The organism is Citrobacter sp. RHBSTW-01044 (assembly GCF_013781945.1).
In the GTDB taxonomy this organism is placed as follows: domain Bacteria; phylum Pseudomonadota; class Gammaproteobacteria; order Enterobacterales; family Enterobacteriaceae; genus Citrobacter; species Citrobacter braakii.
Map to the genome: position 1 here is coordinate 3,787,752 of NZ_CP056180.1, position 115,343 is coordinate 3,903,094.

Consider the following 115,343-nt stretch of genomic DNA (forward strand, 5'->3'; position numbering starts at 1 on the left):
CGGGTGCTCCGGGGTAAATGCGTGTGCCAGCAGTTGCCTGCCGCGTCTGGTGTGAATGATAGCATTCTTATTTCATGGTTCGCGATATGTTTTATTGGCTGTAATACGTTGCATATATCAACACTATTTTCTGGAGCCGCTTCGTATTTAATAAATCTACTCTTATTTAAATGACATTTTATTCAGCTCGGTATAACAGCCACAGGTTAAATAGTGTAGTAACGAAGGAAAGTAGTTAAAGTCTTTTCCCGGAGCATTAAATGATTTAGGGGATATTCCGGTGATTAAACAGCAAAAAATAATGATTCCCCTGCTGGCCTGCTAAGCGAAGCGCCATCGAGCATTTATCCTCGCCGCCACTCCCCCCTCCAGGATGGCGGCCAGACCGCGAGTCCATCCCTTCGATTGGCGTCCAATTATTTTTCCATTCCCTACGCTTGCTTCTAACCACCCAATTACAGGTGTAGAGTCAGCACCTAAATTACCTACAATATTTAGCGCCTTATTTCGAGCACTTTCCCAGTTTTTCTCAGACTTTAATATTGTTTCAATTCGAGTTACTGAGCCAGGTACTATCTAACCTGGCAATATAATGCAAGCCAGCAAACCACCTGGCGCTTCAAGCGCAACCTGGTTCCCTGATGAAGCGTCTTTAACTGTGTCCGCTATCGCCGACCAGGTTTCACTCTTCATCAACGCAGTAACCGTATCCGCCACCACCTGATTCTTCCCGGCCAGGTCACTCATGGCCTTGCTGCAGTAACTATCACCCGCAGCACAGGCTGCCAGCGCCATGGCCGCATCAGCAACATAATCCGCTGAGCCTAGTGCTGCATCACCGGTATCAGCGAGGGCATTGATAATACCGTTCGCGATGGAAGAGGTTGTACCGTCACCCAGCTTTTCCCTGACTTGATTTTTCAGCGATTCAGCGGCCTGTTTCGCCGCTTCACGGGCCCGGTCACCACTGAACGAGTTATTCTCAACAACTATTATTTCCTATGACGCTCATGCAATTTATTTTTCAACCATACTCCAGCACCTAATACTACTCCTGCGATGCTCCCTTTTTTCAATGCGATATATAATGCCTCTTCCCATGAAAAAAGGAATGCCCCATCCTTGAAGTAGAAAATTGTTGACACTCCTAGTTGGCATATGAAAAGAACAACAGAGATTAAGGCAGTACAGTACACAACCAAGAAAAGAAGCCAAAGGGTACCAACCTTGCTGAAGAGATTCATTGCTTCTTCTCCCGCTTGTCTAATTCATCTTTTACAGCTTTTCCTGTAAGTTCAGAAGCAGTAGAACCTGTAACTGCACCAATAACATCCTTTGTCACTTGATCAGTTACCGGAGACAATGAATCAACAACTTTTCCCCCTAAACTACCAGCCGCACTACCAAAGCCAGTACTTATCACAGAGTTAGTCGGATCTTCCCCTTTAATCGCACTGCCAATCGCAGCACCTCCCATATTGATCGCTGCTGATGCCTGCCAACTTTTACCTGTAGTCGCGGCAGCTGTCACACCGGCGAGAATTGCATCAACATAGCTGAAAGGATCATTCCCGCTAAGTTGTACGCCCGTATTCACGCCCACACCGATTGCCGCATTAAGCGCCATACCTTCTTTTATTGTGGTGCCAAGGACACTGCTGCCAAATAACAATACCGGGTCTCCAATACTGGCATTGGATTTATGATAACCCCATGTATTCATGATGGTTTGTGCTTTCTGCTGCGCCTCTGTCTGTGGCGCTGACTTCATATAATCCTGCCCAGTCAGCATTCCTGCGATCAGCTCTTTAGTTACTGCCTCACCATATTTAGCCTGCATGTCAGATGCATATATTTTCAAATAACTTACCAACTCGGTTCGCTCTGCCGTGCTCAACTCCGCTGGTTCTTTATTGAACTTAGCAACCAGTGCATCGCTACGTTTATCGGCATTCTCAAGTTGTAAAAACTCTTTCGCGGTTTGCAGGGATTTATCGCCTTTTAAGACTTTCTCTGCCAAAGCATCACGTTTTTCCGAGGAGGTACTGCTCAGGAAATTATTCTCAACAACAACTCGCTCCGGTGTACAGTCTGACGGTGAACACGCTTTTTCCCTGTCCTTTCCGTCAGTTACATCCGTTTTTTGATGAGGCGTTTCGCTGGCCGTTACTTTTTGCCCCGACGCGCTTTTTTCAGCCCATTACGTAATCCTCCCAACGCCGCACAGTAGCGGAGTGAAGAGCGAGGTTTTAGGTTGTAGAAACACGCTCCCGAAGCGACCAGGGCTGTGCAATTACTTATTCAGTAAGGCTCTTCTGGCTTCCAACAATGCATGTTGAAGCCAATCAAAATCTACCACCCTAATATTCGGTGAAAACTCAACTTTGATGTTATTCTCACCGTCTTCTTGCTGTAAAAGCGCGATAAACTCTTCATCACAGTAGATTTCAGCTATTAATTTTTCATAATCAACATCACTAGCCACAATAATTTTTAATTGATGTTTCTGAGTCATTCTTAAGGCTCCAAAAATCCACGGAAATTACCCTGAGGGTCAAAGCGAGCTCCCCGTCCGTCAGGCGCTATAACATCAAAACCACCAAAGCGGTTACCTTCTTTGACCGTCGCGCCTGGAGTTTTAACAATGCCATCCAATATTTTTTACCCTTGTTCATTCATCTGAGCCGGTGTGCCCTTGGCAACAGGAAAAGCGCTCCCTTCACGACTGCCATGTTTTTGCAATGCTCTACCAGCAACAGTGAAATTTCCCGCTTTAACGGCCGAATCTGTTTTAGCACCGGTTTGTGAAATTGCATCTAAATCAAGTTGACCAAATTTGCCTGTATTAATTTTTGGCCCCAAACCAGACTGAAGACTCCTCACTGCATTAGCCGCCACTGTCTCAGCTTTAGCCGCAGTCGCCTCTGCCGCAGTTTTTCCGATACCTACAGCACCGCCAGCTCCAACACCGCCTGGCACTATCGCTTCTGACATCTGGATACCAGCATTATTCAGGCACAGCACTACATTACCTGCACACGCTTGTATCGCTACTTTAGCAGCCGCTGCGATTTCAGGTGTGGCCGCAGCCAGTAAACCACCACCAAGACCCGCCGGAAGGGCCACCATCAGGGCATCATTCATCGCCAGCCCTTTCTGGCAGGACGCTGATCTTGGGTCAGTGCTGCAAGATGCGATATTCTTGCCATGCTCCTGAACAAACTTCTCCTGGCCGCTTTCAGTACCGCCGAGCAGATTATTCTCAACAACAACTCTTTCCGGTGCGCCCCCCGTAACAATAACAGCTTCCCCTTTATTTTCAGTTACTTAAAACTAATTTTCTCTGCTATACTTCCAGCCCACTAACTTTTTGCCCTAACGCGCCCTTTCAGCCAGTTACACCATTTCCCCCAAATCTGTTAAAGAATAGCTCCCAACACACTATGACCATCATCCTTCCATGCAGTCATAGACAATATTACACGGGCGATAGCTTCTAATTATTCAGAGGGTAAGCTTTTGAAAAATCATTGTACGTTTCATGAAGATGATAAAATTTTGCATCAGGGTCATTTTTCAGTTCTTCATATCTTTTCATTAGTTTTTTGAATAAACCCTCTGGTACAGGATAAGGATCTACCTCATTTTTTGCACAGTAAAAATAGAAAAGCGCCTTTTCAAGCTCTGCAAGAGTTATATTATCCGCATTGCCTGTCAAATACTCAAATGCGTAAGACCACTGTTCTGACAATAATAAGAAATTCAGCGCCGAACCTTTAATGAAAACACCATCAATGTTATTTGAATTAAGTATTTTTTTACAAAATGACAGACAGCACCCCGAATCTTTAACTAATAAATTACTGAGACACTCTAACGCATCATCCTCTGGGTCGTTAAAAGAGTTAGCCTCTACATAGCCATTAGCCAGGTAACTTTCTAAACCTTCAATATCCTTTGTGGTACTATTCACATTTATCATTTGAATGCTCCCGTATTAACAGTTGAAAGTCTTTTCGTGCCATCAGGTAATATTGTCCATGTAGCATAAACCCTTACGTTACCGTTAGGCCCTGATACAACAACAGATGTTTTTCTATTTGCAGACGTAGCCCTGAGCTGAGTCCAATAACTTATCCATTATCATGCTGTTATTACTGGCAGTATTCACTATACCTGCTTGCTCTAATACACGAGCCATATCTTGAGAACGCTCAATATTATGGATTTGTTTTTCTAACACTTCCATCCTTTTAGCATTATTTGGATCTTTTGCAAATTCTTTTTGGCTGCTAATTTTTGCATCTTTTAAAGAATTATATTCTATTTGCAAAGACTCAAGGTCACCAGAAGCTTTACCACGCATATATAGTTCAATCTTATCGACAGGTATTTTAGCATCACCTTTTACAGCCGTGATGTGATTTTTCCCATTTGCATCTGGGAGTGAGCTAACCTCGAAACTATTAGACAAGCGTTGTTTACCAGCCAGAACTTCTATCTTACTGGCCGCCGCAGCACCTATTACTGGTGCCATCGAAGCCGCTACAACCTTCATTCCATCATAAGTTTCAACGTATGCCTCTGCCGTCGCCTTATCGACCCCAAACTGCACTATGGCATAGTTCACCATCGCATCCTTCACCTGCTGCTGATTTTGCGCATCAACACCGGTGATATCGAGCAGGTTAACTATCTGGCCATAAGCATCTGCGTACTGCTGGCTGGCCTTTGAATTATAGTTCCCGGTATTTTCGTACTCTCCTCTTGCTTTAATCACATCCAGCCTGGCAGTGGCGCAGGCTGAACTGGCTGCATTGCCATTGCCGCAGGCACTGATGACCTTCTGATCGCTGGTGATGTCTTTTTCGCGCAGATCATTAATGGTTTGCTGCGCTTTTTCACGTACAGCCTGATCTTTGCTGTTGAGCTTCTGTTTAGCTATTTCAAGCTCTGTCTTATCCGATACGCTGAGGAAGTTATTCTCAACAACAACTTAGAATCCTTTTAATTTCAATAACCGAGCTATCCACATCCCACCACCGACAAAGCTTCCGACACTGAGACTAATCTTACAGAGTAGCAATATATTTTCCATAGTGAAATTAATTGGTATCCCTTTGAAAAAGAAGAACAACAACTCCCCTGCTACGTATAAAGTAATTGATGTCAAAAAAATGGACACAATACTTAATGCGATAAAAAGAGGCAGGTGCAGAAACTTATTTTGCTTTCTCATTTTTTGCGATCCTCCTGAGAGGATTTCTGCTCTATATACTTCCCGCTAAGTTCAGATCCCACGCTACCACCGATATCGCCAGCTATACCTGGAAAATAGCTAGGTGTCATTTCTTTTGAAAGCCCAAGCTCTCCTTTCACTTCAGTAAACTGCCTCAGAGCAGGATTAAACTTAGGATCCCAACCACCTTTCCACCAGTTAACACCAGAATTAACGCCCCATGAGACCCCTTTACCGATGCCATAGCCAATACCCGAACCGGCCCCATTGATTAGCGCCCCCGACAGCGGGTCTTTGTTGTCAATCCAGTTACCCAGCGCACCACCTGCGGCATTCCAGCCGACTGTACCTGCCAGGCCATTCCCCATACTGAATACATTCACCCAACCAGCAATGGCTGCGTTTGCAGGGTCTATAGTACCATCAGCCAGATAACTGATACCGGCATTCGCACTTGCTCCCAGTCCCCACATAGCCTGAGCACCACCAGGAAGCAGAGCCACTGTACCTGTTGCCAGAGCAAGTCCTACCGCATCCCGTTCATTTTTAGCCTTATGGCATGCGGCTCCATCAGGATTATCAGAACAGCTCGCCATATCGAGCCCATGCTGACGTATCCATGCAGCCTGAGCATCTTCACTACCACCGAGTAAATTATTCTCAACTGAATTTTTACCAGACTGCGCCCCTGTTGTCGTGCTTTTCGAATCCCCCCCGGCCAGATTACCTGCCAGCCCGGATGCAATAGTCGCAAGATTGCTGACTAACTGCCTGTCACTTTCATCCAGTTCGCTGACGCGCTTGCCCGGATACATCGTTTTCAGTATCGCATTAGCAGCAAGCTCTCCTGCCGCTGCGCCAGCCGCTCCGGCTGCTACATTGTTCCCCTGCATAGCCGCCGCAGCACCACCCAGTATCGCATGCGCGATGGCTTTAGCCGCGATATCATCCTCGCTGAGGCCCGCCTTATGGCCTATGATATTGGCAAGCTCCGGTGCCGATGCCCCCGCCAGCGCCGCGCCAATATTACCGCCAGCCAGCCCCTGCAGAGCGCCTACTGCAGCCTGAATACCCCGCTGCACGTCACTGCCCGTACCGTATTTCGTCTGCTCGGTTTTATATGCCGCTGAGTTCCGTAGTTGCGTCTGGTATCTTGCTTTTTCTTCATCACTGGCGTTCACATCCGGCTCAGGAATGCCTTCCTTTGCCAGTGCTTTTTTACCCGCGTTCAGGCCATTTATCTCACCTTGCGTCCGCGCGATATCCGCCGCCTGGTTACCTATCTGGGCTATCAGTTGCACTTCTTGCAGACGTCTCTGCTCTTTTTCCTTGTCAAAAATAGGACTGATGCTGCCGTTTGCATGCTCCGCATCCCGGCTCAGACCGGCGACATCCTGCTTCTGGTTTTCCGTGTCGCGAACAGTTAACGTCCCCTCACTCACCGCCGCCTGCGTTGTTCCTTCCGCATGCCCGCTGCTGCCACCTCCTGCAATCAGGGCGTTCGCCAGATTACCCGCGAACTGTTGACCAATACTGCCTCCCGTACTGATCCCTCCCCCCTGGTGCTCCACTTTGTAATCTGCCTGATTGTGGATATCGCCAAAGCCCAGCGTGCCCGTATCCAGACTGTTTTTATCCACTGAACCGGTAGAAGCAATGACCGCGCCATCCAGTTGGGTGTGCTTGCCCACGGTGATATCAAAGCCACCGTCTCCCGCGAATATCCCGCTCTGCTCCTGCACCGAGTCATAGTCGCTCTTCATCCTGTCGAGGCTGGCATTGATACTCGCAGAAGCCGTCCCCGCGCCGAAGGTATATCCCACTCCTCCGCTCACGCTGTTCTGTTTGCTATCGTAGTGGTCGCTGTCCTGCGTACTGGTAATCGTCAGATCGCGGCCTACATCTGCCGTCACTTGATTGCCGTTGACCTGCGCACCAGCAAGCGTAGTGTCCCGCCCGCTGTTTATCGTGACCTGATTACCCGCATCCACCGTGGTTTCATTCTGCCGGGTGCCGTTGCCTTTCTCACGCCCTTTACTGCTGTTGGCGTTCGCCGAGACGCTGATCCCCGCGCCACCAGAACCCACACCGATACCCACGCCAATACTGCCACCGCTGCTGCTGTTTTTACCGGTCGTCAGTTGCGTATCCTGCGAAGCGATAAGATTCACGTCACGTGTGGCATCCAGCACCACATCCTTACCGGCCTTCACTTCACTGCCTGCAATAGTAATATCGCTTCCTGTGGACGTGATATTGACGCTGTTGCCTGCGTTCAGAGTACTTCCCGTCGTTGAATCCTGCTCACTGTGGGAGGTCGATTTTGAGGACTGTGAGCCCAGAGAAGCACTGACACCTATCGTATTGGTATTGTCTTTAGCGGTCCCTTTCGCCTGATCCAGAGCCACAGCTTGCCCGGCCTGTACTCCGGAGAGAACTGCCTGCGTACCCTGCAGTGCCGCCAGTCGGGAATCGCTGCTTTGTTTTGCTCCCTGTGCTGCTGAAACCGCGCTGTTCACCGCACTGCCCGCAGCCCCCGACAGCGCCACCGTCAGTCCGCTGGTTTTCTGCTCAAACTTCTCATCACGTGTGCGTTTGTCATGACCCGGTTCAATAAGTACGCTGTCGCCGCGAACAGCAATATCTTTCTGGGCGATGATATCCGCGCCGCCGATATGTGCCTGCTGGCCTGCGGTGATACTGACGTTGCCCGCCGTTGAGCCGACAGTACTGAAGCTCTCGCTTTGGGTGGTGCCTTTTTCGCGCAGATCGTGCGTGGTTTTGCTGCTACCGATGGTGAAGCCGATCCCGCCTGACCCCATCAGGCCGCTCTTTTTAGTCTCTTTAAAGCGCCATGAGGTATCGGTATTGGTGGCGGCAACAATATCCACATTGTTGCCAGCCCCCAGCGCCACATTGCCGTCACCGGCAACGGCTGAGCCCTGTACCAAAATGTTATTCCCGGCGGTGACAGTCACATTGTTCCCACTCAGCAGCGCGCCTTTTTCCCGCGTAGCGCTGTCTTCTTCAATCGTATGGGTAGTCTTTTTACTGAGGAATCCTTTTTTGGTTTTCGTGGTTTCCTGGTAGTGATAATCGCTCTCTGTGGCGGTCTTGAGATTCACATCCCGGCCTGCCGTTACGCCGATATCGGCCTGTGCCGTAACATCTGCTGCCTGTGCGTTTACATCACGCCCGGCAATAATGACGGCGTCGCCGCCGCTGGCAATTTCCGTTCCCTGCTGGCGTACGGCGTCATTGACTACGGTTTTCTTCTTCGCACGATAGCTGTCGCCGTCGGTCGTTGCTTCAGCCAGCAGGTTGACATCTCGCCCGGCCAGCAGACCGACATCATTCTCCGCAGCCAGCCCAGCCGCATGGGAATTAATATCCTGACCCGCTTTCAACACCAGATTGTCACCCGCTGAAACGGTAGTACGGGAAAGCCCGGTGCTGTGCGATTCACTGCCCCCGTTACGGCTACTTTGCTGAGTGGTAGCCGCATTCAGATTGAGATCGTTACCCGCTGTTAGCTGAGCATTCCCTCCCGCTTTAACATCGCTGGCGGTGATATTGAGGTTATTCCCGGCATTGATACCGAGGTTACCGCCCGCGCTGATGGCGCTACCCTGCCAGTCCACTGACGACCGACCAGTCTCAGTTATCCAGCGTCCGGAGCGACTCCGGGCATCGTTAATCTGGTTGGCATTTACCGCAATATCCCCCCACGCATCCATCAGCAATGAGCCGCCTGCAGAGAGATTCGCGCCAGTAACAGTGATATCTTTGCCTGCCGAGAGCGACAATCCGTCCTGCGCGGTTATCGATGCCGTAGACCCCAGCAGAGTATCTTTAAAGCTCACATTGCGGTATTTGTCCCTGGCACTCACATCAATCTGTTCCGCCAGCGTCAGATTATTGATGTTGCCGCCCAGGCTTTCCAGCGCTACCGTTTTTCCGCTGATGGCGGAGCTGACGTTATTGATATCACCAATCGCGCTCAGGTCGAGGTTGCCCCCGGCCTGCATCAGACCATTGTTAAGGTTGTTAATACTGTTTTGGCTGTCGAGAGTGAGGTCGTTTCTCGCCAACAGCGTACTGCCGGAGTTGGTGATATTCCCGCTGGTAAGCTGAACATTATTCCCGGCAATGACGCTACCGTTGTTCACGGTGATATCTTTCGGCGAGAGATACAGCTTCGGTATCATTACCGTCTCACCGTTGACGGTGGCGGCTTCCCACCACAGCATGCTGTGCTCAAGGGACGCTATCTGATCTGCCGTCAGCGCCACCCCAAATTTCAGTCCCAGCGACTGCTGAGTGCTTGCAGCGCTATCCATCAGATAACGCATCTGGTCAAGGTCAGAACCAATGCCGTTGATGTATCGACTTCCCGTCTTATTCAGCACGGCGTTACTAACATAGCGGGTATCGAACGCCGCATCACCGAGGAAACGGTAGTCATATTCAGGGTTCAGTTTGAGACGATCGAGCATATAGGCCGATCCCAGGAACTGGATTTGATCGGTATACGCAATATTGGTTTCACGCGGCGCTTCGCCAGGTTTGATACCCAGCATTGCATTCAAATCACCAAACAGGCTGGGATCGAGCTGACCAAGACCATTCAGTTTCGGGTTAACGTTGATCAGATACGGGCTTTTCGGATCGTCAGAGACGACGAAATACCCGTTCTTTCCGGAAGGCAACGGATAAGCGCTGGTATCCACCGTTTTGCCCTGATTTATCCCGGCGGCATTCACGCCCTTCTCGCCTGGGTTAATCAGGCCATTGAGTTGGCCGAGGCTGGCGTTACCTTTCTGCGTGGTAGAAACAGGGTTGAGCGTAGCGTCTGATACGCCGCTGCTTTCCAGCGCGCCGCCGCCGTTAATCTTCTGCAATACGTCATGCAGTCGATCGTTCCACTGTGGAGAGCTGACACTTACCGTGTCATTGCTTGCCAGCGCCTGCTTTTGCACCCCATTATTGATGGTTTGGTTGCTGAGGGTGTTGAGGGTAGGGGTAACGATGGTATTTATCACTCCCCCCGTATTAGGAGTGGTACTGGTATTGCTAATATCTTGTGAAAAAACTGCCTGAATTTTTCCGCCCGACTGGATTACTGAGCGATAAATCGTTGCACCCGAAGCTTCTTCTCGGTCCTTCCCTTGTGCGATGTAATGAATTGGAGTCTTTCTATAGCTATCAGCTTTTACTGACGCAGCAGGCGTTTCCCATTTATTACCTTGCTGGTCAGCAGCATACGTCCGATATCGGGTAACTGTACCGTCTGTCCAAGACTGATTTTGCAGGGTTGTACCCGAAAGGTGCATGTCCCCGCCAGCCAGCAACGTACTGGCATTATTTTCCAGATGTCCCGCCTGAAGGACCATTCCACGAGATGAACTGATGCGCCCGGCCCCACCGCTGGCAGAGACAGAAAGGGTTGCGCGTGAGACTGCAATCTCCTTCGTCGGACTGTTTTTCATCGCCTTAGGAACAGCTATGTCGTAACAATCAGGACTCGCGCCGTGCCCCGGACTCCCTCCACCGCTGCAGGATCGGTTAACAATGTAACCATAGTCAGTTCCCAGTTTTAGCTCAGAAAGAGGAATATCTGCAAAACTCTCATTCAGCCAGGCATACTGTTGTGTTAGATCTTCAATTTTGCCGTTACTTAACACCAGCCCATCCCGCTGATTCAGCAGATGCCCGGTTTTGATGGTGATATCACCGTTCTGGGTTTCGATATTACCGGAGGTGTTGACCACTTCGCTGTTGGCATTTCCCGCCGCATCTCGCTGCATCCACAGATTGTTTCCCGCGAGGATATCGCCGCGCTGGTTGGTAATGGTGTTAGCATATAGCGCCAGATTATTTGCCGCGTACAACAGCGCCGTATTGACGATGGCACCCGGTGCATTGAGCGTCAGAGAGCCACGCGTTCCGGTGAAACCAGAGACTGAAATATTACCGCGACTGGTCAGCGTAATATCGCCGCCGCCCTGTAACGTTCCGGCGGTATTGAGCGCTACGCTGTCGCCGCTGAGATAACTGGCGCCGTTGCCAGTGGTGATTTGTCCATTATTGCTGAGCTGTCCGCCCGCCGTCAGGTTGAGCGATTGCCCCTGAAGCACGCTACGGTTGTCGATAGCGCCATCGCTGGTAATGGTCAGCGTTTTACCCGCGGCAAAAACGCTTTGCACAGTAAAGTCATTCACCAGTTTCAGCGTCAGATTACCCAGCGCAACCACTTGCCCCAACGTACCCAGCCCGTGACTTTCAACGGACAGATCGCCGCCGCTGAACAGTTTCCCTGCCGCATTCTGATTAATCTGGCTGGCATTAACACTCAGTTGCGAGGTGCCCAACAGCGTACCGTTATTTGTCAGTTGCGTGTATTTCACCGCCAGTTGACCGGCCTGCGCGGTTCCCAGGTTGGTAAAACTGGTCCCTGCAAGCGTGGCGCTGTCAGCCAGCCAGTTCCCGCTATTGGTGGCCGTTGCTGCATTCAGAATGAGGTTTGCCGCCTGTAACCAGCCTGCGCCGGAATACTGCGGCGTGGTCAGCTTCATTCCCGCGCCAGAAAGCAGTTTGCCGTCATTGAGTGCGCGAGTTGTGGCGTTAAGATGGGTCTCTCCACCGCCCTGCATTAAACCGTAGTTGGACAGCACTGGCGTAGAAAGCGTCAGCCCCTGGCGGCTGACAATCTCCCCGGAAGCCTGGTTTATCAAATCACCGCTCAGCGACAGCGTTGCGCCATTATCCCCTTGCAGTCGTCCGCTGTTGGTCAATGCGCCGGTCGTCATGCCCAGCGTCGCCCCCTGAATTTTGCCCTCATTGGTGACTGACGCCGCAGTCAGATCCAACGCGCCCCCGCTCAGCATACTGCCCGCTTTCTGCTGCCTGACCGCGCCGTTCATGGCAAGCGTAAACGCATTTACGCCGCTAATCGCCGCACTGTTATCAAGGGTTGTCCCCTTCAGCGTAAGATTTTTCGCCGTCCATTGCCCGGCGTTAGCCAGAGAAAGCGCCTGTAGCGTCGCGTTACCAAGGGCAGTAATTTTACTGCCCGCCGCAGACGTCAGGTTATTTGCGAGCGTAAGCTGCAGAGCGTCGGCGCTTTGTATTGCCCCGTTGTTTGTCAGCGTTTGCGCATTGAGCAGAACAGACTGCCCTTGCCACACGCCGTTATTCGTCACCTCGCCAGAAGAGAGTTTCAGCGTCCCCTGCGTCAGCAGTGAACCACCTGCTGCGTTAATCAATTCCTGTTGCGGTGAAGCCATCGCCATGCGCGCCATCAGACGCTGACGCGCCTCTAGCGTCAGGCTTTGCAGACCGGTCAGCGTACCCTGATTGTGGATCCGGTTTTGCTGCAGGGTCAGGGTATTTCCCTGTACCGTGCCACTGTTATTAAGCTGCACGCCGTCTAGCGTTACGTCGCTTTCGCTGAGCAGCTTGCCGCTGTTATCAAGCTGCTGCGCGGTCAGTGACATTCCGCCATGACTCATCACTTCGCCTGATGTAGTAAGGCCGTTGTTTACATCAGCCGTCAGATTACCCAGGCTTATCAGCGATCCTTTGTGCAGCCAGTCATCTGCGGTCAGCGTAAGTTGCTGCCCCTGCAGCGTTCCCTGCGTCGTGATAGTGCCGGCATTGACGCTCAACGCGCCGCCGCTCAGCGTACGGGACGTAATGCCCGTCGTGAGCACATCGCCAGCCAGCGTAAGCCCATTCGTCCCCTGCCACAGGCCTGTATTGTTTAACGTCGAGGCTGCAAGTGTCAGCCTGTCACCGGTAATACGCCCGGCGCTGTTGATATCATCAGCCGTAAGCGTCAGTGCGCCGCCACTTTGAATGTGTCCGGGGTTGGTAAGTCGCCCGGACAGCTTGCCTTCCAGGCCATGCAAACCGTTAAACACGCCGCTGTTATTCAGCGAGTCGGCAGTGAATGTCAGGGTATCGCCTTGCAGTACGCCGGCGTTTTCCATCGCACCGGAATGCACCAGCAGCGCATTACCGGCCAGCCATTTACCTGCGGTATCCGTGATGAAGGTATTCGCAGAAACCGAGGTATTGTCGTTGCTCTGTACCAGACCGCTGTTACGGATTGATTTTCCATCCAGAGTGACACTTTTCGCCGCCAGCGTACCGCGGTTATCCAGGGATGCAGTATTCATCGACGCCCCCTGTTTCGCCACCATACTCCCCTGGTTTTCAACCGAGTTCGCCAGCGTCAGGTTCAGGGAATCGGCCTGAATATCACCTGCGTTAATTAATTTGCTGCCGCGCAGTGTGAAGTCGGTATTTGTCAGCAGCAGACCGTGGTTTTCCAGCGTGTCTAGGCCTAAATCCAACCCCGCGCCGCTAACCAGTTGTCCCTGCTGACCATTGAACATATTGCGGGTGGTGAGTTGTAGCGCCGAATTACCCTGCACAATGCCGTTATTCACCAGCTCCGGTGCGGAAATGCTCAGGGATTTTGCAGCAATCATTTCGTCGTTAAACAACTGTGCCGCAGCCAACTCAAACAGGTTGAGACTGCGCAGCGATCCCTGATTATCCAGTCGCCCGTTAGCCTTAATCTTCAGACTGTCCAGTGCCTGAACGCTGCCGCTATTGCGCAGGTTATCCAGTCTAATCGCCGCGGTACGGCCCTCTAGTTGGCCATCATTTTCAAAACGCTTTCCGCTGAGCTGTAGATCTTCACCGCTGGTCACCTGCCCACCAGCAAGGTTTGTAAAGCGATTCCCATCCCAGGCGAGCGCCTGATTCCCCTGCAGGATCCCACTGTTGCTGAGATCGCCGTATAATGCCAGCACCTTCGCTGCCAGCATTCCGCTGTTATTCACGCTGGCGGCATGCACGGTCATACCTTGTTGACTGAGTACTTTTCCCTGGTTAGTGAACGCGTCGTGTACTGTTGCCGTTACCCCCGTTTCTCCCAACGCATTACCGCTATTTTGCCACGTATTTGCTTCCAGATTCAGCGTACCGCCCTGCAGCAAGCCAGTGTTGTGGAGAGTCTGATTCTTAAGACTTAATTCACCCACCGACAACACATTACCTTCGTTATTCACGTCCTGACTGTTCAGTGCGAGCGTATCGGCGGCCATGAGTCCGAGGTTATCTGTCTGCTGTCCGTGAACAGATAATGACGTGTCAGCCAGCAGGCGTCCCGCGGCTTCGTTTTTTATCGTCGCATATTCACTTTGCAGATTAACGCCGTTAATTTCTCCGCCGTTAACCAACTGGCGACCGTTGAGGTGCAATGAACCGTCGGTTGTAATCAACCCATGGTTAGCCAGATACGGTATATCCAGCGCTAGAGATGCTTTGCTGTAGAGTGAGCCGCCGCTGAGGTTTTCCAGTCTGTCGGTATGCAGGTTCAGCGCGGTGTTGCCCTGCATCAGACCGCTGTTCACGACATGCTGACTCTGGAGAGTTAACGTGTCGGCGATCAGAGAGCCGCTGCTGGCGAGTCCATCAGATGCAATAATCGAGATGCGTTCGGCGCTGGCGCTACCGCTATGGGTCAGCGTTGTCCCACTGAGCGCCAGAGTATCGGCCAGCAGCTCTCCATGGTTATCAACTGACTGCTGCGCGCTGAAACCGACGCGTTCCCCAGTGGATTTCCCGCCATGACTGAGCCTGTCAGCCGTCACATCCAACGAACCTTTAGCCGCCTGTACGCCGTTCAGCGTCACGTTGTTGCCCGTAATCGCAAGGTCCAGACCGCTCTGCAAATGACCGTCTTTGCCAGTAGTCAACTGCTTTGCGTCGACATTAAGCGCACCAGCGGCATTAACCTGACCGTTCAGATTAAGGTTTTGCGTAACGTTTAACTGTATGTCCTGTTGCCCGGCGATCAGCGAATCTTTCGCGGTGGTGAGGTTTTCAGCATTGACCGTTACCCCCTGGTTGCCAGAGAGGACGCCATGTTGTTCAACTGTCGCGGCCTGCACCGTTAATGTGCCATCAGAGAGCAACTTTCCACCATTACTCAGCGTGGCATCAGCCCGGATATCCGCATCGTTTTTCGCGCTCAGGATCCCCTGTTGGTTCAGCGCTACCGTTTGTACTGAAAGCTGGCCGCCGCTCGCCAGCGTACCCATATTATCCAGCGCCCCGCTGTTGACCGATACGCTGTTACCCTGCATCAGACCTGCGTTGTTAAGGCTGCTGACAGAAACATCAAGACTGCCATTTGCAGCCAGTTGACCACCATTAACGAGGTGCCCACCAGAAAGGGACAACGCGCCTCCCGCATTGACCTGTCCCTGGTTGTTCATGTCGCTACCGGTCAGGCTTAATGCGCCCTTCGCATCGGCACGACTGGCGTTATTCAGAGCTATGCGCTGTGCCTTCAGCGTTAATCCGTTACCTGCTGAGAGCAATCCCCCATGCGCCGACAGTTCGCCTTGACTGTTAAGGCTGACATCAGTATCACTCCCCAGCGTGGAACGGGTCAGCGCCAGCCCATTAGTACCCGTAACATGCATTTTTTCTTTACTGGTCAGGCTGCCGTCGGTGATTTTCAGCGAACCGTCACTGCGCAGTGAGGTGTTTTTCTGGCTAACCAAAGTGGTTGCCGCAATGGCTACATCCTGTTTAGCAGCCACCTGCAACTCGCCAGCTGCAGCAACCCCGCCCCCCTCGATCGTCACCTTGCCATCGCTGCCCAGTTGCACGCCTGCGCCGCTGGAGAGATTTGCATTCTGTAACGCTAACGCCCCGGTGCTGTTGATGACCATCCCGCTTCCGGTCTTATGACTGCCGGTCAACGTGACGCCTTCGCCACTGGCGGATAGACCACCATTTGCCAGACTGTTGCCGATCGTTAATTTCCCGTTAGCATTGAGGGTGATATCACCCTGACGGGCATTCAGATTCCCGAGGTTGACCCCCAGCCCTTTCTCGCTGGAGACCAGATGAATTCGATTAGCATACATGCCGCCTAACGCACCGGTGTCTACCGCAATTTTCGGTGCTTCCCCTTCGCCATTCAGCGGGCTCACCTGGCCATTCGCCGCCACGCGATTCGCGCCGGCGATAACCGTCAGATCCTTGGCGTGCAGCGCAGCATTAATTTCCGTGGCACGGGCAATAATCGACACCGCATCGCTCTGACTACCATCCAGCCCCTTACCTTCTATGGTAATGCTGCCCTTGCTTACATCCAGCGACTGTAGGTTGCCGTTGGCATCCAACACGGGTTTACCGGTGGTCAGCGTGGCGTTAGGCGTGTTGATAAATCCACAACCATTACAGGTAATGCCATAGGGGTTGGCAACCATGACGTTGGCAGCTTTCCCCGCGACTTCGGTATAGCCCTGAAGCTGCGAACGGTTAGCGCCGGTAACTTCGTTGATGATCCCTGAAGCTTCCTTTCCCGGTTGCAGGTTCGGGTTATTCTGGATGATGCCGCCGAGCTGGGTCTGGGTAAATTGCCCGGTCGCGTTGTTGAGGATCAGCCCCTCTTTTCCCACGTTGTAGTCGTTATATTTATTGTGTGAAATCCCGGACTGGTTCGGCGTGGCAATATTCACCACCGGAACACCATTGGCGGCTTTATCCATCTGCGTATTGCCTTCAGGCGTGATGGCGGCAGCCATCGCTGGGAGCAGTGGTTGGGTAGCCAACAGGAAACTCAACATGCCACTTAGCAAACGCTGGGAAAAACGAACCTGATCCTTTTTCATCACCCTTATTCCTTAAAATGCCACCGCAACGCGGTAATACACATTGAGATGATCCGGCGCCAGCCAGTCCGGATAGTTAACTGGCGTTCCTACGGTAAACTGACTGGAAAACCAGCGCCCTGAACTGGTTAATCCCAGCGCAGCCCCCCACAACGTGCCGGAGGCATAGCTATCAACGTTATCCTGTTTCAGCCAGCCGCCGTCGAATGCCGCTATCGCGCCAATCTGTCCCAGCACCGGCAGCGTAAATAGCGAATAATTCACTTCATTGCGCCAGTAGCCGCCGTTATCTCCAGAAATGTACTGTTCTTTAAAACCGCGAACGGAGGTTTCTCCGCCCAGCGTCAGGCGTTCACTTCCATAGAGTCGGTCTGGAGACCATTGAAAATACACGCTGCTTAGCCACCACAGTTTCTCTGCCAACGGGCGCTGGAAACTACCGCTGACGCTCCATTTGCGAAATTCCGCCCTTGGCACATCACCCTGTTTATCGTTGTCATCCTCTGCGCCAAACCATGGCACGCCCTGGGTGAATGAAGGGTTAAACGTCGCAACGCCGGAAGCAATTTTTTGCGTATGGTTGATGCCCAGCGAAACGCTGGAAAGCTTGCGACTACTGGTTTCCAGCAGGATATCATTCAATTTGTTACGGTTAATTCGATGCGTCAAACCCAGCGATGCAGCGGTTTTGACATCACCATTGCGAAACAAAACCCAGGATCCGTTCAGACGATGGGTTTCGCTATCTCCGGTGGAACGCCAGGCATAACCATTGTTATCAATCGTGCTGAGGTAGTTACTCCAGCTGTAGTTGTAATCAAGCAGTCCGTAGCCGTAAGGAATACTCACGCCGGCCGCAAAGTTCTGCGCATCTTTGCTGCTGGAAAAATCGCTACTGCGTCCGCCGCTAATAAACCATTTATCCGCCAGGCCGAGCATGTTATTGAAAAATAGCGCACCACTGAGCTGTCCGGTTCCGGTGCTCTTTTGTCCACTGTTATCAAAACTAACTGAGCCATTGAGTGGAAATTCAGGCGTGGCGGTGAGGTTAACTATTGAGAACCCCTGCTGACTGCCCGGCAAAATTTCAATTTCCACCGGCGTCTGGCGAACCCGGTTCAACTGCTCCATCCCCTGTTCAATGTCACGCAGATTGAGAATTTTTCCTTCCATTCCGGGAAAGGTCATCAGCAGAGTGCGCGATGGGACGCCTTCCAGACGTATTTGCTGCAATTTACCCTCAAGCACCGCAATGTGCAGCACCCCGGATGAGAGATCCTGTTCGGTTAAAAAGGCACGACTGGTGATGTAGCCTCGACTGATATACCAGTCGGAAATTGCATTTGTCAGTTCCGTAAGGCGGGGAATATTCAGGCATTGATTCACCCATGGCGCGGTAAGCTTTGCCGAGGCAGCGGCGGACAACTTCGTTGCGCCGTCAATATCAATACGCGAAATCATAAAACACGGCCCTTCAGTCTGGGCTGGCGTTTTCGGCGTTACGGTTTCGGGTAGCGTAACGCTACGCTCCAGCTCTTCACGCTGGCGCTGGTTTTCATTAAGTCGCTGCTGCTGTTGCTGCTGAATGGTATTCCGATCCGCAGGAGAGAGTGGCGCCGCAGAAACAGTTGTGAACGGCAAAATTAACATCCCAATTAATATTGCCAACTTTCTTTCATCCCTGAACTTCACCCCACCCCCCATAAAAGTACGAAAGCGAACTTGACTGTAAAGCACAGCCGATCCTTGTAAAAAAGCACAAAATGTAAACAAAAGTAAAGACATTAAGTGCTATTTCACTTCATTCCAATTGCATTTTAGGATTTCTTATGCTCTTAAGTTAAATTATTCTTACTCTGTTGACCTAATCCCATCGCAAATCGCCCATTTACCCACATTAACGATCTGGACAATACGCTACGATGACGCCACTCGCATCGTGCTAACAGACACACCTCCCCGGCACTAAATAAGCGGAATCCGCAATACCTGGAAATTGTACTATTATCGCTTAACTTAATTGTCGTAAAGTAATAGCGTTAAAAAACATGGAATAATTAGAAATGAATACCAGCATAATTAAACCTTCCGCGATCGTTCTTTTCTTCCTTATTCTGGCAATACTCAATGGTTTTATTGCAACCCTGGGTTTATTCTTGTCGATTTATACCCTGTGTAAATTTCGTTCCGACGAATACAGCCCATATCAGTATTTTTTAGCAACCAACTCACTCATTTGACAATTATGCCTTTTGTTTTAATAGGGCTCACCAAAGCAGAAGGGAAGGAAGAGAAGGGAACGCTTAACGTTTAGAATTTAGCCACGTTTTTGCGCCAGCCAGATGGTATGCCCGGCGCAGTGCGGATCTTCCATCACCATCTCTACCACCACAAAACCGTGCGCTGACAGCAATGCGCGGTATTCATCCGGCGCGAGGCTGGCGTGAAACAGCGGTTCGCACTCAAATTGCCCCATCGCGATACCGTTTTCCGTCCCGCTGGTAAACATCAGCGCGCTGCCGGGACGGCTGAGTCGGTCAAAAATCGGGAACATCTTTTGCTGATCCTGCTGAGTTAAATGGAAAAAGCTGTCCCAGGCGATCAGACCATCGAAAGTCTCGTTAAGTCCCAGCTCGCGCATATCCTGCTCCAGCCAGCGCTGTGCGGGAAAAGTGTGCCGGGCCCGCGCCAGCATCGCCGCAGAACCATCAATTCCCGTAAGCTGAAAGCCTTGCTGAATAAAATAACCAGCAATCGGCTGACCGTTGCCGCAGCCAATATCCACAATGCTGCCCTGTCCGCCCATCACGGTGATGAACTTATCCAGCCAGCTTTTCTCGAACAGTGCGCGTGAACGCTGGCTGGCAAAGGCCTCCGCATGACGTTGGTAGATGGACAGAATGTTGTTTGCCGCAGAGTCGCTCACGATGTCCTCACTTTTTTATGCTGTTAAGCATCACGACGATAAATCCTCCAGCACACGATCTGCAACCCTGGAATGCGCCTCGCAGAACCAATGCGCAAATACCCCAAAACCGTCCCGCTGTGGCATCATAGCGCGCAGATAACGTCATGACAGGGGTGATAAACGTGAAACCGGTAACGCTATACGATGTGGCAGACTATGCAGGAGTCTCTTACCAGACCGTCTCGCGCGTCGTGAATCAGGCCAGCCACGTTTCCGCAAAAACCCGACAGAAAGTTGAGGCCGCGATGGCGGAGCTCAATTACATCCCCAACCGTGTCGCACAGCAGCTGGCGGGCAAACAGACGCCGCTGATTGGCGTCGTGACGGCGAACCTTGCCCTGCACGCCCCCTCGCAAATCGTTGCCGCCATAAAATCCCGCGCCGACCAGTCCGGGGCCTGCGTGGTGATCGCCATGGTCGAACGTAGCGGCGTTGAGGCATGTAAAGCCGCAGTCCACAACCTGCTTTCTCAACGCGTAACCGGGCTTATCATCAACTACCCGCTGGATGAAGAAGACGCCATTGCCGTGGCTGCCGCCTGCGGTACGGTGCCGGTGCTGTTTCTCGATGTCTCAGATCAAACGCCAATTAACAGCGTGATTTTCTCCCATGACGACGGCGCACGTCTCGGCGTTGAACATCTGGTGCAGCATGGGCATCAGCGTATCGCCCTGCTGAGCGGGCCACACACTTCGGTTTCGGCAAGGCTTCGCCATGCGGGGTGGCATAAATATCTGGCGCACTACCAGCTGCAACCCACCGCGGAGCTGGAAGGCGACTGGAGCGCGATGTCAGGTTTTCAGCAAACGCTGCATATGCTTAATGGTGGTAATCTCCCCACCGCCATGCTGGTCGCTAACGATCAAATGGCGCTGGGCGCGATGCGGGCAATCAGCGAGTTCGGTCTGCGGGTGGCGGTTGATATCTCGGTGATTGGCTACGATGACACCGAAGACAGCGCCTGCTACATCCCACCACTGACCACCATCAGGCAGGATTTTCCGTTACTGGGTGAAACCAGCGTAGACAGACTGCTGCAACTTCCCCGTGGGACCTCAAGCGTGGGCAACCAACTGCTGCCCGTAACCCTGGTTAAGCGCAATACGGTTCTGCCTCCCGATACGCAAACCCTCTCACCCCAGGTGCTGGCCGACTCACTGATCCAGCTAGCGCGGCAAGTTTCGCAGCTCACACCCAAATTGTGAACGCATAACAATTGTGTGAGTCAGTTCACTCATTGAGCGCCCCATCCTTTACAGTGGGGATCGCTTATTCGTATTTTGATTGAAATTGTGAGCGAATAACAAATTCAAACAGGATACCGTTATGAACCTGAACACAGATTCACTCTCCGCTGTACTGGCCCGCCGTGACTGGGAAAATCCCGGCGTCACGCAGCTCAACCGCCTGGAGGCGCACCCGCCGTTTTGTAGCTGGCGCTCAGCGGATGATGCGCGCACCAATCAGCGATCAACTCAGTTACGCTCGCTGAATGGCAAGTGGCTGTTCGCCTGGTTTTCCGCGCCTGAGGCCGTGCCGGAAAGCTGGCTGACGAGCGATCTGCCACAGGCTGATACTATCAACGTCCCCTCTAACTGGCAGATGGACGGTTACGACGCGCCAATTTATACCAACGTCACCTACCCGATCCCGGTTAACCCCCCGTACGTTCCAGCGCAGAATCCGACAGGATGTTACTCGCTCACATTCAGTATCGAAGACGCGTGGTTAGATGAAGGTCAGACGCGCATTATTTTTGACGGGGTGAATTCCGCGTTTCATTTGTGGTGCAATGGTCGCTGGGTTGGCTACGGTCAGGACAGCCGCCTGCCGTCTGAATTCGATCTTAGCGATTATCTGCTGCCAGGAGAAAACCGCCTGGCTGTGATGGTGCTGCGCTGGAGCGACGGCAGTTATCTGGAAGACCAGGACATGTGGCGCATGAGCGGGATCTTTCGCGATGTATCTTTGCTGCATAAGCCCACTACGCAAATCCGCGACCTGCGCATTAACACCCGTTTTAACGACGATTTCAGCCGCGCCACGCTGGAAACAGAAGTCAGAGTGGCGGACAACGAGAGCGAAGATTTACGCGTCACCCTGCAATTGTGGGACGGTGAAACGCTCACTCACGAAACGACTTCCCCGCTCGGCAGCGAAATTATTGATGAACGCGGCGCTTATCATGATCGGGTTACCCTGCGTCTGAACGTCGAAAACCCGGCGCTGTGGAGTGCCGAAACGCCTAATCTGTACCGCGCTGTGGTCCAGTTACGTACCGCTGACGGAGTGCTGATTGAAGCGGAAGCCTGTGATGTCGGCTTTCGTCAGGTTCGTATTGAAAACGGCCTGCTGTTACTCAACGGTAAGCCGCTGTTGATTCGCGGCACCAACCGTCATGAGCACCATCCGGTCAACGGTCAGGTGATGGACGAGGCGACGATGGTGCAGGATATTCTGCTGATGAAGCAGAATAACTTTAACGCCGTGCGCTGCTCCCATTACCCGAACCATCCATTGTGGTACACCCTGTGCGATCGCTACGGCCTGTATGTGGTCGACGAAGCCAACATTGAAACCCACGGCATGGTGCCGATGAATCGCCTCACCGACGATCCCGCATGGCTGCCAGCCATGAGCCAGCGCGTCACGCGCATGGTGCAACGCGATCGCAACCACCCGAGCATCATCATCTGGTCACTGGGCAATGAATCCGGGCATGGCACCAACCATGACGCGCTCTACCGCTGGATAAAATCAGAAGATCCGTCCCGCCCGGTACAGTATGAAGGCGGCGGCGCAAATACCACAGCGACCGACATTATTTGCCCAATGTACGCCCGCGTCGATCAGGATCAGCCCTTCCCCGCGGTACCCAAATGGTCGATTAAAAAGTGGCTGTCGATGCCCGGCGAGCAGCGTCCGCTGATCCTCTGCGAATACGCCCACGCCATGGGCAACAGTTTTGGCGGCTTCGCCAAATACTGGCAAGCGTTCCGTCAATTTCCGCGCCTACAGGGCGGGTTTGTCTGGGACTGGGTAGATCAGTCGCTGATTAAATATGATGAGAACGGCAAGGCATGGTCTGCCTACGGTGGTGATTTTGGCGACACGCCTAACGATCGTCAGTTTTGCATGAACGGCCTGGTGTTCGCCGATCGCACCCCGCATCCGGCATTATACGAGGCCAAACATGTGCAGCAGTTTTTCCAGTTTACGCTGCTGCCGGGACCCAAACGCCAGATTGAAGTAACCAGCGAATATCTGTTCCGCCACAGCGATAACGAAGTTCTGCACTGGTCGATTGCCCAGGATGGCAACCCGCTGGCCGCCGGAGAAATCGTGCTGGATATCGCCCCACAGAGTCGCCAGGTGATTACCCTGCCAGATGTCCCGATGCCGGAAACCGCCGGCCAGTTATGGCTAACGGTACGCGTAGAGCAACCTCAGGCCACCGCATGGTCAGATGCCGGGCACATTAGCGCCTGGCAGCAATGGAAGCTGGAAGAGAAACTCAGCCTGGCGCCACGGCCAACTGCCCGTACCGCACCACAGTTGAACGTGAGCGAAAACACCTTTACTGTTGAGATCAACGACAAGCGCTGGCAATTCGACCGTCAGTCTGGCCTGCTGACACAGTACTGGATTGGCGACGCAGCTCAGCTGTTAACCCCGCTTACTGACCAGTTCACCCGCGCGCCGCTGGACAACGACATCGGCGTGAGCGAGTCAACCCGCATCGACCCTAACGCCTGGGTCGAACGCTGGAAAGCCGCCGGTCATTATCTGGTCGAAGCAACGTTACTGCACTGTGCTGCCGACACGCTGAGCAATGCGGTACTGATCGCCACCGAACATGCGTGGCAGTATCAGGGCGAAACGCTGTTCGTCAGCCGAAAAAGCTATCGCATTGACGGCAATGGTGAGATGCAGATAACGGTGGATGTCGACGTCGCCAGCGGCACGCCACATCCGGCCCGCATCGGCCTGAGCTGCCAGCTGGCGCAGGTCGCTGAGCGGGTGAACTGGTTAGGTCTCGGCCCACATGAGAACTACCCGGATCGCCTGAGCGCCGCCTGTTTTGATCGTTGGGATTTGTCACTTGATGAGATGTACACCCCGTATGTTTTCCCTGGCGAAAACGGTCTGCGCTGCAACACGCGTGAGCTACGCTACGGCGCGCATCAATGGCGAGGGGACTTCCTGTTCAACATCAGCCGCTTTAGCCAGAAGCAACTGATGGAAATCAGCCACCGCCATCTGCTGCAACCGGAGGCAGGTACCTGGGTCAATATTGATGGCTTCCATATGGGCGTGGGCGGTGACGACTCCTGGAGTCCTTCCGTTTCACCAGAGTTCCTGCTGAGTGCCGGACGCTACCACTACCAGCTGGTCTGGGGTCAAAAATAATAATAATCGGGCAGGTTCCCCCCTGCCCGCATTCATCGTAAGGAAGTCCATTATGTATTATTTGAAAAACACTAACTTTTGGATGTTCGGCTTCTTCTTTTTCTTTTACTTTTTCATTATGGGTGCCTATTTCCCCTTCTTCCCTATCTGGTTACACGATGTAAACCATATCAGTAAAGGTGACACCGGGATCATTTTCGCCTGTATTTCACTATTTTCGTTATTATTCCAGCCTGTTTTCGGACTGCTTTCCGATAAGCTTGGCCTGCGTAAACACCTGCTGTGGGTAATTACCGGAATGCTGGTAATGTTTGCCCCATTCTTTATTTACGTCTTTGGCCCGTTATTACAGGTTAATATTTTACTGGGTTCGATTGTCGGCGGGATTTACCTTGGCTTTATCTACAATGCCGGCGCCCCGGCGATTGAAGCCTATATTGAAAAAGCCAGCCGCCGAAGCAATTTTGAATTTGGTCGCGCGCGCATGTTTGGCTGCGTGGGCTGGGCGCTGTGCGCCTCAATTGCCGGGATTATGTTCACCATCAATAACCAGTTTGTCTTCTGGTTAGGTTCCGGCTGTGCGGTCATTCTGGCATTGCTGCTGCTCTTTTCAAAAACAGAGGTCCCCTCTTCTGCAAAAGTTGCGGATGCGGTAGGCGCCAACAACTCGGCATTCAGTCTGAAGCTGGCGCTGGAGTTATTTAAACAACCGAAACTCTGGTTCCTCTCCCTGTACGTGGTCGGCGTTTCCTGTACGTATGATGTGTTTGACCAGCAGTTCGCCAACTTCTTTACCTCGTTCTTTGCCACCGGCGAACAGGGTACCCGTGTGTTTGGCTACGTCACGACCATGGGGGAATTACTTAATGCCTCTATCATGTTCTTTGCGCCGCTGATTGTGAACCGCATTGGCGGAAAGAACGCCCTGCTGCTGGCCGGTACGATAATGTCGGTGCGGATCATCGGCTCCTCCTTCGCCACCTCTGCGCTTGAGGTCGTCATTCTCAAAACGCTGCATATGTTTGAAATACCGTTTTTGATCGTCGGTTGCTTCAAATACATCACCAGTCAGTTTGAAGTGCGCTTCTCGGCCACAATTTACCTGGTGTGCTTCTGTTTCTTCAAACAGTTAGCAATGATTTTCATGTCAGTTCTGGCCGGAAAAATGTATGAGAGTATTGGTTTCCAGGGGGCGTATCTGGTGCTGGGGATAATTGCGCTAAGCTTCACGTTGATTTCCGTATTTACCCTAAGTGGACCGGGGCCGTTTTCTCTGCTGCGTCGTCGCGAAAGCGTCACGCTGTAAAAGCCTCTTTGCCGGATGCACCACTCACGTGGTTTATCCGGCCTACGATGTGCCATCCTCACACGATGAGTCCTGACCTGGTGGTTTAAGTTCCGAGGACAACACGCCGCTTTTTTATCGTTATGATAAAAAAGCGGCGAGAAGCCAGGTCATAGCATGAGCAAAAAGACGGTTGCGGTAACAACGCTCTTTATCAGCGTATTACTTACAGGATGTGGCAGCATTGATGCGCGCACGGCAGGCGAGGATTCAGATACGTATTACGTGGGTATGCGCCATGATATTGATAAACTAAAAAACCCGGGCGCTTACGATTATAACTATTTCGATTTAGCACTATTATTTGTTGATGTGCCGTTATCGTTCGTGGCCGATACGGTTTATGCGCCGTTTGATTACTATCACGGGCCGTATAAGAAAGTTGATTAACACGTAGGCCCGGTAAGCATTGCGCCACCGGGCATCACACGACGTTACTCCTCGATCGCCTGACGGATTTGCTGCAACGATGCGGGATCGTCAATGGTCGTCAGATCGCCAGGATCGCGGCCTTCGCAGATCGCCTGAATCGTCCGTCTGAGCATTTTGCCGGAGCGTGTTTTCGGCAGCTGCGACACAAACCAGACGTGCGCCGGACGACCAAAATTACCAATTTGACTGTCCACCAGCGCCATAATCGCCTTCTCTTCCGAATGGGCAATGTCGCTGTCTTCCAGACTGTCGCTCTGTTTTGGAATAACGAACGCGACCGCCACCTGCCCTTTCAGCGCATCCTTCACGCCAACTACCGCCACCTCGGCGACGTTTGGATAGCTGGAAATACTCTCCTCTATCTCGCGCGTCCCCAGCCGGTGTCCGGCCACGTTGATCACGTCATCCGTACGGCCCAGAATGAAGTAATAGCCATCGGCATCGCGAATACCCCAGTCAAAGGTGGCGTACACCAGGCGGGAAAACAGCGACCAGTAGGTATTCACAAACCGCGCGTCATCCCCCCAGATAGTCTGAATACAGCCCGGCGGCAGCGGCCCTTCAATCACCAGCATCCCCTTCTCGTTCGCCGCACAAGGTTCACCGGTCACCTCATTGAGCAACTGCACGTTATAGCCGTACATCGGCACGCCAGGACTGCCCAGCCGCGACGGTCGGTCGTCCAGCCCGCGGGCGATAGCCATAATCGGCCAGCCGGATTCAGTCTGCCAATAGTTGTCGATAACCGGGACGCCCAGCGTTTCCGTTACCCAACTGGCGGTCGGTTCGTCCAGCGGCTCACCCGCCAGATACAGCACCTCCAGCGAGGAGAGATCGTGATTGCGGATTTGCGCGGTTGGGAATTTTTTCAGCACGCGGATGGCGGTCGGGGCCGAGAACATCCGGCTGACCTGATACTTCTCAACAATTTTCCACCATACGCCGCAGTCCGGATACGTTGGCAGCCCTTCGTAAACCACCGTCGCCATCCCCGCCAGCAGCGGGGCATACACGATATAGGAATGCCCAACCACCCAGCCGATATCCGACGCGCAGAAGAACACGCCGCCCGCTTTGCCGCCGAAAATGGTGTCCATCGAGGTCGCCAGCGCGACCGCGTAACCACCAACGTCGCGCTGGACGCCTTTCGGTTTACCGGTTGTCCCGGAGGTGTAGAGAATGCAGGACGTTTCGTTCGACTCCAGCCAGACAACCGGCACCCGTGCGCCGAGATGCTGTTGGCGTAGCGCGGCAAAGTCGAGGTCACGCCCCTCCACCCGCGCCATTTTCGCCAGACCGCGGTCGACCAGCACCACATGACGCGGCTGATGCTGAGCCTGATCGATCGCATCATCGAGTAGCTTTTTATAGGGCAGGATCTTGCCGCCGCGCGCCCCGGCATCCGCCGAAACGATAACCACCGGTCGGGCGTCATCGATGCGCGCCGCCACGCTGTGCGAAGCAAAACCACCGAACACCACTGAATGGATCGCCCCAATGCGTGCGCAGGCCAGCAGCGTAATGTGCGCTTCGGCGATCATCGGCATATAAACCAGTACCCGATCCCCGCGCTGTACGCCGAGCGACAACAGCATCGCTGCCACAACATTCACTTCGTCATACAACTGACGAAAGGTAAACGTGCGTTCTTCTTCGGTTTCTGATGACACAGCAATCAGCGCCAGCGCCTCGGGCTGTTTCTCCAGCCAGCGGTCGATGGCGTTATGGCACAGATTGGTCGTCCCGCCGCAAAACCAGCGGGCAAACGGCGGATTGCTGTGGTCCAGTATCTGCGTATACGGCTGCTGCCAGTCAATACGCTGGGCCTGCTCGGCCCAGAACGACTCCGGCTGCGTAATAGAACGTTGATAAAACTCGCTATAAGACATAATGCTCTCCTGTTGAACTTACGCCTGATGAGTCGGGTTTCAGATAACAAACAAATCCATATACTCATTGACCGGCATCTGCTCCAGGCGAGTTCTGTCCAGGGAGACATCCAGAATGCGCTGCTGCTGACGGGTCGGGAACTGACGCGCCAGGTTGATTTTGAACTTCTCGACCAGCTTCGGCATCCCGTCGTTACGACGGCGCGCGTGGCCGATTGGGTACTCCACCACCACTTCTTCAAAACGTGAGCCATCGGTGAATTCCAGGGTGATGGCATTCGCGATGGCGCGTTTTTCAGGATCGTGGTAATCGGCTGTAAAAGCCGGATCTTCAAAGCAGTTGATCTTCTCGCGCAGGGCATCAATGCGTTTGTCCTGCGCCACGCCGTCTTCATAATCTGCCGCGGTTAAACGCCCGAACAGCAGCGGAATGGCGACCATATACTGGATGCAGTGATCGCGATCCGCCGGGTTATTCAGCGGGCCTTTTTTATCGATGATGCGGATACAGGCTTCGTGCGTACGAATGGTCACTTTTTCGATATCCGCCGCCGTTTTCCCTGCAGCCTGTAGCTGCTCGTACAGCGTCATCGCCGCCTCTACCGCAGTCTGCGAGTGGAACTCGGCCGGGAAGGAGATTTTAAACAGCACGTTTTCCATCACATAAGAGCCGTACGGGCGCTGGAAGCGGAACGATTCGCCTTTGAAAGAGACGTCATAAAAGCCCCAGGTTTTCGCCGTCAGCGCAGACGGATACCCCATCTCACCAGTTTTCGCCATCAGCGCCAGACGTACCGCGCGCGAGGTTGCATCGCCAGCTGCCCAGGATTTACGCGTGCCGGTATTTGGCGCATGGCGATAGGTACGCAGCGACTGACCGTCAACCCACGCCAGCGATACGGCGTTGAGAATTTCATCCCGGTTCAGGCCAAGCATCTCGGCGACCACCGCCGTGGAGGCCACTTTTACCAGCAGGACGTGATCGAGACCGACGCGGTTAAAAGAGTTTTCCAGCGCGATGCAGCCCTGAATTTCATGGGCTTTAATCATTCCGGTGAGCACTTTTTTCATGGTTAACGGCGCTTTCCCCACTGCTACCGCATTGCGTGATAGCCAGTCAGCCGTGGCCAGAATGCCGCCGAGGTTATCGGAAGGATGACCCCATTCCGCGGCCAGCCAGGTGTCGTTAAAGTCCAGCCAGCGGATCATCGCGCCGATGTTAAACGCCGCCTGCACCGGATCGAGCTGGAACTGGGTGCCCGGAACGCGCACGCCGTTCGGCACCACAGTCCCTGGGACTACCGGCCCCAGCAGTTTTTTACAGGCCGGATATTCCAGCGCTTCCAGGCCGCAGCCTAAGGTATCAAGCAGGCAATAATGCGCGGTGTCATACGCTACCGTCGAAGTGATCTCGTAATTCATGACGTAATCAACAATATCAACGATTTCACGGTCAAATTCCGGGCGGACGTTCGAAATATGTGCAGACATAACAAGGGTTCCTGTTTTTTATATTTAGAGGTTTTGTATTAGCAACGCTGATCTATCGCGACAAAGACACGATCTTCCGGGCCGGTGTAATTGGCGGAAGGACGGATAATTTTGTTGTCCTGGCGCTGTTCAATGATGTGCGCCGCCCAGCCGGTGACGCGGGCGATGACAAACAGCGGTGTGAACATTTCAGTCGGGACGCCCATCATGTTGTAGGAGACTGCCGAGAACCAGTCGAGGTTGGGGAACATCTTTTTCGTTTCCCACATCACGTCTTCCAGACGGTCGGCGATGTTGTACATTTTCAGCGAACCGCCTTCCTGAGAAAGCTGTTTCGCCACGCGCTTTATCACCTGATGGCGCGGGTCGGCGATGGTGTAAACCGGATGACCAAAGCCAATCACCACTTCTTTGTTTTCAACGCGTTTACGGATATCCGCTTCCGCTTCGTCTGGCGTTTCGTAGCGCTGTTGGATCTCCAGCGATACTTCATTCGCCCCGCCGTGTTTCGGACCACGCAGTGCGCCAATCGCGCCAATAATCGCGGAATACATATCGGATCCGGTCCCTGCAATCACGCGGCTGGTGAAGGTGGAGGCGTTGAATTCGTGTTCGGCGTACAGCACCAGCGAAATATGCATCGCTTTTTCCCAGCTTCGCGACGGCTTTTCGCCATGCAGCAGATGCAGGAAGTGGCCGCCAATGGAATCATCGTCAGTTTCAGGCTGAATACGCTCGCCGTTATGGCTGTAGTGATACCAGTACAGGAGAATAGAACTGAGCGATGCCAGCAGCTTGTCGGCAATATCGCGTGCGCCGGAGACGGTATGCCCTTCTTTTTCCGGCAACGTACAACCCAGCGCGGAGACGCCGGTGCGCATCACGTCCATCGGGTGCGAGGCAGCAGGCAGCGCTTCCAGAACGGTACGCACGTTTGCGGGCAGTCCGCGCAGCGCTTTTAATTTGCTTTTATAGGCGGTGAGCTCATCACGGGTGGGCAATTTCCCGTGGATCAGCAGGTGCGCGACTTCTTCAAATTCGCACTGCTGCGCCAGGTCGAGAATATCGTAGCCCCGATAGTGCAGGTCGTTACCGCTTTTGCCTACGGTACACAGCGCGGTATTTCCGGCTGCGACGCCTGACAGCGCAACCGATTTTTTAGGTTTAATGACATGGGTACTATTTTGCAGGATCGTTGTGTCGCTCATGTTGTCCTCGTCATTTTTATAATATGTAGGGTACAAATTTATTGCCGGATGGCGGCTACGCCTTATCCGGCCTACGACGGTTACTTCTTGGTATACAACGCGTCGAGTTTCTCTTCGAACTGGTAGTAATTGATGCTTTCGTACAGCTCGTTGCGCGTCTGCATAATGTCGATAACGCTCTTTTGCGTTCCTTCCTGGCGCAGCACGTTGTAAACCTTTTCCGCAGCGCGGTTCATGGCGCGGAAGGCCGACAGTGGATACAGCGCCATCGCGACGTTCGCGCTGCGCAGTTCATCGGTGGTGAACAGTGGCGTAGCGCCAAATTCGGTAATGTTGGCGAGGATCGGCACCTGTACCGCATCGGCAAACTGACGGTACATGGCAAGCTCGGTAATGGCTTCCGGGAACAACATATCCGCGCCTGCTTCGACGTACGCCTGGGCACGTTCGATGGCGGCCTCTAACCCTTCCACCGCCAATGCATCGGTCCGCGCCATGATCACAAAGTTGGGATCGGTACGCGCATCGACGGCGGCGCGGATCCTGTCGACCATCTCTTCTTTCGAGACGATCGCCTTGTTCGGGCGATGACCGCAGCGTTTGGCGCCGATCTGATCTTCAATATGCAGCGCGGCGGCACCGGCTTTGGAAATTGACTTCACGGTCCGCGCCACGTTGAAAGCTGACGATCCAAAACCGATATCCGCATCCACCAGCAATGGCAGCGGGCAAACATCAGTAATGCGGCGAATATCGGTTAGCACATCATCAAGGGTAGAAATACCGAGATCCGGCAGACCCAGAGACCCAGCCGCGACGCCGCCGCCGGAGAGATAAATCGCCTGATATCCGGCGCGTTGGGCCAGCAGAGCGTGGTTGGCGTTGATGGTGCCAACGATTTGTAATGGGTTTTCTTTGCTGAGCGCGGCGCGAAACGCCTGCCCTGGGGAGTGTAGAGACATATCCCGTCCTTTGTTATCAACTTGTTATCGTTCGTTGATTTATTTAAAGCAAGGGGTATGCCAAAGACCTTAATTTTTAATTAATTTATATATTTATCTTTAAAAACAATATATTAAATTAAATCCTTGTATCTTTGTTGCACAAAAGCGTGTCAGCTATCGTTTCATGAAACGTTCCTTCACGTTTCATTGCAACATTAATGAAACACAACTAAACCCTAATACTCGGTGCCTTACTTTTTAGGATGGTTATGGCTGATACGCATCTTCCGCCGCGGGTGAACGACGACAAACCGGTTATCTGGACCGTTTCGGTCACGCGCCTGTTCGAACTGTTTCGCGACATCAGCCTGGAGTTCGACCACCTGGCAACCATCACCCCTATTCAGCTTGGTTTTGAAAAAGCGGTGACGTATATCCGCAAGAAGTTAGCCACCGAGCGTTGTGATGCCATCATTGCCGCGGGTTCCAACGGGGCGTATCTGAAAAGCCGTTTATCGATTCCGGTGATCCTGATTAAACCCAGCGGGTTTGACGTGCTACAGGCGCTGGCCAAAGCGGGAAAGCTCACCTCGTCGATTGGCGTCATTACCTATCAGGAAACCCTCCCCGCGCTGCTCGCTTTTCAAAAAACCTTCAATTTGCAGCTTGAACAACGCAGCTATATCACGGAAGAAGATGCCCGTGGGCAAATCAACGAGCTGAAGGCCAGCGGCACGCAGGCGGTCGTCGGCGCGGGGTTGATTACCGACCTGGCTGAAGAAGCAGGCATGACCGGCATCTTTATCTATTCGGCGGCCACCGTGCGCCAGGCCTTTGTCGATGCGCTCGATATGACTCGTCTGACGCTGCGCAGAAACGGTCCGTACGTTTCCGGCGATACGCTGCGCACCCGCTATGCGCTGGGGGATATGCGCGGTCACTCGGCACAGATGGAACAGGTGCGGCACACCATTATGCTTTATGCCCGTTCGCGTGCGCCGGTGCTGATTCAGGGCGAAACCGGCACGGGCAAAGAGCTGGCGGCGCAGGCAATTCATCGTGAGTTTTTCACCCGTCAGGAGAATCGGCGCGGTAAACCTTCGCCGCCGTTTGTTGCCGTCAACTGCGGGGCAATCACCGAATCATTACTGGAGGCGGAGCTGTTCGGCTATGAGGATGGCGCCTTTACCGGCTCCCGTCGGGGAGGACGCGCGGGCCTGTTTGAAATCGCCCACGGCGGAACGCTGTTTCTTGATGAGATAGGCGAAATGCCGCTGCCGTTACAAACCCGACTGCTGCGCGTGCTGGAAGAAAAAGAGGTCACCCGGGTCGGTGGACATCAGCCGATTCCGGTCGATGTACGAGTGATTAGCGCCACCCACTGTCATCTGGAGCAGGAGATAAAACAGGGAGAATTTCGCACCGATCTGTTTTATCGCCTGAGTATTTTGCGCCTCACGCTACCGCCGCTACGCGAGCGATTGCCCGATATCCTGCCGCTGGCGGAAGGCTTTTTAAAACAGTCGCTGGCGGAACTGGAGGTGCCGTTTTCTGAACCTGTGCGCAAGGGGCTGGGTCTGAGTCAACCGACGTTACTGAATTATGGCTGGCCTGGGAATATCCGTGAACTGCGTAATATGATGGAGCGCCTGGCGCTGTTTTTAAGCGTCGAGCCGCAGCCGGAGCTGAACGTACAATTCCTGCAGCAGCTGTTACCGGAACTGGCCGTTGCTGCTGACGCGCCGCAGGTATCCTCATCGCTGACGCCGCAGCAGGTGCTGGCGCAATTCAATGGCGATAAAACCGCGGCTGCACGATATCTCGGGGTAAGCCGAACCACCTTCTGGCGCAGATTAAAAGAAAACCCGCCGATACAATGACCGGCGGGTATCGTGATTTTTACAGTAGCGTATTATTTTTTCTTGTAGATATTGGCTGTGCCATGGATTTTATTATCCGTTTGACCGGAGGTTAATACCACCACATCGGCCCCTTTCTCTTCTGCTTTCTTCAGCAGCTCTTCTTTAGCGTCTGAGACAGAAACTTCATTACTCGTTGAGATATCACCGATTTTTGTGTACTGCGACTCAACCTTTTCAAATTCAAGTTTTGTCATAAATTCCGCGGCATATGCGTTGGTCACGACAAAAGCTAATGCACCAATAAGTACTTTAATTCCAGTTTTCATAGACCAGCTCCAGGTTTTGTTATTACGCCATCATCGATCCCTGAACATTACATAACGCGATTCAAGGATGATTAATAACTAGTCCAGCCTGGATAAAAAATCCACATTCAGCAGGAATATATAGAGATTTTGCGGCGCAGAAAAAACCGGTCACCGGGTAGCAGCGCGTCAACCTGTTCAAAGTTTCAATAGCCAGTGTGAGTTGATCCTCAGAACAGACAGCGCACTGAAATTATAGTGTTAACTTTATGAGAATCTGAGGAATTGTTGTCTATGGAACCTCTGCACGCCGTCGTACTCACCGTCAGCCTGTTTGTTTTAACTTTTTTTAACCCCGGCGCGAACCTGTTTGTGGTGGTGCAAACCAGCCTGGCGTCAGGGCGACGCGCGGGCGTGATGACCGGTCTGGGTGTCGCCTTAGGCGATGCGTTCTACTCCGGCCTCGGGCTCTTTGGCATGGCGACGCTTATCACTCAGTGTGAAGAAATTTTTTCGTTGATTAAGATTGTCGGCGGCGCCTATCTGCTGTGGTTCGCCTGGAACAGCATCCGGCATCAGGCTACACCGCAAATGCCAACGCTACAGCAGCCGCTTTCCGCCCCCTGGTATGTGTTTTTCCGCCGTGGGTTATTAACGGATTTATCTAATCCGCAAACCGTGCTGTTTTTTATTAGTATCTTCTCGGTCACCTTAAGCGCAGACACGCCAACGTGGGCCAGGTTGATGGCCTGGGCCGGCATTGTGTTGTCTTCCGTTATCTGGCGTATTTTTCTCAGCCAGGCGTTTTCGTTGCCCGCCGTGCGCCGTGCGTATGGCCGAATCCAACGGGTTGCCAGCCGGGTGATTGGCGCCATTATTGGTGTCTTCGCGCTCAGGCTTATTTATGAAGGTATTAGCCATCGATAAGAGAGTTTAACTTGACCATCGTGAGGTAATTGTCCGTAATACCGCCTGAATTTTTAATCGCACGTTGAGTGGCAGTAAGATGGAACAGGTTGAACCGGTAAACGACACATTACTCCTTACAGAATGGCAGGCGCTGTTACGTCAAACATCGCCTGAAGTTCACACGCTCCTGACATCGTTAAGCGATGAAGAGATCCGCCATTTAGTAACCGTTTTTTATGACTATATGCTCTCCCATGCGGAGAGCGCATTGTTCCTCAATACAGAACAGGTCAGTACCCGCCTCAGCGGCAGCATGTTTGACTGGCTGCGCAGCGTACTTGGCAGCGCCCACGAAGATCTCTCACAACTGCTGGCCAAACAGCGCAAAATTGGTGTGGTGCATGCCCGTATCGGCCTGCCCATCGATCTGGTTAACCGCGGCGCGCGCAAGCTGAAAGATGAGCTGTACAGGGTGTTAAAAACAAAGGCAGATTCCACTCCCGCCTTGCTGAGCGATGCTATCTGTTTCAGCAGTCTGGCAATGGATACTGCGCTGGAGGCCATGACGGTCTCCTATTCCCCCAGTTTTCAAAACTCTATGCACACGCAGGAGCAGTACCGTCTACAGACTATTTACGATGACGTTAACGTCGAGCGCGAGCGGCAAATCCGTTCGTTTACCGACTGGGAAAACCAGTTTATCTATAACATCGCCACCGGAATGCCTTTCGGTGAGATGGTGTTTCTGGCGAATTCTGACTTCGGTATGTGGTTATCACATAAGGGAAAACATATCCTCGGCAACAGCAATCTGCTGAATAAGATGGAATCACTGATTGCAGAGATCGACAGTCGTCTGACAACAACCCTGTCGCATCAGCATCAGCCGACAGAACCCGAGCGGATGAGCTTATTGCAGGATGTACGCCAGCTATCGGCAAAAATCCATTTCCTGCTCGCCTCAATGTTCGACGCGCTGGTTAAGCAGGAAAATGGTAAAGATTCGCTGACCCAGTTGCTTAATCGCCGCTTTATTCCGACCATCATGCGGCGCGAGATCTCGCTGGCGTTACATACGCGTAAGCCTTTTACCCTGGCGATGCTGGATATCGACTACTTCAAGCAAATTAACGATAACTTCGGGCATAATACTGGCGATCTGACGCTCAAAAACGTCGCGGCGGTCATTTACGATCATATCCGCAGCAGCGATTACGTGTTCCGCTACGGTGGCGAAGAATTTATGATTCTGCTCGTCGAGTCAGATGAAACACAGGCCAGTATTATTCTGGAAACGCTGCGTATGAAAATTGCCGAGATGCGCATGGCAGCCTCAGCGACAGAAACGTTTTCTATTACCGTCAGTATTGGTATTGCCGAATATGACTATCATCCCGACTATAAACAGTTGGTTGATAAAGCCGATCGCGCACTTTATCTGGCGAAAAGTAATGGCCGCGACCGCGTTGAGGTTTATCAGGAATAATCGTTGCCCTGCAGAGAAATAAATACCCCGTTCAGGGTATTTATCTGACCTGTGATAAATATCGGGCTGTTATTATTTTTCAGGCATATTGGCATGAAGAAAATAACAGCCGCGTAATAAGATGCAAATCAAATACACCAAATCTGAATAGCACTAGCATATCCCGGTGATGACGCCTTCTGAATGCAGAAGGGGAAATATGAGGGATACTATAAAACCATGAACGGGAAGATGAGAACGCGCTGGCAGCGCCGCCCAGGCACGACCGGGGGTAAACTGCCGTGGAATGACTGGCGCAACGCCAGCAGCTGGCGAAAAGCCACCCAGTTTCTCCTGCTGGCTATCAATATTTATATTGGCGTGGCGTTCTGGTATTGGGTCCGCTATTTCGAAACCGCCGGCACCAGCGTTTATATTCCAAGGCCCGGCGGTATTGAGGGATGGCTGCCGATAGCGGGTTTGATGAATTTCCGCTATACGCTAGAGACCGGTTTTCTTCCGCCTATCCATGCCGCCTCAATGCTGCTGTTAGTTGCGTTTATCCTGATTAGCCTGTTGTTAAAAAAAGCTTTCTGTTCATGGTTATGCCCGGTGGGGACGCTTTCCGAACTGCTCGGTAATCTGGGGAGAAAATTATTCGGTCGTAACTTTACGCTGCCGCGCTGGCTGGATATCCCGCTGCTCAGCCTGAAGTATCTGCTGCTGGGGTTTTTCTTGTATATCGCCCTGTCGATGCCCGCCCAGGGGATTCAGTACTTTCTGACGTCAGCCTATGGAATCATCATCGATGTGAAGATGCTCGATTTCTTTCGCCATATTGGCTCCGCCACGCTCATCTCCGTGGTGGTTATCAGCCTCCTGAGCCTGTTTATTCGCAACGCCTGGTGTCGTTATCTGTGTCCTTACGGCGCACTGCTTGGTCTGTTCTCGCTGTTCTCGCCGTTTAAAATCCGCCGCAACGCCGACAGTTGCATTGATTGCGGGAAATGCGCGAAAAATTGCCCATCGAAAATCCCGGTCGACAGACTGATTCAGGTGCGTACTGTGGAATGCACTGGCTGCATGACCTGTGTTGAATCCTGTCCGGTGGCTTCAACGCTGAGCTTTTCCCTGCAGACACCGCCGGGTGCAAAAGGCAGCGGTAAAGCGTTATGGCGACAAACGGCACTGTCGGGTGTTGCCATGACAATACTGGTACTGGGGATTCTGTTTGCCACCATTGGTTATGCGGTATATGCCAATGTCTGGGATACGCCGGTGCCGGATCACCTGTATTTCCAGTTGATCCCGAAAGCAAAAATGATCGGCCATTAATTCTTTACCAGTATGTTCAAAACCCCTGCCAATTCTGGCAGGGTTTCCTGCCTGTAACGCCATTTTAAGACTATTGCACTTGTGTCATCGTGCCCCCGTTTATACAACCTTAAATATCACCCTAATCATTTTTTCTATTATGTTATGGGCGACTGGGACCACAATAATGAACGGGATAACATCATGACTAAAATAAAACTGGCGCTGCTTTTACCTCTGTTTCTGGCGGGTTGTACGGTGAGCGATGGAGAATTAAGAAACGCTTACGCTCAGCGTTATCAGCAGCCCGCCGCTTATGTCGATATCTATAAACAGAAAATAGCAGGCATGGATATTAATGCGCTGGCCCAATATGCCGCCGCAGAAGATAAGAAAAAAATGCGTGGGCAGCCAAGACTGAAAATCGACGAATTCATTACCATTGAAAATGTGCAGGCGAAAGGAAACCGGGTGGTCTACGATTACTCGCTGTCCGAGAGCTGGCTGGCGCTGTCCACAGATAAACAGCGTGAAAAGCAGACCAATATGAATAAAGACCTGATCTACCGTACCTGCTCGCTGGAAACGGTACGTCTGGCGCAGGCGAAAGGGTTGGAAGAAGAGCATAACTATTACAGCCAGTACCCAGACAAAGTCGCCTTTACCCTGAGAACCAGCGCGCAGATTTGTATGCAAAACGGTTTTACGCAATAACCGCAATCCCCCAGCCTGATGGCGCTGCGCTTATCAGGCCTACAATTTGCACGCAACTGTAGGCTTGATAAGACGCCAGCGCCGCCATCCGGCTAAAAAACGATACTTAAAACTTCCATGAAACGCTGCCGACAATGCTACGCTCGGCCCCGAAGTAGCAGTATGAGAGCGAATTACAAGCCGCAACGTAGCGCTTGTCGGTCAGGTTGTTGACGTTCAACTGGGCGCTCAACCCTTTAATACCGATATTCGTTAAGTCGTAGCCAATTGCCATATCCACCAGCGTGTAGGACGGCAGAGTGTGAGTATTCAGGCGATCGCTGGCAATACCGTTGACATAACGTACGCCTGAGCCCAGCGTCAGGCCATCCAGCGGACCGCTTTTCACATCGTAGCTCAGCCAGGTACTGGCCTGGTTACGCGGCGCGTACACTGCACGCTTACCCTGCTCTTCCGGGCTGCTTTTCTTATAGCGAATGTCGGTATAGGTATACGCCGCCTGCAGACGGAAGCTCTCCGTCAGTTGGCTAATGGCCTCCAGCTCTACCCCTTCAGACTCAATTTCCCCAATCGAGCGGTACGGATCGGTCGGCTCTTCTTTGGTGGCGATATTCGTCTGATTGATACGGAATACCGACGCGCTGAACTGACTGTTGAGTCCTTCCGGCTCATATTTCAGCCCGGCTTCCCACTGCTTGCCTTTCATCGGATCCAGCAGATTGCCGTTCTCATCGGCAAAGCTGGTTGGCGTAAAGGCGGTGGAATAACTCACATACGGTGCAAAGCCGTTATCGAACAAATAGAGCAGCGCAGCACGGGTGCTGAAGTTGTTTTTGTCCAGATCGCTGCGGGTATCGTTGATCTTATCAATGTTAGAAACGCTCACCTGATCGTAGCGACCGCCGAGCGTAATACGCCAGCGATCCCATGACATCTGATCCTGCAAATAGTAGCCTGTCTGGCGCAGCTTGTGCTTCTCACGCGCATACATGTTGATGTAATCAGGCTGCGCGCCGTATACCGGGTTAAAGGCGTCAATCGGCGGGAATGCACCGTAGTAACCGGTGGTATTGTTGCTGCGATCCTGATAGTCGATCCCCACCAGCACACGGTGGTTGACCTGCCAGGTATCAAAGCTGCCGTCGAGTTGGTTATCCAGCGTAATCGCTGACATTTTTTCATCGGAGCCGGAGTAGCCGCGGTTAAGCTCGGTTTCATTCAGCCAGCCCGCCGCATACACCTGATTCAGCTCAACGTCGGTATGCAGGTAGCGCAGTTTTTGCCGCACCGACCAGCCGTTATCAAACAGGTGCTCAACGTTGTAGCCCACCATGTTTTCACGGCGATCGTATTTGTCGTAATCATCCTCGCCTTCGTAAAAGGTGTTGGAGATCTTTTGCCCGTAATGTGGAACCACGGTGCCGTCATACGGCAGACCGGAGTGGCTTCCGCCTTCCGGGTCACGGTGCAGATAAGCCATCAGATCCAGACGCGTCTGGTCGGTGATGCGCCAGGTCAGGCTGGGCATCAGCGCATAACGTTCTTCCTTCAATGGGCCAAACTGCGAGTCCGCGTAACGCGTCATTCCACTCAGTCGTGCCGCCACGCGATCGTTATCATCCAGCGCCCCAGTGACGTCAAACGCCGCGCCGCGCTGGTTATTGTTGCCAGCAAACAGTTTCACTTCTCCACCGGCATCAAACGACGGCTTACGTGATGTCAGCGCGACAATACCGCCCGGAGAAGAACGGCCATACAGTACGGAAGCCGGGCCGCGTACCACTTCGATATCTTCGAGGAACCACGGATCGACCACCAGCGAGCTGTGTGAGTTGGTGTCCCCCATCATCTTCAGGCCATCGAGATAGACGTTGTCCAGGCTACCATCCGAGAAACCACGCAGCACAATATAGTCAAAGCGGTTGGAGGCACCAATCTGATTGCTGTACACCCCCGGCGTATAGCTCACGGCCTGGCGCACGCTGGTGGCGCCCTGCTCTTCAAACTGTTCACGGGTAATGATCGATACCGACTGAGGCGTTTCAAGATCCGGTGTGGCGAGCTTCGTGGCCCCGCTTTGCATTTGCGAGGTGACAACCACCGTATCGTTTTTTGTTGTTTCCTGCGCCAGCAGTGGAAAAGCCACGCTACCGGTCACCCATCCCACCACTAGCGCCAACCGAGTCTTCGCGAACATGAATATCTCCAAAGGCATGTCTAATTGTAAGTGAGAATTATTACCTTTTTGCTAACAGAGATAGCTATGCAGGATGCCAGGTTGCCTATGCGCAGTGCCAAATTGTCGGGAAGGCACGTGCGCAAAACGTAAAAATGGATTAGCAAAGTTTGAGCACATCGCCAGGCGAAAAGCCGTAACGACGCCGAAATGCGGTGGAGAAGTTGGTAGCATGTTGATAACCCGACATCCAGGCCGCCTGCTGTACGCTGTATCCTTCCAGTAAATAGCCGCGCGCGCGTTCCAGACGGCAATCACGCAGGTAGTCAAAGACGGAACAGCCATAGGCCGCACGGAACTTGCTGCGCAGGCTGCTGGGGCTCATCGCCGCGCGTTGGGCCAGGGCATTGAGGGTGTAGTCATTCTCGGGACTCTGCTCCAGAAGACGACGAACGACCTCCAGCCGCTGCTGTTCACCGCTTGCCGCAAGCCGCTTGCCACTCTCAACCTGACACACGCTGAGGCCATGGCCGAACAGTTGTAATATCAGCCCTTCCAGCATCAGTTGGCGAGAAACATGACCGATCGTGCTCCGCTGCGCATACTGCAGGCCGCTGAGTAAAAACCCCGGCACCTGCCAGATAAGCGTCGGCGTTTCGCATCTTTCCCACTCACGCATCAACGATTCGAGCAACCCCGTGCGCCACGCGCCGTCGGGATACAGACCGAGCGATAACGTGCGCAGTTTGCAGTCAGCATGATGGCGGGCACGCATCGTCTGATGCTCGCTCAGGCGTGAGCTAAACGCCATCCCGGAACGTACCACATGCTCCTGCCCGTTGAGCGTCAGGATGACGCAGCCTTCCAGAACCACCAACATATACAGAGGACTGCTGTGGCGGGAGGTGGTTTCGTAGGGTTGTAGCACCTGCACATCAGAGTGCGTGACACACATCCCGCAGGGGAGCGTCATCTCCTCAACCTCCCCCTGCAGAACGGGGCTGCAAGACGACAAATCCGGCTTTTGCGCCAGCAGGGGAAAGCGGTAATCGATCCCGTAACGCTCACCAAAATCCATAAACTCGCTGACGGAGAAGGTGCGGGCTACGCGTCTGGACGTATTCAGGGCGGTGGTGTTGTTCATGCTGTCTTCTGCACAGGAAATGGGATTAACGGTTGATAACTGAAGCAACATTACCATTACCTGTACAACACAACAATAATAATGAGAATTATTATCAACATGATGTATGCGATTTCATATCGCGCTGGAGAACGTCATTCCCGACATTCTTCTCGCGCAGCTCATCAGGCAACATTGACACCTGATGAGCTGCGGTCTGTGAGCCGTGTGCAGCTCAACCTTTCTCACAGTCATAAACGGGCACGTCAAACGCACCACGATACTCGCCGAGTTTGTACTCTACTTATTATGCTGAATTTCAGGCTGGTTTTCTTCCACCTGGAACACCGCCACAGCCTGGGATAGCATTGCCGACTGCTCTTCCACACTGCCTGTCGTGGCGGCTATCTCCTCAACCAGCGAGGCGTTTTGCTGAGTCACTTGCTCCATTTGCGTTACCGCAACCCGGATCTGTTCGATGCCGCGACTCTGTTCCCCCGAGGCTCCGGAGATATCTTCCATTAAGACATTAATGTTGCGTATTGCCTTCGCAATATCCGCCATCATGGCGCCACTGTTTTCGGCTATCTCTACCCCTTCCTTGACGCTAATTGCCGCTTTGGCAACCAGTTCACTGATTTCTTTCGCCGAGGAGGCGCTGCGCTGGGCAAGCGTTCGGACTTCACTCGCCACAACGGCAAACCCACGCCCGGACTCACCAGCGCGTGCAGCTTCCACCGCCGCGTTTAATGCCAGGATATTGGTTTGAAAAGCTATACTATCAATAACATTGGATATTTCGTTCACGCCTTGCGCATTACGGCTGATCAGGTGAATTTTCTCAACCATATCACTCATTAAACGCTCGCCACGCAATGCCATTTCCGTACTTTCGCTGGTCATGACGGATGCCTGATGTGACTTATCAGTATTATTTTTTGTTGTCACTGAAATCTGTTCCATACTGGCCGCCGTTTCAACGACTGCCGCAGCCTGCTGTTCCGTTCTGGTTGATAAATCGGAATTACCGGAAGCAATTTCCTGCATACCGATATTAATAGACTCAACGCCATCGCGAATAGTGCTGACAGTCTCGCGCAGGCCTTTTTGCATATTATGCAAATTTAAGCACAGTACGCCGATTTCATTGTTACCCGACACCTTAACAGGATGGCTGAGATCGCCTTTACCAATCCGCGCAAAATGCTCAGAAACGATTTTTAAAGGCTGAATGATGGTCCGGTTCAACCAGAAATTACAGATAAAGAAGATAAGTACCGTAATGACCAGGATCACGGATACTTTCAGGATCGAGGTATTAAACTGAACGTGTGTTTGTGCAACGATCTTCTCACCAATCAGCATTGTTGATTTGTAATAATTCGTCACTTCGTTATCGAAATTTTTGCGAGCCGCGAGCAGTTCCGCATTAGCATTTTCTTGTGCATTAATAATACTGTTGCTGGAAAGCGTCTGATTTAATGTATCAATAGACTTTTGCTCAGCATTCATTTGTTGCTCAAAAGCCGTTCTGATAATTTTACCAATTTGCGGATCGTCAGCCGTCAATCCAGGAATACCCCAGAAAATATCGAACTGTTTTCTGGCATACGCCATCTGATCTTGCATTTGATTCACTGTCTGTCGGGCATCGGTCGCATTATGTTGTTGAATATTATCACGAACGCTTCTGACTTTATAAACAGCCTCAACGACCTTATGCAGGGTATCCTGCTCCTTAATGATGTTATGTAGTAATAACGTATTTTTTTGATTTCCTTTGAGATCAACTAACTCAAATCCATTGGAAAAGAACTGCATGAAGGTAAATAACAACAGCAATAATAACAGGCTGGTTTTAATTCTCATATTCTTTAACATTTAAACATCTCCATAACAATAAAAATCCTCTACGACTTAATTGTTATCGACACATCACGCAATACCTTAACCTGTAAAATGGTTAATTATTAGAAAGTTTCCGCATTCATTCTCACATAATAAATTAATTACTCAGGGGGACATACTGCGATAAACAGCAGCCCTCTAACATTGGCAAAAATAAGGCCAAAACCATTCAACATTAATATTATTTATGGATATAAACGGTAATGTCTTTCTGACTATCGACAGGCACCCGCACCCAGGACAACGAATCGACGGTGATCGGTGCCATTTCATTTTCTAAACGTAACAACGGCGTGCTGGCGTCTGGCACACCTGTACTTTCAGTTATCTCGAGAACGCCCCGAAAAGAAATGGACACACTGTCTGGAATATCAGACAACCTTATCCATTCGTTGGCAATCACTAACTTTCGAGTAAACATTCGCTGTCCTTGGCGCGTGGTTTCTATCCGATAAATTTACAAGTTGATCAATCTATTCTTTGTATTAACAGCACATTGTTCACATCGTCAGTTAAGCATTACTTACCAGAAGAAAATGGAAGTGATAAAACTCATTTGAAACGTGCTTTACAAATTCAGCCGGAAGGTTATGTTTAATGAACGTTAACTTTGCAAACTCAACATCGCCATATACCCGGATACAGAAGGGTTTGACAATCTCACCCTGCACGCCAAAACACGCCTGCAGCCGAGTGTCATCCATAAAAATAAAATTACCTTCTCTTACCTTAATCTTTTCATGCAGATCTCGCCATTTCTCTGGCGTAAGCAGAAAGCTTTCCCAGCCATTATTTCTCAACACCTCAATCGTATGAGTAAACTTAAAATAGTCGTTTTGCATCGATACATCGCCACTCGAAGTCGAGTATAGATATTCTATTTTAAATTTAAGTTGTGCATTGAGGCTTTTTTTCTTGCCTTCATCAATTAGCCATTGAAGTTCATTGATTACGTTCCTTGAGAAGAGCTTTCTTTTTTTAGCGATGGCCAGCCATTGCATAATAAAAAGATGCTCTGACATTTTAGAATGAATCTTACGGTCCCGTATTGCGATACCAATTGCTACCAATGCACTCCAGGTAAACGCTTCCAGGTCATCCTGATAATGGTGTCGTAACGTACTAACTTTTCCTGAATCCCTTACCACTTAAACCTGCCCAAATAAATCATTATTACATGTAAATCTTGCATTATTTCATTTTAAAAAATACTACAACTAAAAACATCAAAATATGATCCAGATTAATTTATCCCTATGTAATAAAATTGCAAACTTAACACATCACTCTTATTAATCATTGATGCCCGGATGGCTCAGCGATAAATAATAAGAATTATACGATAAAGATAAAAACTAATAATACTCACAGGTTATCAATTCCACCTACTGTTAAAAATATGATCATCATAAAACTTCAAAAATTGCTGATTAGAAGAAATATCCTGATAGTTTTGACCAGACACCCCAGACAAACACCCATTCCAACGTTAAACAGCCATTAAACATCCTAATGGAATCGCATTTTATCCTCCGCTGAGCGACAGACAGCCTCACAGCAGCAGGCCAGGCTTTTTATACAGGTATCAGTAATATTAACGCTTTTAAATTTCGCCTAATTCAAAAAGCCAACATCCGGATTCAATGAACCGGAAGTTAGCTTGTCGCTGGTACGGTTAATAGAAAATACCGATGATCAGGGTGTGAGTAACGAACCCCACAATCAGCGGTACGGCGGTACGCTTCACCACATCGAATGGGGTTATTTTCGCTCCGCTGGAAACGGCAATCACGACGCCGGATACCGGTGAAATTGCCCGTCCCATATGCGATGCCTGCTGCATCGGCAGGATCATGGCAACGGCGTTAGCGCCCATACTGGCGGCAATTTGCGGGATGAGCTCAACGAAGGCGAGGAATGGCGCATTCCCCGACCCCATAATGATCGCCGCGGCCAGCGTCACCAGCGCAAATACAACCGCCATGGCAAACGGCGGTAATCCCACGTGTTCGGCCATCAGAATGAGCTGATCGATCGCACCGATGACTTTAATTCCGTGAGCAAAAACCCCTGCCGCAACCAACAGTCCAACCACACCGGTAAACGCAGTGCCCATTCCTTTCAGGAAATGGCTGAAACCTTCGCAGACCGACTTTAAATCACGCACCCGCAGCCATTCAATCAGCATACAGATGGTCATTGAAATGAGGACAATGGTGATAATATTCAGGTTGATACCCCTGACGAACATTTCGGATGATCCTACTGCCATCAGTATCGGAAGCATGGGGAGCAGCGCGTAAAAAGCCGGGGATTTTCCTGAATCAGTCACTTCTGCGCTACCGATTTCCCGCGGTAACGTCCCTGCTTTACGGTCGCAATGCCGCTGCCAGAAAAAATGGCACACGCCGACAACCAGAACCGTTGCCAGCGCGGCGGGTCCCTGGTGGTAAACAACATATTCCACTACATCCATATTCACTGCTTTAGAGCCCCTGATAGCATCGATTGCCGTCGGGGTGTAAGCCACGCCAAGCGAAGTAGCAATGACCCCGGCAGCCGAGGCCGCTGAGAGCCCTAACCCCAGCATAATGGGGAACATGGTCCCCATCAGCAACACGGCAAGCCCGGTTGCAGAAGGAATGGCCAACTGCAGGAGGCTGGCGAGCAGGTAGGAGAAAAAGAGGAGCACATAGGGTGAACGCAGCGCCCGTAAGGGTTTCGTTACTACCCGCACGACCGCCTCATTTGCGCCGATATGATCCATGTAATGCGCAAATCCCATTAACGCCATGATCATCAGGCCGAGATCGGCGGCGCGCGTGCTGAAGAGATCGCGCATTACCTCGAAAGGATCGAGAAAGGAAATTCCCGTACTGGCAACCCCCTTCGGTAATACGGACCCCCATCCGGTTAACGCGGTGCAAATCATCAAGACTAAGCCCGCAATGAAGAGCACCGGTTCAGCGCGATAACCTTTCAGAATCAGACGCGCGACCACCACGATCACCAGAAGTGCGATTAACACCTGAATCATGACTGAGCTCTCCGCTGCGCGAACTCAGTATAAGTTTCCTCAATCACCGCCACCACCACATCACTGGCGGCCCGCAGAGAACGCACCGGCAGATACTCATAAATTGAATGGAAGTTATGGGCACCGGTAAAAATATTCGGGCACGGCAATCCTTTCTGCGACAGTACCGCGCCATCATACCCGCCACGCATGGCGACAGGTGCGGGCGTTATGCCGCATTTCTGATACGCGCGGAATGCAATATCAATCGGGTAGTGAGCGTCCCCCTGCAAACTGTTCAACACATTCGCGTAGCGATCGGCTAAATGACAGACCACGCTGTTTTCCCCCCACAGGGCACAGGTGCTGACGGCAAGCTGGCGAATAAACGCCATACGCGCCTTATAACCTTCTTCACTGAAATCGCGGATATCCAGCTTAAGTACCGTGCGGGCGCTGTTACCCTGTAGCTGTTTTACCCAGTAATACCCTTCGCGCCCTTCCGTATATTCAGGCACTTCTCCCCCTGGGAGCATGGCAATAAACTTATGCGCCATCAGCAGCGAATTCTTTAACTTACCTTTGGCCGACATCGGGTGTGCGGACTGGCCGGTAAAGATGATTTCCGCATCGCCCGCATTCCAGTTCTCGTAAACAAACTCACCGATACCGCAGCAATCCAGGGTATAGCCAAAATCAGCACCAAACGCGGCAACATCAAACGCTTTTGCGCCACGCAAGCCCTGTTCCTCATCCGGGACAAAACCCACTTTTACCGGCCCATGTTTTATTTCCGGGTGTGCGACCAGATACTCAAGAGCATTCATAATCGCGGCGATGGCTGCTTTATCATCAGCGCCCAACAGACTGGTCCCGTCGGTCACCAGTAGGTCATCACCGATATAATTTTTCAGTTCCGGAAATTCACTTTCGCGCAGGTAAATATTCAGCTCTTTGTTCAGGCATAAATCCCCGCCGTGATAATGCAGGCGTTGTGCTTTGGTGTCTGCCGTCTGTTCCGCACTGGTATCCAGATGACCAAAAAAAGAGACCACCGGGATCGTGTCATCAGTATTTGCAGGTAAGGTTGCCGTCACTATAGCGGTATCCCTGACCTCAATGTTTTCCATTCCTAATGCTTCAAGTTCTGCTGCAAGCAGTTTTGCCAGTTCCATTTGACCAGGAGAAGAAGGCATTATCCCATTAGCGCCGTTTTCCCTTGATGTTGTGGTATTGATTTTCGTGTAGTTAATAAAGCGTTCAACAATATCCATTCCAGGAGATCCTTTAATGTATCATTTATGAGGTACTGCGAGAGGTGTTCTGCATGCAGCGTGGGGTAAATAATCTGAGAACCAAATAAAATCAGCGCTCATCCCAGAACGCTGATTTTATGGGCATTACGACAACGATTTATATAAAGGAAGATAAAAAGGCCAGTGATTATACCTGCGATTAAAAAACTCCTTTCTGATTGATAAAATCATATTCCCTGTCTGTTTTTACTGCTATTTCCCATGGTGTTAAGCTAACAGAAGTCATAAACGGCATCCCTATACCTATGAGATAATAGAAATCATTTAGATTCCTGTACTCTGTACTGGCATAAGACATACCATCGCGATATTTTTTTAATGAACGAATACTGTATCAGCAACATGCAACCGTTTGCACCTCTCTACAGATAGCCACTTCGCGCACTAAAATCCGTGAACAAAATCACAATTACCTCAAAAGCAAAAAACTTCTATCGCGCTGAAAAAAAGGCAGTTATAAGGAAAGCTATATAATACCCACATAAACATATCCAGAACTATACTATTCACTATGAAATAGATTCGGGCTGATACTATTTCAATATTGCCGTAGTGGTCAGTAGAGCTAAATCGGCGTAACCAATAATGTGAACATCAATAACGATAATATTAAAATTTCCATTTATGACGATAAGCCAAATAATATGCAGGCAAAAAAAAAACCTCTCCCCCGAGAAGAGATTCAGGGCAGAGGTAATACGGGTGTTAAGGACATACTTATAGTTTTAATGATAACAGAAGCGCTTCTTGCAGGACCGAGTATACACACTTAGTCACGTTAAGAAAATTCTTAAAAACATTAAATTGCAAATTTCATTTAAAACCACAATTATGATAAAGGAGCATTTATCAAAGAACAAAATTAACCAGCAAAAAGAGTAAATCATACTAATCAATGAGGTGATAAAAAAAGAATAGCAATGCTGTATGGCTACCGATAGCGTTTCTGGCGACGCTGAAACATTAAATTAATTTAATGAATAAATGCGATTTACATAACGAGAATTAAAAAATCATTAAATAAAAGAAATACAATTTTTCGTTACAGATCACACTTCCACTACAAGGAGGTTCCCCTACTGTTTCTTGCAGGTATTATTCATCATGTAAATACCTTTCAACTCAACCCGAGGCTTTGATGCTGGAGAATGTAATCATCTGATAATCAGCTTCCCGACCTTTTCAGGCCGGACTGGTTATCAATGCGCCGAATTCGAATGCGGACACCGCTGTGTGTTTGCACGTTTTGCACATGATGATTAAACAGGTTTTCCAGTATGAATTTATCCCGTCAGGAACAACGTACCTTACACGTTCTCGCCAAAGGTGGCCGTATTGCTCACGTCCGCGATGCCTCTGGCCGCGTCACTTCCGTCGAATGCTATAGCCGTGAAGGGTTGCTGCTCTGCGACTGCACGCTCGAGGTGTTCAAAAAGCTCAGAACCAAGAAACTGATCAAATCCGTCAATGGTCAGCCCTACCGTATTAATACGACCGGCCTGAACAACGTTCGCGCCCAACTTGATAATCGCTAAAGGAGAGAGAGAGATGGATATCCCGAAGATTTTTACCATCAGCGAAAGCGCACATCGCATTCATAATCCGTTCACCGCAAAGAAATACGCCACGTTAGGCCTAGTTTTACGGATGGCACCGGGAACACGCATTCTGGACCTCGGCAGCGGTTCGGGTGAGATGTTGTGCACCTGGGCACGCGATCACGGTATTTCCGGCGTGGGTATCGATATGAGCCGGCTGTTCAGTGAGCAAGCCACCCTGCGGACCAAAGAGTTGGGAGTCAATGAGCACGTGCGTTTTATTCATGCCGATGCAACAGGTTATATCGCCGAAGAAAAATTCGATATTGCCGCTTGCGTTGGTGCGACCTGGATTGCCGGCGGCGTCGCTGGAACGATCAGACAACTGGAACAAAGTCTCAAACCAGGTGGGATCATACTCATCGGCGAACCGTACTGGCGTCAAATACCCGCCACGGAGAAGATCGCCCAGGCTTGCGGCGCGACTTCAGTGACCGATTTTCTTTCTCTGCCAGAGCTCGTTTCATCTTTCGACCTGCTCGGTTATGACGTGGTTGAAATGGTACTGGCTGACCAGGAGGGTTGGGACAGATACGAGGCGGCCAAATGGCTGACGATGCGCCGGTGGCTGGAGGCAAATCCGGACGATGAATTTGCCCCGGAAGTCAGAGAGCAACTGAGGAGTTCACCAGCACGCCACGTAGCCTTCACCCGGGAGTACATTGGCTGGGGCGTGTTCGCACTCATACAGAGGTAATATGTCCAGTCGGTATAACCAGACAGGTTATACCGACTTTTTTCATTGCTTACTTCATTAATACTTCAACAAATTTAGCCAGCCATTGCGGATGCGCGGGCCATGCAGGCGCGGTAATCAGATTGCCATCCACGTGGGCTTGATCAATGCCGATATCTGCGTAATGCCCGCCGCTCAGACGAACTTCTGGCGCACAGGCCGGATAGGCGCTACAGGTCCGGTTTTCTAACACCCCCGCCGCCGCTAACAGCTGAGGTCCATGACAGACCGCGGCGATAGGCTTACCGGCAGCGTTGAAATCTTGCACCAGCTTAATAACATCCGGATTCAGCCGGAGATATTCCGGAGCACGTCCACCGGGGATCAGCAGCGCGTCGTAATCGGTGGCCCGCGCCTCGGCAAAATTCGCATTCAGCGTAAAACGATGACCCGGTTTTTCACTATAGGTCTGCGCCCCATCAAAATCATGAATAGCGGTTTGAACGTAGTCCCCCTGACTTTTATCCGGACAGACGGCATCAACACGATGGCCCAGCATCTGCAATGCCTGAAAAGGCACCATCGTTTCATAATCTTCGACATAATCGCCGACCAGCATCAGTATCTTCTTCATTCACATCCCCCGCTCACGGTTATTAATGATGAGAAATAACGGCCATCTTTACTATAGCCCACGCATTTCACGACATTAATAAATACCGCAGGACACACCGTCACCGGACGTCTGAAGGGGGTTGCCCCTGACGGCGTGCCCTGTTGTTAATACCTGAAGTTTCTATCACTCCCAGGCTTGCTCAGATTTCGCGGCGTCAAACTGCGGCGGCGGCTTGCGGAAACGTCCGGTCAGGTAGGCGAGATACACCAACCCCACGCCAGCCCATACCAGTCCCAGCGTCAGCGATGTCACCTCCAGGTTCACCCACAGTACGGCAACGGTGGCGGCGCCGACCATTGGCAATACCAGGTAGTGCAACTTTTCCTGCCAGGTATGCTTACGCCCTTCACGACGCCAGAAGTGGTTAAACACGGACAAATTAACGAACGTAAAGGCCACCAGCGCGCCAAAGTTAATCAACGCCGTGGCGGTTACCAGGTCAAAAAACAGGGCCGAGAGTGCCACAATCCCGACCATAATGACGTTCAGCGCGGGTGTACGCCATTTCGGATGGACATAGCCGAAGTACTTCTCCGGGAAGACGTTATCGCGACCCATCACGTACAGCAGACGCGAAACGCTGGCATGGGACGCCAGACCTGACGCCAGCGTATTCACAAAGGTCGTACACAAGAAAATAGACTGGAACAGTTTGCCGCCGACGTACAGCGCAATCTCCGGCAGCGCCGCGTCCGGGTCTTTAAATCGGCTAATATCCGGAAAGAACAGCTGCATAAAGAACGAGGCGGCAATGAAGATCAGTCCGCCGTAAAGCGCGGTAAGGAAAATAGCTTTTGGAATGGTACGCGCGGCATCCGGTGTCTCTTCAGAGAGCGTGGTTACCGCATCAAAACCGAGAAACGAGAAGCAGACGATGGTCGCCCCGGTGATAATCGGGATCAAATGCGCATTCTGGCTGATAAACGGTTGCAGCGACCAGACGGTCCCAACCCCTTCGCCTTTGTGCAGCCCCTGCACCACGAGAACAATGAACACCACGATTATCGCAACCTGCACCAGTACAAACAGCGCATTGAAGTTCGCCACCAGATTTACGCTTTTCAAATTGGCCGCGGTGAGGATCGCTACAAACATCACTACCCAAATCCATGGCGCAACGCCCGGGAACAGCGCGGAAAGGTAAATTTTCGCCAGCAGGACGTTAATCATCGGCAGGAACAGGTAATCAAGCAGTGACGACCAGCCGACCATAAACCCCACATGCGGGTTGATCGCTTTTTGCGCATAGGTGTAGGCCGAACCGGCTTGTGGAAACTGGCGTACCAGCTTTCCATAACTGATGGCGGTAAACAGCACGCCCGCCAGGGCCAGCAGATAGGAGGCCGGAACATGGCCATTGCTGATACCCGAAACAATACCAAAGGTGTCAAATACCGTCATCGGTGTGAGATAGGCCAGCCCCATCACCACCACCTGCCACAGCTTGAGGGATTTACGCAGCTGTGCTTTGCCCGGCTGGGCCGCGAGATCCACAGAAGAATTAGTCGACATAGCTTTCCTCCCCGCCACGGGCCCAGATCTGCGTTCGAAACGTGGGTACTGCAGACCTGGGTCGTGTCGGGGTGGAAAGCCAAAAGAAAGGCGTCAATGTTGCACGGCACAGATGCGGTCCGTACTTACTGCGGGAGCCATGGATGCTCACGCGGGGCGGGTTTTTAAACATTGGCATCATCACATTTCCTCGTCACAAACTCTGTCGGTTATCTGAAGACCCGTTGTCGCAAGCCGCTCCATTACGCGACATCCGGGAAATGGCAGGTGATCCTGCAATATTGACGGGCTGGCTCCGCTCAGACCGCATGATGCGACTTCTTTTTTTCAATGACCAAACAATGCGTACAGGCCCGACAAACATTCCGCCGCCGGGCCACTTTCCTGTCAGGCGTTTTTCAGCATCCACTCAATTTCAGTGTCGGTAATCAGGCGTTCAAACTGGATCAGTTCATCGTGTTTACAGGCGTGATACACATGGCTAAAACGCTCCCCGAGCAACTCGCGCAGACTGTCATTTTGCATGAACTCCCACAGCGCATCGCTCTGGCGGATCGGGAACGGTAGCCCTTCCTGCTCCAGGCCGTTGCCTTCCACCTCTTCCTGCAACGGCAGCTCGTTATCCAGACCATGCAGGATCCCCGCCAGAATGGTCGACATCACCAGATACGGGTTGGCGTCAGCCCCCGCCACGCGATATTCAACCCGATGGTTATCACGATCGCCGCAGGGAATGCGCAGCGCCACCGTACGGTTGTTGTGCCCCCAGGAAGCCTGGGTCGGAACATACATCCCCGGCTGGAAGCGGCGATAAGAGTTCACATTCGGCGCCAGCAGCGCCATTGACGCGGGCATCAGATCAATCATCCCGGCAAGCGCACGCTTAAGTAACGCGGAATCATCGCCATTCGCATCAGCCAGCACGTTCTCGCCTTTATTATTCATAATGCTGATGTGGATATGCATTCCGCTACCGGCATGCTCCTCATAAGGTTTTGCCATAAACGTGGCATGCATCTTATGTTTCTCCGCCACCAGCCGTACCAGGCGTTTCAGCGCCAGCGCGTCGTCGCAGGCGTCGAGTACGTTATCGGTATGGTAGAGGTTGATTTCAAACTGCCCAGGGGAGGCTTCAGCCACCGCGCCGTCAGCCGGGATCAGCTGCAAACGGGCCAGTTCATCGATATCGTTTAGCACATCAGCAAAGTGGTTCAGGTTATCAACCGAGTAAACCTGACTTTGCGTATTCCGATCGTCCGTTCCCGGCGCGCACGGCGGCTGCAGATAACCTTCGGGATCGCGCTTACGATCGAGTAAATAGAACTCCAGCTCTACCGCTACGACGGGGAACAGACCGCGCTGGCGAAGTTTCTGCCAGAGCCGGTTAAGTACGTTCCGCGGCTCAACGTCAAAGGGAGCGCCATCTTCATCCAGCATCGTCAGCATCATCTGCGCAATACATTCCGGATCGGCGGCCGAAGGCGTTAACGTGCCAGGCACCGGGACACAGGTCCGATCCGGTTCGCCAAGCTCCTGCCCTAATCCCGCCTCTTCGACCACATTGCCAAGAATATCCATCGCGAAAACGGATGCCGGGAAATAGCAGCCTTTCTCTAACTTGTGTAACCCTGCAACGGGTATGCGTTTACCACGAAAGCAACCATTCAGGTCGGTTAACAGCACATCCACGAACTGCGTGTTGGGATAGCGCTCCAGATACTGCTTAACTTCACGCGCAAACGCGCTACTTCGTCTCTCTTCAGAATGCTGAACAAAATTCTCAACTTCTACGATATTGGTTTCCATGATTCACCGCCGTTGGCCTGTAACCTGTTCTGTGATTTGACTGTTAAATATAATGTCCACTCTTCGACTCTGGATGCAAACAAATTGTTTGTCAAATGTTAAATTAAGTTTGCTAGAAGGTTATTCCACTGCTAGATTGAGAAAATAATGAACGGAATGGCATAACAAGGAACCGTTTGGCAATAATTTATTCCAAAACGTGAGGTCGATCATGGGCAATATATTTGACAAGCCAGTTATTGGTGTAGTGATGTGTAGGAACAGGCTTAAGGGTCACGAGACCCAGACTCTGCAAGAAAAGTACCTGAATGCAGTATTAAACGCCGGTGGATTACCGATAGCGATTCCCCATGCGCTTGCGGAACCCGAATTACTGAACGCGCTGTTACCGAAACTGGATGGTATCTTCCTGCCAGGAAGCCCAAGCAATGTGCAGCCGCACCTTTATGGTGAAAATGGCGATGAGTCTGACGCCGATCCCGGGCGTGATCTTCTGAGCATGGCGCTAATTACCGCCGGGCTCGAAAGGCGCATTCCCATTTTCGCCATCTGCCGGGGCTTACAGGAATTAGTTGTCGCCACTGGCGGGACTCTGTATCGTCGCCTGTGCGATCACTCACAGTTCCTGGAACATCGTGAAGATGCGGAACTCCCGGTGGAGCAGCAATATGCGCCATCTCATGAAGTCCAGGTTCAACAGGGAGGATTGCTATCTCAGCTAATACCAGGTTGCAGCACGTTTTGGGTTAACTCCTTGCATGGTCAGGGCGCAAAAACCCTTGGCCCGCAACTGCGCGTGGAAGCACGCTCGCAGGATGGATTAGTGGAAGCAGCCAGCGTTCACGACCATCCTTTCGCGCTTGGTGTGCAGTGGCACCCGGAATGGAACAGTAGCGAATACGCCCTGTCGCGTTTGTTACTTGAAGGTTTTATCACCGCTTGTCAGAACCACCTCGCTGAAAAACAGCGACTCTGACCACTACAGTTAAGGAAATGCAATTATGAGCGATGACGGCCTGGCGCCGGGTAAACGTTTGTCAGAGATCCGCCAGCAATTGGGTCTTTCACAGCGTCGTGCCGCCGAACTGTCTGGGTTAACGCATAGCGCCATCAGCACCATAGAGCAGGATAAAGTCAGTCCTGCCATCAGTACGCTGCAAAAGCTATTGAAAGTTTATGGGCTGTCGCTCTCCGAGTTCTTCGCGGAACCGGAAAAGCCTGACGAACCGCAGGTGGTTATCAATCAAGATGATTTGATTGAGATCGGGAGTCAGGGAGTATCCATGAAGCTGGTACACAACGGAAATCCGAATCGTACGCTGGCCATGATGTTTGAAACCTATCAGCCAGGTACGACAACCGGGGAGAGAATTAAACACCAGGGTGAAGAGATTGGGACAATACTAGAAGGTGAAGTGATACTGACCATCAACGGTCAAACGTATCATCTTGTTGCAGGACAAAGTTATGCCATTAACACCGGTATACCACATAGCTTCAGCAACACCTCGGCAGGGATCTGCCGCATCATCAGTGCCCACACTCCTACCACTTTCTAATAAGTAGCGGCCTGAGTTTCTCAGGCCTTCTTAAATAACGCGCATTAACAGGGTACATCCCTGGGGCATCGTGCAGCCTGATTTTGCCTGAAAAGATCAGCAACGAACTTTATCTTATTGATATAAAAGGAGTAGCTATGAACTTTCAGAATCTTAAATATTGGCGTGAAAAAGCCAGCCATTATTCGCCGGAGACCCGTTTATTTATTAACGGCGAATATTGCGCAGCCGCCGATAACGAAACCTTTATTACGCAGGATCCGGCAGGACAACGTCCGCTCGCCAAAGTCGCCCGCGGCAAAAAAGCGGATGTAGACCGCGCGGTCACCGCAGCCCGCACCGTGTTTGAACGCGGAGACTGGTCGCAAGCATCACCCGCAGAGCGCAAGGCAGTCCTGCACAAGTTCGCCGATTTAATGGAGCAGCATCACGAGGAGCTGGCGCTACTGGAAACGCTCGACACCGGTAAACCGATTCGCCATAGCCTGCGTGATGATATTCCAGGCGCGGCACGCGCCATCCGTTGGTACGCCGAAGCAATAGATAAAGTCTATGGCGAAGTGGCCACCACCTCGGTGAGCGATCTGGCGCTGATTGTGCGCGAGCCGGTGGGCGTCATTGCGGCCATCGTGCCGTGGAATTTTCCCCTGCTGCTGGCCTGCTGGAAACTTGGCCCGGCACTGGCTGCAGGCAACAGCGTGATCCTCAAACCTTCAGAAAAATCACCGCTGACCGCCATTCGCCTTGCTGCGTTGGCAAAAAAAGCCGGTTTGCCAGATGGCGTTCTCAGCGTGGTGAGCGGATATGGCCACGAAGCGGGCCAGGCGTTGTCGCAGCATCCGGATGTTGATGTGATCACCTTTACCGGCTCGACCCGCACCGGCAAGCAACTGCTCAAAGACGCTGGCGACAGCAATATGAAACGCGTCTGGCTGGAGGCCGGTGGTAAAAGTGCCAACATCGTTTTTGCCGACTGCCCGGATCTGCCGAAAGCCGCCGCCAATGCTGCAGCAGGCATCTTCTATAACCAGGGTCAGGTCTGTATCGCCGGTACGCGTCTGTTACTGGAAGAGAGTATTGCCGACGAGTTCATCGCCCTGCTGAAAGAGCAGGCGAAAAACTGGCAGCCGGGCAACCCGCTGGATCCGGAAACCACGATGGGCACGCTTATCGACAACGCGCATGCCGATACCGTGCACGGTTTTATTCGCGACGGTGAAGCGCAAGGCACGCTGGCGCTGGATGGTCGCAGCCACGTACACCCAGCGGCTATCGGCCCGACTATTTTTGTCGATACAGCCCCGCAAGCCCACGTCAGCCGCGATGAGATCTTCGGCCCGGTGCTGGTCATCACCCGTTTTAGCAGCGAAGCCGAAGCTCTGGCGCTGGCCAACGACAGTGACTACGGCCTGGGGGCCGCGGTCTGGACCCGCGATCTGTCGCGCGCCCACCGCATGAGCCGTCGCCTGAAGGCCGGTTCGGTCTTCGTTAATAACTACAACGACGGTGATATGACTGTGCCGTTCGGCGGTTATAAGCAAAGCGGCAACGGGCGCGATAAGTCCCTGCATGCGCTGGAAAAATTTAGCGAACTGAAAACCATTTGGATCTCCCTGGAGCCTTAATCATGACTGAACATACCAGCAGTTATTACGCCGCAAGCGCCAATCAGTACGAACCGTTTCCCACCCTTAGCGAGTCGGTTAGCTGTGATGTTTGCGTCGTGGGCGGTGGATATACCGGTCTCTCCTCCGCCCTGCACTTAGCGGAGATGGGTTACGACGTAGTGCTACTGGAATCCGCACGTATTGGCTTCGGGGCCAGCGGACGTAACGGCGGTCAGTTGGTGAACTCCTACAGTCGCGATATCGACGTCATCGAGCGCACCTATGGCCCGGACGCCGCCAAAATGCTTGGCAGCATGATGTTTGAAGGCGGTAATATCATCCGCGAACGTATCAAGCGTTATCAGATCGAATGCGACTATCGCCCCGGCGGACTGTTTGTGGCGCTGAACCACAAGCAGATGGAAACGCTGGAGGAGCAGAAGTCGAACTGGGAACGCTACGGCAACACGCAGCTTGAACTGTTAGACAGCAGCGAAATTCGTCGCGAAGTCAGCAGCGATCGTTATGTCGGCGCGCTGCTCGACCACAGCGGTGGTCATATTCATCCGCTGAACCTGGCGATTGGCGAAGCTAACGCCATTCGTCTGAACGGCGGGCGCGTCTTCGAACAGTCGCCGGTCACCCGTATCCAGCACACCAGCCCGGCGGTGGTCAGCACCGAAAAAGGTCAGGTTACGGCCCGCTTTGTGATCGTCGCGGGCAACGCCTACCTCGGCGACAAACTGGAGCCTGCGCTGGCAAAAAGCAGCATGCCATGCGGCACACAGGTATTAACCACCGAACCGTTGTCTGCGGAGATGGCACGCTCGCTGATTCCTAAAAACTACTGCGTGGAAGATTGTAACTATCTGCTGGATTACTACCGTCTGACCGGCGATAACCGCCTGTTGTACGGCGGCGGCGTGGTCTACGGCGCCCGCGATCCGGAGGATATTGAACGTCTGGTAATGCCAAAGCTGCTGAAAACCTTCCCGCAATTGCAGGGGGTAAAAATTGATTACCGCTGGACCGGTAATTTCCTGTTAACGCTATCTCGCATGCCGCAGTTTGGCCGTCTTGATACCAACATTTACTATATGCAGGGCTACAGCGGCCACGGCGTGACCTGTACCCACCTGGCAGGACGTCTGATTTCTGAACTGCTGCGTGGGGATGCCGAGCGCTTTGACGCTTTCGCCAAACTGCCGCACTACCCGTTCCCAGGTGGGCGCAGCCTGCGCATTCCGTTTACCGCCATGGGGGCGGCATATTACAGCTTACGCGATCGCCTTGGGGTTTAAGTTCTTCCGCAATAAACCCGACGCACAGGGCGGTCTCCCCTGTGCGTTTTTTTATTCCCGGACAGTGAAAAACAGGTAACGGGCACGAAAATATCGCAATAGGACATAACCCTACGTTTTGCATTGTTTCTCCTCGCTGATCGGATAGGCTTTTTTAGATTATCGCTGGCGATGTGGCCAGAACTCAACGGGGGAAGAAACGCGTGTTATGAATACGAATAACGAGGAGACCTTTTATCAGGCGATGCGCCGCAAAGGGGTGAGTCGACGCAGTTTTCTCAAATATTGCAGCCTCGCAGCAACATCGCTTGGGCTGGGAGCCGCAATGACGCCCAGAATAGCCTGGGCGCTGGAAAACAAACCCCGGATCCCGGTCGTCTGGATCCACGGGCTGGAATGCACCTGTTGCACTGAATCATTTATCCGCTCCTCTCACCCACTCGCCAAAGACGTCATCCTCTCCCTGATTTCTCTTGATTACGACGACACCCTGATGGCCGCCGCCGGAACGCAGGCCGAAGAGGTATTTGAAGACATTCTGAGCCGCTACCACGGCCGATACATTCTGGCCGTCGAGGGCAATCCTCCGCTGGGTGAACAAGGAATGTTCTGCATCAGCGGCGGGCGACCGTTTATTGAAAAGCTAAAAAGAGCTGCGGCAGGCGCCAGCGCGATTATCGCCTGGGGAACCTGTGCCTCCTGGGGCTGCGTGCAGGCCGCCCGGCCTAATCCAACCCAGGCAACGCCGATCGATAAGGTGATCACCGATAAACCAATCGTGAAAGTGCCCGGCTGCCCGCCGATTCCGGATGTCATGAGCGCCATCATTACCTATATGGTGACGTTTGATCGTCTGCCTGAACTCGATCGTCTGGGGCGTCCGCTGATGTTCTATGGTCAGCGTATTCACGACAAATGCTACCGCCGCGCCCACTTTGACGCCGGGGAGTTCGTTGAGAGTTGGGACGATGACGCTGCCCGAAAAGGCTATTGCCTGTACAAAATGGGCTGCAAAGGGCCTACCACTTATAACGCCTGCTCCACCACCCGCTGGAATGGCGGCGTTTCTTTCCCCATCCAGTCCGGTCATGGGTGTCTGGGATGTTCAGAGAACGGCTTCTGGGATCGTGGTTCGTTCTACAGCCGCGTGGTCGATATCCCGCAGATGGGGACACATTCAACCGCCGATACCGTGGGCCTCACCGCGCTTGGCGTGGTGGCTGCCAGCGTCGGTGTCCACGCAGTCGCCAGCGCCGTCAATCAACATAACCGCCACAAACAGCAATTAGCCGACGCCGGACAACAGTCGCCAGACAATGAGGATAAACAGGCATGAGCAATTCGTATCAAACCCAGGGATATACGGTCAATAATGCCGGCCGGCGCCTGGTTGTCGACCCCATTACGCGCATTGAAGGCCATATGCGTTGTGAGGTGAACATTGATGAGCAGAACATCATCACCAACGCGGTGTCCTGCGGCACCATGTTCCGTGGACTGGAAATTATTCTGCAAGGGCGCGACCCGCGCGATGCCTGGGCATTTGTCGAACGAATTTGCGGGGTGTGCACTGGCGTACATGCGCTCGCATCGGTCTATGCCATTGAAGATGCCATTGGCATCAAGGTGCCCGATAACGCCAACATCATTCGCAATATTATGCTGGCGACGCTGTGGTGCCACGACCACCTGGTCCACTTTTACCAGCTAGCCGGAATGGACTGGATTGACGTTCTGAATGCCCTGAAAGCCGACCCGCGCGCAACCTCGCAGTTGGCACAAAGCCTTTCAGCCTGGCCGATGTCCTCCCCGGGCTACTTCTTTGACGTACAAAACCGCCTGAAGAAATTTGTCGACGGCGGTCAGTTGGGGATTTTCCGCAACGGTTATTGGGGACATCCGCAGTACAAACTGTCGCCAGAGGCTAACCTGATGGGCTTTGCCCATTATCTGGAAGCGCTCGATTTTCAGCGCGAGATTATCAAAATCCATACGGTGTTTGGCGGCAAGAATCCGCATCCTAACTGGATTGTCGGCGGCATGCCATGCGCTATCAATATCGATCAGAGCGGCGCGGTTGGCGCGGTCGATATGGAACGCCTTAACCTGGTACAGTCGATCATCACCCGCACCGCCGACTTCATCAACAACGTCATGGTTCCTGACGCGCTGGCTATCGGCCAGTTCAACAAACCCTGGAGCCAGATTGGCACCGGGCTGTCTGATAAGTGCGTCTTAAGCTACGGCGCGTTCCCGGATATCGCCAACGACTTCAGCGCGAAGAGCCTGTTGATGCCTGGCGGCGCGGTCATTAACGGTGATTTTAGCAATGTCATGCCGGTGGATCTGGCCGATCAGCAGCAAATTCAGGAGTTTGTCGATCATGCCTGGTACCGTTATCCGGACGATCAATTAGGTCGTCACCCGTTCGAGGGGATTACTGACCCCTGGTACAACCCCGGCGATGTCAAAGGCAGCGATACCGATATCCAGCAGCTCAACGAACAGGAACGCTACTCGTGGATTAAAGCCCCGCGCTGGCGCGGACACGCCATGGAAGTTGGTCCGTTGGCGCGTACGCTGATTGCCTATCACAAAGGGGATGCCGCCACGATTGAATCCGTCGATCGCATGATGTCCGCACTCAAACTGCCGCTGTCGGGTATGCAGTCGACGCTGGGGCGTATTTTGTGCCGCGCGCACGAGGCGCAGTGGGCCGTGAGCAAGCTGCAATATTTCTTCGACAAGCTGATGACCAACCTGAAAAACGGCAATCTGGCTACGGCGAATACCGAAAAATGGGAGCCTGCAAGCTGGCCGCAGCAGTGCCGTGGGATCGGTTTTACCGAGGCGCCGCGCGGAGCACTCGGTCACTGGGCATCGATTCGCGACCAGAAGATCGACGTGTATCAGTGCGTAGTGCCGACCACCTGGAATGCCAGCCCGCGCGATCCGAAGGGGCAAATTGGCGCCTACGAGGCGGCGTTGATGGGCACCCAAATGGCGATACCGGATCAACCGCTGGAGATCCTGCGCACCTTGCACAGCTTCGACCCCTGCCTGGCATGTTCAACCCACGTCCTCGGCGACGACGGCAGCGAACTTATCGCAGTCCAGGTTCGCTAAGCGTTAAGGAACGGAACGATGACTGGAAAGATATCCCCACGCGTCGGGGAGGCGCGTGATACCGCCGTCAGCCACTATGTGTTTGAAGCGCCCGTACGCTTGTGGCACTGGCTGACAGTGGGCTGCATGTTGGTTTTGATGGTAACCGGATACTTCATTGGCCGACCACTGCCGTCGGTCAACGGCGAGGCCACTTACCTGTTCTACATGGGCGACATCCGGTTAGTACATTTCGCCGCAGCCATGGTGTTTACGGTGATACTGCTGGGTCGCATTTACTGGGCCTTCGTCGGCAATCGCTATTCACGCGAGCTGTTTATCGTGCCGGTCTGGCGTCGCAGTTGGTGGCAGGGTGCCTTTTCGGTGGTGCGCTGGTATCTGTTTCTGGAAAAAAAACCGGGAGAAGATATCGGCCATAACCCCGTCGCGCAGGCGGCGATGTTCGGTTATTTCCTGCTCTCCGTTTTTATGATCCTCACCGGTTTTGCCTTATACAGCGAGCATAGCCAGTACGCCATTTTTACCCCCTTCCGCTATGTGACGGAGTTTTTCTACTGGACCGGCGGTAACTCTCTCGATATCCACAGCTGGCATCGGTTGGGGATGTGGTTCATCGCCGCCTTCATCATCGGTCATGTGTATATGGCTATCCGCGAGGACATCATGTCTGACGATACCGTCATCTCAACCATGATCAACGGCTATCGTAGCCACAAATTTGCCAAACGCCAGCATGATAAGGAGGCGTCATGAGCGAACCTAACGTCATCGTGATGGGCTTAGGCAACCTGCTGTGGGCAGATGAAGGATTTGGCATTCGCGTTGCCGAACGCCTGTACGCCCACTATCACTGGCCGGAATGGGTAGAGATTGTCGACGGCGGCACGCAAGGGCTGAATCTGCTGGGCTACGTTGAGCAGGCCAGCCATTTGTTGCTGCTGGACGCTATCGACTACGGACTCGCGCCAGGCACTTTGCAATCCTACGCCGGTGAACAAGTCCCCAGTTACCTCAGCGCCAAAAAAATGAGTCTGCATCAGAACAGCTTCTCCGAAGTGCTTGCTCTGGCGGAGATTCGCGGTCATCTGCCCGCCCACATCGCCCTCGTAGGACTACAGCCGGTGCAGCTGGACGACTATGGCGGCAGCCTGACCGACATCGCGCGCGCTCAGCTCCCGGCGGCAGAACAAGCCGCGCTAACGCAACTGGCCGCGTGGGGCATCGCGCCACAGACAATCGATGAAACGCGTTGCCTGAACTATGAATGCCTGTCGCTGGAAAACTATGAAGGCGTGCGTATTCGCCAGTATCGTGTAACGCTGGAGAGATAAGCAACATGTTGAATGACAAACCATTTTCTGCGCTATGGCAACGCATGCTGGCGCGCGGCTGGCAACCGCTGACCGCATCTGAACTGGATGACTGGGTAACGCGTGTGCGTGATGGCGTGGTGCTGCTCAGTAGCGATCCCCGCCGCACGCCAGAAGTCAGCGATAACCCAGTAATGATTGCCGAGTTGCTCCGCGAGTTTCCCCAGTTTGACTGGCAAATCGCTATGGCGGATCTCGAGCACAGCGAGGCTATCGGCGATCGTTTTGGCGTATTTCGCTTCCCGGCCACGCTGGTATTTATCCACGGCGAGCTGCGCGGCATTCTCAGCGGCATCCACCCGTGGGCCGACCTGCTCAATCTGATGCGCCCCCTCGTTGAAGAACGCATCCCCCGGAGCCTGCAAGATGAGTGATACCTTTTTTCATCTGCTGGGGCCGGGAACCCTGCCGGGCGATGACAGCTTCAGCATGAATCCCTTGCCCCTCACCTGCCAGGTCAACAGCAGCCCCAGCATGGCGAGGCTGGAAAACTGTCCGCACAGCCCGGCGGTGATGGCATTGTTAGCCGACGTGCGCCACCAGCTTAGCCAGAAAATCCCCGTAAAACAGGACGTGCTGGGATGGGATTTATCCACGCTCAACGCAGACGACCTCACGTTTTTGAATACGCTGCTCGGCGAAGGCGAAGTTTCCGTGCGTATCCAGCAGGCTGACGGCAGGGCGAGTGTGATTCAGGAGTCTATTTTCTGCGGAATCTGGCGGGTGCGTTGCCAGAATGACTTGGGTCAATGGGAGGAGCATCTGGAGGCAGGCAGTGCGCCACGGGCGCTGTGGCAGGCAGCAACAATCACGACGCTGCCAGACGATAGCCTGTTGCCTCCGCCCGTCGATGGGTTGATGAATGGCCTGACGCTGGCTCAGGAACTGCTGGCGCACGTGCGCGATCCGGCCACGCAACCTCATAGCATTAACCTCACCCAACTCCCGGTTAGCGATGCGGATCGCCAGTTCCTCTCCCGCCTGTGTGGCGAAGGACGCATTCAGATCCGCACCATCGGCTACGGCGAGAGCCAAATCGACGCCACGGCGCTGCGCCATGTCTGGCATCTGCGCTGTCTGGATACCCTGAAAGGGCTTCTGCTCGAGAGTTATGAGATCTGTCCATTACCGGAACTGGTACTGGCTGCTCCGGAGGATCTGCTCGACTCGCTCCAGCGCCTGGATGAAGTCTGTAGCTGGCTGGCATCCGGCCCGCCGGCCTGATCCCCTTCTCCCGACCCGCATACTTTTCTGCTGCGGGTCTGGCGTTTTCTTCCTTATCTGTTCACTCTCTAATGCCTGATGGAGTTCGCATGTGGGACGTCATTGACTTATCGCGCTGGCAGTTTGCGCTGACCGCGCTGTACCATTTTCTGTTTGTTCCCCTGACGCTGGGGCTGATTTTTTTGCTGGCTATCATGGAAACCCTGTTCGTGGTGACGGGCAAAACAGTCTACCGCGACATGACGCGTTTCTGGGGAAAGTTATTCGGTATTAACTTTGCGCTCGGTGTGGCGACCGGCCTGACCATGGAGTTTCAGTTCGGGACTAACTGGTCGCTCTATTCCAACTATGTGGGCGATATTTTCGGTGCTCCGCTGGCGATGGAAGCCTTGATGGCTTTCTTTCTTGAATCCACATTCGTGGGGCTGTTCTTCTTCGGCTGGCAGCGCTTAAACAAGTATCAGCATTTACTGGTGACCTGGCTGGTAGCGTTTGGCTCCAATATCTCGGCCCTGTGGATCCTCAACGCCAACGGCTGGATGCAATATCCAACAGGCGCTCACTTTAATATTGATACCCTGCGCATGGAGATGAGCAGCTTTAGCGCGCTGGTTTTTAACCCCATCAGCCAGGTGAAATTTGTGCATACCGTGATGTCCGGTTATGTCACAGGCGCCATGTTTGTGATGTCCATCAGCGCCTGGTATCTGCTGCGTGGTCGCGCTCGCGAGTTCGCCCTGCGCTCCTTCGCGGTAGGTTCCGTCTTTGGCACACTGGCTATCCTCGGCACTCTGCAACTGGGAGATAGCTCAGCCTATGAGGTCGCCCAACGCCAGCCGGTAAAACTGGCGGCAATGGAAGGGGAATGGCAAACCGAACCGGCACCTGCGCCCTTTCATGTGATAGCCTGGCCGCAGCAGGAGCAAGAGCGTAACGCCTTTTCCGTGAAGATACCGGCCCTGCTGGGTATCCTGGCGACTCACTCTTTAGATACGCCAGTTCCGGGGCTGAAGAACCTGATGGCAGACGCGCTACTCCGCCTGCAGCGGGGCCGGGAAGCATGGTTGCTGATGCAGGAAATCGCCAAAGGTAACCGCACGCCTCAGCTACTGCACGCTTTTCACGCCGTGGAAAAAGATCTGGGTTACGGCATCCTGTTGGCCAACTACGCCCCTGACATGAACCATGTCACGCCAGCGCAATATCAGGCCGCACAACGCGGCGCTATTCCGCAAGTCGCCCCCGTGTTCTGGAGCTTTCGCATCATGATTGGGTGCGGTTCCCTTTTGCTGCTGGTGATGGCGATTGCGCTGATACAGACCTTACGCTGGCGTATCGACCAGCATCGCTGGGTACTGCACATAACGCTGTGGAGCCTGCCGCTACCGTGGATTGCCATTGAAGCAGGCTGGTTTATGACGGAGTTTGGCCGTCAGCCGTGGGCGATTCAGGATATTTTGCCGACCTGGTACGCCCACTCTGCGCTGAGCGCGGGCCAACTGGCCTTCTCCATGGGGCTAATCCTCACGCTTTACACCCTGTTTTTAATTGCCGAAGTCTACCTGATGCAAAAATACGCGCGTCTTGGTCCAGATGCGATGCAACGTCAACAACCGGCACAACCACAGGAATAAAGGAGAGCATCATGTTGGATTATGAAACGTTGCGGCTCATTTGGTGGCTGCTGATTGGCATTATTCTGGTGGCCTTTATGGTCACTGACGGGTTTGATATGGGGGTCGGCTGCCTGTTACCGCTGATCGCGCGCAACGATGATGAACGTCGGGTGTTAATCAATAGCGTAGGGGCGCACTGGGAAGGTAACCAGGTGTGGCTCATTCTGGCGGGCGGCGCATTATTCGCAGCCTGGCCGCGCGTCTATGCTGCCGCATTTTCGGGGTTTTATGTGGCGATGATTCTGGTGCTGTGCGCCCTTTTCTTTCGTCCATTGGCCTTTGATTATCGCGGTAAAATAGCGAATGCACGCTGGCGCGCCATGTGGGACACCGGGTTGGTTATCGGCAGCCTGGTGCCACCGGTTATCTTCGGCGTCGCCTTCGGCAATCTGTTCCTGGGGGTGCCTTTTGTGTTCACACCACAATTACATGTGCAATATCTGGGCACTTTCTGGGAATTGCTCTCTCCTTTTGCCCTACTGTGCGGCGCATTAAGCCTGATGTTGGTCATTATGCAGGGGGGCGTGTGGCTCCAGTTGAAAACCGACGGCCTTCTTCACCTGCGCGCGCTGTCTGCCACCCGCCGCAGCGCGATGTTAGTGGTGCTCTGCTTCCTGTTAGCCGGGTACTGGCTGTGGACGGGGATCGACGGCTATGTGCTGCTTAGCCAGGATCCTAATGGTCCGTCCAACCCGCTATTAAAGGCAGTAACGACCGCACCGGGTGCGTGGATGGCGCACTTTGAAAATTCACCACTATTGTTGGTTATTCCGCTGTTGGGCATGATTTTTCCAATGCTCGCGATCTATGCCTGCGGGCAACGTCGGGCCGTGTGGGGATTTCTGTTTGCTTCATTGACCCAGACCTGTGTGATCTTCACCGCTGGAATCACCCTGTTTCCATTTGTGATGCCATCCAGCGCGTATCCACTCTCTAGCCTGACGGTGTGGGACAGTACCTCCAGCCAGATGACGCTCAATATCATGCTGGTTATCGTGTTGATTTTCCTACCGATAGTTCTGCTTTATACCTTGTGGAGTTATTACAAGATGCTGGGACGAATCAACGTAGAAACCATCCGCCGCCACAACCACGAACTTTATTAGGGAGGACTGTACGATGTGGTATCTGTTTTGGTTTGTCGGCATTCTGCTGATGTGCACGCTCTCCACGCTGGCGCTGGTCTGGCTTGAGTCACGGCAGAAATAGCCCTGCGCATGCGTTACGCTTCCAGGCTCCCCTGTTTATTCGGGGAGTCTTTATTCGTTCGCACAAAAGCAGCATGGCTGTACCCAAACCCTGGTTAGCACCAAGCTTTTCTATAAACCGCAGAGTGGTGCTGCAATGGACGTGTTCGAAGAGCGGAAAGGAAATGAGAAGCTATAGAGTGCTAAACCAGTGCGCGAGACAAAAAGAAGGGGATTACATTGAAGATGTGTAGTTGTAACTGCTTGATTGAATGGTGCGATAATAGGAACAAAACCAACAGCACAAATACATTGATTTTTAACCAATTTATTTTATTCGATCTTTTAGAATACCCCCATAAGTACCCCCAGATGTCAGTATGCCGCACAGTTCTTTTTTTTAGTGGCGTTCAAAAGTATCAGGTATCAGCCTTGATATCTGAAATCATTCCTGTGGCATCCGGGGCTACTACTGGGTCGAATTCATGTTCACACGTTCATGCGGCTGCCATAGATTTCATCGGGTGCATTAGAGCGTTTATTGCTGGGTTGATATACAAAGAGTTTACTTCATCATCTTGTTTACTTAGGGATCAGGGGCATATCCCCAGCCAAAAATGAGCGGATCGCACTGTCGATTATCTCGCGAGTGAGCACCGGCTCTTCCACGATGATTTGCAAACCAATGCCGCTACGATAGCCAGGTTGAATGCGATAGCCTGGAGTAACTACAGGCGGATTGTCGCGCATGACTTCGGCCAAGCGTTTATCAATGTAGTCGAAATAGGTTAATCCACCGAATTGAGGATAAGAAACGCGGGTACGTTCTACCATCGTATGGCTAACCACCTTCCCTTTCGCATTGTAGTTTGGTGTTGTATCCATGCGGGCTTCATCTTCCTGCTGGTTTTGGCTCAACATGGCATGAGCTTCTTCAAACACCAGATTTTCCACAATATCCGCACGCGCTACGTCAATGGTAATGATCTCCGCATTCCAGTACACATCTGGCGAATTACCCAAGAATAAAACATCGCTCCAGGTCCACATCCAACCCGCAGCAATCGCCTCTGCATTTTCAGAATCGCAATCATCATAATGCAGTCCTCCGCAGCGGTGACGCTCGCGGTGGATCAGATTCTTGACGTGTTGTGTCCGGGCACGACGCCGACGGCGGGAAAGAGTATTAAATGGTTTGTTTCTGCGGATCATGGTTCACTCTGCGCGTGCTCGCTGGGAGGAATCCAGCCGCACAGTTTAGCTAATGGGAATAAGGAAATCTACTTGCTAACAAGAGGGCAAAAAGCATGGGGGCCTGGGCAATATGCTGCATATCATTAATGTGCAGGGACGAAGTCAATGTGCTCATAGACACGCGAATAAAAATCTATCTAGATGTCGAAAACTTATTACCGAACCTCAAGCTCACGGATAATAGCCTTTGGCTGGCCCTCAACCATCAAGTCATACCAACGAACCTGCATTATATTAATTTGCACAGAGTGCGTCTTCGCACGTAAGCAGCCAGTTAAGCATCCCACCGAGAACTGGATCTACGTCATGAGCGCACGTTAATAGTTTTTGAAATCAAGCTAATTAGCATAATATCTCTTAACTGAAGGGATATGGAGCCGCAGAAATAAATGAAGACACGGCAGTATGCGCAAAAATCTATCTTCGATCTGGAAGCAATCTTCGAACAGTCCCGCAACAATGTTAGTGAACTTGAACAGCTGTTGAGCGAGCTGACCTTTCGCAACACTGCCAGGGCGCGGACGCTGACGTCTAAAATCGAGCAATCTCTAACTGCACTCAGCGACCGCAGCGAGGTCGCCATGTCGGCTTCCGGCCCATCAACATGTAATCCCGATTCGGCGTCCATACAATTTTCTCAAGCTGTCCCCCACAATGCACCTGCAGCTGTAGAGCAACTGCAACCGAAGGCTATCCCAGACACTGCCATGCAACAGCAATTCGACAAAGACCAAATCGATCTAGATCCACTCCCGTCTTTCTCTTCGTCAGATAAGGCGAATGATGCGCGAGCAATACTGGCAGCATGGACAGCCCTCGAAGCACTGTCGCCTCAAGGTTATAAACGCCCGGAGGATATGGCAACCGGCGACCGCTCCAGGGTTGCTCTATTGGATCGAGGTGTTCCATGGGGACCAAATGCCCGCAGCAAGCCCAGTTATAAGCTTTATTTCGAGGTCGTCCTCGGCTCCATCGCTCTCGATAAGGCGACGGACGAGCTGGTCAAGGTTTTTGGCGAGGATGAGGAGCGTTCACGCCCGGACGGTAAGAAAGCGGCCATCGGCTCGATCCTGATCGACAAAGAAGGCTATGTGCTTGAGGACAAAGGCATTGCCGTTTCCAGTTTTGCCTGGGCACTCAAGCCGGCTCTCGACCTGAAGCTTGGAAGCTTAGGGAATTGGCCGAATGTTGAGCCACGCATTATCGAGCATCTGGATCGAATGGTTCGCCGCCACAACGAGGATGGAGAACCCATACCGATCGATTTGGATGTCGTTCTTAACGCTTATAAATGGCTTGCGTCTCAGTTCGGTGTACCCGAGCATTTGGTTGAGCCTCCCACATTCGCGATTAAGGTGTTTCATCATTTCAAGGCCAAGGTGCCACCTGAACCTTCGTTACTAAATTCCTTCTATCTTGAAGATCTCGGTGAAGCAACCAAATTGCTCGAGACGGGCAAAGCCGGAACCGGTTTGCTCCGCTATATGGGAATTGGCAGGCCTGACCAAAAAATCGACGTGCTATCGCCCATTTCCGCAGTTGAGCCTTTCGTCGCACCGTCGCTCATGCCGCAGGCCCGTTGGCCTTCGAAAGGCGGCCATCCATTGGTACTGCTTCAACAGGCTGCCGTGAATGCGGCGCGTGCCGAGCTGAATAATGCTCCTGGTATCATCGGTGTCAATGGGCCACCGGGTACTGGAAAGACCACTCTTCTGCGAGATATTGTCGTTGGGTGCATTCTTGATCGGGCCACAGCGATGTGCGGCTTCAATAAACCGCAGGATGCCTTTTCCACAACAGGCGAGAAGCTGGCATTCGGTTCCAATGCATTCCTGCACTTCTACAAGTTACATGCGTCCTTGAGGGGCCATGAGATCGTTGTAGCGTCCTCCAATAACAAAGCGGTCGAGAACGTCAGTAAAGAGCTTCCTCTCAAGGAAGCCAATGGTCGCCATGAACAGATCGCCTATTTCCGGTCCATCAGCGACCTGATTGCGAATCCCAAACGCGCCGGCTATTTCGAAGCCGAGGCCGAGGGGGACATCCCCTCCGACCCTGTCGAAACCTGGGGATTGATCGCCGCGGCTCTCGGCAAGAGCAGCAACCGAGGCGCGTTCCAGCAAAGTTTTTGGTGGAATGAAGACGGTGGTTTCCTTACCTACCTGAAAGCAGCTCGCGGCTTAAACGTCTTGCGTGAGATCAAGGACGAACGAACTGGCGAAATCATTGATCGCGTGATGCCCAGCGTGGTTGTCAATGAGCAGCCCAGCACCAACGAAGCAGATGCTGCTGCGGCCTGGCTGAAAGCGCGAACCGCATTTCTTAAACTCAAGGAGACGGTAGACGCCGAAATCGCCAGCATCGAAGAGATGCGACGGGATATCCAGGCGCTCAAGGGAGCGATCACCGAACTTCAAAGGGTTGAACAGCGTCGACCGAGTCTGAATGAAGCCGTCGAAGAGGCACACCAGATTGCTGAATCCTGCCAACGAGAGCATGTGAAGGCAAAATCGCAGATCGAGCAGGACAAGATAATGCTCAACAGCCATCTTGCTTGCCGTCCAGGTTTCTTCTCCCGTTTGTTCGCGACTGCGGCCTGGAAGTCGTGGAGATCGACACAGCAGAAGCTCTCGGCGACCTTGCAGCAATCAGTCTTACGGGCACAGGGGACGGACGGCGCCCTGGAGCTTGCAAGGGCTGAGTGGAGCAATACTGAGTCCCAGTTACAGCAACTCGACCAGGAAATTTCCAGCAAATGTCAGGCTGTCTCGAAATTGAAGGCAACCGAGGCACAGGCACGAAACCGCATGGGAGACAGAGTCGTTGATGAGAGATTCTTCGAGCGCGAGCACGAGGCTATCCATCTGACTGCGCCATGGCTTCCTGATGAGGTTCATCGCCTGCGGGAGGATCTGTTCGCCGCTGCCCTGACTGTGCATAAAACGTTCATCGATGCTTCGGCCAGCCGCTTGCAACACAATCTTGGGCTATTGATGTCGGGCATGGTAGCTGGTGCCTTCCAGTCTTCCGCTCACCGTGAACTTCTCCCCGACCTTTGGTCGAGCCTTTTCATGGTTGTGCCGACCGTGTCCACGACATTCGCCTCTGTTCGGACGATGTTCGGGGATCTACCACCAGATAGCATAGGCTGGCTTCTGGTAGATGAAGCCGGCCAGGCCGTTCCTCAGGCAGCTGTTGGAGCTATCATGCGGGCAAAGCGCTCCATCGTGGTAGGTGACCCGTTACAAATCCCACCTGTAGTTTCACTTCCTGAAAAGCTGAACGCCGAAATCTGCAAGTTCTTCAACATTGACCAGATCGAATGGTCTGCCCCCGCTGCATCCACGCAGACCCTTGCTGATCAGGCATCGCGCTTCAAATCCACCTTCGTCATGGACGTAGGTGATCGAGAAGTCGGGCTGCCACTGCTCGTTCATAGGCGTTGCCAGAACCCAATGTTCGACGTTTCTAACTCCATCGCGTATGCCAAGCAAATGGTCCATGCTGTCGGGCCTAAAAAACCTGGATCTATCGGCTTGGCATTGGGGGGATCTCGCTGGGTGGATATCAATGGCGATGCTGAGACGAAGTGGTGCCCCGATGAGGGCGAAGCGGTTGTACGAATGCTAAAAGAGCTGGCAGCATCGGGCATTACAAATCCAGACGTATTTATCATTACACCATTCAAGATCGTAGAGCAGAACATGCGTCGGCGTCTCGACAGAGAAACCGACCTGCTACGAACGTTCGGCGTAAAGTTGGATGAGTGGTGCCGTGATCGTGTAGGCACGATCCACACGTTCCAGGGCCGAGAAGCGGACACCGTCATCCTGTTACTGGGTGCTCCGAAAGCGAGTCAGCAAAGGGCGCGTCAGTGGGCGGCAAGCCCGCCAAACATTATCAATGTAGCCGTCTCACGCGCCAAGCAAAACCTGTATGTGGTCGGCTCGGCTACGGCATGGGCAGGAGCGGGAACTAGTCTGCAGGTCTTGCATCGGCAATTGGCTCAATTAGTCTGATAATCTCCGAGGTGGCCCTCATTGTTGAGGGCTCATAGCAACTCTTTTTGGCTTACTTCAGTAATGGGCCGGCCGCTATGTGCCAAGAGCAGACATTGCACATTTCAGTCATGTTAATCAATGGGGAGCAGGTCACCAGTATCAAATTGCTGTGTGGCATATTATCTCAAAAGTTGAATAAGTCACCCCGAACTCCCTTTGCAACACGACTATCGCTGCATTTTTCACAACAATACACCGTGCAATGACCCCAAAATATATCCATAATAATCGTCTAATAGACAATAACTGTTCGTGTAATTAAATGTGCAATCTCGCCATTGTTTCTAAGTGAGTAAGGCAAATCTCAGATAGCTTATGAGACAAAAATGAATAAAAGGAGCTAGGGCAATGGTAATTCTATCCCATGAATTGGATACTTATAGCAAGGGGCTAACACTACTTCGCCAGCATTGGATTGACGGTTCTCCTTTAGTAGCTATCTGGGGACAAAACGTCGGCTGGTCTCCATCCTCTCCAGATCCAGTTTTAGATCGCGCTTTTGAGCATGCAATGCGTCAGGGAAAGCAGTGGAGTTCTTTGCTCACCCGCGAACCGCTTCAAGATGAGTTCTATCTATGGCTTGCGGACAGATTCATATATCGTGCTGCCTCTCCACTTTTGATTGAAGCAGCCCGCGCGCCTTGGTGTGCAGTGTTTACTTCATCAATTGACAACGGTCTGGCAAATTGTATTGCAGGGAATGGGCGAGCACCCGAAGTTATCTTGCAAGGTGATCCGGCACCTCGCTTTTTACGTAATAATCGGCGTCCTCCTTTCTATTATCTTTTTGGTCAAGCGGGCCAACACGTTGCAGCATTAGCACCACCATCCACTCGCCAAGGCTTGTCAATACATAGTATGCGCCACGCTAGTCCTATGTTGCGAAGATTACAAGATACTGTGACCCCATTGGGTCTTATAGTCATAGATGGATATGCTCCTAATTCTGACTGGTTAAACGCCGACCAACTTCTCGCCGCAATAAGTGACTCACCAGTTGAGGGGGTTCTTTGGTGTGGAGACGAACCTACATTTTTAGAGGATTCCCAATTCATTTATGATGATCTTGTTAATAAAGGGGTTATCGTTCGCACTCCTGAAACACTAGGGAAAATCGTCAACGAGCTCATTCAGAGTTTACATGTACCTGAGGCTTTGAGCTGGGACGACCCTGAAGTTGTATCATTGAAGGGCGGTGGAATTGTAAAAACAACTCCTAACTTACGTCTTATTACCCAAGCTTCTGCTACTCTCATTGATGATTCATGGGTTGGAACTCTAGATCCTCATTCGCAGATCGAAACAGATGCTGCGTTTCAAGCGTTCCATGCTACATCGTCGAGCTTTCGCTCCATCACTGATGGTGTTCGCCGTGACTATGCCATCAAGCGTTCTTTTGAGAAGTCGCTTCATAAAAGAGTCGTAGAGGCTTTAGAACAACACCACAATGCCTCTGCAATTATTCTACATGGCCAATCCGGCGTAGGTAAGACAATCGCTTTTGCTCGCTTAGCTGTACAAGCGAAAACTCAGGGTTATGCCGTTCTTTTTATCAATCGCCGTTTACCTCAGGCATCGGACCTGAGTAGTTTTCTCGCGGCCGTAGATCAACAGCAAGGTGTCACTCTCTTGCTAGTTGATACAATGTCAGCAGTGTCGAGATACGATGATCTTCTGAGAGCATTACGAAGTGTCGGTCATCGCGTAGTTATCGTTGGTACGTCGTATCGTTTAGACCTAAATGAGAAGGCTACAAATCGCTTTATAGAAGCAAGGGCATTGCTGGACAATGATGAACAAGCACATCTTCTCAATTTAGCTGCACGTTTCGCGCCTACTATGGTCAATACGATAAAGAAAGAGAAATCGAGCCAGTATGTACTGGCGAGCTTCTATCGCCTTCTCCCTCATAGTAGAGCAACGTTATCTGCTGGCCTTCGAAGAGAAGTTGACCGTTCTAGCTTGGCTTTGCGAAACCGAGCAGTCTCTGCTAAACCAGCCCAACTTGGTGCATTTGCACAAGCTTTCAGAAAAGCTGGTTACCCTATTGGTAAATCAGAGCTTCTTCCCAACTCAGGTGGTGAGTTAGATAATTCCCCTGAGGCTAAAGCTATTGACTTAGTCATGATCAGCAGTCGTCTTTTCAAAGCCGTTCCGCTAAGCATTATTCTGCGAGCAGTAAGTACGAATACAAACACTAATAGTTTATTCGATATTGACGCTATGCTCAGTTTAATTCGAGGCCAAGACCTCTTCCGCTGGATTTATTCCGATGAGGAGCAAACAGATATTCTTGTCGAAGCAAGGCTACAAATTGAAGCTCGTTTGATCTGTGAGGCTCGCTTTGGGAGTGCTCTGCGTGAAGCGGAAGCAATCGCATGCCTCATAGCTGCAGCAGTCCGTGCAGGGCCAGAATCGAATGGGGAGACTTCATATTTAGTTGAGCTGATCCATGCTGCAGGACCTGATGGCCCTGAGGGGGATCGATACAGTGAAAGTTATGCCTTAATTGCCCGTGCATTGTCTAACCTCCGTGAAATAACGGGGATGCCAAATTCTCGTCTTATGCTCCAAGAATCGGTTCTTCGCCGACATTATCTGCGCACTCAAAAAACAATAGAGCACTCGGAGAAAATTAAACTTCTGAATGAGGCGGTTACTGTTGTTGATGAAGCATTGCATCGAATCGAGGAAAATGGGAGCAGTGGAATCTTTGCCTCTCGCCAGACAAAAGATAACCTTTGGAATGAGCGAGCAGCAACTTACGGCTTTGTTGCCACTGACATGGTCCAACATGGACAAAGTGATGAGGCATATTCAGCGTACAAAGCTGCCCACGACGCAGCTATGCTTGCTAAAGCAAGGCGTGATTCATCTTTTTCAACGGATGTATCGCTGTGGATGCCGACAGGTATACTTCGTCAGGGTAGCAAACTCTCAGAAATTCAACGCATTGAAATATCAGCAGACCTTAAGTCAACTATTGATTCTGTCGACGAAAGTATGCTTGATGAGGCTCAGAAAGAAAAATTTCAAACACGTCGCTTAGATGCAGGAATAGCAATGAAAAGCACTGTTATTTCCGATGATGCTTTTGCTCGGCTTGATCAGTCAGGCTCAGCGGCAGGCTATTTTATTCGCGCTAGAAACTTAGCGCCTGATATGAAAGCTCAGAATGAACCTTCTGCGGAAGACATGGCGAGCGCGCAATGCTGCGTATCCTATCTTAGGGAGCATTACGATAAAATCAGTCAAGACGAACGCTGTCTTAAATTATTACTCGACATGGAATGGGTGACTCGCACGAAGAAATGGATGATGAGGGGGCTGCGACAGCCATTCCCAAATAGCGTGGAAATTCGTAAAGTTGTGCATACGATCGTCAGTGGTATAGCAGCACTTGGTGAAGATAAATTAGCAACTAAATATCGCTATTTGCGCGCACTAACAACTTGGCTCGAGGGAAATCAAGGCGCAAGTACCGAAATGTGGAATGAGCTGAGCTTTGATACGCAATTCGCTGACTCTCAGCGAGTTTTTATCCGTCATTTATTAACCGACGCGCAAGGGACTCCAATCATTTACAGAGGCGTTGTTGAGCGGCAGATCGGTCCGGGTCGTTACTCTGTTCGCGTAGACGAATTAAAAATGACTATTGACTGCATTGCTGATTATTTCCCAAATGTAGATCTTGCCGTTGGTCGTGTTATTACGAATTTTGCAATTGCTTTCAACTATCGAGGGCCATTAGCAGATCCTCTGGGTGGGGTTCGGAGGAGTGCCCGATGAGTTTTCCTAAACTGGAGGCTGCCGCAACAACATTCACCATCTTGATTAATAAAGATTTAGGTCGTGAGGTTATTAAGCCTATAACTTTAGAAGCCCCTGAGCCTCCTCCGGACGAGCTGCATTTTTTTCGATTGGTCGTATGGTGTTATGGATTTTTTTTCGAAGCAGCTTCTGATGTACTAAAGGAGTGTAAAGCTTTAATGAAACAGAGTGCACCTGAGCGTACTAATCGGTATGATCAAGGTAGCCGAACCATTAATAACCTGAGGACTTACAAGGTTCACAACTTACCACCTAGTAAAGGCAATACTAAAAAGCTTTCTGATGCAAAGGCTTGGTTAGCAGAATATAGGACTGAAAGTAGTAGTATAGAGAAAGCAACTGAAGAGCTTTGTAATATTGCGCTGATCATGATCCATGATGTTACTAACGTATGGGAAGCTGCATCTAAAGATCCAACTGATGCGATTCAATTATTTGAACGTGTAAAGAATGCACTCGATAATGCCTGGGCGGTACATGAATTTCATCAGATTGCAAATGAAACCGCAGATGAAATTAACTTATCTGGCTTCAATGCTAAGGCTTTTTGCGAGACACATATTGCTGAATGGCGTCAGACTGCTAGTTGTTTTTTAGATAGAGAATCAGCAGCCCAAGGTCTTCGGCGGACTATTCGTAATACTATGCTTCGAGAATTCGGTCACCCTACTTAAAATTTGCAATTCGAGTCATAATTGCAAAAACTCATTATCATAAGGTGATAATCATAATAAAAATAGAAAATCGAGTGTGAAGTCATGATGTTATTTTTCATAGCTTCACATTTCAATAAATACCACCTCCTTTGGAGGTGGTCAGCAACAAGTTGAGTCTATCATTAGTGAATGACATACCGCTTAAACCTCAAAGTAACGATTTTTCATACTGAAGATCAATCGTTTTGCTTCTTATTAATTATTACATATCGAATTTAGAACACCCGGTTTCGAAATTGATCATGGCTATTGCGCATTTCCGCTTATCGCTGTGAGTTTAATAGGCCAATGAAAAATTGGCCTCAATCTACGGGGGAGCAAATCGCCCTTATTACATAGCCAGTTTACTGAAGGTGCTGCTTCAACCAAATACGAGTACCTTCAATGTCATACGCTTTTTGCCCAAATCCCTTAGCAAGCAGGGATTCAGGTAAATACTCGTCGTATTTATCCAAGAACTTTTCTGGGACATCTGCGGCAAGATCAAATGCGGATGGTAAGCCTGACAACAGCATTTTTTTAAGCGCCTGTTGAACCGTTGCTACACTTGCATCATCAATCTCTATAACACCTGAGAATGAATTGGCCTTAAAACGACAACGTATGAGCAAGGCTGTAATCGTATTCACAACTTTATCCCCCATCCAGGGAATTACATAACAGTGTTGCCCAATCGTAATAAAATACTCATTTCGCAGGTTATAACGCTGAAAGTTACTACAGCCTTCCGCAAATAGGTTTCTGGCGGCAGTATCGGCATAATCTACTTTCTTGCTACCTATTGCTATGCGGTAATCACCTTCCCTATAGATAGCGAGCATTTCCTGACGAACGGCACCATGAACAGACATACCTCCCCCACTAAATTGTGGTGGCTGACCGCCTTTGGTTGCCTCTACATAGATAACTTTTTTCTCTGTCTCGATCTCTGTCACTTTCCAGCGCCGCCCACCGAAGATGATGTGTTGGTCTGGTAGCAGTGGGGAGTCAACAGGCACTGTTCCAAGGGTTCTGTTTCCGGTGACAATGCGGAACTCTTCTGGAGTATTGAACACAGCATAAAAAGTGTAATGGTTAGTCAGTTTCTCCCCCTCTGCCCCAACAACCATTTCGCCGCTAGCAAGTTGAGTGAGTAGGCCACATGCTCCCATATGTTTAAGCAGGCTTTTGAAATCGTTTAAATCTACATTTCTGAATGGCCCTGTCTGGCATAGTTGTGTCCAGAGCTGGTCGGCACGAACTCCACCCCATTGTGCGGTAATTGCAAGAATCTGGTGTAGCAGCGTGGAGTAATGCATCTGCCGGGAATCGGCAGGCTCAAACCATTGTTTAGAGATCATCAACCTGATCATTGCCATCGACTGCACCAACTGGAGTCGTAGGTGATCAACGATACTGCTACTCACAGTAAGCTCATTTTCTGTAATTAGCATTCTGAGTATTGATGGGGAATCGCGTCGCCCAGAACGCCCCATACGCTGGCGCAAACTGGAAACAGAATGCGGAGGGGTAACTTGGATAACCGACTTAACCTTACCGATATCAATTCCCAACTCAAGCGTCATTGTACAAACAGCTGTAGTGGGCAAATTTCCTTTCTGAAGACGAGATTCAAGCGCCTCACGTAATTCCTTGGCAAGGGAACCATGGTGGGGGAAAAATTCATTCGGAACAATTTGTTCCTCACACATGTCGCTCAGCGTTGCCGCAATGCTTTCAGTGCGCTTTCGGCTGTTTGCAAAGACCAAATGAGAATCGCCACGGCAAATTCTGAAAATGTCATAGCAAACGTCATGTTCAGCTGAACTCTGAAGTTCTTCCTCTTTTTGGATCACTCGCTCCAGGTACCCTTTGACCTGTACCTGAAGAGTGGCCGTGCTATTACTATCTGTAACAGTTACGCAGGGGAGTCGTTTGTCCGGGCGCAACATTTCGGGCACTTTCTCCAGTTCACCCAGCGTAGCACTCAACGCAACGCGGGGAATTGGATTTACCTGGCAACCTAGCACATGGTCAATTCTATTGAGCAGAGAAAGCAGTTGTACACCACGCTCTGAGCCAATAAAAGCATGAAACTCATCAATAACGATGTATGCGACTGAAGAAAATGCCTGTTTGAGCCAGCCCATTGAATTTATGAGCAAAGACTCAAGTGACTCAGGTGTAATCAGTAAAATGCCAGCAGGGTTCGTCCGAGCCTTCTTCTTTTTGCTTTGTGGTACATCCCCGTGCCAGGGAGTCACTGGCATTTCCAATGCATCTCCAAGGCTCTCAAGACGACGGTACTGATCGTTAATCAATGCCTTCAACGGACTGATATAGACGATGCCAAATCCATTCGTGAGATCTGCAACTGCCGAACAGGCAGGAAGAAAGAAAGCCTCTGTTTTACCCGCTGCTGTACCTGCACTGATTAGCACGTCTCGATCACGGGCTAAAATTGCCGGGATAGAACTCTCCTGCAAGGGCCTTAATGTAGACCACCCCTGCTTGTAAACCCACTTACGGACGCGGGGATCGAGGCTATCGTAGGCACTGCTCATAGTTTGAAGTTCGCCAGTCCGTCGTCGTCATCGCTTTCCTCCATAATGGCGTCATCCATATCGCTAGGTCTGTCCACTTCAATCGCCACACCCTCGATTAATGTTTGCCAGTTCATCGTTCTGTTTTGTTCGAGTACGGCCAGCATGTCCAGGAAGCCTTTTATGGTATTACGGGGGGTACGGAAGTAAGCGTCTCCAATGGTTTTACTACAGTGATGCAGGAATCCAGTCAGTGCCTCATCTGGTACCAGATAATTCTCTGGATCTCCGCCTGCATAAACATGACGAAGATTTCTCAGCAAAATATACAGTTCCTCAGGGGTGAGGCTGGCAAGATGCAAAGTGGGGGATGAGTAGTCAATCACTCCTGCTTTTTGCGCGAACCGGTTTTCCGCCAGACGCGACTGGAGGGCCTCATAGCTGTAAAGACCTTTACGCGGATCGAAAAGAAACTCTGGCGTACCCCCGAGGATAAAACCAATGTTCTCAGCTGAGCCTTGCAGGCAGTCATTCAAGATCCGCAAAATCTGTTCGTAGTTCGCTGTTCTTGCTTGCGTATTATTCAGCTTAAAGAGGTTCACCATTTCGTCGAGGCTGACCAAAAGACCGGCATAGCCTGCCTGTCGGACAAAAAGGCTCATCAGCTTCAAAGAATCATAGAATGAAGCGTCTGAGATAATAGTCCGAACGTCGAGATCGTTACGGGCATCAGTTTTGGTGGTGTACTCTCCCCGCAACCAGCGAATAGCATTGGATTTTAGCGTTTCGTTATCCTGCTCATGCCCGCGCCAGAATGCATCAATGACCTTCGCAAAGTCATATCCACCCACCATATCTGACAGAGCTGTCAGGCGTTTATGAATAACTGATGAAACCTCGGAGCCGTCCGTGTCGGCTTCCTTTCTTGCCTCCGTAACGAATCTTTCAACAACGCTAAGTAACGCATTACCATCCGGCTTGTTTCTGGTGGACATGTTTTTCATAAGCTCAGAATAGAGATTACGAGCCTGACCTCCCGATGAGTGAATGCGCCTGTCAGGAGAAAGGTCTGCACTGACTGAAACCAGCTTCTTCTCTAGTGCAATAGAGCGCACAACACTCAGAAAGAACGTTTTACCAGAACCATATTCACCGATGATTAGTCTGAAGCTTGCACCACCGTCAGCAATCCTCTCAATATCCTGGTGGAGAGCGGTGATCTCATTCACGCGGCCAACCTGGATATGCTGAATGCCTATCCTTGGCGTTACACCTGACTTAAGTGACTGAATAATAGCGTCACGTTCTTTCACTCTTATACGTGTTACAGACATTCACTATCCCTCTAATTCTTTGGCAATTTCCAGGTCAACCCAGATATCATCATCGGCATCGTCCAGTACTGGAGCATCAACTACCGCATAGGACCAGTCATTGATCACCTCAAGCGCACCGCCGAGCATCAAATTCAAATTTCCGCACAATTCTGTCGCCTCTTTTCGGGACCACTGTTCTTTCTCCAGCAAACTGCGATAAAGCTGGCTATGTGCGGAGTCAAGCCCCCCCGCCTCCGTTGATGAGGCTGGAGCACTTTCTGGCTCTTCCGGTTCTTCTTCGGTGAAAATTGTGTTCAGCAATTTGCGAACATCATCCGTGGCAGATTCGTGGCGGGCAAGTACATTAGCATCCAGTGTGAACCCAGCTGCTGTCTGATCAGTTGGTACAGACGAGACGAGATCATGTTCAGCTGCGGAATGCTGATGGATATTGCTCGAGACAGATGAGGGATCCAGCCCCAAACTTGAATAAATCTTCTCAAGCTGTTTGATTTCGGCAGGCGCTATCGTCCCATCCGAACAGGCAACACTAACGATAACCTTACCCACAGCAGCTTTTTCCGCGGCCCCCATCAACTCAATCCTGCTTTTCATTCCTGTCATATTGGCTGGGGTATGAAGTTGCCACGTTAAATACGCATGTAGAGAACGTTTTTCATCATCGGTGAAGCCAGGATTGTTGTTGATGGCATTCTCAAGCACTTTCTGTTCAGCTTGATCAAGAGAATCGTCAATCAAGGCGACCATCGCCCCTAATCTGAGCGTCATTACGGCTGAGATAAATTCAGGAGAAGGTGAGAAGCGTCCATCTTCGGCGGCAGGGAATAGAACAAGTGTCCCATCAACATCCGCCTTCACATGGTGATAATACGGGTCAGGTGCCAGACCGTAACCCATCTTCAGAGCAAAGGCCTGCATCAAATCGGCCTCTTTTTTATTGATCTTATTGGGGCAACTGGCATTCATATGTGCCCAAAAGTCAGCAACTGAGACTAACCCCTCCTTGACGAGGATCGCCTCATCAGCCCAGCGTTTGAATGAGCTTAATATTTTTTCTGCGCTTTCATTAACGATCTCTGAAGGGAGCAACATAATTGCAGCCGTATCATTGACTGACGTACCTTTCCTACCAAGGTAGCGACTATAAGCATCAAGTTCATCCGTACATATGTCGGCAAGAGCCATAATTTTCTGGACAGGGCTCTTCAACGCACTTGGATCAGGCAGGTCGGGAACAGGAAGTCGAACACCTCGCAAACTAGGACTTGCTGGTGTGTAATCTAACCTTAGACGCGTTTTATTCGCCTTAACGACCATCCCTTCACCATATTTGAGGGTGTAACGCCGTTTGAAAAGCGCAGCAAACTCTTTAGCACAGCGGCGAGCTGGGGTACGCAGCGAATACTCGGTGTGGTTTATTACCCAGTTCAACGCCAGTTCAGCTGATACAGGAACTCCTTCATGTACAGTTTTTGCCAGAGCCAGCTTAAATTGCATGCTGTTGCTGAAACCTGAATTGCTATCGAGCTCAGTGGCTAAGCCCATGTTCGGGCGAAGAATAGACATGGCTTCGAGTAATTGGGTCGAATATCCACGGAAGGAGCGGTTCTCAATGAATACCGATCTTAACCGAGCGACTTCATTGAATAGATTACGGAACTCAGCATCAGAGAATTTTGGGTCAGTGGAATCTACGAGCGCTTTTCTTTCCAGGCCGTAGAGGTAGATAAAAACATAGCCGATAGGACACGATGGATCAGACCTATCGCTGGCAAGCCAACTGACATACGCACCGCGTGCTTCTGGGGAAAGAGAGGAAAAACTGGGCCAGTATCCTAATGAGCTGTCCTCGTAAAGATAAGAAGTAGGTTTTATCTTACATGTGTCATCAATTAATGATGCCTCATTTCCATCGTCATAATAGCCGCCTGATTCCTGACCGGAGGACTTCATACGTTGCCCCACGTAAATGTGGCCACCGCTAATTGCTAAACCAGCTACAGTTATCATCTCACCCGGAAGTACCCATCGAGCTAGTGCACCTGCTGACTTTGAGGTGTTCCGGTAATGATTGGTTGTCACCCGAAGTTCAACACCCCGGCCACCGCTCAATGTAAAAGTTGCAAGGTTATCGTCTTCACTATCATCGTTTCGCACAACCGCCTCTTTTTTCTTGATGTCAGCGAGCCATTCTTTTGGCGGTGCTTTCACGGGGCTTGAAGCATAAGACTTTGGAGATTTACGTTTTTTCTTTCTAAAAAACAACAAGTAAATGACTAAAATCGCCGCCAGAAACTTCAATAACTCCATGATATACAACCTTAAAATCATTCTTCACGCCCACTCACAAGCAGCAATGAAGGTTGGGCAAGTAGATTAATCTCAAAATAATACGTCTAAATCGCAAGGGTTCAAACCAAAATGCAATCAAAATTAATTTATTGATTTAAAGGAAAATGATTATTGATTAAGCATGCTTTTCAAGCAGAAATTTTGAAGGCATGCGAATGCTTGTGGGTCATTCGTATCAGAATGAAATTGAATTGGTTCTGCATAAACATACGGGTAGCTGTTACATGGATGCAGAACCGGCGGCAATTATCTTTATCTATTTGCTGTCAGAACTGACTCTACTAATGGGAAATGAGCTCACCGACGGCAAACCGTGCAGAATGCATTTCATGCTCCAGTCACACGAACAAACCACACAGCAAGTTTCTGTATAAAATTCCTACGCTGGTGGCGTTCAACTTCTTGAGCGCGGATTTCCTCTTGTTCCTTTTGTCTCTGATTGGTTAGCAGCGTCGGATTTCTCTGCATAAATTCTCGGTAGGCTGATTCGGCAATGAGGGCATCCCCTGCAATAGCGACAGCGGTAGCCTTGAAGCTTGCCGCCCACGATCTGAAATCTCTGGCTGATTTCATGATGCGAGAGACTTGAGACTGTTTAAGACCAGATTGGAGCCTATTTGCCTGAACAAATATCTCCATCGATTCTGTCCCAGCGCTAGCAGGGAACATCCAGCCTAAATGCCCATTACCTTGCAGATAAAAATCATAGTTGGCGTACCGCTGCGATAGCTTCTTAACCTTACCTGCAAATTCTTTTTCTACTGTGGCTAACGCAACGAGTGTTTTCGTTCGCTTTGCAACGGATTCTTCTGGGCCTGCCAGCAACCCCTGTTCACTTCTCAGCCTCTGAAGAGCCTTCCCGAGCGATTTCACATCACTGGCCATAGCATCAATTGAGTCAGACATCTGCTTCGCATGAGTGTTGTGGAGCGATAGCCATTTTTCGTAATCCGTAACGTCAGCACACCCTGCGAAGAGTATCTTTTCACTGCTGTACATTTGGGAATAATGCATGAAAATTTTTACCGACAGCTCACACGCTCGACAATAACGCTGAAAGCGAGAACTCTGTAACCGGCTTACCATCGCATCGGAAAACAGCTGACACTGCATTTCATCCCAAAGCTCCCCATCCTGGGTTTCCATTACTGGAACGGGAAAGTCACCTTCTCTCTTTCGTATTTCATCAAAATATTGTTGCCTGACGTGCAAAAGCCCGCAAAAAGCTGCTGTAGTTATTTTCATCATAAATAATTGGTCTTTTTAATATGCTGCAAAAATGCAGCATCTAATGATGCTGTTACAACTCGCCCACTCTTAATTGAGGGAATGTCTTTTCATGATTAAAGGATTAGCCAGACGTCGGAAGATCTTCCGATACTGCCAGAATAATCGGTCAAACTCTGTTTCATCTGGCTGTTTGTGAATGAGCATTAGCCGCTTAAGACCATAGAATTCCTTCACCAACTTTTCGTGGCTCAATATCCGGTCATGCTCAGCGGTAATCTGATAACACTCCTCAAGCGCCCAGGCTCCCAATTTACGCCAGAACGCATTATTAACTGGCATGAGCTGAACATCGTAGGTTTTTAGCTGGTGGGCTACAAATGCCTGTGGTAATTCACCTATCGCCTTCTGATGCTGAAAATCATACGACCGCCAGACCCGCAAACGTATCTGATCTGGTTTAGGGTACCACCAGACTATTAGATATGCAGTACAATGCTCACCAGACGGAGCATCCAGATACACTACATTTCGATGAGTTTCTGTGCGCTTCAATAGCCGATATCCAAGCGGGACTTCGTATCCTTCCAGATCATAATCTTCATATTTCCTAATCAAGATAGCCTACCTCAGGCTCTGGCCAGTGCTTCCTCAACCTGATCCATTCTCCCCAGAATGCCCGTACAGGCGTAAGGGAAAAGCTCCAGTGACTGCCGTAACTCTGTTTCGCTGCTGACCTCCCGAAGATAAGATTTTTCTTCGCGATCAAACAAAATGAGTACCACACCAAATCGCCTTTTCAACCGCCTGGCAATGCATTCCCAGTACTCAAGATCGTCACGGTAATTGATAGCGATGCATTCAGTCCTCAATACCCATTCCATAAAGGCCGTTTGAGTTCCACGTGGACACTTACGTTCAGACTGGTCATCCTGCCAGGCATGAATTTTCAATGCTGTGGGTAATCCTGGAATAAATGTGTCAACCTGCCTCATATGGAACCGGCAGACAATTTGCGGTTCTTCACCAAGATTGACCAATGCAAACTGGCTACCATCTGTACGCATATACCATTGTCGCCAGGCTGCGGTATCCACTCCAGGGATTTGAATTTCATACACGCCTCTTTCAAAAAAATCTGTGGTTTCATCCACCAGCGATCTTTTTCTGATTTCATTTAATTCCATGCAAGGCTCCTTTTGCCTGTTGTCCTTTTTTATCTATACAAGCTAAAAACCTTACACACCAGGGATTTTTATATATTTAAAAATGGTTCCGTTCCATATATGGAACAAATGATGAAGCATATTTTAATCATTTAATCTGTGACATCACTTATAAGGTAAAAATAAAACAAGAGGGAACAACCGTTATATTTAATCCAGTAAATATCAACGTAGAAGGTGTGGTTCAGTCGGGTCAGTTGGATTAAACCCTGAAGACATTGCTATTACTGGCATTTGTTGAACCACATTGAGTTGGGTCTGTGGCTCAACGTCAGGTACCCGTGGTTCATCATCTTCTGGAAGTTGGTTCAATCACATCATAGTTGGTTCCGTGTGGTTCAATTTTTCGACGTAAATGCCTGTGGGGCATAGGCACAAGAAATTGATACCGACGAACCTACTGAACCACAACCTTCAATGTCAGAATCTCACGTAAATAATCTTACTTCTCTGGCCGAAACCTAATTTCAAAGACACGCGCTTGTCTGCCATTAACACGAGGGGATTTCTTCATATATCCCCTGTCGATTGTCGGAGGGATCAGCATCCCGGCCTCAATCAACACCTCACAAACTTGCTTGTAATTGAATCCCTTCGCCATCTCGTTTTTGAATGTTTCAGGAAAGACATAAAAGGTCAGTGGGTCGTCCTCATGGTTTCCCCTTTGTCTGTAGCCCGCTAAATCCCTGATTGGCAACGCGACAGGGTCAAACGGTAACGGCGCAAATCGGCTAAGTCCATAAGCATTCAGGAATGCTTCAACCTGCTCAATAATTTGCTCTCGTTCTTTATTTCCGGAACCAAAAGTATCCAGCCATGCGTCATAACAGTGCCGAACCGCCTCAATACATGCCTTTTCATTCCAGCCCGTAAGCGTTCGACTAAGCAGCAGAGCCGCTTCAAGGATCGCAAACCTGGAACCCACTCGATGTACTTGCTCGCCATGTTCAGCAGGGATTTGGTTACGCCAGCGCAGTTCACATTCGCGAACGACGTCAATCGCCTGCTGCTGGTGGTCCACTAACCATTTGATCCACTCTCGACCAGCTGTCCCATAGCTGTTTTGATAGCCATTTTTCAATGCGTCGGCGTGTTGCTTCCCAGTCTCATATTCATGGAAGCAATTGGCCTTACTCAACGGGATATTGAGCAATCGTACAAGTTGGCCAGCTTTCGTCTTATGCCCCGCCGCCGAAATGAAGGTTTCAAGATCCATCTCCCCAGTGCTAATGGCAACTGTTCTCCAGCGCTTAAGGTCACGGTTCCCACCTTCTTTAGCGCCCTGCAGTTTACCCACGCCGTTGAACAGCGCGTAGGCACTTTGAGACACACTAACCGGGTCAGCTCCTTGGCCAACTTCATCCAGTGACATCAGGCCATCATTATGCGCAGAGGCTTCATTAGCCAGACCCAGCGAGGTCCCATACCACGTAAGCCGCAGAAGATCAGGGCAGCCATACAAACTGCTGGCCACATTCGCCGTGGTGGTCTTGCCTGCACTGGACTGTGCATAGAAATGAAGTCCAAATCCATCCGCCCCACACAGACCAAGAAGTGGTGCGGCAAAGGCCGCGCCGATGGCTGTCATCATGCAATGATTTCCCACTGCCAAATGTGCAACATCTCTACGCCAACTTTCAATCGTCCCTTTGCAGATATATCCAGAGGTTGTAGAGCTACGCCCGCTAAATAAAACCGGAGTTTCGGGAGAGCCGATAATCTCTCCGTCCGCCATGATATAGGCACCATGTTGCCACCCAGTGGCATGGGATATAAGCCAAAGTGTTTCTGGATAATTGCGCTGGAGCCAGTCAGCAAGCGTCGCACGCAAACCACTTTTTGCGGTAATATTAACGCCACCTTTTTTCAGCACTCTCCATCCTTCCTTTTCGCCAATGTCAGCTAAAGGGATCGCTTTTATGGTAGGCAAATCCGAGCCAAAAGCAGTCCAGCGGATAATCAGGTACAGCTCGTTTCCATCAGTACCTATTCCAACGACTTCCATCGGTGAGGATAACCAACTTTCCTGGAGAGTGATTTCGCCGCTGTCTTTGTCCACCTTGGGTACCACCCAGAAAATGCCATCCCGACGAGACTCAACGCGAGCTTTAAGTGGATCGTTTTCAGTGGTACAGACTTCCGACTCAACGTTGTGCTTGAGAGCCGGTAACATTGCTTTCGGCTGATATTGAACAACTGAGCCGTCGAAATCTGCAGAAGCTTTATCAAGCCCAAACCGCTGGTGGTAGTCATTCCAGTCAGCTTTGTAATCCACTGGCGGGAGAGCTATCCACCCCTCTACAGCTGCAGCGGCTTTTTCCGCAGCGGCTAACCCGACATTAGGCTGCCCATCGCCCTGCCAGTCGTTATCAGCTGCGATGATGATTCGACTGTTCGGGTACTTGCGACGCATAGCCTGCGCTACAGGTGTCAAATTTCCGGCATCCAGACCCACTACGACCATGGAATCTGGCTGCATGAGTTGGACAGATAACCCCGTTGCAAGCCCCTCGCAAACGACGATGTCACTCCCCACATCAGCGGTACTCAGGGCGTACCATGCCCCCCTTTTGGCTGACCCTGGAAGAAGCTTTTTTTCGCCGCTTATTGTGATGGACTGAGCGGCCACTACGCTTTCAGTCTCATTCACCAGAGGAAGCAGCAGCGTACCATCGGGGAGCACCAGAAAACGCCCATCATTCAGCCCCTTCGCGGCCAGGTACTGGCTTTGCCCTGGCAGGGCTTTCGTAACCATTACCTGGTATTTCGACGTAAAACGCTGGCGACGGATTTCAGCTTCCTGATGTCCCTTTTGCCGGTAATAAGCTATTCCGTCCGCGCGAGAGCTATTGGCATGATTCAGCACAGAAGCGACCTGATTCGCAGCCTCTGTCGCGCTAACCTGGTATGCCTTTTGGACTAAATCGAGCCCGTCACCCGCCCCGCATTGATTACAGATATGTGCGCCACAGCCTTGATCGTCAAATCGAAAACGGTCTGTACCACCACAGACCGGACAGGCTGAATGTTTACTCGGAGAACCTGGCACTTTGATGCCAAGGCTTTGCAACACGAACGGCCATTGTCCCGAAGCTGCCTGAACCACCTCCCGGATGTTATCGATACTACGCATTTTTCACCCCTACATTTCCACAGTTGAGGGATGCGTTCACAGCGTGTGATTTGATTCCCGGGAGATAGATACCGTTACGGGACTCTTCGATGCGTTGATCGATCCAGTCATCGATTTCGCTCTCGACAAAAGCGATAGCGCGAGTACCGATCTTCACGGCAGAAGGAAAACGCTGCTGACTCATCAGGCGATAGATCCAGGCCTTGCTGTAGCCGGTGCGACGTTGTACTTCGGGTAAGCGGATAAAGGAATGGGACATGATTGACTCCAGTTGATGTTGAGTTATCTGGAGTCATTTCAAACAATTAAAATGCTGTGATCCACCACGCTGCAGCGCAGAATGTACACTCTGCGTCGCAGAGGTACGGTTTACGTTGTTTCACCATTTAATCTGATGGTGCTTCGCGTGCAATAAAATCCAGTTCCTGACAGTTATGAGAGAGTTGTGATACCCCTGTTCTTCAAGCCAACGCTGATAGTGTTCTGCAGCCTTCATAGCACTTTTGAAGTTTGCCCTATTTTTGAGCCAATCATCGCAAACTAGCTGAGAGGCCTTACGGTTTCTGGCATGCTTCGCATCTGTAGCTTTCTTTGAAGAAACCTTCTTTTCATTCTTAAGGGCCGACAAATCGTTATCTGCCAAGATAAGTTGATGCTCAAGCGCAGCTCGTTTTTCCTCAAATGCCTCAAGCTTTTGTTGCTGTGCCGTCACAGCTTCAGCCTGGCGGGAATAACCCATTGCTTTCATTGCGTTCATCGCAGGTTTAACGATGAATGACATATCACTAAGAGTGATAGTTGTATCAGGATTGTCATCCTGAAAAGGGTTGGGGTAGACCGCATCGGCGATAAGCAAAAGAGCCATTGCGGAGAAGTATTCAGCTGGCTCTGCATCAATAAACCCTTCAGAAGATTCGTTATCCACGAACCATTCAATGATTTCGTTGAGCACCTCAACATTATCAAGGTCGTATATATCAAGATCGTTATCGTCGCCGACAAACTCAAGAAATTCACCATAACGATTATGTACATAGGCGAATGGATACAGCTCATCACCTTCCCAGCGAAAGTACGCTATGTTTTGGCGGACTTCAGTTTCAAGCCGTTGGATCTCCTTTTCCCGCTCTTCCTGCCAGTAAACATCAATCAAATCCATGATCAAATTTTGAACGTGAATGACCTGAGAATTTGTTCTTTTTTTACGCGACAAGATCCGTCGGGCATGGTTTGCAATCTCGTTCAATGCCGTAATTGGGTAAGTAGGAATAGAAAAATCTAAGGGAAGAGTGTGTTGTTCAGACATGGTTACGTCAGCTACGCCATCTTTGATAGGGAGCTATGCCAACCCGCAAATGCATTACTGTGGCATAGCCCTGTGTTTTATACGTCTACTGCAGTCTACTCTTTTTTAGTTAAAACACTTATCCGAGCAGCTAAGCTGACTTTCCGAACCTGCCATGGACGAGATTTCCATTCTTCTCAAGGCTGTCTATGTAATCCGCATACCACTGCAACATCTCCCTGCGACCTTCCAGATACTGAGCGTGATTATAGGTACCACGAATCGAGTTTTTATCGACGTGTGCAAGCTGTGTTTCAATCCAGGCGGTGTTGTATCCCTGCTCGTGGAGGATGGTACTCATGGTATGTCTGAAGCCGTGGCCAGTAACACGACCGGTATAGCCAATACGCTTAAATACCTGATTGATACTAGCTTCACTCATGGTCTTTCGTGGGTCATTACGACCCGGAAAAATCAGAGGATAACGCCCCGTCATTTCGCGGATGCGCTCAATGATGGTTAGTGCCTGTCTGGATAAAGGCACAATATGTGGGCGGCGCATCTTCATACGTTCTGCCGGGATGATCCACACCGCAGATTCTGTGTCGATTTCTTGCCATGTAGCACCTCGTAGTTCCCCCGTTCTTACGCCAGTGAGAATCAATAAGCGCGCGGCCAAAACGATTAAAATACTGCCCGAGTACTGGGAAAGAGACTCGAAAAATGCCGGAAGCTCGGAAGTGTTCAGGAAAGGATAATGGTTGGACTCGTGTCCTTGCATTGCACTGGTAAGATCAGGGGCTGGATTGTATTCGGCTCGACCAGTAACGATCGCATAGCGGAAGACCTCGCCACAGCGCTGTCTGACCTTTTTTGCCTTCTCTGTTGCTCCCCTGCTTTCCATGCGGCGAAGCACATTCAGTAATTCGAGTGGTTTGATGTCCGCAATAGGCTTTTTGCCGATGTAAGGGAACACGTCTTTGTTGAAAGCTTCCATAATGTCCGAAGAATATCCTTCAGACCATTTATAAAGCTTGCTGGCATGCCATTCACAAGCGATTTCCTGAAAGGTGTTTCGGACACTAGCCTCTCGGGCTAGTTTCTCTTCTCTCTTCGCTACATTGGGGTCAATCCCACCAGCAATGCCCCTTTTAGCCTCTTCACGTTTAATACGAGCTTCAGCCAAAGTCACGTCGGGATAAACCCCAAGAGCAAGCAACTTCTCCTTACCGGCAACACGGTACTTAAGTCGCCAATAGCGTTTTCCATTAGGGTTAACCAGAAGGTAAAGTCCACCGCCATCAGAGAGTTTGTAAGGCTTATCTTTTGGCTTTGCGGTATCAACCTGGCGGGCGTTAAGTTTCACTGGGGGTATCTCCATAAGACCGAACAGCATATACCCCCGAATGTACCCCCATATACATGTAGATTTTGGGGTGTGCCAGTAGACGTCAGAATACAATCGAGAGCTGGAAGGTGCATATTATAAGGGGTTTCAGTGAACTTGAGTAGACTTTGAGAGATGCTTGAATGGTGCCGATAATAGGAGTCGAACCTACGACCTTCGCATTACGAATGCGCTGCTCTACCAACTGAGCTATATCGGCCCTGAAAAGGACATGTCCACGAATGTGAGCACGGGGTAGAAGGTTAAAACTAACCGGGCGATGCGTCAATGGCCTTGCGAATCAAACGCCTATTTTTGCATCATCCGGTTTCAATTACGCACGAATCGTGTCGTTACAGGCATGCTTATACGCGGTCGGGTATTACTATAACCAGCGGCGAACGTGTTGTTCATAGCGCTCCCATTCCAGCCCGAAATGTTTTCGCAGTTGTTCCTCTTCAAAATCGATATGCAATCTGGCAACCGCCAGCATAAACACCGGTACAGCCAGTACTCCAGTCAGGCTACCGATGTAAAGAGCAAAGGCCAACTGGATTCCACTCATACCAAGGTAGATCGGGTTGCGGCTCCAGGCATAACATCCGCCGGTAACAAGCGTGGTCGATTTATGTGCATGCAGCGGATTCAGGGTCGTACGTTTCATCCGCATCTGCCACGCGGTATGCAATATCACCAACAGACAAACGCCGGCCAGCAATGCGCTTATCACGATATTCACCCCGCCGAATGTGAAACGCGGACTCGCCGTCAGCACATCCGCAACGAGAAAAAGTACTAAGATAAGAGGCGGCGGAAACCAGACTCTTAATTTTGTTAGGAAATGACGCATGGCCAGGAACTCACCTCGGTATCGGTTTAATTAACGCTGATACCGCTATAAATACCCCGTATTAGATACATAAACAAACGATGCTTCACTCACAACAGACTGTCGCCTTCACCAGACAGGCGGGAGTTGTCGTACTCACCTCGACAAAAATACCAGCATCAGAGGCATCCGCCCCTGATGTTCCCGAAAGGCTTTACGTTGAGAAAGTAGAATCCGACGCTGATTCAAAAAAATCTAAAGACTGCTTGTAGTAACGCATAAAATCATCAAACGTCACTGGCGGTAAAAATTGATAACCCTGCAAGTAATCAACATTATTTTTCCCCAACCATTGCTGCTGGTAGCCATATTCAACGCCCTCCGCCACCATGCGTAACCCCAGGAGTCCGGAAAGGTGAATGATTGACTCGAGCATAGGGATATGTTGCTCAACTTCTTTAATAGCTTTGATAAACGTTTTATCAATTTTTATAACATCCAGGTCTAACTCATTGAGATAGCAAAGGTTAGCGTATCCCGTCCCAAAATCATCTAAAGCAAACAGAACCCCTCTGTTTCGCAACGATCGTATCAGCTCTTTGATTGCAGGAGTAATAGTGAGAGTCTGGTTTTCAGTTATTTCAATCATCAATTTTATCGGTAGCCTTTGCGTTATTTCCATAAAATTAAGACACTCCCAATAAAAGACGGGGTTACTTAAACCTGATGGGCTCACATTAAAGGAGACGAATAAAGTTTTATTGAAATCCTCGCTTCCGTCGACCAGATTACGCGCGACGGTGTTCATTAAATAGCTCGTTAACTCATTCATTAAGCCACTTTTTTCAGCCAGGGGTATAAACTCACGCTGAGAAATAGCATAATTATCTCCCTGTGGCCAACGAGCCAAAACCTCAACACCACAGACATCTTCGTTGATATTTACGATGGGTTGAAAATAAGGAATGATCTCTTCATTCCTTATTGCCATACTCAGTCGACTAGAATCTGAGAGATCATATGCTTCGCCGTATATTACATTTTCACCAGAATGACTATTCGTCGGGGAACTCTCATGCAATAGATTATTCCTGGTTAAAAAAATGATAGTTTCATTAAAATGAGTAAATCCCAGACGAGCGGTAATTCGTTCCCGATATCGATACACTGACTTAATTGTTATCGAGTTAGCAATACAAAAATCGTGCAGTTTTTCCTTTGTGAAAGATGCATACAGCATTTCCTCTTCAAACTCAGTCAAATGAAACGTAAACATCGTTGAACCTTTAGTGACTTCCGCAACCTCATTGGGTGCCATTAGATTGGCTCTCAACTGAGAAATCAGTTGATCCGATAATTCCCGTCCATTAATAAATGCATACTCCTCGTATCCCCGATTAACAGAACGGGTTTCATTCATCCGAAGAATAATACAGTTTATATTGATAAACTGCGTGCTATTTCTCTGAAACCACTTCCTGACCAGGAATAAAGGTAACCGGTTATCGATCACCAGTAAACAGGATGGGTACCGTGGAATAATTGAATGTGAACCAGAAATAAATGTCCGCGCATCGACTAACACCAGATTTGGCAACCACGCTTTTATCCCTGAGAAAAGAAAAATATCATAACTGAGCAGAAAAACCTTTTTCGTATTCATAGTTACCACCAACTTAAATTTATGGCATAGCAGGTCCCTCGTTTTATACACGAGAGAATATACAACACCTTTAGCCTCCAACAATTACAATGCGGTCCGCGAATTAACTTTATCCGTAAGTCATATCACGTAGTTTCAGAATTTATAATCACGATTATCCATATGAGTATTACCATTAAATGTTAAGGCCATTTTAAATATTGAAAAAGGAAAACTCCTAATTCTTCACCAGTACAAATCCTTTTACTTATTTTCACTGCAAGACAAAACAAAAAACCACAAACACTAGCAACGACAAAATATAAAGCCACTAAAACCATAAGAATAACACATTATAGCTACTCATGCTGCCCGACAAACCATTAGCGTACGTCGCAGATCTCTGATCGCATAGACATTTTCGGTGATATGGATGACCTTATAATAGAAAATATCCTGTCGCGACATGAGTTGTTCGGTAACTTCATCAGGAACATTGTCATTTTTATTTTTAACAATAGCTACACGACGAGTCTGTAGGTAACCATCACGATCTTTACCAATAAAATTCAGGACAACATTACGATCTACAGCATAATGTTTACCCTGAATATTGAGGCTTCCTACCTGAGATACCCGCCCTTCGGTAGCAGAAGAAATACGAAAAACCAGCAGAACTTCACCTTCAATTTTTGCACCCTGAGTTTGCGCCTCCAGATGCAGGTAATTTTTGGCTGAGCAGGTCAGCGTCTCAGGTTCTTGATGGCGATATAAAAAATATGCTGTTATCGCTGCAAGAAAGATTGCCCCACTAATAAACAAAATTTTCACATTCACGGGCAACCCCTCCTTTCTCTAAGGTACAAATCCCCAGGAAATTCTCTCTAAGATCATTGTCGGCTGATAAATTATTATCATCATAAAAAACAATTGTTTTCTTGCCATCATGACAAGCCGCATTTACTTTTCGCCACATATCAGAAGATAAAAATGCTTTCGTTTTACCAGCATTATTGTCATCGGCAGTATAAAGTTCACAATCACCTATTGCCCTGATATAGATGAAATTTTTGGAGCTTGAATTAAGAGCTAAAAATATAAAAATAGCGCTACCAAGAAATGCAAATAATAAAATGAACAGAATAATATTTTTACGTTTTGGTCTTACGGATGAGTTTACCGTCTCAGTTACCGAACGCACGGGTTCATCTACACAGGAAGATGACGATTCATCGCTGATCGAAGCATGGAACAAAAATCCCTGCCGGGGCAGGGTTTCAATGGGATTACCCGCCCCCAGCTCACTAAATGCTTTTCGCAAAATACTGATACTTTTATTAAGGCTATGACCCGATGGGGCCATGCCATGCTTTTTCCACACTTCTTCAATGATAAACTCGCGGTGGACTTGTTGATTTTTATGGGCAATGAATAGCTCAAGTAGTCTCGCGGTAGACGCCGAAAGAATTATTGTAGTATCGCGATGTTTCAGGCTTTTTCTGGTGGAATCATACTCAACCTGATCATTAATTATACTTTTCATACTACCTGACTCTTAAATACCGTGATGTTGAGTACAAATGACCAAAGTTTCATCTGTGCCGAGCTGGTTACTGCATTGTATAAAGACAGTTACAGTATAGGTTCGATATCTAACCATGACATATCGGATCAGACTTAATGCTTACTATTGATTGAGTTTGAAGCACCCCTGACCTACTGGTATGTATTTCTGCAATGCAACGATAAATTTTCGGTTTTTTGATTTCAATTCGCTACTACGCCAGGTTTCACCCGGCAACACATAACGCATGGTGGCGTCATCATCGGTGGAGTTGCACCCCAGGTGTACGATGATTTTAAAAAAAGTATTCCCGGTGTTTTTCAGTGTGCCGTTTGCCTCATCAATGGTGTAGGCCAGATTCATTTTTCTCGGGCGAACAACCAATATGGTGTCCATAGCAATCACCGGGAGAGCCTGCCCACCTTTCCCTTGATTACGCTCGGTAAACAGCGTTATCGGCATTTCACGAAACAGAATTCGGTAATAGCGTTCTTTATCATCCTGGGGCCCACGGTAGAAAATCTTAAAAAACTCACTCGCCTGCGGAGCCAGTGAAAAATTCAGTGGCGTAAACAGAAGTTCGCCTTCAGCAATGGCACTTCTGTTTTCACCTCCCGGTCCCGGCTTATCAATTTTTACTGCGCCAATACTGTACAAATTCTGTTTCTGGCTATCGTTATAGATTCGTTTGCTGATAAATGATTTATCCGATGGCATCTCATAAATGGTCGACTCCAGGTAGACAGCCTGTGCGGAGAATACAGTCAGCCCGGAAAGTAATATAAATACCCATCTAAGCAGCAAACGGCAGCGGTTCATGGCGTCACTCCCACCCAATTCGCCGTGACTTTTATCTCTCCACTGGCACTGGCGACACCTTCCCAATCTGTACCGGAAACAGTTAACATCGAACGTGAATCGTTCATTGGGAAAAGCAATTTCAAATCAGTAGCATAGTAGCTTCCATCATCATTGTTATTTGCGTCCCAGGGCGTCTGTTGCCACTGCGCATCGCTCATATTAATTGCTGCTTCACTACAGCTATTTCGTTTCTGTACCACGCCCCCCGACTGACTGTTGTACTGCAGAAAGGCGGGGATTGGGACTGACAGCCCGCCTTGAGGGGAGGTAAACAGACAGTAAGGCACACTGTTTATCGTCGTACTTTCCCCGATAACTTGCGCGGTAATGCTATCAGCCTGACGAGGACCGGAGACTGTCACGGTGTAATCCATTTCTATAGGAGCGGCGTCGCCAATCGTGCCACTGCCGCTCGCAGAAGCGGTGTTGTCTGAAGAGACGATACTGATCCCATACTCCTTCGGCACAATATTGAGCTGTAGCGAAGGCGTAAACTGGTAGTACCCTGACTCTGGTGTTAAGCCATTATAAAAACCGAAGGTAAACGGTTGACTGTTAGTAATGCTGATTCCTGAATCGACGAGATTTTTCAGGAATGCTTTTGACAGAAAAATATATATGTACTCTCCAGAGGTCGTGAAAACGTTGTAATAAGCAGTTGAAGTACCATAGTTATACCAGTTTGAACCATTCCCGGAGTATCTCACGGTGGCCGGTCCAGGCGTAAAACCAAGCATCGCCGTGTCGACATAAGCGCGAAACGTCAGGGAGGCGGTCAGATTGGCGGTTTGTTGCAGGTTATAACTCACCATTTTGCAAATCACGCCGTCAGCGCCGCCCACCACGCCAAGCTCACAATAACCAGAGTCTTTGGTGATGCTCGGCGTACCGTCGCTGGCAACCCAAAGTTCCTGAAATGCATTAGTCGATACCAGTGACAGATGACCGCGTTTGGTTAACGTATAATTGACGTAATTCCATAATCCTGTTGATTGATCTTTGCAGCGTTGCCCGGAAGAATAATCATAATTCACGGAAGTATAACAACGGTTGAACACATAGGTTTCGCTGCTACCGGTAGGCACATTGCGAAAGTACTCATAGGCAGTATCCGTCAGGGAAGCGAATCCGTAGGCGCCACCAATAACGCCAGCGACAGATCCTACCTGCGCATGATAAAAACCGTTATTGTCAGTGCCTTGCCCGGCAATAAACCCAGTTGATGGACACTGGCTGCCGCTATAACACCGGATCCCCCGAAAAGGCCCGTTAATCGGGGAATTATCAATCCACATGTCCTGATAATAATTTCCTGGCGCAGTCCAGCCGACAAAACCTAAATACCCGAGACTCACCTGAGAGGTACCGTATTTTATCCACGTGTTTGACCCGCTGAAACGCGGATCGAGTGCCGAGGGGGTAATAAAGTATTCACTATCAATGGCATTTTCAATAAACAAATAGTTATTACTGACTGAGCCGGAAGATATTGCATTCAAAGCCAACGCAGGCGCAGGCGCAAAACTCCCCACGGCACAGATTACAGTAGCTAATTTAATTAATACTTTCATTTTATTACCTCTGCGCCATCGTGGTTTGCGTGGCACATTTCACATCACCAACCCACGCTGCGCCGCGTGCTTTTTCCAAATCGAGATCGGCTTCGCATAGGCTGCCATTGGCTGAAATTAACGTGATGACCGGATATTTCTTATCGATATCGATAGCAAACTCCCCTTTTTCATCCGTACGCGTTTTACCGATGTGATTATGAATATCGGTGTTTGCAGCCAACTGCCCATCGGGATAACGAATGCGCCCGAATACGGTGACCATACTTTTCACTTCAGGGTTGATAACACCCACGTTACCCGGATATAGCGTCAGTTCCTGTTTGCGCCCTGAAACAATATCAAAGCTGTCTTCAGAGTTTTTATCATTGAGGATCTCCAGCTTGTACTGAGCATAAGGCGGCAGTGCAATGAAATTTGATTTACCGCTGAGAAGATAATTTCGGTTATTAATCTTCGCAGCCAGTTTCCCTTCGCCGGTCAAATCGGTTTTCACAATAATGCCTGACCTTTGCCTCTCTTTACTCAGACCGAAATCTTTTCCTGCCCACGCCAGGGAACCTTGAGAAGAGAAGTTCATATTGGTGGAGTTGTCCGCGGAACGCGTTACCGATACGGTGCCAGCGTTATATTTCGTGTCATAACTCAGATTGCCGTTTACCGAATAATTATTGTCGTAATACTGCTCGCCACTCAGGCGTGTCGAAGCCGATAATCCGACCGATTTAATGGGGCCTTCAGCATACTGCTTGCGCGCGCTGAGATTACCCTGAGTGCTGCCATAGCGATCCCGGGAGACGCCCATGCTCAACCAGGACGCCAACGGCAACGATAAATCCAGGCTGACATAACGTTCCTGTCGCCCATCGTCATTCCGGTTATTGTAGTAATAACGCTGAATACCTGCGCGCAGCCCAACCGTGGCATACCTGCCTGAATAAAGGGTCGTGCTGTAGTCCAGGTTACGGTATTTATTTCCCGAGTAGCGATTCTCCGTCTGACTCACGGTAAGCGAGCCGCCATGAGGAATAAACTTCCCGAGGTTAAGAGTGCCACCAATGGAATAATTGTCACGCTCCTGCATGGGCAGACGGTCGCCAATTTTACTGTCTTCACGAGATGCCCAAAGGGAGCCATATCCCTCAGGGACATTGAGATTGATATTACTGATGTTTCGCCATGACGAATCATTCGCTACCAGCGTCTGATTGCCAATGCTTACGTATTCATTCACATTGAGCGTGACATCCGTTTCATTAACCGCATTGTTGCCAAAACCGTAGAGCGTAGATTTCAGGCCCAGCCCCGACAATATCGCCAGCGTCACCGATGCGGCACCGCCGGCAATCCAGGTCTGCTCATTGCCTAAATCCTGATAGTGGTTTCGCTTATAACTCACACGGTCATAATCCAGTGAGCCACCAAACAGTTGCCATGAGAGCTGATCAATTCCGGCTGCCTGCTGGCGGGCAAAGATTTTATTGACCCGACTAATTCGACTATTAATTGTCCGGCCATTGACCACGATATCTACCGTGACGTCATAAACACCATACGGGAAACGACTGGTATCAATTTCATAGCTGCCCATATTAAAGTTCTGTACGCTGAGCAAACGCCCGTCACGAATTACATGAACCTCGCCAGCAGCTGGCAGAAATACGGTAATTGGCGTAAGCGAAAGCGAGGTATTCTCAACAACCGTACTTCCTTTGTTTCCGTAGCTTACGCCGTAAATTTTCCCACCATTCAGCGCATTCAGGCTGGCAATAGACTGGACATTCCAGGTGTCGAGCATCCCGAGCGCCAGTCGATACCCGTCATAATCACGCTCATACATCGCGCGATAGAGTTTACTGGTGCTGTTGCTGTCGCCTATGCCGTAAAACGAACCGTTAATGTTGACATGGTGTTCACGCAGCGATGTTGTATTGTCCATCGTCAGATAGCTGCGGGTACTGCTGCCGTTATGATAATCGTTGTAGTAGGTGCCAAAGTTATAGTTCAGGACGTTAGAGAGAGTCTCCACGCTGGAAGGTCCAAGCAGGCTGCTGCGTGCGACAATCGCTTCAGTTAACGCATCTTTGCTGACAATCATCTCCAGGTGAAATGAAGAGACGTTGAGTTGCAGGCGTGCATCATCCGATAGCTCGATATTGGTGTTATCGTGAAACTTCACATCACGAATTTTTTCCACCAATGCGCGGGTTTTTCCAGATAACACGGCATTATTGGGCAATTCAGCAAGAGTCAGGGCTTTAACTGTAATATTGCCATCAACAAGCGAAATCACCGCATCGGCAACTTTTTGCTGACTTTTCTCGTCAGTCTCGTTGTAACGAATATATACCGGCACCGTCATTCCCTGCTCCAGTGAACGGGCGAAAGCGCTGGGAATAACGTAATTACCCACTTTTACTGGGGCTGCATGTGAAAATCCTGGTGTCAGCGCAAGAAAAAGACAAATGCTACCGCCGACAATATTTGTTGTTGTCATATGCATCCTTACATTCCGGTAATTTTATTTATCCCGTACAGATGGCTGCTATTGACCATCACTTCACTGTAATAAACTGCTTACCGTGCCAGATACCGATGCGTGAACGGCTATTACTAATGTCGGTAAACTGTAATTTTATTTTTGTACCCGGCATAATGTAATAACGTTCGCGACAGCCTCGTCCCCGCTCGCGAGCCTTATCTTTACAAGCCCCATAAGCGATCACACGAAATGAAACATTGCCGGTATTGGTAATAACATCGCCATTTCGGCTATATTCAAAACGTTCCTTGCGCGGCGCGACTACCAGAATAGTGCCAATTTCAGCCGACGCTGTTGCAACAGCCATTTTATTCGCCCGGGTTTCCGCGCTCTCGGTGACCGGCTCATCGATCCACTGCAGACGATAATAACGTTCGATATCATCTGCAGGTCCTTTATAAAAGAAACGAAAAACATCCTTCGCCTGGCCTGGAAGAATAAGATTGGCAGGTGTAGAGAGTAATTCTCCGGAATTAACGGGCTTTATTTCGATTCCCCCGGCCAAAGGTGATGACAATTGTTTTACCGAAACACTGACATAACGCGCCGCATCTGTCGTATTGATAATTTCTTTCGATAATGAACTCTCAGCAGAAGTCATGATCGATGTAATTTCACCAACATTAATTGCCCATCCGGGAAAAGATGCTACTAACCCTACCAACATCGCTGCCGGTAAATATTTTTTCATGACACCATTCCTGATAAATTCGGGAGAACAAATTCTCCCGAATTTTTTATTACTTAGGCAGACGGAGTCGTCCAGGTTGCATTGAACTGTACTTTTACATCGCCAGTCCAATAGCCGTCTGGCAGTGCAGAGTAATCTGCTACTGTCTGACTACCATCAGAAGTCGCTGACGCGATGGTGAATTTGAAGTTGGATTGATCGCTGACACGAGCGGCACCGTTATAAGCGCCATCTGCCATCAGGCTTTCAAGACCAGAAGTGGAGCTGGAGTTAACAAGGACAGTATCTGATGAATTAGTCAGCGCAGTGCCATTCCATGCCACCCCTACGTTCAGGGTAGAAGCATCACCACTGGCGTTGGTCAGAGTGTTGCTAATAATCTGAGCAGTCAGCTCAAAATCAGTTGCCGTCTCCTGACCCTGAATCGTCACATCAAAAGCACCGTCCTGAGAGTTGAAGGCATTCAGCCCTTCAGCATACTGGAAAGTTAAAGAGTTCAGCGGGGTGACAACCAACATGCTGGTGGTATCTTTTGTTGCCGTCGCGTCCCACGAGGCAGTTGCAGAAGCAGTAACATCTGCCATTGCATTTGCTGCAACAAATACAGAAGCCAGAGAGGTTACTAATAATAATTTTTTCATTTTATCTTCTCCTAAGAACAAACTCACCACCGAGTCTTATTATTAAGTCACTCCAGCGGTTCCATTAATTGCGAGCCAGAATTGCCGCGCCAAAAAATTATCATTTGAATTAAGTAACATCTCAACAAACCCTGAAACGCAAAAATTACAAAAAACTAAGAATTTTCCCGTAAAAAACATTGCCTAAGAAGTTTCCTAAGACATAATCACTTAAAAAACATCCATTTTCAGAATCATTAACCACCCAGATAAGCAAAATCAAACAATTCATCTTTTTTATGTTTTTGATAAATATCAAAAAGATCATACAAATAACATCAGAGCAAAACCCTTACAAAACATAAAGATAATTAACATCTCCATATTCTCTCTATAATGCTTATTATTTGTTGCAATTATGCTAATTTTTTAACTTCACAAGAAAATTCTCATAAAATATTTATTTAAGGGGGAATATTCTTATAAAAATAGCGCTGACCTGTAGGATTATTATTCGAATTGATAATTATTTCACATAAATAAAACCAGGAATTTTCCATATAAAATGAATATTCCTGGAATATCAAGAGATAAATAACACACGGCAAAGATAGCGTTAGCTGAAACCTTTTAACCCCAAATAACTATTAATTGTTACCGTACGGACCCGATGTAAGCTAATCAACTTTTGTTGTTCGAGGGATTTTAATGAGCGGCTAACGGTTTCAATTTTAAGATCGAGATAACTGGCAATTTCCTCCCGCGAGAATGGCAAGCGAAGCGTCGTTTCTGGCCTGCCAATACGTAAATGCATTTCGTAAAACTCCACGAGGAAAGCAGCGATTCTGGCCTCAGCATGTTTATTGGCATAACGCCGTAGTTTTTCAACAATGAATCCATTGTCCCTGCAGAGAAACTTGATGACTGCCGCTGCAACCGACGGCTCCTTTTCTGCTGCCTTGAACAACCGCGCAATATCGATATGACATACCTCCGCAGCCGTTGCAGCCTTGATCGTTGTCAGATACTTACCCCCCTCAACGGCATCCAGCGCCATGATATCTCCCGGAAAATAAAAGCGACTGATAAAATCGTTATCACCACATTCCACGCTGGACGTGCAGTACCCCTCGTGAATCACAAAAAGCATGTCTGCGGCTTCATCCTGCCGGGCGAGTATCTCCCCCGCTTTAAACTTCCTTCTTTTGTCTATTAATCGGTATTGATTATCACGATCAATCGCCGCGCCCTTTGGACACAGTGAACAATGGCGGGGGGGAAACGGGTTGCCGAGCGGCACAACAGGAATGCTATGTTTGTGAATATCCGATTTCACGCAACAACTCCTCATAAAAATGAGACTGATTCTAATAGATCGAACCATGGGAACAATACGTGAGCTACAGACCCAGAAAATTCATGCTGGCAGGGAAAATTCTGTGATACGTCGTCTTTCAACGCCAGGGAGCGCATGGGTAAAAAACAGACTGATGCGGATGATGATAAAACGCAGGATAGAAAACAAATACGGTAGCGGGGTAAAGGGTAGAATTAACCGGGCAATGCCTTAATAGACTTTAAAATCATAGGCCTATTATGGCATCGCCCGTTTTCAATTACGCACGAATCGTGTCGTCACCGAAGCCAACCCACTTATAGGTGGTCAGTGCTTCCAGACCCATTGGGCCACGCGCGTGCAGTTTTTGCGTACTCACAGCCACTTCCGCCCCCAGTCCGAACTGGCCGCCATCGGTAAAACGAGTAGAGGCGTTAACGTACACGGCAGAAGAGTCCACTTCATTCACGAAACGATCGGCGTTACGCAGGGTGCGCGTCAGGATGGCATCGGAATGCTGGGTCCCATGCTCGCGAATGTGGGTGATAGCATCGTCCAGATCGGTAACGATTTTCACGTTCAGATCCAACGACAGAAACTCGTCGTCATACTCTTCGGTTTTCACCGCAACCACGTTAGCGGGCCCTGCCTGCAATGTGGCCAGCGCGATGTCGTCGGCATGCAGCGTGACGCAGCTTTGTGCCATCTGCTGGCTCAGCGCAGGCAGAAAACGCGCAGCGATATCCTGATGCACCAGTAGGGTTTCTACGGTGTTACAGGTGCTCGGACGCTGGGTTTTGGCGTTGACGATAATCTTCAGCGCCGGGTCGATCTCCGCGCTATCATCAACATAAATATGACAAACCCCAATGCCGCCGGTGATGACCGGGATAGTCGACTGCTCACGGCACAGCTTATGCAGACCCGCGCCACCGCGAGGGATCAGCATATCAATGTACTTATCCATACGCAGCATTTCAGCGACCAGCGCGCGGTCCGGGTTATCTATCGACTGCACGGCTGCAGCGGGTAAACCACAGGCTTCCAGCGCCTTTTGGATAACCGCCACGGTTGCCGCATTCGTCCGGTACGTCTCTTTCCCACCGCGCAGGATCGCCGCATTACCGGTTTTCAGGCACAGGGAAGCAACGTCAACGGTGACATTTGGACGCGCTTCATAAATCACGCCAATCACGCCCAGCGGAACGCGACGACGTTCGAGACGCAGGCCGCTATCCAGCAGACCGCCGTCAATCACCTGCCCGACCGGGTCGGCGAGATTACATACCTGACGCACATCGTCGGCAATCGCTTTCAGACGCGCCGGAGTCAGCGCCAGGCGGTCGAGCATTGCTTCGCTCAGGCCGTTGGCTCGCGCTTGCTCAACATCTTGTACGTTCGCGCTGAGGATGCTTTCCGTTTGCGCTTCCAGCTCATCAGCTATCGTTTCCAGTACGCGGTTTTTTTCGCGACTGGAGAGCAGCGCCAGCTTGTATGACGCAGCTTTGGCAGCAATGCCCATTTGTTCCAGCATATGCCTGTTCCTTAACGGGTAATCATGTCGTCGCGATGGACAGCAACCGGACCGTATTCGTAGCCCAGGATGGTGTCGATCTGTTGTGAGTGATGTCCGGCAATACGGCGCAGCGCATCGCTGTTATAGCGGGTAACGCCGTGGGCAATATCGCGCCCTTCGAGATTGCAGATGCGGATCACTTCACCACGAGAGAAGTTGCCTGTCACGCTTTTAATACCTTTTGGCAGTAATGAACTGCCACGCTCCAGAATCGCTGCGGTCGCCCCCTCATCAACGGTAATTTCCCCGGCTGGCGGTGCGCCGAAGATCCAGCGTTTACGGTTCTCCAGCGGAGAGGCCTGAGCATGAAAACGCGTCCCAACGGAGACGCCTTCCATCACGTCGCCAATTACGCCCGGCTTGCTGCCTGCGGCAATAATGGTGTCAATCCCGGCGCGGCATGCAACATCAGCGGCCTGCAGTTTAGTCCCCATACCACCGGTTCCCAGCCCCGAGACGCTATCACCGGCAATGGCGCGCAGCGTATCATCAATACCGTGAACGTCTTTGATCAGCTCAGCCTGCGGGTTGGTGCGCGGATCGGCGGTAAACAGCCCTTGCTGATCGGTCAGCAGCAGCAGCTTATCGGCCCCGGCCAGAATCGCCGCCAGCGCTGAAAGGTTGTCGTTATCACCGACTTTAATTTCGGCAGTCGCTACGGCGTCGTTCTCATTAATGACAGGAACGATGTTGTTATCCAGCAGCGCGCGTAGCGTATCGCGGGCGTTAAGGAAGCGCTCTCTGTCTTCCATATCCGCACGCGTTAGCAGCATCTGTCCGATGTGAATACCGTAAATAGAGAACAACTGTTCCCACAGTTGAATCAATCGGCTCTGCCCTACCGCCGCCAACAGCTGTTTCGAGGCTATCGTTGCCGGGAGCTCAGGGTAACCCAGATGCTCACGTCCGGCGGCAATCGCGCCCGAGGTAACGATAACAATACGATGCCCTGCGGCATGGAGCTGCGCACACTGGCGAACCAGTTCTACGATGTGGGCGCGGTTCAGGCGGCGCGATCCGCCCGTTAACACACTGGTGCCAAGTTTTACCACCAGCGTCTGGCTGTCACTCATGATTCTCTGCCATTCAAAATTGGGGAAAATGATATTAAACGAACGTTTTAGCAGGACTGGCCCCGGTTGCCAACAACCAGCGCACAAAGCATGAAATTTTATTGCGCAGGATCAGCAAGCGTAGCGGCAGATTTTGACGAATTTATTACAGAAACAAAAAAACATCCTTTTTTAAAAATATTCTTACTTTGTCATAAAACGTTCATTACCAGACGTTAAAAACCCTCCTGTCTTTTAACGGGGATCACACCCAGTGAATATTAGCGCGTACTTTTAATCAGGAATGAAAATGAAAAAGAGCACTCTGGCATTAGTGGTGATGGGTATTACTGCGTCGGCATCCGTACAGGCAGCGGAAGTGTATAACAAGAACGGTAATAAACTGGACCTGTACGGCAAAGTAAAAGCCATGCATTACATGACGGATTATGACAGCAAAGACGGCGACCAGAGCTATATCCGTTTAGGTTTTAAAGGCGAAACGCAAATTAACGATGAACTGACGGGATATGGCCGCTGGGAAGCAGAGTTCGCCGGCAATAAAGCCGAAAGCGACTCAAACCAGCAAAAAACCCGTCTGGCCTTTGCCGGTCTGAAATTAAAAAACCTTGGCTCGTTTGATTACGGTCGTAACCTCGGCGCGCTGTACGACGTGGAAGCGTGGACCGATATGTTCCCGGAATTCGGCGGCGACTCCTCCGCGCAGACCGATAACTTTATGACCAAACGCGCCAGCGGCCTGGCGACCTACCGTAACACCGACTTCTTCGGCGTCGTGGATGGTCTGGATCTCACCCTGCAATACCAGGGGAAAAATCAGGACCGCGATGTGAAAAAACAAAATGGCGACGGTTTTGGTACTTCCGTTACCTATGACTTTGGCGGCAGCGATTTCGCGGTGAGCGGTGCGTATACCAACTCCGATCGTACCAACCAGCAGAATCTGCAAACGCGTGGGACTGGCGAGAAAGCAGAAGCCTGGGCAACCGGTTTAAAATATGATGCTAACGATATTTATATTGCGACGTTCTATTCTGAAACGCGCAATATGACGCCAATTTCCGGTGGCTTCGCTAATAAAACACAGAACTTCGAAGCGGTAGTTCAGTACCAGTTTGACTTTGGTCTGCGTCCGTCACTGGGTTATGTGCTGTCAAAAGGGAAAGATATTGAAGGCGTAGGCAATGAGGATCTGGTGAATTATATCGACGTTGGCGCAACATACTATTTCAACAAAAATATGTCCGCGTTTGTCGATTATAAAATCAACCAGCTCGATAGCGACAATAAACTGGGCATCAACAATGATGATATCGTTGCTGTCGGTATGGTTTATCAGTTCTGATGTAGCATAAAAAAATGCCGGATGGGGTTGCGCCGCCATCCGGCATTTTACTGTTCATTATGCCGTTAATTTAACCGGTTCATCGTTAAAATCGTCAGCAGGCTCCAGCGCCAGATTCAGCGACGTTAACAACCCACGTAATTTTTCATGAAATTCACGTAAGGTGTATTCCAGTCGCTCTACCACTTCAGTCTCTTTCACCGGCACCGCAGTCCAGTTCCCGTCTTTATCGAACAAGCCAAACTGGTAGCTGTACGTGAAGCGTTTTTCCTGCGCCTCCAGTTCCATCCACCAGCCCCAAAACTCGCGTTTCTCTGGGGCGGGTTTCACATTGACGCAAACAGCCAGACAATCGAAAAAAAACCGATTATCTTCGCACTGCCCTTCCCGGATGTACGGGCCAAGCGCGGTGAATTTCTTGATCAATCTACTTTTCGGATGCCCACTCGGTAACGTCATTACGATCTCCTTAGGTGAAGCACCTGTTTTACCAAATCGATAAAATTTAGCAAACTTTTAACACAATCTCTGATTGATCCAACCGGTTATTTCCTGCAGCCCTTTGTCAAAATTGCGATACACCGGGTTGAATGGAATCTCCAGCAGCTTACCGTCAGAAGATGAAGATGTGATTAAACGCGACTCCTCTTCCGGGCTAAACGGATCGTTTTTCCAGAACCCCGACAGCATTGGCGTCGGGCAGCGTCGGCCCAGCAGGCCCTGCACTTTTAATGAATAGCGATTAAGCTCAACGCGCAACGCTTCATCGGATGCGTCGTGCATCCCTAAACGACTGGCCAGAACGTCAAGGTACATTTCCGGGACGCTTGCCTGGCGCTGCGGGTCGCTAAGCAGCGCATGAACCACCGGACCCAAACAGGCCACCGCCTTCAGACGTGATGATTCCAGATACGCCAGGCGTACCGCCACGTTGGCGCCAAAGCGGAAGCCGAAGGCCGCCACACGGGTGTGATCCACCCACGGAACATTCGGCAGCGCTTTTAATACGTGCTGGTGCAGCAGGCTGGAGTCCTGGGTCAGTTTCCATTTTGACGAGAACCCGACCGACGGCATATCCAGCGTCAGCATGGCAATACCGCGCGGGGCAAAGTAGCGCTCATACAGAGTGTAATAATCCGTTTGCATGGAATCGAGGCCACCGCACATCAGCACCGTCGGGAACGGACCGTCGCCTTTTGGCATATGCAGGAAGCCGGTAATCGGCGCGCCGCCGGTAACGGCAAATTCCATCTCACGCAGCGTGCCCGGCAGACGCTGTGCGGCCTCTTCATAGGCGCGATTGGCCAGAGCCTGCGCCTGCTCTGCCAGCTCATCGCCTTTTAAGTGCGGATAAGCAGCGATGTTGTAGAGCGTGGAAGCATGCAGCCAGTGACGTCCGCTCACCTGAGGATCCTCTTCCATAGAGGCTTTCTGTTGCCAGTCCATCGCCTGCTTCGCCCACTCGTAAATCCAGTTTCCGCCGCGATAGCCGATAACCGTGTCGTAAAGCTCTTTATCGGTGCGTTCGGCTTCGCTCATGACGATACGTGCCTGCACTTCGAGGATTTCGCGCGGATCGACGCCACGCCAGATCCACATCAGGCGGTTCACCATGCGGTACCAGTGCGGGATGGTTTTGCCATCCAGAGTCGATTGTACGGACGGCTGCGCGCCGTGATTAAAACGACGAACCAGCGTTGACGTTTCAGGGTGTTTGAAGCGGGGTTTAAACAGGACTTCGCTGAGGTTAGCCTGTGACATGATTGCAGCCTCCATGAGTACTCACTAAGGCATAGTGTAACCTGACACAGCACAAAAAGAACAACGCCCGACAGTGCGGGCGTTGAAAACTTTTTAGATTAGCGACCCGAGATCGGCGGAACGAACACTACGCCCATATCCCACGGCTGCTCAATCCAGGTATCCTGAGGGATATCAACAACATAATCATTCACCAGCGGGCGACCTGCCGGCTTAGCGAAAATAGTGACGAAATGCGCTTTAGGGTACATTTCGCGGATCGCTACGGCGGTACCACCGGTGTCAACCAGGTCATCAATTACGATGAAACCTTCACCGTCGCCTTCGGCACGCTTCAGCACTTTCAGTTCGCGCTGGTTGTCGTGATCGTAGCTGGAGATGCATACGGTATCGACATGACGAATACCCAATTCACGCGCCAGCAATGCGCCCGGCACCAGACCACCACGGCTAACGGCAATAATGCCTTTCCATTGTTCAGAAGGCATCAGGCGGCTTGCCAGTTTACGTGCATGGATCTGCAACATGTCCCAGGTGACGACGTATTTTTCGCTCATGTGAAGTGTCCCAGCCTGTTTATCTACGGCTTAAAAAGTGTTCGAGGGGGAAATAGGTTGCGCGAGATTATAGAGATCTGACGCACTAAAAACCAGTGTTTCGCGGAATCCGCGCCTCTTTTTGCATGCTTTATGCTAGCCGTCAGCGGAGAAAGTGGTATTCTCAATCGCATCGCGCAAGCCTGACTTGTGATGTTTTTAATTCTGCTAACCCTGTGGCCTGCAAGCAAGTTTTGTAGGGCATCGCCAAGGAGACTCAACGTGTCTGAACTGTCTCAGTTATCCCCGCAACCGCTGTGGGATATTTTTGCCAAAATCTGTTCTATTCCTCATCCGTCCTACCATGAAGAGCAGCTCGCTGAACACATTCTGAGCTGGGCCCAAGAGAAAGGTTTCCACGTCGAGCGCGATCAGGTCGGTAATATCCTGATTCGCAAACCCGCTACCGCAGGAATGGAAAACCGCAAGCCGGTCGTTCTGCAAGCGCACCTGGATATGGTCCCGCAGAAAAATAACGACACCGTGCATGACTTCACTAAAGATCCTATCCAGCCTTATATTGACGGCGAATGGGTAAAAGCCCGTGGCACCACGCTGGGTGCGGATAACGGCATCGGTATGGCGTCCGCACTGGCCGTTCTGGCTGATGACAACGTGGTACACGGTCCGCTCGAAGTGCTGCTGACCATGACCGAAGAAGCAGGTATGGATGGCGCGTTTGGTCTGCAGGCTAACTGGCTGCAGGCAGATATCCTGATCAACACCGACTCTGAAGAAGAAGGTGAGATCTATATGGGTTGCGCAGGCGGTATCGACTTTACCTCTAACCTGCCGCTGTCCCGTGAAGCAATCCCGGCTGGCTTCCAGAGCTTTAAGCTGACGTTGAAAGGCCTGAAAGGCGGTCACTCCGGTGGCGAAATCCACGTTGGTCTCGGTAACGCTAACAAGCTGCTGGTACGCTTCCTGGCGGGTCACGCTGAAGAGCTGGATCTGCGTCTGGTTGATTTCAACGGCGGTACGCTGCGCAACGCAATTCCGCGTGAAGCCTTTGCCACCCTCGCCGTGGCGGCAGATAAAGTTGATGCGTTAAAAGCGCTGGTCAACACCTACCAGGAAATCCTGAAAAACGAACTGGAAGCCAAAGAGAAGAACCTGGCTCTGCTGCTGGATGCAGTTACTCACGACAAAGCCGCGCTGACCACTCAGTCTCGCGACAGCTTCGTACGTCTGCTGAACGCCACCCCGAACGGTGTTATCCGCAACTCCGACGTAGCCAAAGGCGTGGTTGAAACCTCCCTGAACGTCGGCGTTGTAACCATGACTGACGACAACGTTGAAATTCACTGCCTGATCCGTTCCCTGATCGACAGCGGTAAAGACTACGTGGTAAGCATGCTGGATTCACTGGGTAAACTGGCTGGCGCGAAAACCCAGGCCAAAGGCGGATACCCTGGCTGGCAGCCGGATGCTAACTCTCCGGTTATGCACCTGGTTCGCGAAACCTACCAGCGTCTGTTCAACAAAACGCCAAACATCCAGATCATTCACGCCGGTCTGGAATGTGGTCTGTTCAAGAAACCGTATCCGGAAATGGACATGGTTTCCATCGGGCCAACCATCACCGGTCCGCACTCCCCGGATGAGCAGGTTCATATCGAAAGCGTTGGTCACTACTGGACGCTGCTGACTGAACTGCTGAAGTCGATTCCGGCGAAGTAAGATTCTGCGCTAAATGCCGGATAGCGCTGCGCTTATCCGGCAATCCATCAGAGTCACAGCCCCAACAGCAGCTGTCTTTCCAGTTGGGGATCCAGCAGCGTGACGTGTAATCCCACCAGCCTCACGCCTCGCCCTCCCCGACGTTCTTCCCAGGTTTTACGCGCCGTCGCAATTAAGTCATCTTTATTTAAGCGCGGCCAGACGTGCTCCTGCGTGGTCTGCTGAAAATCATTAAACTTGAGTTTTATCCCCTGGCGAGCGATAAGGAGATCCGGCTTTACCTTGGCCAGACGCCGTTCCAGTTCGGGATAAAGCCGCTCAATAATCGCCTCGCATTCTGACCACTCATGAATATCTTCCGCCAGCGTGCGCTCCACGCCGACGGATTTGCGCAGTCTGTCGTTGTTAACGTCCCGCTCGTCAATGCCCTGGCTTCGCTCCCACAGCACGCGACCAAACTTACCAAAACGTTTGAGCAGCATTGCCAGGTCGTATTTTTGAACATCCTCGCAGGTACGCAATCCCATTGATTCCAGCTTCGCGGCGGAGACTTTGCCGACGCCGGGAATTTTGCCTAGCGGTAACGTTTTGAGAAATTCAGGAACATCGGCAGGGGTAATCACATATTGCCCGTTGGGCTTGTTGAGATCGGAGGCTATTTTTGCCAGAAATTTAACCGGCGCAATCCCGGCGGAGGCGGTTAGCTGCAGCTCGTTAAAAATCGTCTGGCGGATCTCCTGGGCGATCAGCGTGGCAGAACCGTGGCAGTGGGTGCTGTCGGTTACATCCAGATAGGCTTCATCCAGCGACAGGGGTTCAATCAGCGAGGTATAGCGGGAGAAAATAGCCTGAATCTGGCGGGAGGCTTCTTTGTAGGCCTCGTAGCGACCGGGTAATAAGGTAAGATGCGGGCATAGCTTTAACGCCATTCCCGTTGGCATCGCGCTACGCACGCCAAATTTGCGCGCCGGGTAATTGGCTGTACTGATAACCCCCCGGCGCTCCCGGCTGCCGCCGATGGCAATGGGAATGTCACGCAGAGCGGGGTTATCGCGCATTTCCACCGCTGCGAAAAAGCAGTCCATATCAACATGTATGATTTTGCGCATTACTCGCCTCCCACAACACTGTTTAAGTATACAGTATTTTTATAGTGTGAGAAGTATGATTATTCCTTACGCCGGACCATTCATGACGAAGCGGGCATCGCACAGGTAACGCACAATATCCTTTTTCGTATGTTCTGCGGGATTCCCCGCCGTACTGACAAACAGTTTATTCACTTTGCGAACATTTGCCCGCAGCAGTTTTTCGATTGTCATCAGGCGGAAGGCATCATTTTCAACGCAGAAAAGCTCGTAGTCGCCCAGACGTTCACCACAAATTTCACAGTGATTCATCCAGTAACGTAGCCCGGTGGTTTTACTTTTATCGAGGTAGTAATTGCTGGCTTTGATGTTCTTTTTTATCTCTTCAGGCAGAGAATTAATGTGGAACAAAAAGCTGTTACGCCTGACCGACTGCCAGCCCTGACCATCCTGATTTTTCTTAATAAAGCGGGTAAACATCACGCCATGGATGCGGGTAATTTGGTGGCAGCTCCAGCAGTGCATCTTCGAGGTAATCACCAGATAGTACGGCGCGACAATATTAAAATTGTCGGTGTCGTAGACATAGTCACGAAGCGCCCCGTTTAGCTCGTGGGGTTCGGTGTACCAGATACCTGAGACCTTGTCGAAATGCGCCCCCTGACAGGCTACATCGGTGACGTTATCAGTATGAATCTCCAATGGAATAATATGGGTTACATCTATCACATTGCCTTCCTGAGGAATAAATTGCCCCCACGTTGCGTGGGGGACGAGAACAGAATTAATGAGTGACGGGAGCAGATTGTTGACGTAAAGAAGTCACCTGCTTTTGCTTGTCCAGCTTATCAACCAGCGGTTGCACAACCTTCTCTCCCTGCTGGCCAAAATATTGATACAACGTATCGGAAGCGCTTTGCGTCAGCACCATGATCTCAATGCGACGGTTCCCGGCACTTTCCGGGTTTTTCGCATCCAGCAGCATTTGGTCCGCCATCGCGCTGACCTGCATGACTTTATTCTGCGGCATTCCGGCATCCTCCAGCACGCGTCGCGCCGACAAAGCGCGGTCGCCGGAGAGGTTCCAGTTGTTGTAAATGTTACTCTTATAGCTCATCGCGTCTGTATGCCCGGTGATGATTATCTTGTTATCCAGCGAGTCAAACACGGGAGTCAGTTCAACCAGCAGCGATTTAAAGAACGGCATAATCCTGGCGCTACCGCGCTCAAACATATTGCGATTCTGGTCATCTTTAATCAGTACGCGCAGCCCCTGAGGAACAATCTCCATCTCGAGGTTAGTTTCCATATGCGCATTGCGGGCGATAACGTTAATGTCGGTCGCCAGTTCGCCCAATTCGCGAGCTGATTTTTGTTTCAGCAGCACCGCTTTTTCATTCACATCCAGCGCCTTTTTCGCGTTCTCTTCCGTAATTTTCGCCGTCTCCTGCGGGTTGACGGTTTTATCGAGTTTGTTGCGCGTGACGTTTTTCTTCTGCGCTCCCGGCGCTATCGGCTGCTTGCCCAGCTTATTTAACGGCGCCATACCGCCACCGTTAAAGATTGACTGACCATGCAGCGCCGCCACGATATTTTCGCGGTCAGCTTTACTGACACTGTTCACAATCAACTTTATCGTGGTTACCAAGGGTGCCGAGCGTATCTCCGAGGTTTCGGCCCGCTTTACGCTGGACGCCATGCCCGGAAAGCAGATGGCGATCGACGCCGATCTGAACGCAGGCCTGATTAATCAGGCCCAGGCGCAGGCACGACGTAAAGATGTGGCGGGCGAAGCGGATTTCTATGGCGCAATGGACGGTGCGTCGAAGTTCGTGCGCGGTGATGCCATCGCCGGGATGATGATCCTGGCCATCAACCTGATAGGCGGCGTCTGTATCGGTATTTTCAAATACGATTTAAGCGCCGAAGCCGCCTTCCAGCAATACGTACTGATGACCATCGGCGACGGTCTGGTCGCCCAGATCCCGTCTCTGCTGCTGTCGACGGCGGCGGCGATTATCGTTACACGCGTGAGCGACAGCGGTGATATCGCCACAGACGTGCGTAGCCAGTTGCTGGCCAGCCCCTCCGTACTCTATACCGCCACCAGCATTATGTTTGTACTGGCGGTGGTACCGGGAATGCCGCACTTCCCGTTCCTGGTGTTCAGCGCCCTGATGGGGTTCACCGCCTGGCGTATGAGCAAGCGCCCGAAGGTGGCTGAAACTGAAGAGAAAAATCTTGAGACGCTGACCAAAACCATCGTTGAAACCACCGAGCAACAGGTCAGTTGGGAAACTATCCCTTTGATCGAGCCAATCAGCCTGAGCCTGGGGTACAAGCTGGTGTCGCTGGTAGACAAATCCAAAGGGAATCCGCTCACTCAACGTATTCGCGGTGTACGGCAGGTTATCTCAGACACTAACGGCGTGCTGCTCCCGGAAATTCGCATCCGCGAAAACTTCCGTCTAAAACCGACCCAGTACGCCATTTTTATCAATGGGATCAAGGCTGATGAGGCCGATATTCCTTCAGATAAACTGATGGCGCTGCCCTCCAGTGAAACGTATGGCGAGATCGATGGTGTGTTAGGCCACGATCCGGCCTATGGTATGCCGGTGACGTGGATTGTCCCGGCGCAAAAAGCCAAAGCGCTAAATATGGGGTATCAGGTCATTGATAGTGCCAGCGTCATTGCGACGCATGTGAATAAGGTCATTCGCAACTTTATTCCCGACCTGTTTAACTACGATGATATTACCCAACTGCATAACCGCCTCTCTTCGATGGCCCCCCGTCTGGCGGAAGATCTGAGCGCGGCGCTGAATTACAGCCAGCTCTTGAAGGTTTATCGGGCGCTACTGGTCGAAGGCGTGCCGCTGCGCGATATCGTTACCATTGCCACCGTACTGGTCGCCAGTAGCGCCGTCACTAAAGATCATATTCTGTTGACGGCAGATGTGCGTCTGGCGCTCCGTCGCAGCATTACCCATCCGTTTGTGCGCAAAGATGAGCTGGCGGTCTACACGCTGAATAATGAGCTGGAGAATCTGCTGGCTAATGTAGTGAATCAGGCTCAGCAAAGCGGCAAAGTGGTGCTCGATAGCGTACCGGTCGATCCTAATATGCTGAATCAGTTCCAGACCAATATGCCGCAGATTAAAGAACAGATGAAAGCCGCGG

General features: G+C 50.8%; 81 protein-coding genes, 1 tRNA gene and 3 pseudogenes (1 of these 85 only partly in view). 30 read left to right on the forward strand and 55 right to left on the reverse strand.

Annotated elements, in window-relative coordinates; genetic code table 11:
- Positions 1-576: 576 nt before the first annotated feature.
- From HV352_RS23760 to HV352_RS18430, 10 genes and pseudogenes are all read right to left on the reverse strand, one after another.
- Positions 577-795 (reverse strand): hypothetical protein, encoded by a 219-nt coding sequence (locus HV352_RS23760; protein ID WP_019076119.1) that lies wholly within the window; start codon positions 793-795, stop codon positions 577-579.
- A 445-nt stretch (positions 796-1,240) separates the two neighbouring features.
- Complete coding sequence (locus HV352_RS18395) at positions 1,241-2,020, reverse strand: hypothetical protein (RefSeq protein WP_019076118.1); 780 nt, start codon at positions 2,018-2,020, stop codon at positions 1,241-1,243.
- Positions 2,021-2,293: 273 nt separating this feature from the next.
- Positions 2,294-2,515, reverse strand: coding sequence for a hypothetical protein (locus HV352_RS18400; protein ID WP_019076116.1), 222 nt, complete (start codon positions 2,513-2,515; stop codon positions 2,294-2,296).
- A gap of 146 nt (positions 2,516-2,661) precedes the next feature.
- Complete coding sequence (locus HV352_RS23765; protein WP_019076115.1) at positions 2,662-3,144, reverse strand: hypothetical protein; 483 nt, start codon at positions 3,142-3,144, stop codon at positions 2,662-2,664.
- A gap of 352 nt (positions 3,145-3,496) precedes the next feature.
- On the reverse strand, positions 3,497-3,982 hold the full coding sequence (locus tag HV352_RS18410) for a hypothetical protein (RefSeq protein WP_019076114.1): 486 nt from the start codon (positions 3,980-3,982) through the stop codon (positions 3,497-3,499).
- Positions 3,983-4,096: 114 nt separating this feature from the next.
- Positions 4,097-4,780 carry a hypothetical protein gene (locus HV352_RS23770; RefSeq protein ID WP_019076113.1) on the reverse strand — a complete coding sequence of 228 codons (684 nt, stop codon included), beginning with the start codon at positions 4,778-4,780 and terminating at the stop codon, positions 4,097-4,099.
- Positions 4,781-4,810: 30 nt separating this feature from the next.
- A pseudogene (locus HV352_RS23835) lies at positions 4,811-4,945 on the reverse strand (DUF6862 domain-containing protein); the annotation flags it as partial.
- A gap of 290 nt (positions 4,946-5,235) precedes the next feature.
- Complete coding sequence (locus HV352_RS18420; protein WP_181634958.1) at positions 5,236-16,941, reverse strand: hemagglutinin repeat-containing protein; 11,706 nt, start codon at positions 16,939-16,941, stop codon at positions 5,236-5,238.
- A gap of 12 nt (positions 16,942-16,953) precedes the next feature.
- Complete coding sequence (locus HV352_RS18425) at positions 16,954-18,591, reverse strand: ShlB/FhaC/HecB family hemolysin secretion/activation protein (protein WP_233612762.1); 1,638 nt, start codon at positions 18,589-18,591, stop codon at positions 16,954-16,956.
- 667 nt (positions 18,592-19,258) lie between these two features.
- On the reverse strand, positions 19,259-19,867 hold the full coding sequence (locus tag HV352_RS18430; RefSeq protein WP_181634959.1) for a class I SAM-dependent methyltransferase: 609 nt from the start codon (positions 19,865-19,867) through the stop codon (positions 19,259-19,261).
- A 164-nt stretch (positions 19,868-20,031) separates the two neighbouring features.
- Here HV352_RS18430 and HV352_RS18435 point away from each other — a divergent pair, with 164 nt between their 5' ends.
- From HV352_RS18435 to HV352_RS18450, 4 genes are all read left to right on the forward strand, one after another.
- Positions 20,032-21,114, forward strand: a complete 1,083-nt coding sequence (locus tag HV352_RS18435) for a LacI family DNA-binding transcriptional regulator (protein WP_181634960.1) — start codon at positions 20,032-20,034, stop codon at positions 21,112-21,114.
- 121 nt (positions 21,115-21,235) lie between these two features.
- A complete protein-coding gene (locus tag HV352_RS18440) occupies positions 21,236-24,319 on the forward strand; it encodes a beta-galactosidase (protein WP_181634961.1) in 3,084 nt (1,027 codons plus the stop codon).
- Positions 24,320-24,371: 52 nt separating this feature from the next.
- Entirely contained in the window at positions 24,372-25,625 is a 1,254-nt protein-coding gene (locus HV352_RS18445) for an MFS transporter (RefSeq protein ID WP_016151951.1), read from the forward strand.
- Between the two features lie 156 nt (positions 25,626-25,781).
- A complete protein-coding gene (locus HV352_RS18450) occupies positions 25,782-26,054 on the forward strand; it encodes a YceK/YidQ family lipoprotein (RefSeq protein WP_016151950.1) in 273 nt (90 codons plus the stop codon).
- 44 nt (positions 26,055-26,098) lie between these two features.
- Here the strand turns inward: HV352_RS18450 and prpE are convergent, their stop codons facing one another.
- The 4 genes from prpE to prpB all read right to left on the reverse strand — a co-directional run bounded on the left by prpE (position 26,099) and on the right by prpB (position 31,646).
- Positions 26,099-27,985 carry a propionate--CoA ligase gene (gene prpE / locus HV352_RS18455; protein ID WP_181634962.1) on the reverse strand — a complete coding sequence of 629 codons (1,887 nt, stop codon included), beginning with the start codon at positions 27,983-27,985 and terminating at the stop codon, positions 26,099-26,101.
- A gap of 39 nt (positions 27,986-28,024) precedes the next feature.
- Positions 28,025-29,476, reverse strand: a complete 1,452-nt coding sequence (locus tag HV352_RS18460; RefSeq protein WP_016155798.1) for a bifunctional 2-methylcitrate dehydratase/aconitate hydratase — start codon at positions 29,474-29,476, stop codon at positions 28,025-28,027.
- A 38-nt stretch (positions 29,477-29,514) separates the two neighbouring features.
- A complete protein-coding gene (gene prpC / locus HV352_RS18465; protein WP_016151947.1) occupies positions 29,515-30,684 on the reverse strand; it encodes a 2-methylcitrate synthase in 1,170 nt (389 codons plus the stop codon).
- A gap of 80 nt (positions 30,685-30,764) precedes the next feature.
- Entirely contained in the window at positions 30,765-31,646 is an 882-nt protein-coding gene (prpB, locus tag HV352_RS18470; protein WP_016155797.1) for a methylisocitrate lyase, read from the reverse strand.
- A gap of 251 nt (positions 31,647-31,897) precedes the next feature.
- Between prpB and prpR the strand changes: the two genes are divergently transcribed.
- Positions 31,898-33,508 (forward strand): propionate catabolism operon regulatory protein PrpR, encoded by a 1,611-nt coding sequence (gene prpR, locus HV352_RS18475; protein ID WP_046275626.1) that lies wholly within the window; start codon positions 31,898-31,900, stop codon positions 33,506-33,508.
- Between the two features lie 32 nt (positions 33,509-33,540).
- Here prpR and yahO read toward each other — a convergent pair whose 3' ends face one another.
- Positions 33,541-33,816, reverse strand: coding sequence for a DUF1471 family periplasmic protein YahO (gene yahO / locus HV352_RS18480; RefSeq protein WP_016151944.1), 276 nt, complete (start codon positions 33,814-33,816; stop codon positions 33,541-33,543).
- A 273-nt stretch (positions 33,817-34,089) separates the two neighbouring features.
- Between yahO and HV352_RS18485 the strand changes: the two genes are divergently transcribed.
- From HV352_RS18485 to HV352_RS18500, 4 genes are all read left to right on the forward strand, one after another.
- Positions 34,090-34,722 (forward strand): LysE family transporter, encoded by a 633-nt coding sequence (locus tag HV352_RS18485; protein ID WP_003830900.1) that lies wholly within the window; start codon positions 34,090-34,092, stop codon positions 34,720-34,722.
- Positions 34,723-34,801: 79 nt separating this feature from the next.
- Positions 34,802-36,190 (forward strand): diguanylate cyclase, encoded by a 1,389-nt coding sequence (locus HV352_RS18490; RefSeq protein WP_016151942.1) that lies wholly within the window; start codon positions 34,802-34,804, stop codon positions 36,188-36,190.
- Positions 36,191-36,409: 219 nt separating this feature from the next.
- Complete coding sequence (locus HV352_RS18495) at positions 36,410-37,504, forward strand: 4Fe-4S binding protein (protein ID WP_032931024.1); 1,095 nt, start codon at positions 36,410-36,412, stop codon at positions 37,502-37,504.
- A 183-nt stretch (positions 37,505-37,687) separates the two neighbouring features.
- On the forward strand, positions 37,688-38,197 hold the full coding sequence (locus tag HV352_RS18500) for a hypothetical protein (RefSeq protein ID WP_225836838.1): 510 nt from the start codon (positions 37,688-37,690) through the stop codon (positions 38,195-38,197).
- A gap of 106 nt (positions 38,198-38,303) precedes the next feature.
- Here HV352_RS18500 and foxA read toward each other — a convergent pair whose 3' ends face one another.
- The 7 genes from foxA to pepT all read right to left on the reverse strand — a co-directional run bounded on the left by foxA (position 38,304) and on the right by pepT (position 47,694).
- Entirely contained in the window at positions 38,304-40,412 is a 2,109-nt protein-coding gene (gene foxA / locus HV352_RS18505; protein ID WP_087121825.1) for a ferrioxamine B receptor FoxA, read from the reverse strand.
- Between the two features lie 121 nt (positions 40,413-40,533).
- Entirely contained in the window at positions 40,534-41,517 is a 984-nt protein-coding gene (locus HV352_RS18510) for a helix-turn-helix transcriptional regulator (protein ID WP_032931274.1), read from the reverse strand.
- Between the two features lie 279 nt (positions 41,518-41,796).
- A complete protein-coding gene (locus tag HV352_RS18515) occupies positions 41,797-43,377 on the reverse strand; it encodes a methyl-accepting chemotaxis protein (RefSeq protein ID WP_181634963.1) in 1,581 nt (526 codons plus the stop codon).
- Between the two features lie 208 nt (positions 43,378-43,585).
- Positions 43,586-43,825: a hypothetical protein gene (locus HV352_RS18520; RefSeq protein WP_016151936.1), complete on the reverse strand. Its 240-nt coding sequence runs from the start codon at positions 43,823-43,825 to the stop codon at positions 43,586-43,588.
- 91 nt (positions 43,826-43,916) lie between these two features.
- Positions 43,917-44,552, reverse strand: a complete 636-nt coding sequence (locus HV352_RS18525; protein ID WP_016151935.1) for a DUF2913 family protein — start codon at positions 44,550-44,552, stop codon at positions 43,917-43,919.
- Between the two features lie 527 nt (positions 44,553-45,079).
- The gene (gene dcuC, locus HV352_RS18530) at positions 45,080-46,441 is read right to left on the reverse strand and encodes a C4-dicarboxylate transporter DcuC (RefSeq protein ID WP_016151934.1); all 1,362 of its coding nucleotides are present in this window, start codon (positions 46,439-46,441) and stop codon (positions 45,080-45,082) included.
- Positions 46,438-47,694 (reverse strand): peptidase T, encoded by a 1,257-nt coding sequence (gene pepT / locus HV352_RS18535; RefSeq protein WP_181634964.1) that lies wholly within the window; start codon positions 47,692-47,694, stop codon positions 46,438-46,440. Before pepT ends, dcuC begins: the two co-directional genes overlap by 4 nt.
- A 1,319-nt stretch (positions 47,695-49,013) precedes the next feature.
- Between pepT and HV352_RS18540 the strand changes: the two genes are divergently transcribed.
- Positions 49,014-49,271, forward strand: a complete 258-nt coding sequence (locus tag HV352_RS18540) for a YjhX family toxin (protein WP_016151932.1) — start codon at positions 49,014-49,016, stop codon at positions 49,269-49,271.
- Between the two features lie 13 nt (positions 49,272-49,284).
- Positions 49,285-50,031, forward strand: coding sequence for a class I SAM-dependent methyltransferase (locus HV352_RS18545; protein WP_155574002.1), 747 nt, complete (start codon positions 49,285-49,287; stop codon positions 50,029-50,031).
- Positions 50,032-50,080: 49 nt separating this feature from the next.
- Here HV352_RS18545 and HV352_RS18550 read toward each other — a convergent pair whose 3' ends face one another.
- The 3 genes from HV352_RS18550 to HV352_RS18560 form a co-directional block, all read right to left on the reverse strand.
- Entirely contained in the window at positions 50,081-50,644 is a 564-nt protein-coding gene (locus HV352_RS18550; RefSeq protein WP_016151930.1) for a DJ-1/PfpI family protein, read from the reverse strand.
- Between the two features lie 165 nt (positions 50,645-50,809).
- Positions 50,810-52,198, reverse strand: coding sequence for an APC family permease (locus tag HV352_RS18555; RefSeq protein WP_016151916.1), 1,389 nt, complete (start codon positions 52,196-52,198; stop codon positions 50,810-50,812).
- Between the two features lie 387 nt (positions 52,199-52,585).
- Positions 52,586-54,004 (reverse strand): glutamine synthetase family protein, encoded by a 1,419-nt coding sequence (locus HV352_RS18560; RefSeq protein ID WP_046276299.1) that lies wholly within the window; start codon positions 54,002-54,004, stop codon positions 52,586-52,588.
- A 211-nt stretch (positions 54,005-54,215) separates the two neighbouring features.
- On the opposite strand from HV352_RS18560, the gene puuD reads away from it, so the two are divergent.
- The 13 genes from puuD (at position 54,216) to cbdX (ending at position 67,076) form a co-directional block, all read left to right on the forward strand.
- Positions 54,216-54,980, forward strand: coding sequence for a gamma-glutamyl-gamma-aminobutyrate hydrolase (gene puuD / locus HV352_RS18565; RefSeq protein WP_016151914.1), 765 nt, complete (start codon positions 54,216-54,218; stop codon positions 54,978-54,980).
- A gap of 25 nt (positions 54,981-55,005) precedes the next feature.
- Positions 55,006-55,563, forward strand: a complete 558-nt coding sequence (gene puuR / locus HV352_RS18570; protein WP_016151913.1) for an HTH-type transcriptional regulator PuuR — start codon at positions 55,006-55,008, stop codon at positions 55,561-55,563.
- A gap of 137 nt (positions 55,564-55,700) precedes the next feature.
- Entirely contained in the window at positions 55,701-57,188 is a 1,488-nt protein-coding gene (gene puuC / locus HV352_RS18575; protein ID WP_075846746.1) for an aldehyde dehydrogenase PuuC, read from the forward strand.
- Positions 57,189-57,190: 2 nt separating this feature from the next.
- The gene (locus HV352_RS18580; protein ID WP_049270901.1) at positions 57,191-58,471 is read left to right on the forward strand and encodes an FAD-binding oxidoreductase; all 1,281 of its coding nucleotides are present in this window, start codon (positions 57,191-57,193) and stop codon (positions 58,469-58,471) included.
- Positions 58,472-58,679: 208 nt separating this feature from the next.
- Positions 58,680-59,807, forward strand: coding sequence for a hydrogenase 1 small subunit (gene hyaA / locus HV352_RS18585; RefSeq protein WP_046276297.1), 1,128 nt, complete (start codon positions 58,680-58,682; stop codon positions 59,805-59,807).
- On the forward strand, positions 59,804-61,597 hold the full coding sequence (hyaB, locus tag HV352_RS18590; RefSeq protein ID WP_181634965.1) for a Ni/Fe-hydrogenase large subunit: 1,794 nt from the start codon (positions 59,804-59,806) through the stop codon (positions 61,595-61,597). The genes hyaA and hyaB overlap by 4 nt, the downstream gene beginning before the upstream one ends.
- An 18-nt stretch (positions 61,598-61,615) precedes the next feature.
- On the forward strand, positions 61,616-62,350 hold the full coding sequence (hyaC, locus tag HV352_RS18595; RefSeq protein ID WP_016151908.1) for a Ni/Fe-hydrogenase b-type cytochrome subunit: 735 nt from the start codon (positions 61,616-61,618) through the stop codon (positions 62,348-62,350).
- Positions 62,347-62,928: a hydrogenase 1 maturation protease gene (gene hyaD / locus HV352_RS18600; RefSeq protein WP_016151907.1), complete on the forward strand. Its 582-nt coding sequence runs from the start codon at positions 62,347-62,349 to the stop codon at positions 62,926-62,928. The genes hyaC and hyaD overlap by 4 nt, the downstream gene beginning before the upstream one ends.
- Positions 62,929-62,933: 5 nt before the next feature.
- Positions 62,934-63,341, forward strand: coding sequence for a hydrogenase-1 operon protein HyaE (hyaE, locus tag HV352_RS18605; protein ID WP_016151906.1), 408 nt, complete (start codon positions 62,934-62,936; stop codon positions 63,339-63,341).
- Positions 63,334-64,191, forward strand: a complete 858-nt coding sequence (locus HV352_RS18610) for a hydrogenase expression/formation protein (protein ID WP_181634966.1) — start codon at positions 63,334-63,336, stop codon at positions 64,189-64,191. Before hyaE ends, HV352_RS18610 begins: the two co-directional genes overlap by 8 nt.
- Before the next feature lie 89 nt (positions 64,192-64,280).
- Positions 64,281-65,825: a cytochrome bd-II oxidase subunit 1 gene (gene appC / locus HV352_RS18615; protein WP_181634967.1), complete on the forward strand. Its 1,545-nt coding sequence runs from the start codon at positions 64,281-64,283 to the stop codon at positions 65,823-65,825.
- Between the two features lie 11 nt (positions 65,826-65,836).
- Complete coding sequence (gene appB, locus HV352_RS18620) at positions 65,837-66,973, forward strand: cytochrome d ubiquinol oxidase subunit II (RefSeq protein ID WP_137379443.1); 1,137 nt, start codon at positions 65,837-65,839, stop codon at positions 66,971-66,973.
- Between the two features lie 13 nt (positions 66,974-66,986).
- Positions 66,987-67,076, forward strand: coding sequence for a cytochrome bd-II oxidase subunit CbdX (gene cbdX / locus HV352_RS18625; protein ID WP_016151902.1), 90 nt, complete (start codon positions 66,987-66,989; stop codon positions 67,074-67,076).
- A 560-nt stretch (positions 67,077-67,636) separates the two neighbouring features.
- Here the strand turns inward: cbdX and HV352_RS18630 are convergent.
- Positions 67,637-68,266: a hypothetical protein gene (locus HV352_RS18630; RefSeq protein WP_181634968.1), complete on the reverse strand. Its 630-nt coding sequence runs from the start codon at positions 68,264-68,266 to the stop codon at positions 67,637-67,639.
- A 431-nt stretch (positions 68,267-68,697) separates the two neighbouring features.
- On the opposite strand from HV352_RS18630, the gene HV352_RS18635 reads away from it, so the two are divergent.
- From HV352_RS18635 to HV352_RS18645, 3 genes are all read left to right on the forward strand, one after another.
- Entirely contained in the window at positions 68,698-72,327 is a 3,630-nt protein-coding gene (locus tag HV352_RS18635; RefSeq protein WP_181634969.1) for an AAA domain-containing protein, read from the forward strand.
- Positions 72,328-72,717: 390 nt separating this feature from the next.
- Positions 72,718-76,158 carry an ATP-binding protein gene (locus tag HV352_RS18640; protein WP_181634970.1) on the forward strand — a complete coding sequence of 1,147 codons (3,441 nt, stop codon included), beginning with the start codon at positions 72,718-72,720 and terminating at the stop codon, positions 76,156-76,158.
- Positions 76,155-76,874 carry a hypothetical protein gene (locus tag HV352_RS18645; protein WP_126509542.1) on the forward strand — a complete coding sequence of 240 codons (720 nt, stop codon included), beginning with the start codon at positions 76,155-76,157 and terminating at the stop codon, positions 76,872-76,874. The genes HV352_RS18640 and HV352_RS18645 overlap by 4 nt, the downstream gene beginning before the upstream one ends.
- Before the next feature lie 386 nt (positions 76,875-77,260).
- Here the strand turns inward: HV352_RS18645 and HV352_RS18650 are convergent, their stop codons facing one another.
- The 23 genes and pseudogenes from HV352_RS18650 to proB form a co-directional block, all read right to left on the reverse strand.
- Positions 77,261-79,459, reverse strand: a complete 2,199-nt coding sequence (locus tag HV352_RS18650) for a DEAD/DEAH box helicase (protein ID WP_181634971.1) — start codon at positions 79,457-79,459, stop codon at positions 77,261-77,263.
- Positions 79,456-80,772 (reverse strand): ATP-binding protein, encoded by a 1,317-nt coding sequence (locus tag HV352_RS18655; RefSeq protein WP_166876384.1) that lies wholly within the window; start codon positions 80,770-80,772, stop codon positions 79,456-79,458. The genes HV352_RS18650 and HV352_RS18655 overlap by 4 nt, the downstream gene beginning before the upstream one ends.
- A 3-nt stretch (positions 80,773-80,775) precedes the next feature.
- On the reverse strand, positions 80,776-83,085 hold the full coding sequence (locus tag HV352_RS18660; RefSeq protein ID WP_181634972.1) for a TerB N-terminal domain-containing protein: 2,310 nt from the start codon (positions 83,083-83,085) through the stop codon (positions 80,776-80,778).
- A gap of 369 nt (positions 83,086-83,454) precedes the next feature.
- Positions 83,455-84,375 carry a hypothetical protein gene (locus HV352_RS18665; protein ID WP_181634973.1) on the reverse strand — a complete coding sequence of 307 codons (921 nt, stop codon included), beginning with the start codon at positions 84,373-84,375 and terminating at the stop codon, positions 83,455-83,457.
- A gap of 69 nt (positions 84,376-84,444) precedes the next feature.
- On the reverse strand, positions 84,445-84,972 hold the full coding sequence (locus tag HV352_RS18670; RefSeq protein WP_181634974.1) for a hypothetical protein: 528 nt from the start codon (positions 84,970-84,972) through the stop codon (positions 84,445-84,447).
- A gap of 11 nt (positions 84,973-84,983) precedes the next feature.
- Entirely contained in the window at positions 84,984-85,541 is a 558-nt protein-coding gene (locus HV352_RS18675; RefSeq protein ID WP_106875799.1) for a hypothetical protein, read from the reverse strand.
- A gap of 481 nt (positions 85,542-86,022) precedes the next feature.
- A complete protein-coding gene (locus HV352_RS18680; protein WP_181634975.1) occupies positions 86,023-88,713 on the reverse strand; it encodes a TOPRIM and DUF927 domain-containing protein in 2,691 nt (896 codons plus the stop codon).
- A gap of 76 nt (positions 88,714-88,789) precedes the next feature.
- Positions 88,790-88,972 (reverse strand): annotated as a pseudogene (locus HV352_RS18685) (AlpA family transcriptional regulator); the annotation flags it as partial.
- A gap of 120 nt (positions 88,973-89,092) precedes the next feature.
- Positions 89,093-90,019, reverse strand: coding sequence for a hypothetical protein (locus tag HV352_RS18690; protein ID WP_181634976.1), 927 nt, complete (start codon positions 90,017-90,019; stop codon positions 89,093-89,095).
- A gap of 130 nt (positions 90,020-90,149) precedes the next feature.
- Complete coding sequence (locus HV352_RS18695; protein ID WP_107180007.1) at positions 90,150-91,364, reverse strand: integrase arm-type DNA-binding domain-containing protein; 1,215 nt, start codon at positions 91,362-91,364, stop codon at positions 90,150-90,152.
- 165 nt (positions 91,365-91,529) lie between these two features.
- A tRNA-Thr gene (locus tag HV352_RS18700) sits at positions 91,530-91,605 on the reverse strand.
- 165 nt (positions 91,606-91,770) lie between these two features.
- Complete coding sequence (locus HV352_RS18705; RefSeq protein ID WP_236550284.1) at positions 91,771-92,115, reverse strand: isoprenylcysteine carboxylmethyltransferase family protein; 345 nt, start codon at positions 92,113-92,115, stop codon at positions 91,771-91,773.
- Between the two features lie 313 nt (positions 92,116-92,428).
- Positions 92,429-93,877 (reverse strand): EAL domain-containing protein, encoded by a 1,449-nt coding sequence (locus HV352_RS18710; protein WP_181634978.1) that lies wholly within the window; start codon positions 93,875-93,877, stop codon positions 92,429-92,431.
- A gap of 342 nt (positions 93,878-94,219) precedes the next feature.
- Positions 94,220-94,693, reverse strand: a complete 474-nt coding sequence (locus HV352_RS18715) for a hypothetical protein (RefSeq protein WP_137367225.1) — start codon at positions 94,691-94,693, stop codon at positions 94,220-94,222.
- Positions 94,668-95,399, reverse strand: coding sequence for a winged helix-turn-helix domain-containing protein (locus tag HV352_RS18720; RefSeq protein ID WP_137367224.1), 732 nt, complete (start codon positions 95,397-95,399; stop codon positions 94,668-94,670). The genes HV352_RS18715 and HV352_RS18720 overlap by 26 nt, the downstream gene beginning before the upstream one ends.
- Before the next feature lie 144 nt (positions 95,400-95,543).
- Positions 95,544-96,239: a fimbria/pilus periplasmic chaperone gene (locus HV352_RS18725; RefSeq protein ID WP_016155772.1), complete on the reverse strand. Its 696-nt coding sequence runs from the start codon at positions 96,237-96,239 to the stop codon at positions 95,544-95,546.
- A complete protein-coding gene (locus tag HV352_RS18730) occupies positions 96,236-97,852 on the reverse strand; it encodes a fimbrial protein (protein WP_181634979.1) in 1,617 nt (538 codons plus the stop codon). Before HV352_RS18730 ends, HV352_RS18725 begins: the two co-directional genes overlap by 4 nt.
- 4 nt (positions 97,853-97,856) lie before the next feature.
- Positions 97,857-100,349 (reverse strand): CS1-pili formation C-terminal domain-containing protein, encoded by a 2,493-nt coding sequence (locus tag HV352_RS18735; protein WP_181634980.1) that lies wholly within the window; start codon positions 100,347-100,349, stop codon positions 97,857-97,859.
- Positions 100,350-100,407: 58 nt separating this feature from the next.
- Positions 100,408-101,085, reverse strand: coding sequence for a hypothetical protein (locus tag HV352_RS18740; protein WP_094761451.1), 678 nt, complete (start codon positions 101,083-101,085; stop codon positions 100,408-100,410).
- A 53-nt stretch (positions 101,086-101,138) separates the two neighbouring features.
- Positions 101,139-101,726 carry a common pilus major fimbrillin subunit EcpA gene (locus tag HV352_RS18745; protein WP_016151870.1) on the reverse strand — a complete coding sequence of 196 codons (588 nt, stop codon included), beginning with the start codon at positions 101,724-101,726 and terminating at the stop codon, positions 101,139-101,141.
- A 595-nt stretch (positions 101,727-102,321) separates the two neighbouring features.
- Positions 102,322-103,041, reverse strand: coding sequence for a Crp/Fnr family transcriptional regulator (locus HV352_RS18750; RefSeq protein WP_103283507.1), 720 nt, complete (start codon positions 103,039-103,041; stop codon positions 102,322-102,324).
- Between the two features lie 280 nt (positions 103,042-103,321).
- Positions 103,322-104,575 (reverse strand): glutamate-5-semialdehyde dehydrogenase, encoded by a 1,254-nt coding sequence (gene proA / locus HV352_RS18755; RefSeq protein WP_181634981.1) that lies wholly within the window; start codon positions 104,573-104,575, stop codon positions 103,322-103,324.
- Positions 104,576-104,586: 11 nt separating this feature from the next.
- Positions 104,587-105,690: a glutamate 5-kinase gene (proB, locus tag HV352_RS18760; protein ID WP_165408485.1), complete on the reverse strand. Its 1,104-nt coding sequence runs from the start codon at positions 105,688-105,690 to the stop codon at positions 104,587-104,589.
- 289 nt (positions 105,691-105,979) lie between these two features.
- Between proB and phoE the strand changes: the two genes are divergently transcribed.
- A complete protein-coding gene (gene phoE, locus HV352_RS18765; RefSeq protein ID WP_181634982.1) occupies positions 105,980-107,035 on the forward strand; it encodes a phosphoporin PhoE in 1,056 nt (351 codons plus the stop codon).
- A 57-nt stretch (positions 107,036-107,092) separates the two neighbouring features.
- Here the strand turns inward: phoE and crl are convergent, their stop codons facing one another.
- The 3 genes from crl to gpt form a co-directional block, all read right to left on the reverse strand.
- Positions 107,093-107,494 carry a sigma factor-binding protein Crl gene (gene crl, locus HV352_RS18770; RefSeq protein ID WP_016151866.1) on the reverse strand — a complete coding sequence of 134 codons (402 nt, stop codon included), beginning with the start codon at positions 107,492-107,494 and terminating at the stop codon, positions 107,093-107,095.
- Between the two features lie 57 nt (positions 107,495-107,551).
- Positions 107,552-108,796 carry an esterase FrsA gene (frsA, locus tag HV352_RS18775; protein WP_016155767.1) on the reverse strand — a complete coding sequence of 415 codons (1,245 nt, stop codon included), beginning with the start codon at positions 108,794-108,796 and terminating at the stop codon, positions 107,552-107,554.
- 98 nt (positions 108,797-108,894) lie between these two features.
- Positions 108,895-109,353 carry a xanthine phosphoribosyltransferase gene (gpt, locus tag HV352_RS18780; protein ID WP_003031380.1) on the reverse strand — a complete coding sequence of 153 codons (459 nt, stop codon included), beginning with the start codon at positions 109,351-109,353 and terminating at the stop codon, positions 108,895-108,897.
- Positions 109,354-109,614: 261 nt separating this feature from the next.
- On the opposite strand from gpt, the gene pepD reads away from it, so the two are divergent.
- Entirely contained in the window at positions 109,615-111,072 is a 1,458-nt protein-coding gene (gene pepD, locus HV352_RS18785; RefSeq protein WP_016151863.1) for a cytosol nonspecific dipeptidase, read from the forward strand.
- 53 nt (positions 111,073-111,125) lie between these two features.
- On the opposite strand, the gene dinB is transcribed toward pepD, so the two are convergent.
- The 3 genes from dinB to lafU form a co-directional block, all read right to left on the reverse strand.
- Positions 111,126-112,181: a DNA polymerase IV gene (dinB, locus tag HV352_RS18790; protein ID WP_016155765.1), complete on the reverse strand. Its 1,056-nt coding sequence runs from the start codon at positions 112,179-112,181 to the stop codon at positions 111,126-111,128.
- A 66-nt stretch (positions 112,182-112,247) separates the two neighbouring features.
- Positions 112,248-112,889: a hypothetical protein gene (locus tag HV352_RS18795; RefSeq protein WP_016151861.1), complete on the reverse strand. Its 642-nt coding sequence runs from the start codon at positions 112,887-112,889 to the stop codon at positions 112,248-112,250.
- A gap of 55 nt (positions 112,890-112,944) precedes the next feature.
- Positions 112,945-113,859, reverse strand: a complete 915-nt coding sequence (gene lafU / locus HV352_RS18800) for a putative lateral flagellar export/assembly protein LafU (RefSeq protein ID WP_071600315.1) — start codon at positions 113,857-113,859, stop codon at positions 112,945-112,947.
- Between lafU and HV352_RS18805 the strand changes: the two are divergent.
- Positions 113,786-115,343 (forward strand): annotated as a pseudogene (locus HV352_RS18805) (flagellar biosynthesis protein FlhA) (its annotated part continues 146 nt past the right edge of the window); the annotation flags it as partial. The gene lafU and the pseudogene HV352_RS18805 sit on opposite strands and share 74 nt — an antisense overlap.

Coding starts and splice junctions, on each gene's coding strand:
- HV352_RS23760 (WP_019076119.1), bottom strand. CDS start 795: ATGGCGCTGGCAGCCTGTGCTGCGGGTGATAGTTACTGCAGCAAGGCC.
- HV352_RS18400 (WP_019076116.1), bottom strand. CDS start 2,515: ATGACTCAGAAACATCAATTAAAAATTATTGTGGCTAGTGATGTTGAT.
- HV352_RS23765 (WP_019076115.1), bottom strand. CDS start 3,144: ATGAATGATGCCCTGATGGTGGCCCTTCCGGCGGGTCTTGGTGGTGGT.
- HV352_RS18410 (WP_019076114.1), bottom strand. CDS start 3,982: ATGATAAATGTGAATAGTACCACAAAGGATATTGAAGGTTTAGAAAGT.
- HV352_RS18420 (WP_181634958.1), bottom strand. CDS start 16,941: ATGAAAAAGGATCAGGTTCGTTTTTCCCAGCGTTTGCTAAGTGGCATG.
- HV352_RS18425 (WP_233612762.1), bottom strand. CDS start 18,591: ATGTTAATTTTGCCGTTCACAACTGTTTCTGCGGCGCCACTCTCTCCT.
- HV352_RS18440 (WP_181634961.1), top strand. CDS start 21,236: ATGAACCTGAACACAGATTCACTCTCCGCTGTACTGGCCCGCCGTGAC.
- HV352_RS18445 (WP_016151951.1), top strand. CDS start 24,372: ATGTATTATTTGAAAAACACTAACTTTTGGATGTTCGGCTTCTTCTTT.
- HV352_RS18450 (WP_016151950.1), top strand. CDS start 25,782: ATGAGCAAAAAGACGGTTGCGGTAACAACGCTCTTTATCAGCGTATTA.
- prpE (WP_181634962.1), bottom strand. CDS start 27,985: ATGTCTTATAGCGAGTTTTATCAACGTTCTATTACGCAGCCGGAGTCG.
- HV352_RS18460 (WP_016155798.1), bottom strand. CDS start 29,476: ATGTCTGCACATATTTCGAACGTCCGCCCGGAATTTGACCGTGAAATC.
- prpC (WP_016151947.1), bottom strand. CDS start 30,684: ATGAGCGACACAACGATCCTGCAAAATAGTACCCATGTCATTAAACCT.
- prpB (WP_016155797.1), bottom strand. CDS start 31,646: ATGTCTCTACACTCCCCAGGGCAGGCGTTTCGCGCCGCGCTCAGCAAA.
- prpR (WP_046275626.1), top strand. CDS start 31,898: ATGGCTGATACGCATCTTCCGCCGCGGGTGAACGACGACAAACCGGTT.
- yahO (WP_016151944.1), bottom strand. CDS start 33,816: ATGAAAACTGGAATTAAAGTACTTATTGGTGCATTAGCTTTTGTCGTG.
- HV352_RS18485 (WP_003830900.1), top strand. CDS start 34,090: ATGGAACCTCTGCACGCCGTCGTACTCACCGTCAGCCTGTTTGTTTTA.
- HV352_RS18490 (WP_016151942.1), top strand. CDS start 34,802: ATGGAACAGGTTGAACCGGTAAACGACACATTACTCCTTACAGAATGG.
- HV352_RS18495 (WP_032931024.1), top strand. CDS start 36,410: ATGAACGGGAAGATGAGAACGCGCTGGCAGCGCCGCCCAGGCACGACC.
- HV352_RS18500 (WP_225836838.1), top strand. CDS start 37,688: ATGACTAAAATAAAACTGGCGCTGCTTTTACCTCTGTTTCTGGCGGGT.
- foxA (WP_087121825.1), bottom strand. CDS start 40,412: ATGCCTTTGGAGATATTCATGTTCGCGAAGACTCGGTTGGCGCTAGTG.
- HV352_RS18510 (WP_032931274.1), bottom strand. CDS start 41,517: ATGAACAACACCACCGCCCTGAATACGTCCAGACGCGTAGCCCGCACC.
- HV352_RS18515 (WP_181634963.1), bottom strand. CDS start 43,377: ATGTTAAAGAATATGAGAATTAAAACCAGCCTGTTATTATTGCTGTTG.
- HV352_RS18520 (WP_016151936.1), bottom strand. CDS start 43,825: ATGTTTACTCGAAAGTTAGTGATTGCCAACGAATGGATAAGGTTGTCT.
- dcuC (WP_016151934.1), bottom strand. CDS start 46,441: ATGATTCAGGTGTTAATCGCACTTCTGGTGATCGTGGTGGTCGCGCGT.
- pepT (WP_181634964.1), bottom strand. CDS start 47,694: ATGGATATTGTTGAACGCTTTATTAACTACACGAAAATCAATACCACA.
- HV352_RS18540 (WP_016151932.1), top strand. CDS start 49,014: ATGAATTTATCCCGTCAGGAACAACGTACCTTACACGTTCTCGCCAAA.
- HV352_RS18545 (WP_155574002.1), top strand. CDS start 49,285: ATGGATATCCCGAAGATTTTTACCATCAGCGAAAGCGCACATCGCATT.
- HV352_RS18550 (WP_016151930.1), bottom strand. CDS start 50,644: ATGAAGAAGATACTGATGCTGGTCGGCGATTATGTCGAAGATTATGAA.
- HV352_RS18555 (WP_016151916.1), bottom strand. CDS start 52,198: ATGTCGACTAATTCTTCTGTGGATCTCGCGGCCCAGCCGGGCAAAGCA.
- HV352_RS18560 (WP_046276299.1), bottom strand. CDS start 54,004: ATGGAAACCAATATCGTAGAAGTTGAGAATTTTGTTCAGCATTCTGAA.
- puuD (WP_016151914.1), top strand. CDS start 54,216: ATGGGCAATATATTTGACAAGCCAGTTATTGGTGTAGTGATGTGTAGG.
- puuR (WP_016151913.1), top strand. CDS start 55,006: ATGAGCGATGACGGCCTGGCGCCGGGTAAACGTTTGTCAGAGATCCGC.
- puuC (WP_075846746.1), top strand. CDS start 55,701: ATGAACTTTCAGAATCTTAAATATTGGCGTGAAAAAGCCAGCCATTAT.
- HV352_RS18580 (WP_049270901.1), top strand. CDS start 57,191: ATGACTGAACATACCAGCAGTTATTACGCCGCAAGCGCCAATCAGTAC.
- hyaA (WP_046276297.1), top strand. CDS start 58,680: ATGAATACGAATAACGAGGAGACCTTTTATCAGGCGATGCGCCGCAAA.
- hyaB (WP_181634965.1), top strand. CDS start 59,804: ATGAGCAATTCGTATCAAACCCAGGGATATACGGTCAATAATGCCGGC.
- hyaC (WP_016151908.1), top strand. CDS start 61,616: ATGACTGGAAAGATATCCCCACGCGTCGGGGAGGCGCGTGATACCGCC.
- hyaD (WP_016151907.1), top strand. CDS start 62,347: ATGAGCGAACCTAACGTCATCGTGATGGGCTTAGGCAACCTGCTGTGG.
- hyaE (WP_016151906.1), top strand. CDS start 62,934: ATGTTGAATGACAAACCATTTTCTGCGCTATGGCAACGCATGCTGGCG.
- HV352_RS18610 (WP_181634966.1), top strand. CDS start 63,334: ATGAGTGATACCTTTTTTCATCTGCTGGGGCCGGGAACCCTGCCGGGC.
- appC (WP_181634967.1), top strand. CDS start 64,281: ATGTGGGACGTCATTGACTTATCGCGCTGGCAGTTTGCGCTGACCGCG.
- appB (WP_137379443.1), top strand. CDS start 65,837: ATGTTGGATTATGAAACGTTGCGGCTCATTTGGTGGCTGCTGATTGGC.
- cbdX (WP_016151902.1), top strand. CDS start 66,987: ATGTGGTATCTGTTTTGGTTTGTCGGCATTCTGCTGATGTGCACGCTC.
- HV352_RS18630 (WP_181634968.1), bottom strand. CDS start 68,266: ATGATCCGCAGAAACAAACCATTTAATACTCTTTCCCGCCGTCGGCGT.
- HV352_RS18635 (WP_181634969.1), top strand. CDS start 68,698: ATGAAGACACGGCAGTATGCGCAAAAATCTATCTTCGATCTGGAAGCA.
- HV352_RS18640 (WP_181634970.1), top strand. CDS start 72,718: ATGGTAATTCTATCCCATGAATTGGATACTTATAGCAAGGGGCTAACA.
- HV352_RS18645 (WP_126509542.1), top strand. CDS start 76,155: ATGAGTTTTCCTAAACTGGAGGCTGCCGCAACAACATTCACCATCTTG.
- HV352_RS18650 (WP_181634971.1), bottom strand. CDS start 79,459: ATGAGCAGTGCCTACGATAGCCTCGATCCCCGCGTCCGTAAGTGGGTT.
- HV352_RS18655 (WP_166876384.1), bottom strand. CDS start 80,772: ATGTCTGTAACACGTATAAGAGTGAAAGAACGTGACGCTATTATTCAG.
- HV352_RS18660 (WP_181634972.1), bottom strand. CDS start 83,085: ATGGAGTTATTGAAGTTTCTGGCGGCGATTTTAGTCATTTACTTGTTG.
- HV352_RS18665 (WP_181634973.1), bottom strand. CDS start 84,375: ATGATGAAAATAACTACAGCAGCTTTTTGCGGGCTTTTGCACGTCAGG.
- HV352_RS18675 (WP_106875799.1), bottom strand. CDS start 85,541: ATGGAATTAAATGAAATCAGAAAAAGATCGCTGGTGGATGAAACCACA.
- HV352_RS18680 (WP_181634975.1), bottom strand. CDS start 88,713: ATGCGTAGTATCGATAACATCCGGGAGGTGGTTCAGGCAGCTTCGGGA.
- HV352_RS18690 (WP_181634976.1), bottom strand. CDS start 90,019: ATGTCTGAACAACACACTCTTCCCTTAGATTTTTCTATTCCTACTTAC.
- HV352_RS18710 (WP_181634978.1), bottom strand. CDS start 93,877: ATGAATACGAAAAAGGTTTTTCTGCTCAGTTATGATATTTTTCTTTTC.
- HV352_RS18720 (WP_137367224.1), bottom strand. CDS start 95,399: ATGAAAAGTATAATTAATGATCAGGTTGAGTATGATTCCACCAGAAAA.
- HV352_RS18725 (WP_016155772.1), bottom strand. CDS start 96,239: ATGAACCGCTGCCGTTTGCTGCTTAGATGGGTATTTATATTACTTTCC.
- HV352_RS18730 (WP_181634979.1), bottom strand. CDS start 97,852: ATGAAAGTATTAATTAAATTAGCTACTGTAATCTGTGCCGTGGGGAGT.
- HV352_RS18735 (WP_181634980.1), bottom strand. CDS start 100,349: ATGACAACAACAAATATTGTCGGCGGTAGCATTTGTCTTTTTCTTGCG.
- HV352_RS18740 (WP_094761451.1), bottom strand. CDS start 101,085: ATGAAAAAATATTTACCGGCAGCGATGTTGGTAGGGTTAGTAGCATCT.
- HV352_RS18745 (WP_016151870.1), bottom strand. CDS start 101,726: ATGAAAAAATTATTATTAGTAACCTCTCTGGCTTCTGTATTTGTTGCA.
- proA (WP_181634981.1), bottom strand. CDS start 104,575: ATGCTGGAACAAATGGGCATTGCTGCCAAAGCTGCGTCATACAAGCTG.
- proB (WP_165408485.1), bottom strand. CDS start 105,690: ATGAGTGACAGCCAGACGCTGGTGGTAAAACTTGGCACCAGTGTGTTA.
- phoE (WP_181634982.1), top strand. CDS start 105,980: ATGAAAAAGAGCACTCTGGCATTAGTGGTGATGGGTATTACTGCGTCG.
- crl (WP_016151866.1), bottom strand. CDS start 107,494: ATGACGTTACCGAGTGGGCATCCGAAAAGTAGATTGATCAAGAAATTC.
- frsA (WP_016155767.1), bottom strand. CDS start 108,796: ATGTCACAGGCTAACCTCAGCGAAGTCCTGTTTAAACCCCGCTTCAAA.
- gpt (WP_003031380.1), bottom strand. CDS start 109,353: ATGAGCGAAAAATACGTCGTCACCTGGGACATGTTGCAGATCCATGCA.
- dinB (WP_016155765.1), bottom strand. CDS start 112,181: ATGCGCAAAATCATACATGTTGATATGGACTGCTTTTTCGCAGCGGTG.
- lafU (WP_071600315.1), bottom strand. CDS start 113,859: ATGGCGTCCAGCGTAAAGCGGGCCGAAACCTCGGAGATACGCTCGGCA.